This window comes from Pseudomonas sp. GD03842 (genome assembly GCF_029841165.1).
GTDB lineage: Bacteria > Pseudomonadota > Gammaproteobacteria > Pseudomonadales > Pseudomonadaceae > Aquipseudomonas.
Window position 1 is genome coordinate 1 of sequence record NZ_JAOCEA010000022.1, and the last position, 87004, is coordinate 87004.

Annotated in this window: 69 protein-coding genes, 1 tRNA gene, 1 rRNA gene and 1 pseudogene; 32 read left to right on the plus strand and 40 right to left on the minus strand. The window is 59.3% G+C overall.

Annotation, left to right across the window (positions count from 1 at the left end; genetic code table 11):
• The first annotated feature begins 85 nt into the window (after positions 1-85).
• Positions 86-201 (plus strand): 5S ribosomal RNA (gene rrf / locus N5D61_RS24005).
• Positions 202-327: 126 nt separating this feature from the next.
• On the opposite strand, the gene N5D61_RS24010 is transcribed toward rrf, so the two are convergent.
• The 11 genes from N5D61_RS24010 to N5D61_RS24060 form a co-directional block, all read right to left on the minus strand.
• Entirely contained in the window at positions 328-816 is a 489-nt protein-coding gene (locus N5D61_RS24010; protein WP_279894431.1) for an SRPBCC family protein, read from the minus strand.
• A 33-nt stretch (positions 817-849) separates the two neighbouring features.
• Positions 850-4302 (minus strand): thioester reductase domain-containing protein, encoded by a 3453-nt coding sequence (locus N5D61_RS24015; protein WP_279894432.1) that lies wholly within the window; start codon positions 4300-4302, stop codon positions 850-852.
• A complete protein-coding gene (locus N5D61_RS24020; protein ID WP_279894433.1) occupies positions 4299-5243 on the minus strand; it encodes a diiron oxygenase in 945 nt (314 codons plus the stop codon). The genes N5D61_RS24015 and N5D61_RS24020 overlap by 4 nt, the downstream gene beginning before the upstream one ends.
• A 49-nt stretch (positions 5244-5292) precedes the next feature.
• Positions 5293-6069 carry a DUF3050 domain-containing protein gene (locus N5D61_RS24025; RefSeq protein WP_279894434.1) on the minus strand — a complete coding sequence of 259 codons (777 nt, stop codon included), beginning with the start codon at positions 6067-6069 and terminating at the stop codon, positions 5293-5295.
• A 717-nt stretch (positions 6070-6786) separates the two neighbouring features.
• The gene (locus tag N5D61_RS24030; RefSeq protein ID WP_108237792.1) at positions 6787-7542 is read right to left on the minus strand and encodes an alpha/beta fold hydrolase; all 756 of its coding nucleotides are present in this window, start codon (positions 7540-7542) and stop codon (positions 6787-6789) included.
• Between the two features lie 174 nt (positions 7543-7716).
• Entirely contained in the window at positions 7717-8460 is a 744-nt protein-coding gene (locus N5D61_RS24035) for a GntR family transcriptional regulator (protein ID WP_108237793.1), read from the minus strand.
• Positions 8461-9181: 721 nt separating this feature from the next.
• Complete coding sequence (locus N5D61_RS24040; protein WP_279894435.1) at positions 9182-10186, minus strand: aldo/keto reductase; 1005 nt, start codon at positions 10184-10186, stop codon at positions 9182-9184.
• Positions 10187-10399: 213 nt separating this feature from the next.
• Positions 10400-11584, minus strand: a complete 1185-nt coding sequence (locus N5D61_RS24045; RefSeq protein ID WP_279894436.1) for an MFS transporter — start codon at positions 11582-11584, stop codon at positions 10400-10402.
• Between the two features lie 167 nt (positions 11585-11751).
• Positions 11752-12573 (minus strand): ABC transporter substrate-binding protein, encoded by an 822-nt coding sequence (locus N5D61_RS24050; RefSeq protein ID WP_108237570.1) that lies wholly within the window; start codon positions 12571-12573, stop codon positions 11752-11754.
• A 22-nt stretch (positions 12574-12595) separates the two neighbouring features.
• Positions 12596-13360 carry an amino acid ABC transporter ATP-binding protein gene (locus N5D61_RS24055; protein ID WP_108237794.1) on the minus strand — a complete coding sequence of 255 codons (765 nt, stop codon included), beginning with the start codon at positions 13358-13360 and terminating at the stop codon, positions 12596-12598.
• A gap of 35 nt (positions 13361-13395) precedes the next feature.
• Entirely contained in the window at positions 13396-14274 is an 879-nt protein-coding gene (locus tag N5D61_RS24060; protein ID WP_279894437.1) for an amino acid ABC transporter permease, read from the minus strand.
• Between the two features lie 394 nt (positions 14275-14668).
• On the opposite strand from N5D61_RS24060, the gene N5D61_RS24065 reads away from it, so the two are divergent.
• Complete coding sequence (locus N5D61_RS24065; RefSeq protein ID WP_279894438.1) at positions 14669-15634, plus strand: LysR family transcriptional regulator; 966 nt, start codon at positions 14669-14671, stop codon at positions 15632-15634.
• Between the two features lie 44 nt (positions 15635-15678).
• Here N5D61_RS24065 and N5D61_RS24070 read toward each other — a convergent pair whose 3' ends face one another.
• Positions 15679-16371, minus strand: coding sequence for an HAD-IA family hydrolase (locus N5D61_RS24070; RefSeq protein ID WP_279894439.1), 693 nt, complete (start codon positions 16369-16371; stop codon positions 15679-15681).
• A 214-nt stretch (positions 16372-16585) separates the two neighbouring features.
• Between N5D61_RS24070 and N5D61_RS24075 the strand changes: the two genes are divergently transcribed.
• On the plus strand, positions 16586-18073 hold the full coding sequence (locus tag N5D61_RS24075; protein WP_279894440.1) for a YdgA family protein: 1488 nt from the start codon (positions 16586-16588) through the stop codon (positions 18071-18073).
• A 2-nt stretch (positions 18074-18075) separates the two neighbouring features.
• Here N5D61_RS24075 and N5D61_RS24080 read toward each other — a convergent pair whose 3' ends face one another.
• Positions 18076-19206 carry a mechanosensitive ion channel family protein gene (locus tag N5D61_RS24080; protein WP_279894441.1) on the minus strand — a complete coding sequence of 377 codons (1131 nt, stop codon included), beginning with the start codon at positions 19204-19206 and terminating at the stop codon, positions 18076-18078.
• Positions 19207-19647: 441 nt separating this feature from the next.
• Here N5D61_RS24080 and N5D61_RS24085 point away from each other — a divergent pair, with 441 nt between their 5' ends.
• The 3 genes from N5D61_RS24085 (at position 19648) to N5D61_RS24095 (ending at position 21749) form a co-directional block, all read left to right on the plus strand.
• Complete coding sequence (locus N5D61_RS24085; protein ID WP_279894442.1) at positions 19648-20091, plus strand: DcrB-related protein; 444 nt, start codon at positions 19648-19650, stop codon at positions 20089-20091.
• A 96-nt stretch (positions 20092-20187) separates the two neighbouring features.
• Complete coding sequence (locus N5D61_RS24090) at positions 20188-21357, plus strand: PAAR domain-containing protein (RefSeq protein WP_279894477.1); 1170 nt, start codon at positions 20188-20190, stop codon at positions 21355-21357.
• Positions 21354-21749, plus strand: coding sequence for a hypothetical protein (locus tag N5D61_RS24095; protein WP_279894443.1), 396 nt, complete (start codon positions 21354-21356; stop codon positions 21747-21749). Before N5D61_RS24090 ends, N5D61_RS24095 begins: the two co-directional genes overlap by 4 nt.
• A 1076-nt stretch (positions 21750-22825) precedes the next feature.
• Here N5D61_RS24095 and N5D61_RS24100 read toward each other — a convergent pair.
• From N5D61_RS24100 to tssA, 9 genes are all read right to left on the minus strand, one after another.
• A complete protein-coding gene (locus N5D61_RS24100; protein WP_279894444.1) occupies positions 22826-24766 on the minus strand; it encodes a type VI secretion system tip protein VgrG in 1941 nt (646 codons plus the stop codon).
• 59 nt (positions 24767-24825) lie between these two features.
• Entirely contained in the window at positions 24826-27507 is a 2682-nt protein-coding gene (tssH, locus tag N5D61_RS24105) for a type VI secretion system ATPase TssH (RefSeq protein WP_279894445.1), read from the minus strand.
• Positions 27500-28579 (minus strand): type VI secretion system baseplate subunit TssG, encoded by a 1080-nt coding sequence (tssG, locus tag N5D61_RS24110; protein ID WP_279894446.1) that lies wholly within the window; start codon positions 28577-28579, stop codon positions 27500-27502. Before tssG ends, tssH begins: the two co-directional genes overlap by 8 nt.
• A complete protein-coding gene (gene tssF, locus N5D61_RS24115) occupies positions 28543-30402 on the minus strand; it encodes a type VI secretion system baseplate subunit TssF (protein WP_279894447.1) in 1860 nt (619 codons plus the stop codon). Before tssF ends, tssG begins: the two co-directional genes overlap by 37 nt.
• A complete protein-coding gene (gene tssE / locus N5D61_RS24120; protein ID WP_279894448.1) occupies positions 30399-30920 on the minus strand; it encodes a type VI secretion system baseplate subunit TssE in 522 nt (173 codons plus the stop codon). Before tssE ends, tssF begins: the two co-directional genes overlap by 4 nt.
• 73 nt (positions 30921-30993) lie before the next feature.
• Positions 30994-31482, minus strand: coding sequence for a type VI secretion system tube protein Hcp (locus tag N5D61_RS24125; protein ID WP_108237583.1), 489 nt, complete (start codon positions 31480-31482; stop codon positions 30994-30996).
• 96 nt (positions 31483-31578) lie between these two features.
• On the minus strand, positions 31579-33072 hold the full coding sequence (gene tssC, locus N5D61_RS24130; protein ID WP_108237584.1) for a type VI secretion system contractile sheath large subunit: 1494 nt from the start codon (positions 33070-33072) through the stop codon (positions 31579-31581).
• A 15-nt stretch (positions 33073-33087) separates the two neighbouring features.
• The gene (gene tssB, locus N5D61_RS24135; protein ID WP_108237585.1) at positions 33088-33603 is read right to left on the minus strand and encodes a type VI secretion system contractile sheath small subunit; all 516 of its coding nucleotides are present in this window, start codon (positions 33601-33603) and stop codon (positions 33088-33090) included.
• Between the two features lie 106 nt (positions 33604-33709).
• Complete coding sequence (tssA, locus tag N5D61_RS24140) at positions 33710-34723, minus strand: type VI secretion system protein TssA (protein WP_108237586.1); 1014 nt, start codon at positions 34721-34723, stop codon at positions 33710-33712.
• A gap of 785 nt (positions 34724-35508) precedes the next feature.
• Here tssA and tssJ point away from each other — a divergent pair.
• The 5 genes from tssJ to N5D61_RS24165 all read left to right on the plus strand — a co-directional run bounded on the left by tssJ (position 35509) and on the right by N5D61_RS24165 (position 43305).
• Positions 35509-36015 (plus strand): type VI secretion system lipoprotein TssJ, encoded by a 507-nt coding sequence (tssJ, locus tag N5D61_RS24145; RefSeq protein ID WP_279894449.1) that lies wholly within the window; start codon positions 35509-35511, stop codon positions 36013-36015.
• A gap of 15 nt (positions 36016-36030) precedes the next feature.
• Positions 36031-37365: a type VI secretion system baseplate subunit TssK gene (gene tssK / locus N5D61_RS24150; protein WP_279894450.1), complete on the plus strand. Its 1335-nt coding sequence runs from the start codon at positions 36031-36033 to the stop codon at positions 37363-37365.
• Positions 37366-37431: 66 nt separating this feature from the next.
• On the plus strand, positions 37432-38697 hold the full coding sequence (locus N5D61_RS24155; RefSeq protein ID WP_279894478.1) for a DotU family type VI secretion system protein: 1266 nt from the start codon (positions 37432-37434) through the stop codon (positions 38695-38697).
• Entirely contained in the window at positions 38694-42200 is a 3507-nt protein-coding gene (gene tssM / locus N5D61_RS24160; RefSeq protein WP_279894451.1) for a type VI secretion system membrane subunit TssM, read from the plus strand. The genes N5D61_RS24155 and tssM overlap by 4 nt, the downstream gene beginning before the upstream one ends.
• A gap of 376 nt (positions 42201-42576) precedes the next feature.
• A complete protein-coding gene (locus N5D61_RS24165) occupies positions 42577-43305 on the plus strand; it encodes a DUF4431 domain-containing protein (protein WP_279894452.1) in 729 nt (242 codons plus the stop codon).
• Between the two features lie 143 nt (positions 43306-43448).
• On the opposite strand, the gene N5D61_RS24170 is transcribed toward N5D61_RS24165, so the two are convergent.
• Positions 43449-43525 (minus strand) — tRNA-Arg (locus N5D61_RS24170).
• Between the two features lie 338 nt (positions 43526-43863).
• On the opposite strand from N5D61_RS24170, the gene gabD reads away from it, so the two are divergent.
• The 3 genes from gabD (at position 43864) to N5D61_RS24185 (ending at position 48178) form a co-directional block, all read left to right on the plus strand.
• Positions 43864-45306 (plus strand): NADP-dependent succinate-semialdehyde dehydrogenase, encoded by a 1443-nt coding sequence (gene gabD, locus N5D61_RS24175; RefSeq protein WP_279894453.1) that lies wholly within the window; start codon positions 43864-43866, stop codon positions 45304-45306.
• Positions 45307-45510: 204 nt separating this feature from the next.
• Positions 45511-46794 carry a 4-aminobutyrate--2-oxoglutarate transaminase gene (gene gabT, locus N5D61_RS24180; RefSeq protein WP_279894454.1) on the plus strand — a complete coding sequence of 428 codons (1284 nt, stop codon included), beginning with the start codon at positions 45511-45513 and terminating at the stop codon, positions 46792-46794.
• A gap of 163 nt (positions 46795-46957) precedes the next feature.
• A complete protein-coding gene (locus N5D61_RS24185) occupies positions 46958-48178 on the plus strand; it encodes an HDOD domain-containing protein (RefSeq protein WP_108237593.1) in 1221 nt (406 codons plus the stop codon).
• 12 nt (positions 48179-48190) lie between these two features.
• Here N5D61_RS24185 and N5D61_RS24190 read toward each other — a convergent pair whose 3' ends face one another.
• Together N5D61_RS24190 and desA are read right to left on the minus strand one after the other, a co-directional pair.
• A complete protein-coding gene (locus N5D61_RS24190; protein ID WP_108237594.1) occupies positions 48191-49162 on the minus strand; it encodes a sensor domain-containing diguanylate cyclase in 972 nt (323 codons plus the stop codon).
• Between the two features lie 139 nt (positions 49163-49301).
• Complete coding sequence (desA, locus tag N5D61_RS24195) at positions 49302-50486, minus strand: delta-9 fatty acid desaturase DesA (RefSeq protein ID WP_108237595.1); 1185 nt, start codon at positions 50484-50486, stop codon at positions 49302-49304.
• Positions 50487-50662: 176 nt separating this feature from the next.
• Between desA and dibA the strand changes: the two genes are divergently transcribed.
• The 6 genes from dibA to N5D61_RS24225 all read left to right on the plus strand — a co-directional run bounded on the left by dibA (position 50663) and on the right by N5D61_RS24225 (position 57035).
• Positions 50663-52579: a phosphodiesterase DibA gene (gene dibA, locus N5D61_RS24200; RefSeq protein ID WP_279894455.1), complete on the plus strand. Its 1917-nt coding sequence runs from the start codon at positions 50663-50665 to the stop codon at positions 52577-52579.
• A gap of 233 nt (positions 52580-52812) precedes the next feature.
• Positions 52813-52995: a sulfur starvation response protein OscA gene (gene oscA, locus N5D61_RS24205; RefSeq protein WP_108237597.1), complete on the plus strand. Its 183-nt coding sequence runs from the start codon at positions 52813-52815 to the stop codon at positions 52993-52995.
• Between the two features lie 111 nt (positions 52996-53106).
• Positions 53107-54117: a sulfate ABC transporter substrate-binding protein gene (locus tag N5D61_RS24210; protein WP_279894456.1), complete on the plus strand. Its 1011-nt coding sequence runs from the start codon at positions 53107-53109 to the stop codon at positions 54115-54117.
• A 220-nt stretch (positions 54118-54337) separates the two neighbouring features.
• Complete coding sequence (gene cysT / locus N5D61_RS24215) at positions 54338-55159, plus strand: sulfate ABC transporter permease subunit CysT (protein ID WP_108237599.1); 822 nt, start codon at positions 54338-54340, stop codon at positions 55157-55159.
• 10 nt (positions 55160-55169) lie between these two features.
• Positions 55170-56042: a sulfate ABC transporter permease subunit CysW gene (gene cysW, locus N5D61_RS24220; RefSeq protein ID WP_108237600.1), complete on the plus strand. Its 873-nt coding sequence runs from the start codon at positions 55170-55172 to the stop codon at positions 56040-56042.
• Positions 56043-56045: 3 nt separating this feature from the next.
• Complete coding sequence (locus N5D61_RS24225) at positions 56046-57035, plus strand: sulfate ABC transporter ATP-binding protein (RefSeq protein WP_279894457.1); 990 nt, start codon at positions 56046-56048, stop codon at positions 57033-57035.
• A gap of 161 nt (positions 57036-57196) precedes the next feature.
• On the opposite strand, the gene N5D61_RS24230 is transcribed toward N5D61_RS24225, so the two are convergent.
• Positions 57197-57733 (minus strand): Mpo1-like protein, encoded by a 537-nt coding sequence (locus tag N5D61_RS24230; RefSeq protein WP_108237602.1) that lies wholly within the window; start codon positions 57731-57733, stop codon positions 57197-57199.
• Between the two features lie 104 nt (positions 57734-57837).
• On the opposite strand from N5D61_RS24230, the gene N5D61_RS24235 reads away from it, so the two are divergent.
• The 4 genes and pseudogenes from N5D61_RS24235 to N5D61_RS24250 all read left to right on the plus strand — a co-directional run bounded on the left by N5D61_RS24235 (position 57838) and on the right by N5D61_RS24250 (position 61580).
• The gene (locus tag N5D61_RS24235) at positions 57838-58548 is read left to right on the plus strand and encodes a Crp/Fnr family transcriptional regulator (protein ID WP_279894458.1); all 711 of its coding nucleotides are present in this window, start codon (positions 57838-57840) and stop codon (positions 58546-58548) included.
• Between the two features lie 407 nt (positions 58549-58955).
• Positions 58956-59537 carry an alpha/beta hydrolase gene (locus tag N5D61_RS24240; RefSeq protein ID WP_279894459.1) on the plus strand — a complete coding sequence of 194 codons (582 nt, stop codon included), beginning with the start codon at positions 58956-58958 and terminating at the stop codon, positions 59535-59537.
• 116 nt (positions 59538-59653) lie between these two features.
• Positions 59654-60469 (plus strand): annotated as a pseudogene (locus N5D61_RS24245) (sigma 54-interacting transcriptional regulator); the annotation flags it as partial.
• Between the two features lie 322 nt (positions 60470-60791).
• Positions 60792-61580 (plus strand): MetQ/NlpA family ABC transporter substrate-binding protein, encoded by a 789-nt coding sequence (locus N5D61_RS24250; RefSeq protein WP_108237605.1) that lies wholly within the window; start codon positions 60792-60794, stop codon positions 61578-61580.
• 113 nt (positions 61581-61693) lie between these two features.
• Here N5D61_RS24250 and N5D61_RS24255 read toward each other — a convergent pair whose 3' ends face one another.
• Entirely contained in the window at positions 61694-61846 is a 153-nt protein-coding gene (locus tag N5D61_RS24255; protein ID WP_279894460.1) for a hypothetical protein, read from the minus strand.
• A gap of 257 nt (positions 61847-62103) precedes the next feature.
• Here N5D61_RS24255 and N5D61_RS24260 point away from each other — a divergent pair, with 257 nt between their 5' ends.
• From N5D61_RS24260 to N5D61_RS24275, 4 genes are all read left to right on the plus strand, one after another.
• Positions 62104-63000, plus strand: a complete 897-nt coding sequence (locus tag N5D61_RS24260; protein ID WP_279894461.1) for a TauD/TfdA family dioxygenase — start codon at positions 62104-62106, stop codon at positions 62998-63000.
• A gap of 27 nt (positions 63001-63027) precedes the next feature.
• Positions 63028-63909: an ABC transporter ATP-binding protein gene (locus tag N5D61_RS24265; protein ID WP_108237607.1), complete on the plus strand. Its 882-nt coding sequence runs from the start codon at positions 63028-63030 to the stop codon at positions 63907-63909.
• A 130-nt stretch (positions 63910-64039) separates the two neighbouring features.
• Positions 64040-64906 (plus strand): ABC transporter permease, encoded by an 867-nt coding sequence (locus tag N5D61_RS24270; RefSeq protein ID WP_279894462.1) that lies wholly within the window; start codon positions 64040-64042, stop codon positions 64904-64906.
• A gap of 87 nt (positions 64907-64993) precedes the next feature.
• Positions 64994-66013 (plus strand): ABC transporter substrate-binding protein, encoded by a 1020-nt coding sequence (locus tag N5D61_RS24275; protein WP_279894479.1) that lies wholly within the window; start codon positions 64994-64996, stop codon positions 66011-66013.
• A 77-nt stretch (positions 66014-66090) separates the two neighbouring features.
• Here N5D61_RS24275 and N5D61_RS24280 read toward each other — a convergent pair whose 3' ends face one another.
• Positions 66091-67257, minus strand: coding sequence for an AAA family ATPase (locus N5D61_RS24280; RefSeq protein ID WP_279894463.1), 1167 nt, complete (start codon positions 67255-67257; stop codon positions 66091-66093).
• Positions 67258-67413: 156 nt separating this feature from the next.
• On the opposite strand from N5D61_RS24280, the gene N5D61_RS24285 reads away from it, so the two are divergent.
• From N5D61_RS24285 to N5D61_RS24295, 3 genes are read left to right on the plus strand one after another with little or no spacing between them, the layout of a single operon-like run.
• The gene (locus tag N5D61_RS24285; protein WP_279894464.1) at positions 67414-68541 is read left to right on the plus strand and encodes an efflux RND transporter periplasmic adaptor subunit; all 1128 of its coding nucleotides are present in this window, start codon (positions 67414-67416) and stop codon (positions 68539-68541) included.
• Positions 68538-69608 (plus strand): efflux RND transporter periplasmic adaptor subunit, encoded by a 1071-nt coding sequence (locus N5D61_RS24290; protein ID WP_279894465.1) that lies wholly within the window; start codon positions 68538-68540, stop codon positions 69606-69608. Before N5D61_RS24285 ends, N5D61_RS24290 begins: the two co-directional genes overlap by 4 nt.
• The gene (locus N5D61_RS24295) at positions 69605-72745 is read left to right on the plus strand and encodes an efflux RND transporter permease subunit (protein ID WP_279894466.1); all 3141 of its coding nucleotides are present in this window, start codon (positions 69605-69607) and stop codon (positions 72743-72745) included. The genes N5D61_RS24290 and N5D61_RS24295 overlap by 4 nt, the downstream gene beginning before the upstream one ends.
• Positions 72746-72824: 79 nt before the next feature.
• Here N5D61_RS24295 and N5D61_RS24300 read toward each other — a convergent pair whose 3' ends face one another.
• The 12 genes from N5D61_RS24300 to N5D61_RS24355 all read right to left on the minus strand — a co-directional run bounded on the left by N5D61_RS24300 (position 72825) and on the right by N5D61_RS24355 (position 85453).
• Positions 72825-73451, minus strand: a complete 627-nt coding sequence (locus N5D61_RS24300) for a class I SAM-dependent methyltransferase (RefSeq protein ID WP_279894467.1) — start codon at positions 73449-73451, stop codon at positions 72825-72827.
• 240 nt (positions 73452-73691) lie between these two features.
• Entirely contained in the window at positions 73692-74336 is a 645-nt protein-coding gene (locus N5D61_RS24305; RefSeq protein WP_279894468.1) for an ABC transporter permease, read from the minus strand.
• Entirely contained in the window at positions 74326-75453 is a 1128-nt protein-coding gene (locus N5D61_RS24310) for an ATP-binding cassette domain-containing protein (RefSeq protein WP_279894469.1), read from the minus strand. Before N5D61_RS24310 ends, N5D61_RS24305 begins: the two co-directional genes overlap by 11 nt.
• Positions 75454-75455: 2 nt before the next feature.
• On the minus strand, positions 75456-76250 hold the full coding sequence (locus N5D61_RS24315) for a MetQ/NlpA family ABC transporter substrate-binding protein (protein ID WP_279894470.1): 795 nt from the start codon (positions 76248-76250) through the stop codon (positions 75456-75458).
• A 135-nt stretch (positions 76251-76385) separates the two neighbouring features.
• Positions 76386-77768, minus strand: coding sequence for an LLM class flavin-dependent oxidoreductase (locus tag N5D61_RS24320; RefSeq protein WP_279894471.1), 1383 nt, complete (start codon positions 77766-77768; stop codon positions 76386-76388).
• Positions 77768-78982 (minus strand): SfnB family sulfur acquisition oxidoreductase, encoded by a 1215-nt coding sequence (locus N5D61_RS24325; RefSeq protein WP_279894472.1) that lies wholly within the window; start codon positions 78980-78982, stop codon positions 77768-77770. The genes N5D61_RS24320 and N5D61_RS24325 overlap by 1 nt, the downstream gene beginning before the upstream one ends.
• A 23-nt stretch (positions 78983-79005) precedes the next feature.
• Entirely contained in the window at positions 79006-80247 is a 1242-nt protein-coding gene (locus N5D61_RS24330) for an SfnB family sulfur acquisition oxidoreductase (protein WP_279894473.1), read from the minus strand.
• Between the two features lie 479 nt (positions 80248-80726).
• Positions 80727-81461 (minus strand): hypothetical protein, encoded by a 735-nt coding sequence (locus N5D61_RS24335; protein WP_108237619.1) that lies wholly within the window; start codon positions 81459-81461, stop codon positions 80727-80729.
• A 546-nt stretch (positions 81462-82007) separates the two neighbouring features.
• Positions 82008-82751 carry an L-cystine ABC transporter ATP-binding protein TcyN gene (gene tcyN, locus N5D61_RS24340; RefSeq protein WP_279894474.1) on the minus strand — a complete coding sequence of 248 codons (744 nt, stop codon included), beginning with the start codon at positions 82749-82751 and terminating at the stop codon, positions 82008-82010.
• 3 nt (positions 82752-82754) lie between these two features.
• Positions 82755-83423 (minus strand): cystine ABC transporter permease, encoded by a 669-nt coding sequence (tcyL, locus tag N5D61_RS24345; RefSeq protein WP_108237621.1) that lies wholly within the window; start codon positions 83421-83423, stop codon positions 82755-82757.
• Entirely contained in the window at positions 83420-84217 is a 798-nt protein-coding gene (gene tcyJ / locus N5D61_RS24350) for a cystine ABC transporter substrate-binding protein (RefSeq protein WP_279894475.1), read from the minus strand. The genes tcyL and tcyJ overlap by 4 nt, the downstream gene beginning before the upstream one ends.
• Before the next feature lie 234 nt (positions 84218-84451).
• Positions 84452-85453 carry a D-cysteine desulfhydrase gene (locus N5D61_RS24355; RefSeq protein ID WP_279894476.1) on the minus strand — a complete coding sequence of 334 codons (1002 nt, stop codon included), beginning with the start codon at positions 85451-85453 and terminating at the stop codon, positions 84452-84454.
• 216 nt (positions 85454-85669) lie between these two features.
• Here N5D61_RS24355 and epsC point away from each other — a divergent pair, with 216 nt between their 5' ends.
• Positions 85670-86614, plus strand: coding sequence for a serine O-acetyltransferase EpsC (gene epsC / locus N5D61_RS24360; RefSeq protein WP_279894480.1), 945 nt, complete (start codon positions 85670-85672; stop codon positions 86612-86614).
• Positions 86615-87004: the final 390 nt, after the last annotated feature.

Consider the following 87004-nt stretch of genomic DNA (forward strand, 5'->3'; position numbering starts at 1 on the left):
GCGAAAGCAGACGGGGTTTTGTCTTTAAGTGAAGGTCATCGAATTTTGCTGGCACGTCCCTGGTGACGGATCAGCTACAGAATTTCTTGACGACCATAGAGCATTGGAACCACCTGATCCCATCCCGAACTCAGAAGTGAAACGATGCATCGCCGATGGTAGTGTGGGGTTTCCCCATGTGAGAGTAGGTCATCGTCAAGATTCAAATCCAAAAGCCCTGTCTGCTGACGCAGACAGGGCTTTTGTCGTTTCAGGCACTTCAATCAGCTACGCGGGTTAATGCACGGCGATGACATCGCTCGGCATCATGTTCCGCCGACTTGCCAATCAGCTAAATAGCTTTGGGACGTTGCTCATTGCGACGTCGGCAAAGTCCTGCAAGAACGCCCTGAATTCGTCAGCACTCATGGGGTTGTCTGTCGTGGGCTCGGCGATGATTGTCCACGTAGCGACGCTGCTGATGTTGGAGACAGGGGTCACCGTCATCGAGGCCCACAGCTTGCCGACGCCCAGGTTGTTGTAGAGGGTGGTCCACGTCATCGCAAGTGCTTCCTCATCCCAAGAGTTAAGTTGTTCGACTACCTCGAAACCTCCTTCCTTGAAACGCTTGTGGCGGATCGAGCCTACGCCATTCCCAATGACGTCAGTGCTCTCCAGCGCCTGAACAAACTGGGCAAACCCGCCAAAATCCCCGACCACTTTCCAGACATCGGAAGCCTTGGCGGGGACTGTGACGGAAGCCGTGACGGGATCGCCGATCGGATTGGTGATCAGCGTGTCCGGCTTAAGGCTCGAAAAGCTATTGAGTGCGTTCATTTCGTTCTCCTTGATGTACATGAGGTGGTGCGTTCAGATGAAATCGATTTGTTTGAGGTAGTCACAGCCCTTGCGCAGCAGCTCGGGAGTTTTCTGCGGATAGCGCTCGCCCATGCGTTGCACACCCTCCAAGGCGTTCTGGTAGGCGATCATTGAGATGTCACCTATGTCCTCGTCGAAGCCGTCGAGGTAGAAACCAAGTACGCCGAACAAGGCATTTTCGCTGTCGACCCGACTGAGCTGCGCTTGCCAGTGCGCAACGCTGACCGTCTCGAACTCACGTCCAGCCTCGCGGAAGGCATCGACGTAGGTGCTCCAACTCAGCGGTTCGGGGTTATGCAGGTTGAACACAGCGCGGCTTGGCTGGTAACGGCTGCTGTGAAACGCGATGAAGCGAGCGAGGAAGTCGACGGGCATGAGATCGAAGGTCATCGAAAAATCAGGGACCTGTCCCAGCTGAATCGAGCCTTTGAGCATCAGCATCAGACGATTTTTATGAGGTTGGCAGACCCCGGTGACGCTGTTGAAGGCGATATTTCCGGGGCGATAGATGTTGACCCACACACCTTGCTCACGTGCCTTTTGCAGCAAGCGCTCCGCGACCCACTTGGACAGGTTGTAGCCGTTCTTGATGTAGATCGGCGGCGTTTCGACGGCAGGGGCTTCCAGTACGCTGCCATCCACACCTACTGCACTGGAGGCCGATAGGGTCGACACGAAGTTGAAGACCTTTTTGCTGCGTCCTTCGCACAAACGTAAGCACTCGAGAATGGGCGCGACGTTGTCTTGGGCCAGGGTCTCGTAGTCCTGCACGTGATTGACGTTGGCGGCGTTGTGCACCAAAGCGCCGAATTCACGATCAAGCCGTTCGTACACCTCATCCCTCAAACCCAATTGAGGTTGCGTCACGTCGGCCGCGTGAACCCGCACTCGGCTGAGGTCCAAGTGTTCCAGGCGGTTCTCACGCAACGATTCAATGAAGCGATCCTGTGCCGTAAGCCCGTTGCCCTCGCGCACCAGGCACGCCACCTCGGTAGCGCCCCAGGCCAGAAGTGCCTCGACCACGTGCACGCCGAGAAAACCGTTGGCGCCAGTGACAATCACCTTGTGTACGTCTCCCAGCTTGCCGGCCGGCAATATGGGCAGATCGAGAGGCGCAGTGGCGTCTTTGATCGCTAGGGGGCTGATCGTCCACGGCGATATACCTTCGGCGTCGAGCAATGTGCCGAGATTGGCAAGCGTCGGCGCTTCGATGAACCGGTTGATCGGAACGCTGCGCCCGAATCGCTCGCGAATGCCGAGCAGCATTTGTGACAGCAGGATCGAGTGGCCCCCGAGGTTGAAGAAGCTCTCTTCGGTGGAAATATCACCCGGAGGCAACTCCAGCAGATCGGCCCAGAGCGGGAGCAGCAGGCGTTCGTTGTCGGTTTCGGGTTGGCGACGGGGCGCCTGTTCGATCAGGTTGATCGGCAAATGCAGTAACGCTTTTCGGTCGACCTTCCCGTTCGAGGCAGAAGGCATCGCCGTCAGTTCAGTGTATGCTGCCGGGCGCATGTAATCGGGCAGTAGCCGCTCGACGTGCGCCCTGAGCAGCGTCCTCGCAGCATCGGGTTCGACACCATGAGGTTGAGCGAGAAAGGCCAGTATTCGCCGTTGGTCGTCGACTACCACAGCAACCTGGCGGTACAGCTGGCTGTCCCGCAAACAGTGTTCGATTTCTTCCGGTTCGACCCGAAAGCCGCGAATTTTCACTTGGTTGTCACGACGCCCCAATAGTTCGACGCCTGCGTCTGTCCACTTGCCGATATCCCCAGTGCGGTAGGCGCGTAATGTTTCTCCGTCGCCCAGGTCGATGTGCACATAACGCTCAGCGGTCAACTCGGGAAGGCCAATGTAACCCAGCCCCACCCCAGGCCCGACGATGTAGAGCTCGCCTGGCGTGTTCTGGGCGGCGGGCTGCATCTGTTCGTCGAGAATCAGCAACTGACTGTTGGCGATGGGGCGCCCGAGGTTGCGATTGCTGCTTGCAGGGAGGAATTGCCCGGCCGTGATCAGCACCGTGGCTTCGGTCGGTCCATACAGGTTGTGGAAGGAGCATTGCGAGGCCAGGCGCTCGATCACATAGGGCTCGCAGACATCGCCGCCCGTGCACAGGTGTCGGAGTGTCGATGGCATGTCCAGGGGCAGGATGCTCAGCAACGCGGGCGGCAGGAAGGCATGGGTGACGTTCTGCTCCAGCAGCTCCGCCAGTTGCTGGGGGTCGCGTCGTTGATCTTCAGTCGCAACCACCAACTGCGCCCCGGTGAGCAGGGTCGGGAAGATGTCGATCACTGACGAGTCAAAGCTTAGGGTCGAGAACTGTAATACCCGGCTGTGCGCGTCGAGTCCGACGTAGTCCGCATACCAAGCCGTGAAGTGGCTGAGATTGCGCTGACTGAGCATCACGCCTTTGGGATGCCCCGTGGTGCCGGAGGTGTAAAGCGCCATGCAGGGAGCATCCGTTGCGGGCTCCCGCCGCATTATCGACCGGGCAGTGGGCTTGGCGTCGATCGCGGTAATGTTCAGCCCGGGCACGCTGGACTGCGCAAGTGGGTGCTGGCCGTCATGCAGCAGCAATGTCGCGTTTGCGTTTTCCAGTATGTACTGCTGGCGTTGCAGCGGCTGGCTGGGGTCAAGCGGCAAGTAGATCGCGCCTTCTCCCAGTATCGCCAGGATCCCCGCAAACAGGGCAGGTGATTTCGCCAGGCAGAGGCCAATGACCGGAGGACCGTTTTGCGCCTGATTCAACAGCGGTGCCATACGCTGTTGAATAGCCACGGCATGAGCGCGCAACGCGTCGTAGCTGATACGCTCGCTGTCGATTTCCAGCGCACTGCGGTCGCCGTGTTGTTGGAAGCTGCGATCCAGCCGTGCAACCAGTGATTGCTGCGCAACGGTCAATAATTGGGGATGAGCGGTGTCATTGAAGCGGTGCTCGAAAGCCAACCGGTCGAGCTTGTGCAAACCGTCCTGCCATTCGCTGTGCGGTGGTTCGACCTTTGCTGTAGGGGAGAAATGCGCCGGGTCACGGGAAAGCCGGGCTACGTGCAGCGCCACACTGTCGATGAGCGTCAGCACCGCGCTGTCGCGTAACTGACGGCCATTACCGGTCTGCTCGGCGGAAAGCGTTTCACGGAGGACCAGACGTTGGGCAGTCGCAGAACCGTACCAGCACAGCAGCTCAACCTGTGGCAAGCCACGCCGCATGCCGGGCATCAACCCAACACGCAGCCCCAAATGGATGGCGGTCTTGAAAGACTGCAGGCGGGTGCTGGTCAGCGCTAGCGTGCCGTCTTCTATGAGCAGCGAGACGCCGTGCAGTGGCGAACTGTCCAGTGCCTGCGCATCCTTCAAGGTGTGGATGCCGTGGCCATGGCTATCGAGCTCGACACTCAATTCGTGCAATGCCCGGCTGTGGCCGATCAGTAGAATCTCCAGGCGTTTCATTGCACGCCTCCTGCCGGCAGGTAGTCGGCAAGTGCCTGCTGAACACACGGTGCATCGAGCATGGCGCTGGACTTGAAGAACCTCACGATATTGGCCACCAGCGGATGGTGTCGGTTGATTGGGAAGCTCATCGCCTGCACTTCATCCCGCAGCGCCTGTTTCACCGACGCCGAAGTCTCCAAGTGTTCAATCAGCGCAAAGTCGAAGGCCTTCTGAATGTCATTGGTTAAATATTGCGCAATGAACACAGGCATGATGCCTGCGATGGTTCGGCGGTCTTCTTCGGGAGCCGCACTCCAATAGATGCGTACCAGCCGTGCCCAGAAGCCCGAATGCCGCCCCTCGTCGAGCAGATGGTCGGCCATCAGCCCCTTGACCGACTGCTTCACGGTGTCGTCCTTGGCGAACGCAGCGACATCGTTGGTCACAGTGTTCTCGGCGATCGCCACACAGATCAGCTCGACGGCGCTGTGCAGGTGATCGGGTGCAAGCGCCAGCGCTGCCGGGATTGCGCGGCTCAGTTCGATTTCCAAAGGTAGGTGAACAGGTTCAATACCCGTCAGGGCGATGGTCTGTTGCATGAAGTCCATCGCCACCAGGGCGTGGTAATCCTCGTCGACCACCACCGTCATCGCGTCATAGCGGCAGGCAAAGGGGAAACGAATCGCAAAATTGTCCTTGGCGATGCTGCGGGCGGTCTTGTCGACGATCTCAGTCTCGAAAATCACTACATCGTTGATGAACTTGTACAGGCTCTGGATGAGAGCGAAATCACGCAGATGAGCGCATTCGCGGGTAAAGGTATCGCTCAGCACCAGTGGCTGACGGCTGAGGGGATAGATGAGTTTCGTGTCGTTCTCGACAATGCGGCGTGGTCGGGTGCGAATCGTCGCACGGCCTTCCCAGGCATCGGCAAAGGACAGGTAATCTTCGGCTTTCATGATGTCGTCCTTGTGGGAAACAGAAAGAAGCGATGAACCGGCAGCGCGGTCAGGCGCTGACTTCACCGAGCACCGGATGGCGCATGCTCACGCGCAGGGCATCCCAGAGCGCGATGCGGCTTTCGACGGCTGCGATGGCTGCCTCGTAGACTTGCTGCTCGCGCTGTGGATCGCCGTTGACCAGGCGTGCCAGCAGCGCTTCGGCGGCGGGCCCGTGGTCCTCTGAATCGACCTCGATGTGTCGCTCCAAGTAGTAGCGAAAGGTCGGGGCCTGGTTGTCCTTGATGCCCCAGTCGTCGAGGATCCGCTGGAACATTCGCGGAATGACGCTCTCTCGCCCATACAGAAAGGCGGCGGCGACGCTGTGAGCAGGCGCATTGAGTGCAATGTTCAAGGTGTCGCGAACGAATCGAGCTTCCGCCTTGCCGGCTTGTGCCCGCTCCAGGGCGGTTTCGTAATGCACCCCTTCTTTTTGCAGTTCGACAAAACGCTCGATGCGTGCAGTGCTCGCGCCGACTTCACGCATAGCATCCAGATACAGCTCGAAATGGCTGTAGTGTCCGTGGCCGAGGCGGTCATCCGACTCTTCCCCCAAGACGATCTCGTTGATCAGGCGCGCGGCCTTGGGGTCGTTGGGTGGCAGCCAAGGCAAGCGGGTGCAGGTCAACTCCTGCTGCAGCCGCTTGGTCAGCGACATGAAATCCCACACGGCAAACACGTGTGCTTCCATGAACCGCCGTAATACATGCAGAGATTCGATTTCAATAAAGATCGGATGAGAGCTTAGTTCGGATTGTCGGGCGAGCAGTTGTTGTTGAATGTTCATAGTACGTCCTTGAAGTGCAAACTTTCTGTTCGGCCACTGATTACTGGCAAATGGTCCAATCGTTATTGCGTAACAAGAGTGTCGCAACAACGTCTTCATAACCAATGCGCGAGCGCAGGCGGCGAACAGTTCGTTCGTTAATGGTCATGTTCAACAAAGTGTCCGCACCCTCGGGCTGGTGCGGGGTTTCGGCAGGCCCAGTAAAGGCCTGTCATGTCGTCAGGCTGGCGACGGGAAAACGGTAATGCACTTCTTAACGATCGGGCAAACACTTTTTTATTATTTTTAAGTTCAGAAAAATGACGCGCATATGAACCCGTTAAAACTTTTCTCAGAAGTTTTATTGGTGCGAGCGCAACCCTTCCAACTCAATTGAGTCGGAATTGATAATAATGAACGAATGCCTCGTTCAGCGTTGCGCGTTTACCGAATAATCGCTCTTGGAAGTTTTTATGGGCGACGTAGATGGACTTCCCTCATTACGCCTCCGCCCGGTGTGTTGCTCCTTTCTCTGCTCCATGAAATGACGTCTGCGGAACCTGTTGCAGGCAAGCTCACACTCCGAGTGTGCCTGAAACACAGTCGTTCGCCCGGCGGCGGGCAGATTTCACAGTAGGGAACGTTAGGGGAAACGCTGCACAAACAAACCTGGTGGTGCGCTTCATAGGGGCGTGACGTACGTTTCCGGAACAGAACGGCCTAAGGGAGGGGGCAGGGTCAGACGTCAAGGACGCCAAGGTGCGTGTTGATGATGTGCAGCAGTCGATTACGTTGCGAGGTGAGGAAATGATGATTGCCGCGCACTTCGATCAGCTCGAATTCGCGACGGGTGAACTCGCGCCAGTTCATCATGCTGGGGGCGGTGTCGATCGGGTCGTCACTGCCGTAGAGGGCAGTCAGTGGAATATCGAGGCCTTCATCGGGGCAGTGGGACCACAGCTCCGAGAGCTTCAGATCGCTGCGCATGACAGGCTCGAACAAGCGCATCAACTTCTTGTCATGAAGCATGGATTCTGGCGCAACGCCGAGCGCGATGAGCGCCCGGATAAAATCATCTTTAGGAAGTGTGTGCAGGTAGGGCAAGGGTTGGCGACTGTCGGGGCTGCGACAGCCGGAGATGAACAAGCGGCGGGTCATTCCAGGATAATGAGCTTGCGCTAATCGGGCCATTTCGTAGGCGACTCGCCCTCCGAAGCTGTGGCCGTAGAACGCATGGGGTTCGGTCAGGTAGGGCTGCAGCGCAAGGAAAGTGTCGTGCAGCAAAGGTGCCCATTGATCGTAGGGCGCTTCCTTGAGACGGCTGCCATGGCCAGGCAAACGCAAAGTGACCAGCTCGATATGATCCGCCAGGCCGTCCGACCAGTCGCGGAATTGCTCGGGATCGGCCCCCGCGTGGGGAAAGCAGATCAAGCGGGTTCTGATAGGTCGTCCGGAATTGACCACCATCAGCCATTTGCTTCTTTCAGCGTACACAACGTTTCCCCAAGCCTGCGCGGGCAGACTGCTGATCACTTGGGGCCGGGTCCTTCGGCGCTGGCATCGCGACATCCGATGCTCGATCACCCCATGCCTCATCCGGCCCGCAAGGGCCGTAGACAGGGGCGCGAATGTTGGCCGTGAACGGTAGCGCTCACGGTCCACAAGCCCTCATTGGATGAGAGCGCGCTTCCTCGATGCCGAGCCGGATTTTGCAGCATCCGCAGATCGGCTGTTCAGATACGTGGTGATAGCGGCCACACCACGGTTCAAGTGCTGGGTCAGTGCACTGACCGTCGAATCGACATCCCCCGCCTCGGCCATTTGCAGCAACTCCAGATGGTCATGCTGTGACAACTTACCCAACCCCATGTGCTTGAGGTTGAACCGCAGGAAGCGTTCCTCCTCGTTCAAGCCATCTTCCACCAGTTTGAGCAGACGCTTGTTGGGTGCACGGCCATACAGAGCCATGTGGAAGAGGCGGTTGAGCGTGCCCATCTTCGAATAATCGGTTTCGACCTCGAGCTGTTCGATGTAGCCGCGGGCAGCCTGGATGTCTTCGGCGGTCAGCAGTGGGATCGATTGCCGCAAGGCTTCGGATTCGAGCAGGATGCGCAGCGCGTAGGCATCGGTGGCGTCTTCGTTGATCAGCGGGGCAACGACGGCGCCTTTGTGCGTCTCTACGCGAAGCAAAGACTGAGCTTCCAATTGGCGCAACGCTTCGCGCACCGGCATGCGGCTGACGCCGAACATCGTGGCCAATTCCTGTTGGCGCAGGGCGAAGCCTGCCGGCAGACGGCCGTCAAGAATGGCGGCGCGCAGCTTCTCTTCGATAACCCCGCGTGCCAGATGCGCAGGCGGTTGCTCGCTGCCGAGAATTTCCCGCAGAAATTGTTCTTTTTCAGCTCTGCGCATCGTGACTTCTTCTTCGCTGATCGGAGATTGGATCCAAGGAAACACTAGAGGCCGTATCCGGCCTTGTCAAACGGTGAAACATTTCTCGTCCGGTGGCGGCGGTGCGCATTCTACAAGGCTTTGCCGCGTTCATGTGCATGGGTGTTCTATCCTTTGGGCGATACGAATCGTCGGAAATCGGACGCCTCAGCAGGCATTTCGATGTTCGGACAGGCGGACGTTTGAAGTCATTGATTCGCAAGCCAATGATCGCCAGGTGCCATTATTTTCCTCCGTTGGCGCCTCGTCAGCGAGTACCTCCCGTCGAACCCTTGGAAGGACTGTCTTGGCGCCCGGCCCTCGTCTGATCAGTTTGCGCGCATGCTCTGCCAGCGTTTGCTGGGTGGTCACTTTAAGGGGGAGCCTCAACGGCCGGGTCGACAGCGTCTGGAAGAATTGGCCACCCAGCTCCGGACTGAGGTGCTCATTGGCGTCGCAACAGTTCAGCGGGCGCTTCAGCGATCGTTTGGCGAGCCAGCGCCTTGGGCGTGACCGGTGGATGAAGACCGTCTTAGTCGAGGGGCGGGCTGAATTCGCTAGGACGTAAGGGTGTTGATCCTCTTGAGTCTGGCCGGTGGCAGGCGCGGCGACATACCGTCGCGCGCCGCTCTCATCTCTTCGGCGAACTCCACTGCTCGTGTGAAACCCACGTTGCGCGGGCCGGCATCAACGCTTTGAGCTTTTAGATGTACCGTCCCGACACAAAATGCTGAACATCGTTGAAGCCTGGCGTCGACGCATGGCCCGGTGTCACGAGTGAGTCGATGAACGCCTCATCCTCGGCCGTGATCTTCACGCTCAAGGCTTTGGTGTAGCTGTCCCATTGCTCCTCGGTGCGCGGACCGACAATGGCCGAGGTCACGGCCTGATTGTTCAGCACCCAGGCAATGGCGAACTCCACCAGGCCCACTCCTTTCTCCCGTGTGTACTGCTGGAGTTTCTGCGCGATGTGCAGCGATTCGGTACGCCACTCGGTTTCCAGAATGCGCTTGTCCTGCCGTCCGGCCCGGGTGCTGGCATCCGGGGTGACGTCGGGCGCGTATTTGCCGCTGAGGACACCGCGAGCCAAAGGGCTGTAGGGCACGACACCCAGCCCGTAGAACCGCGCCGCGGTGATCTGCTCCAGCTCGGCCTGACGATTGACGATGTTGTACAACGGCTGGCTGATGACCGGTTTGTCGACCCCCAGACGCTGCGCCACATTCACCACCTCGGCGATGCGCCAACCCCGGAAGTTGGAGACACCCCAGTAGCGGATCTTGCCTTCGCGGATCAGGTCGCCGATGGCGGAAACGGTCACTTCCAAGGGAGTACTGTGGTCTTCCTTGTGCAGGTAATGGATGTCGATGTAATCAGTGTCGAGCCGACGCAGGCTGGACTCGATTTCGTTGAAAATGTGTTTGCGATTCAGGCCGCTGGTATTGGGTGCCGTATTGCCGGAGCTGCTGCCGACCTTGGTCGCCAGAACCCACTCACTGCGGCGGCTGGCGATGGCCTCGCCGACAATCTCTTCAGAGCGCCCGGCGTTGTAGACGTTGGCCGTGTCGATGAAATTCACGCCTTCGTCCCAGGCCTTGTCGATAATGCGCAGCGACTCTTCGGTGCCGGTCTGCACGCCAAACATCATCGAACCCAGGGTCAGCGTCGAAACCTTGAGGCCGGATTGGCCAAGAATGCGGTAGTTCATTGCTCGATATCCTTCTCGTCGGTAAGGGGAAATCAGGACAGTCTGCGGCAAGCTTGCAAGGGGTCTCGTAAAGGCCTTTCAGACCGACAACTCTTGGCCGGACATACTCGCCTGTTTTTGAAGGCTTTGAAAAGTGACAAATGGCCTGGCCTTCGCATAGGTGATCGCTGGCTGAGCAATGACACGCTTCTCGCTGGCGGACGAGAGCGCTAGCTACAACGTGACGTCAGCGCTGCTGAGCCGGGCATGACGCCCCGCCATGAAACACAACGTCCCACCTATCGCGGTCAGACCCGCCAGCACATAAAACATCGTTGGCGCGCGCGTGTTGATCAACAAATAGCCGCAAATGACCGGGCTCATGGCTCCGCCGAATGCTGCGAGGTTCTGCGCGCCCAGATAGCTGCCGCGCAAGTGCTCTGGAGCGATGGTGTCGACGAACAGATACTCGGCGGGATAAATGATCATTTCGCCCAAGGTGAATACGAACATGGCCGCACACCACGCCAAGGTCGTCCCGGCAACGCTGAAGCCAAGCAGACCAATGGCGAAGAGCGCGGTGCCCACGCAGATCCAGTAGGGCAATTGCTCACGCTTGAGGAAGCGGCCGATCTGGTACTGCATCGCAATCACGGTGATTGCGTTGCAGGCCAGTACCGCAGAGAGGATTTTCAAGGCCTGGTCCGACGTGTGAGTGACCAGCAAAAACTGGGAGAGGTACAGCGTGTACCGCCCGTGCACAATCGTGCTAAGCAAGCTGCCGCCCGTGAACTGGATCAGTATGCGGTCGCCCTTGAGCGTGGTCAGGGTATCGAAAAAACTCCGCGGCGCGTCCTCATGGCGTGCCGCCGTGGGCGGGATGCCGATCATCAGGAATATGCTGCCGAATGCGATAGCGCTGGCGATCAGGAAGGGCGCCAATGGCAACTGCCCGGCGATCACCACGCCCAGCATCGGACCGGTGGCGTAGCCGATGTTGGTCAGGGTGTAGCGCAGCGAAAAGACTTTGGCGCGCTGACCGATGGGCAGGTTTTCGCTGATGATCGCTTTGGACCCGATCAAGAACAGCGCCGATGCGGTTTCAGTGATCACCAGCGTGAGCGTCGTCAGGTAAAGGTTTTGAGCGAATGTCAGCAATGCGAAGCCAATCGAACTGGAAAGCATCGCCAGGATGAGCAGTTTGCGCTTTTCCAGACGGTCGATGACGTAGCCGCCGTATAACCCCAGCAGCGTCGCGAGAAACACGGCGATGCCCATCAACAGCCCGACATCCTGTTGGTCAAGCCCCAGCTTCGTGCTCAGAAATAGCGTCAGGAGGGGGCTGGTCATCGCTCGGCTCATGACGATAGTGAGCGAGCAGACCATCAGCCGACGAATGACGAGAGAATAAGTGGCCATTGTTGTCCTTAATCTTGTGCTCGGCGCTAAACCCTGTAGGAGCGCGCTTGCCCGCGAATGCGATTTGCCTCTGTCATTTGTGGCGTCTGACAAAACGTCTCGCGGGCAAGCGCGCTCCTACAGGTGGCCGCATTGCCACATCATCCATGAGGGTTTGCGCGGCTGATTTACTTGCCCTGATTCATCTCGGCCTTGCTCACGGCGCCTTGCTCAAGTTCCCATTTCTTCAGGATTTTGCCGTAGGTGCCGTCGTCGATCATCGCCTGCAATGCATCAGCGATGGCCTTGGCCAGCTCGGGGCTGGATTTGCTCACGCCCAGCCCAGTGAACTGCTTGGAAATCGCCTGCCCGATCGGCTTGTAGGTGTCTTTTTCTTGCGACATCAGGTACGGAATCGTTTCGCTGCCTTGCATCGCCGCGTCCAGACGCCCCTGACGCAGCTGCGCGCGTGCGTCGGCAGAACCCTCGGTACCGCTTACGACAATGGCGGGTTTGCCTGCCGCTTCACAGTGCTCCTTGCTCCACGCGGTGATTTCAGCCGGCCACGTGGTACGGCGGCTGGTGCCGACTTTCTTGCCGCACACGTCGGTCAATTGATTGAGCTCGGTGTTCTTGGTCAGGGTGTACAACTGAGGACCGCTGGTGAAATAGTCGATGAAGGTCACCGACTTCTGGCGCTCGGCGGTGTCGGTCATGCCCGAGAGAATGATATCGAAGCGTTTGGTGACCAAGCCGCTGACCATTTGTTCGAAGGCCGTTTCCTGCCATTTGATTTTCACGCCCAGGCGTTCGGCCAAGGCACTACCCAAGTCGACATCGAAGCCGGTCAGGGTGTTGGTGCTGGTGTCTTTGAAATCCATCGGCGGATAGTTAGGGACGATCGCTGCGGTGATTTCGCCTTTTTCCTTGATGCTGGCGGGCAAGTCGGCAAACACCAGTGGCGACGTCATCAGGCCAGCGAGCAGCGCGGGGAGGATCAATTTTTTCATGGTCGTTCTCGTTTGTTCTGGTTTAGGTGCGAACGGCAGAAATGAAGCTTTGGGTTCTTGGGTTTTGTGGGCTTATTAGTATGTCTTCGGGGCTACCGGCCTCCACAATCTGGCCTGCGTCCATGAACACCATGCGGTTGGACACTTCCCGGGCGAAGCCCAGTTCATGGGTCACAACGATCATGGTCATGCCGCTGTGCGCGAGGTCTCGCATCACCGACAACACTTCGCCCACCAGCTCCGGATCAAGGGCAGAAGTGGGTTCGTCGAACAGCATCAGCTTGGGCCGCATTGCCAGCGCGCGAGCGATTGCCACGCGCTGCTGCTGGCCACCGGAAAGTTCGACGGGATAGGCATCGCGTTTGTCCGCCAGACCCACGCGGGCCAATAACTCAAGGGCTTCTTCGTTAGCTTCCTTAGGGGAGCGCTTGAGCACCTGAATGGGCCCCTCGATCACGTTCTGCAGGGCCGTCATGTGGGGAAACAGGTTGAAACGCTGAAAGACCATGCCAGTGCTTAGCCGCTGGCGTGCGATCTGCACATCGGTCAGTTCGTGCAATTTGTTGCCGACGACGCGGTAACCCACCAATTCGCCATCGACCCAAAGGCCGCCCTTGTCGATCTTTTCCAACTGGTTCACACACCGCAGCAAAGTGCTCTTGCCCGAACCCGACGGGCCGATGATGCACAGCACTTCGCCTTGTTCGACCTCGATGCTGACATCTTTCAGGGCGTGGAACTGATCGTAATATTTGTTCAGGCCCACGGCTTTGACGATGGTTCTCATGTGGCTTTTGTTCATGCGCAACTCCAAGGCCTGATTTACGAACGCTTGCCGGCACCGCGAGCGAAACGACGCTCCAGTCGGCTTTGGCCGAACGACAGCACCGTGACCACCGCCAGGTACCAGATACCGGCGACGATCAGCAGCTCCATGACCCGGGCGTTGGCGTAGTAGATGTTTTGAGCGTTGTGCAGCAATTCGGAGTACTGGATGACGCTGGCGAGGCTGGTCATCTTCACCATGCCGATGAACTCGTTGCCCACTGGCGGGATGATCACGCGCATGGCCTGGGGCAGGATCACCCGACGCAATGCCTGCAAGCGCGGCATGCCAATGGATTTGGCCGCTTCGTATTGGCCGGTGTCCACCGACAGCAGGCCGGCGCGTACCACTTCGGCCGTGTAAGCGCCCTGGTTGATGCTCAAGCCCAGCAAGGCCGCGACGAAGGGCGTCATCACGCTCACCGTATCGAGTTCGAACAGGCCGGGAACGCCAATGACCGGGAAGATCAACGCCAGGTTGAACCACAGCAGCAGTTGCAGAATCAGTGGCGTGCCGCGGAACAGCCACGTGTAGGTGATCGCCACAGAGCGCAGGATCGGGTTGGCCGACATGCGCATGATGGCAGTGATCACACCGAACACCACCCCCAGCGCCATTGCCAGGATCGACATGACGATGGTGTTTACCAAGCCCCACAGAATCGCTTGCGATGTCAGGAATTGACCGATGTATTCCCACTCGATCTGACCGTTGGCGAAGGCGCGGGCCAAGCCAGCCAACGCGATGACGATGAGGGTGGCGAAGAAAATGCGCCCGTAATAGCGACGCGGGACGTGTTCGTACCGCGTGATGTCGAACTCGTTTTCGGCCTTTTTGCGTTCGGCTTGCAGGTGCTCTGCCGGGTTCTGATTCATGGTGTATCTCCGAAGCGTATACAGGCCGTGGTGTTCGATTTCAGCGTGTGATCGTCAGGCCATTCGGTGAGTGTTCGGGCACGCATTCGAGGCTGGGAGTTCGCTGAGAGTGAGGGCAGTCAAACATTACGCTCCGCTCTAGAACGACGGGCATCTGGTGAACCTGCGCGGCATACAGCTGCGCGAGAATGCCTGTCGAACATCGCTTATCGAGCCTTGAGGTCCTGATCGAAGTGTCAGGTTTTATTGGCTGAAATCAACAATGGCGTCATTGATCAGGGCGTGGTGCAAATGGTTGCCAATCGCCATTTTCTATGTTCATCATTGTTGATCGGGCATGTTTTTGTTGTGGGTCAAAGCCTGTTGAATGTAACGGGCGAGGTAAATAAGCATTATGGAAACTCCACTTTCCACTTCTGGAAACGTGCCCCCCAAGCCGGGAATCCGCCCACCCTTGTCGCTCAGCGGAATGGACTTCAAACTGCTGCGCGTCTTCCAGGCCGTCGTCGAGGCCGGAGGCTTCAGCGCCGCGCAAAACGAGCTGAACGTGGGCCTTGCCGCAATCAGCAAGCAAATTTCCGACCTTGAGATTCGCATCGGCATGCGTCTGTGTACGCGGGGGCGGGAAGGCTTTCACCTGACCGAAGAAGGCAAACTTGTCTATCAGGCTTCGATCGAATTATTTGCGTCGGTGGATACTTTTCGCGACCGCATTAGTTCGGCGCAACATGAGCTGATCGGCGACCTGAGTATTGGTGTAATCGACAGCACTGTGTCCGATCAAAGTTCGCCGTTAATTGCGGCCCTCAGAACAATGCACGATGACGCCCCCAAGGTCAGATTGCGTCTGCTGGCTTCGCAACTCGATGAGATAGAGCGGGGTGTAGCCGAGGGCAGGCTGAACGCGGGGGTCATTCCCGTGTATCAGCGTCGTGAAGAGTTCGACTATTTCGAGCTGTATGACGAACGCTCCCACGCTTACTGTGCGGTCGGCCATCCATTGTTTTCACTGGATGGCAGTGCGTTGAGTGTCGACTGCTTGCGCCAACATCAAGTCATCAACCACCGGTATGCGATTCATCGCGACAAGGCCAGTTTCGTCAATTACGACAGCCAGTCCGCCTCTGCCTCGCAAGTCGAAGCCGTGGCCATCCTGATCCTCACAGGCCGCTTCATCGGTTTTTTGCCTGAGCATTACGCCCGCTCATTGGTGCGCGATGGCCAACTGCGTGCATTGCGTCCTGACATGATCCACCTGAGCACACCGTTCCACCTCATCGTGCGCCAGAACGCGCCGCGCAGCCCGTTGGTCAAGGCGTTCGCACGGGCGCTCGGCGTGGATTTGAAGCGCGGAGCTTGACGATTGATCGGGTCGTTCGGCCGCAGCGTCAACGCCTCGATCATTCAGCTCCCATAACCCGGCAGTCCCCAATCCTGAAGAGGGAATTCAGCCAACGAGCCCAGCATCAGATCCGCATGGGCGTACTGCGAAACCGGCATGTGCGAATCCGGCACGGCGACGGCGTACATGCCAGCCGTCTTGGCGGCCGTCACACCGAACGGGGAATCTTCGAATACCAGGCAATCCTTCGGATCGACCCCCAGCAGGCGGGCGGCAGTCAGGAAGATATCGGGTGCAGGCTTGGCGGCCGTGACGTCCTGATGATCGGCGGTCACTACATGGTGGAACAGGTCGAACCATGAGCGGTGGTTGCCGGTCTTGACGTGGAAATAATGCAGCGAAGAACTGGTGCCAACGGCAATCGGAATGCCGTGGGCGGCGAGATGGCGAACCAGCGCCTCGGCGCCATGCATCGGTTGGGCGTGGGGAAAGCGCTCATCGAGCATCGGTTGGCGGACGGTGAGAAACTCGTCGGCCGACATCGGCAGGTTCAAAGCACTGATCACGTAGTCGGCAAAATCCCGTGAGCCACGGCCGATGGAGTGCTGTTTGATTGCCCAGTCGAACGTCTTTCCGTGCCAGTTGGCGATGGTATTGGTGACTTCGGTGTAAATCCCCTCGGTGTCCAGCAACAACCCGTCCATGTCGAAAATCACCGCTTTGATCGGCCCTCTGGCCTTTTGCGTGTCGCTCATCTGATCCATCCCGTGTTCGGTTTGACGTCCAGCCTAACCCCTGTGCAAAGGCTGTGGCTAGGGACGGCGGCTGCAAAAGGGGCCTTGCGATGCTACCCTCGCCGGGCCCCGGACAGTGCAGAACCCTGTCCAATGCGTGGATCGCGACGCCGACACCCTTCGGGCCAGGGAAGGCGCCACCTCTCTTCAAGAACGGACATCTTCGAGTCGACACATGAAAAAATCAGTCAACATTGCCTTGGGCGTGGTCATCGTTGCAGGCGCCCTTATCACCGCTGGCGCCTGGTACACGGGCATCCGTCTGGAAGGTGTGCTGGGCGATGCGGTTGAACAGGGCAATCAGCAAATCCAGGCGGCATTGGTCGGTCATGAAGGCAGCGCCAGTGTCGAATTGGTTTCGCTGAACCGCCATTTCTTCACCAGTACCGCGCATTACAAGGTCACCTTTCAAGCCCCCAGGTTCAATGAGGGGCAACCAGTCGTGCTGCTTTTTCAAGACAACATCGAGCATGGCCCTTTTCCCTGGAGCCGGGTGAAAAAACTCGATCTGGTGCCAGTGATGGCGGCCAGCAACCTGGTGCTGGAGAAGAATGCTTTCTCGGAAAAGTGGTTTGAAATGACCTCTGGCCAGTCTCCATTGACCGGCCAGTTCAGCATGGGCTACGACCGTGCTGCCCAAGGCCGGGTCGAGCTGTTGCCCTTTCAGTTCGACAGCCAGAATGGCTCGATCAAGTTCTCCGGTTTCACCCTTAACGCGACAGGCACGGCCGATGGCGAAAAGCTGGAAGCCAACGGCGTGCTGAGCAAGCTTGATGTGACCGCGACCTCTGAGGAGGGCCCAGTGCATCTGCTGCTCGACAACGTGACCTTCAACACGGGTGGCACGAAGGGCCAATCCGGCTTCTATCTGGGCCACAGCGATGCCAAGGCATCTTCGATGACGTTTCAGGCGGCCAACCAGCCTGCCGTGGAGCTGAAGGATTTCGTCAACACCAGCCTGCTGCAGGAAGTCGAAGGCAAGCTGGCGGCACAGGTGACCTACGACATTGCCAACATCCGCTTCAACGGCAAGGACATCGGCTCCTCGCAAATGCTGTGGAAGTTCACCAATTTTGACGTGGCCTCGACCAAGAATCTGCTGCAGTTCTACCAGGATAAAATTCAACCTCAAGCTCAGGCCGCCTCGGCCACCGGCCAGCGCTATACACCGCACCTGAGCCCTGCCGATCAAGCGCTGGTGCAGGCCGAAATGAACAAACTGCTGGCCGCCAAACCGCACATCGAACTGGAAAAGCTGTCGCTTAAAACCGCCAGCGGCGAGAGCCGCTTCACCTTGTCGATGGATCTGAGCAATCCGACCTCCCTCGATCAGCCGGGCTCCGTGCTGCTCAAGCAACTGTTGACCAATCTCGAGGCGAAGCTGGTGTTGTCCAAGGGCTCCATCAGGGACCTCGCAACGCTACAGGCTCAGTCGGCCGGCATTACTGATCCAGCGGCCGTCGCGCAGAATGCCCAAGGCGCGGCAGACTCCGTCGGCGGTATGGCGATCATGTTGCAGTTGGGCAAGGTCGAGGGCGACAACATCGTCTCCAACCTGCATTACGCCGACGATGTGGTGGACTTCAACGGTGAAAAGATGAGCGCTCAGCAATTCGCCGCTGCGATGATGGGCAAGTTCGTGATGCTCAACCGCGGGTACTGAACTCATACCGGCGGCTGGCGTGCGATTTCAGTGGGGGCCTCGTGGCCCTCGCGTTCCGGTTGTACCGTGCGTGATGACATTTCTGCCCGCAATTGCGGCAGGCATTGCGGGTACTGCTTGGCGACGAAGCTGATCAGCCGCTCGCGCATGTGGCACCTGGCGTCCCAACTGCGGGACGAGTCCGCTGAACTCAACAGCACGCGTAGTTGCATGGCCTTGTCGGTCGTGTCCGTCACTTGCAACACGCACACGCGGCCGTCCCACAAGTGCGGGATGTCCTTACAGATACGTTCCGCTTCCTCTCGGAGTTCTTCGAGCGGAAGGGCGTAATCAACCCAGAGGAACACCGAACCGATGAGGCTTGAAGTGCTCCGCGTCCAATTCTGAAATGGCTTCTCGATGAAGTACTGCAGCGGAATCACCATTCGCCGCTCGTCCCATATCTTCACCACGACATAGGTGCCGCTGATTTCTTCAATGCGTCCCCATTCACCCTCGACAATCACCACGTCGTCTAGCCGAATGGGTTGAGAAATCGCGATCTGCAACCCAGCGATCAAGTTCCCCAGCACCGGTTTGGCAGCAAAGCCCGCGGCCAGCCCCGCTAACCCCGCCGACGCCAACAGGCTCGTACCAATCTGCCGCACAGGGGGAAAGCTCATCAGGATCAGCCCCGTGCCGAACAGCAACACCAGCACGTTGAGGCACCGTACCAACACCCGCACCTGCGTCTGAATACGCCGGGCTTGCAGGTTGTCCTCGATGTCCAGAGGATTGCGAATCGCCACGGCTTCACCAATCGCTTTCACGCAACTGAGTGCAAGCCACGTGAACCCCGCCACCACCAACATCCCATTCAAGTGACGCACGCCCTTGATCAACATCAAGTCGTCGGGCGCCGCAGTCCACACTGTTTGCAGCGCCAAAAGAGGGATCAGCCAGCGTGTTGGCGCTTCGCCGCGGTAGATCAGTTGCTGGGCGAAAACGAAGGGCCGAGACAAACGTCGAAGCCCCACCAATGCAATCCACCGCGCCAACAGCGCAATGCACACGGCCGCTGTCGCGACGACCAACGTGTTCAGCCAAGGCAACGGCAGCGCGTTCAGCCACGTGTCCGGAAGTACGTGTTCCATAACATTCACTCGCGAGGAAGACGGTTCAAAGACAAGAGGTGTGAACCCTTGAAGCGGGCAAACGTTCCCGCGGTGAGAGGTGGATTGAGTCGATCCAAGGGCGTTGGAGGGGGCTTAGCGGAGTGGTGAGGATGTTCAGGGTGAGGCTTCACCGACTGTATCTCGCGACAGGCCATAAGGCTGGAAGTCGCAGATGATCCGGCGGTCGGGCAGGGACTCGCTTAAAAACGCGCTTTTGTATTCACATCTGAGGCCGATCGAAGTGCCTATTTCCTAGGACTGCAAACCTTTCGGAAATCACCTACGGCTTGAGATGTAAGGGCCTGCTTCATCGATTCCTCAGGTTTGGCATAAACGCAGCCCGAAGAGAGCGGTTCAGCTCAGTCTCGATACGTTTGGACGCTCTCGTCCCATCAGTCCCTGCACGGAACGCTGCTCGCGATGATGCCCTACCGAATTCATGAAGCCGATTTAGAAGTCCCTGAAAACTGGCTCGATCAAACCATCAATATTTTCAGACTGCCTGCTGTAGCAAGCGCGAAAGAAGCCAGCTTCGTCATCAGTCGTGATTCGATCGACAACGCCGGCGCATTTGCTGACTACGTTGCCGGCCAGTTGGCCAGCGCCGAACAGCAGCTACCGGGATTCAGCCTCCTGCAGAAGTGGGACTTCGAACTCAACGGGTGTCCCGCCGCGCTAGTGGACTACACCTGGGAAAGAGAGGGCCACTCACTGATGCTGCGCCAAGTGTTCGTTGAGCACGGAGCAGCAGTACTGATCACCACGCTGACAACGACCGTCGATGATCTTCCGCACCATGAGATGGCCTGGAGGAAGGTCATGCACAGCTTCACCCTGCGGCCCGCATCCCCCGATAACGCCTAACTGGTGGCGAATGATCAAGCGGTCAACGCCAGTGAAAACTCGTGGCCGGCTGCGCGCGTCGGCGATGAAATAGCACATGGCTTCGGCCTGGCGGCCATGGTCGCTGGCGCCGTTGTCGGAGCGCTGATCGGCGCTGCGGTGCTTGCAGCCACCGCTGCAACAGGCGGCTTGGCCATCGCCATCATGGGCGGCGTAGTTGCCGGTGGAGGGTTGTCCACCCTCCAGGTCGTCAAAGGGCTTGGCGCATTGTTCAACTGGCCCGAGCCCACAACGGGAAAGCTGATACGAGGAAGCGCTGACGTCTTTATCAATGGCCGTCCTGCCGTACGCGCAGGGGATGACGCAGCGGCTTCCTGCACGGGACTGGCCCTCAATCATCCCCTGTGGCCGTTTCAGGTCACCGTCGCCGAGGGCAGCGCGACGGTCTTCATCAACGGCAAGCCCGCTGCCCGGGTGGGAAGCAAAATGGTGTGCGGCGCGCACATCAAAGCGGGTAGCGAAAACGTGTTCATCGGCGGGGCAACGATGTCGGTTGCGTTCGTCCTTGATATTGAAGGCTGGATGAAGTCCGGCTTGGAGATACTGGGACTTGCGTCCTTAGGAATGGCTGCTGTGCTCGCCGCGATGGTGGGTGCGACAACACTTGCAGGAATGGTTGTTGCGAGTGCTGGAGCCATGGGCGGGATGGTCCTGCTCGGAGACTTAGGTGACCGGCTTGGGCCTGGTTACCGCGACCTGCTGCAGGGTGTGGCGGGGATGATGTTGTTAGGGGCGGGGCCGAAGGCTGCGAACGTGGCTAAACCGCATGTTAAGCAGGCGGTGCTCTACAAGCGCTACGTAATCCGCGACCTACGAGAAGAGCCGGTGGTTTTCGCTGAGGGGTGGATTCGCGAGTTTACGTTTCGGGACGTGAATCAATTGGCCAGACCTTCCGCCCTGGCGGACCGTAATCACCTTACTCTGATAGCTAAGCTAGTGGAATTTAAAATACTAAAGTACTCCAAGCCACATCCTAATGGAAATATGGCCACCGCGCATGCAGAGGTAGGAGTAATCCAACAGGCTTATGAAAAAGGGCTAACCAGAGGTGCGGATATGACGATGAACGTCACAGGCCGAAACGTGTGCAGTTTTTGCAAAACTGATTTAGTCGCTATGGCGAAGTCGGCCGAGCTCAAATCACTTACCATTTACGAGCTTCATGATGGATACATACTCCGTTGGGAGCAGGGAATGGGAAAATTTCTGAGGAGCAAAATCGAATGAAGTTTCTAATATCGTGGACACTTTCAAGCGGCGGAAACACCACTGGGGGGCATAATGATGTCGAAGGATGGGACGAGGTGCTGTGCCGCCTGGAATCAATGAAGCTACATGCAGGCTCGATGTGTCTAGAGTGGATGGACGCTCCGGAAACTGGTCCGTACAGTATGGACTTGATCGCTGATGATGGTCGCTATTTGATAACTTTGCTGGAGGCTACGAGGGATGATTCTGAGGTGAGGTCTTTTACCAATCCCGCAGCGGTTGCAGAGATGGTATGTATGTTGGGTGATCTTTGGGATGCTCGGTATCTGACCAGTGATTTCGGATTGGTTCGCAACCTATTCAACGAGTTTTTTGAAACCGGTGACGTATCTCGCGAGGTGTTGAACTAAAAATCCGCTCGTATATACGAGGTTGCGCTCGGGATAATAAAACGCTGGTTTGGATAATCCCTCAAACGTCTATTCGAAAGCGAAACGCTGGCAGCCTCAGTTCAATCTCCAAATGGCAATATGGCCGATGCACATGCTGAATCAGGCGTGGTTCAGCAGGTATACAAGGCGGGATTGACCAGAAGAGCAGATATGGTGATGACTGTAACAGGAGAATATGTATGTGATTACTGTAAGCCGGATCTGGTATCGATGGCTATAGAAGCTTAGCTTAGTTCACTCTATATACATGAAGCCGCATCAGGCAGGATCCTTTTCGATATCTGGAATGAAAAACTCTAGGTGGGGAATAACAAATAAATTTCTTTATATCTTGGGTCATCCCCAATAATGGAAAAATCGACGGAGGTTCCAGCTACTCTACCGCGTGGGAGGATGTCTGGCGTCATCTAAGTCGGTTGGAATTTTGCTCAGGCTCAATCTGTTTAGATCTCGTGGATGCCCCTGACATCGCACCCTACAGCTTGAGTGTCGCGGCTGACAGAGGAAACTACCTTGTCACCCTATTGGAGACTACAGAACACGACTCCGAGGTCAGAGGGTACTCCAACCCAACGGCAAGCGCGGAGGAGGTGGATATCCTAGGTGACTATTGGGATGCTCGGCATCTGACTTGCGATTTTGAATTCGTCTGCAGAATGGTTGAAGAGTTTTTTAGAACCGGCGACGTTTCAAAATATTGGCTCAATTAACGACCCCGCCCTAAAAGAATACTGTAGAAACCCTTCAGAAAACCCTAAAATCCGCGCGCCGACAACGGCACCAATAACCATAGCCGCCAGGCCAGAGTTCAGGGACTAAAAAATCGGCTTCATGGTGCGGCAGGGCATGATCGCGATCAGCGGTTCCAGTTCCGGGAAGGTGTAATCATCGTTCTAGAGCTCATTCGAACGCCATCGAGAGGCCGCTTGCGTAGCGGCTAACGGTATTGTCTAGCTCAAGATGTTTGTTCACCCCATAAGTTGTCGCAGACGTCGTGGCCGGTGGATTCCAAAAACTCTGGTGTTTTGAAAATTTCACCCTTCATTGCTGTTGCGCGAAAAAAACGCTTTCAAATCCTCATCAATTTTCGGTCTATTCCCTTCGCCGTTGCCGTCCACTTTGCTCGCACCACCAGAATTCAAATCCAGTCGTGCTGTGTCGATATCGGCTTTCTCGCTGGCGTGAGCTTTGAACGAAACGCATGAAATGGTGATCCTGCCATCGGCGTTCATTTCGAGGATGCTTTCGCCGCAGACAAGACGAATCTGTGAGCCTGCTTCAATCAGATATCGGGTGCTGATGCTGTCGGATTTTGTTCCACCCACCTGCAGTCGATCGTTGCGCTTTACGGCCCTCGTTCGATCCTGGCCAATCCTCACCTGCTCATCATTTCCCACACTTTTGGTGCGATCGTGCCCCACCGAATGGCTCTCGTCGACCTCGACCACGATGTCCTGATTGCGCTCGGCGTGGATGTACAGTTGCTCTTCGCCCTTCTTGTCCTCCATGCGGATTTCGTTGAAGTTCGCGGGGGTGCCGCCTTTGCTGGAGCGGCTTTTGGTGCCGCTTTGCGTCGCATTGGCAGGGAGGTCATAGGGCACGGGCTGTTCTGCGTTGTAAACGCGCCCGGTGATGATGGGGCGATCCGGATCGCCTTCGAGGAAGCTGACGACGACTTCCTGGCCGATGCGTGGAATGTGCACCGAACCCCAGTTTTTTCCGGCCCAGGCTTGCGAAACGCGAATCCAGCAGGAGCTGTTTTCGTTGGACTGGTCGTGGCGGTCCCAGTAAAAGTGCACCTTCACGCGACCGAAGGCGTCGGTGAAGATTTCTTCCTGCTCGGGGCCCACAACGATGGCAGTTTGTGGACCTTTGACGATTGGCCTCGGGGTGATCGGCAGCGGGCGGAAACTCTGGTGAGCGGCGATGCAGGTCAGCTCGCTTTCAAACTGCAGTTCGCTATTGCCCTGGCCGGTTTCCAGACTTTCCTGAGTGACCGTGTAGCGCGCTGTAACGATCAAGTATTCACGGTTCTGATCCTCACGGCTAAAACCATTGAGTCTGAACACGTGCCCTGCGCCGAGCCCGCGTGCGTTGCCTTTCAGTTTGATACGCTCGTGCAGGCTCTGAATCGCCTCGATTCGGGTGCGCGCGTAGTGTTCGCCGTCCTCGCTTTGCACGTACGTCCCCGGGTAGTCGAACAGCGGATAGTCGCCAGCCGTATGCGGACGAGGCATGGCTGAACGCACGTCGATACGCGCGCTTGGGCGTTGAAAGTCGTAGTCGTTCAGCTCAAGGGAACCGGGCTGCACTTCCTGCGCCAGGTGCCAGCCGCTGATGTGGTCGCGCTCCCGGTGTTGGCCGTCCGGATGATAAAAAGGCACCGATTCATAGCCGGGTGGGGCCTGATGGGCGCCGTAGGCGTCGGCCAGGACCAAGACATGGCGATCCTCTTCCTGCCGGAAAAAGTAATAGATGCCTTCCTGCTCCATCAGTCGGCTGACGAAATCGAAGCTCGTTTCCCTGTACTGAACACAGTATTCCCACTCACGGTAAGGGCGACTGAGGGCATCTTCGAAATCCGAGAAGCCCAAATCGCGAAACACCTGCTTGATGATTTGTGGGATGGTCAGGTGCTGAAAGATCCTGCAGTCCGACGTGCGAGTCAGCATCCACAGCCATGGGCGCAAAGTGACCTGATAGCTGGCGAACTGGCCGACATCGACACCCTGACTGCACCGCGCCACTACCCCGTGAAAGTAGCGGTTGCCTCCGCCCCTCGACTGCATGGACACGCTCATGGGTTTGCCGAGTAATTGGTTGAGGTCGATGGCGTTGTTTTGGGATATCAGTTCAAGGTCATAAGCGAACAGCCGGCCCAATTCTTCCTTGCCGTCCAAGCGCTTGAGGATCAGAACGTCCGGACCCAGAGGGCTGCTGACCGGCGCCAGGCGGGTGAATTGCGTAAATTGCATGGTTTATCTCTTGATTTCCGGGATCAGCGCGTTCGCCAGCGCATGCACGAGGGGTCGCATCAGGCCCCGACATCACTGAACTGGTAAGCCAATTGGTTATCTCGCTCACCGATCATGACCCGCGCCATTGGCTTGCCATCGAGCAGGCGTGTCAGGAACTCGCGGCTCATGTCGGGGAGTAAGGTGTTTGTCAGGATCGTGTCGATCATTCGGCCACCGCTTTCGGTCTCGGTACAGCGCGAAACAATCAGCTCGACTACCTCGTCCTCGTAGTCGAACGCCACCTTGTGCGTTTTTTCCACGCGGTTTTTGATGCGGTCGAGCTGCAGGCGGGTGATGGCTTTGAGCATGGCATCGCTGAGCGGGTAGTACGGAATGGTCACCAGGCGCCCAAGGAGCGCGGGCGGAAAAATCTCCAACAGCGGTTGGCGGAGAGCCTTGGCGATGGCTCCGGGATCGGGGACGTTGTTCGGCTCGCTGCATAGATGGGAAATCAACTCGGTTCCGGCATTGGTGGTCAGGAGAATCAACGTGTTCTTGAAATCGATCACGCGGCCTTCGCCGTCCTCCATCACGCCCTTGTCGAAGACCTGGAAGAAGATCTCATGCACGTCCGGATGGGCCTTTTCCACCTCATCGAGGAGCACCACGCTGTAAGGTTTGCGACGCACCGCCTCGGTCAGCACTCCGCCCTCGCCGTACCCCACATAGCCCGGCGGCGCACCCTTGAGGGCGGACACGGTGTGCGCCTCCTGGAATTCGCTCATGTTGAGGGTGATGACATTCTGTTCGCCACCGTATAGGGCTTCCGCCAGGGCCAACGCTGTTTCGGTCTTGCCCACACCTGAGGTGCCCGCGAGCATGAACACCCCGATAGGTTTGTTCGGATCGTCGAGTCCGGCGCGCGAGGTCTGGATACGCTTGGCGATCATTTGCAGAGCGTGGTCCTGACCGAGGATGCGTTTGCTCAGGTGCCGGTCGAGGTTGAGCACTGTTTCCAGTTCGTTGCGCGCCATGCGGCCGACGGGAATACCGGTCCAGTCAGCGACCACCGATGCGACGGCCTGATAGTCCACGGTCGGCAGAATCAAAGGGTTTTCGCCTTGCAGAGCGCTGAGGCGGGATTGCAGGTCCACCAGCGTCTCGCGCAGCTCCCGCCTGGGTACGGCGCTTGAGGGTTGATCGGCGACCCCGGTGTTTTCGCGCAGTTCTGCGCGGATCGCCAGCAACTCATCGACCAGCGCCTTCTCCTCCGCCCAGCGGCTTTCCAGCGCCGTGAGCCGCGCCCGCTCCTCCATAAGCAACGTCTCGCTACTGCACTGACGAATGCCTGTGTCGATCCCCACCGCATGCTCTCGCGCGATGATCTGCAGCTCGGTTTCCAGCGCTTCGATGCGGCGGCGACTGTCGTCCACTTCCGCCGGTACCGCATGCAGGCTGACGGCGACCCGCGCGCAGGCGGTGTCCAACAGGCTGACGGATTTGTCTGGCAACTGGCGCGTCGGAATGTACCGCTGGGAGAGCTTGACCGACGCTTCCAGCGCTTCGTCGAGGATCTGGACCTGATGATGTCGCTCCATGGTCGAAGCCACGCCCCGCATCATTGACACCGCTTTGGCTTCCGACGGTTCGCTGACCGGCACGACCTGGAAACGACGGGTCAGCGCTGGGTCTTTCTCGATGTACTTCTTGTATTCACCCCAGGTCGTCGCGGCAATCGTGCGCAATGTGCCACGTGCCAGAGCCGGCTTGAGCAGGTTCGCTGCATCACTTGTGCCCATCGCGCCGCCCGCGCCGACCAGCGTGTGGGCTTCGTCGATGAAGAGAATGATGGGCTGGGGCGAGGCCTGGACATCTTCGATGACCTGACGCAGGCGCTGTTCGAACTCGCCCTTCATGCTGGCGCCGGCCTGCAATAGACCGATGTCGAGACTGCGCAGCTCTACCTCTTTGAGCGCTGGGGGCACGTCACCTGCCACCAGGCGCAAGGCGAACCCTTCGACCACTGCCGTTTTGCCGACCCCCGCGTCGCCCGTCAGGATCGGGTTGTTCTGACGACGACGCATGAGAATGTCGACCATCTGCCGGATTTCTTCATCGCGCCCGACGATAGGGTCCAGCTTGCCGTCACGCGCCTGCTCGGTCAGGTTGACGGTAAAGCGCTTGAGCGCGTCCTGTTTGCCCATCGCACTCGGCGCTAGGGCACCACGCGCATCGCCTGGGGTTGAGGCGATCTGGAGGCCGTCGCTGGCGCTCAGTGCGTTCTCCGGGGAGTCACCGACGAATTGATCAAACCTCTCGCTCAAGATCTCGACCTTGACCTTGGTGAATTCTGAGGACAACCCCAGCAAGGCATGGCGCAGCGTTGCCGTCTTGAGAATGCCCACGATCAGATACCCCGTGCGCACTTGGCTTTCGCCAAACATCAGGCTGCCGTAGACCCAGCCGCGTTCCACCGCTTCTTCGACGTGAGAAGACAGGTCGGTGATCGAAGTTGAAGCCCTTGGCAGGCGATCCAGCGCATCGGTGAGGTCACGGGTCAGCCTCGCTGGTTCGACGTTGAACTGACGCATGATCCGGTGCAGGTCCGAGTCCTGCAATTGCAACAACTGATGGAACCAGTGAGCCAGCTCTACGTAGGGATTGCCTCGTAGTTTGCAGAAAACGGTGGCGGCTTCGATGGCCTTGTAGCCAACGCTGTTGAGTTTGCCGAACAGCGCTGCGCGGCTAATCTCACCCATGTTCGGTGCTCCTAGCGTAAAGAGGGGACGACGTCACCACGTCGGGCGCTGTCGCGGTTGCCTGATGGGCGTACTGGCGATTGAGTAATAGGTCACGAGCGTCCCCCCCGGGTTGCCCCAGCCAGGTGTCGAAGCCGAGACGCAACTGACCGTTCAATTGAAAAACCGGGGCGTGGGAGTGTCGAAGCACCAGATTGAGGTCCCAGTCCATCTCGCGCCCCATATACTCATCGACCCACGCCGCGAGATGGCCAAGTGGCTTACCCCCGGGCAGCATGGCTCGGTATTCGTCGAGCGTGAGCGGTCCCAGACGGATACGAAACTTGTGTTGCCGATCCCACACATGGCTCCCGAGGCAAAAGTCGACACCCAGTTGATGGGCGCTGATACCGAGACGGTTGCGCTCCGGAACGTCCAGCCACTGACCGATGTACTCCTCGATTTCCACTGGCAAGCCGAAATAGCTTTCCAGAATGGCCTTGAGCCCGTCGGGATAGCGGGTTTGCGCCGCAAGGTGCCCGCTGAAATGCAACGTGGCAGTCTTGGGAATGAGCCCCTGGCCCAGCAAGCCAGGCATGCCGCGTCCGCTGATAGCGGCGAGTCGCGCAGACCAGTAGTCATCGTCGGGACGGTCATGACTGACGGTCGGTCGCGCTTCGGCCCAAGCCCTGTAGAACAGGCTCAGCAGGCGATGATGGAACACATCCAGAAAGCGTTTGCTGGTGCTGTCCGCGTGATTGCGCTGGCGCTCGCGTATGTACTCGGTCAGGTGCAATGGCAATGGGCCGTTGGGGCCGCCAAGGCCAAAAAAGAATTGCTCCAGGCGTGCGGGTTGGTGGTTCTGCGCTGGGGTCAGTGCGGCCAGCGTGGAAGGCGCGAATGCACAATCGGGCTGCTGAGCAAGTCGCAATGGGTCATCTTTCAGACGCAGTGAACGGCCCAGGCGCGGCGATTCGGGGAATTCGCATTCGATTCGCCGCAGCGCCTGGAAAAAGTCATAGTCCCAAGGCGCCTCATGCATGTCAGCGAGCCTACTCACAGCGTCGGCCGCCTGCCAGGCGTGGCTTTCCATCGAGTGATCTCGCCGCGCTCGTGGGTGCGAATCACCGTCTCGGTAAAACTGTTGATAGAGACGTAGCGCGCCAGGAAGCGCTCAAGCACCGCACCCAATAAGAATACACCGGTGCCCCGGAAGGCGTTCTCGTCGAAAGTCAGGGTGATTTCCAAGCCGCGACCGAACCCAATGGGACCCTTCATCGGCAGGCGCCGTGTGCAAGGTTTGCTGCTGACATCGTGTAGCCCCTCGATCTGCAATTGAAGGGCAGGATCGTGATCATTGCCGTAGAGGCGCAGCAGTTCCCGCAAAACGGCCGCTCCCTGGCCTTTTTCATTCAAGGACAGGTAGTTCAAAGACAACTGGCTGATCAAACGCCAGGCGGTGCTGTCGTGTGCGTGGCTGGCACGAGGTCGGCTCGGCTCGGCGACACAGCGAATCGATTTGACCGGTGCACTGTCGGCCAGCGTGAAGTCGGTGTTGCCGCCTCCTACGTTCATGAAGAGGGGCAGGTCGCGGTTGGTGCACAGCGCAGTGATACCCAGTTGTCTCAAGTCGTGGCGATAGGGCGCTTGGCGACCGTCTACCAGGCTGACGAAGGTCTCACTCCCCACGTAAGGCGAGCGGTTACCGGTGCGGCGCTGTTCGCTGGGGAGCATGCGAGGCTCGCGACGCAACGTGTAAAAGGCCTTGCCCCGGCCGTATCGCGAGGGGTCACGTACCGCGTAAAAGGGCAGGAAGGGTTGTTCTGGCCCGGTGCCGTGACCGACGACGCCGGTCAGCGAATGGATTTCGAAATCAGTCGGCCGCGTGCGGTCGGCGATCACATGATGCTCGTTGACCCGCTCAGACAGGTGGATGCGGTCCACGCGACGCGGAAAAAGATTGATCGCCGGGGTGCAGAAGGGCACGAACTGTTGTGGTCCGACGTTGCCCTCCAACGTTGGGTCAAACCGCCCGAACAATACGATCAGTTCCAACTCCGCTCCCGAGCAGCGCTGTACGGCGCGCCGCAAATGGGTGAAGTTGACGAACAGATAGCGTTGGGGCAGCGCGAAGTATTCCTGCAGTAGCCGATAGCCCTGGAATGCCTGTGCCACGACGGGCATCGCGGCTTCTCGATCATCGAAGCCGCAGGGTTGCAGGGCGTCGCTCGGCAGGCGTTCGACCCAGTCTGCACCCGGTTGGCGAACGAACACCGCGCAGGCATTGCCCATCAGCTGTTCGTACAGGCGAAACGGCAGTTCGTCCGCGCCCTTCAGATACAGGGGAAGGTCGTCCAGGGCGAGGGTGTTGAACGGGATCTCGGCGCCGGTTTTCAGTGAAATGCGCAGGCCGGCCTTGGCGTCGGGTTCGCTGGCGGCGAGACGCCCGAGCACGGTGGCAGGATTGCCAAAATAATCAGCGCCGCCGAGGCTCAACGGCCACAGCGTCACCGGGTGAACGCTGCGGTATTCGCAGGCGGTCTGGGCATCGGGGCCGAGCGTTGCTCGCAGCACGCGATCACGGGGCAGGGTAAAACCGTCCTGCAGCGAGCCTTCTTCCGGATCGACCTGCATCTGCACCACGGTCATCGAAGGGGTGGGGGCAAGGTAATGCGGGTAGGCGATTTCCAGCAGGCTGTGGGTGAACGTCGGGTATTGGGCGTCGAGCTTCAATTGCACCCGGGCCGTGAGATAGGCAAAGCCTTCCAACAGGCGCTCGACGTAGGGATCGGCGCATTCGATGCCTGAGAGACCGAGGCGCCCGGCGACTTTCGGGTACTCCCTGGCAAACTCCGCCGCGCTTTCGCGCACGTGTTGCAACTCCTGGCTATAAAACTCCAGCAGGCGTGGATTCATGAACGTCTCCGCTGTTCGGCAGGCATGACGTGCACATGGCCGGATTCCAGATCCAGATCGGTGCGCAGCAAAAGTGGCAGCGCCAAAGGCTGCGCCCACAAGTCGCCCTCGATTTCGAAGCTCAGGGCGTTGTGGGTCATATGCTCAGGCGACGCCTGGGCGCGTACACGCAACGTGTGGCGCAGTATGCGTGGCTCATAGGTCGCAATGGCTCGGTGGATCAGACCCTCAAGAACGCGGACATCAACGCTCGACGAGCTGTTGCCCGCCAGCGCAGGCAAGCCGTAGTTGATCACCGACGTCGCGGCTGCCAGGTCCAAGGAACCTTCTACATTCAGCGACGAGGTGGTATTCAACAGCCAAGTCAGGTCACGTACTACCGATGCTTTGAGTCGAGTGGCCGACATGACCCGCTTGTCTGCGCCTTCCTGCAGGTTGGCGGGCTCTTCATCGGTGAGACGGTCCAGCAACGAAGGCTGCAGACGCTCGCGCACGTTCATTTCCAGAGGTAACGCCATAGGTCGGGCACCGAAAACGGAGTCGATAAAGGTGGTAGACGCCCCCGGCGAGAAGTACCGAGGGCGTCAACAATCAGCGTTTGGTGTTGGAGCGGATATTCCAGCCGTACTTGATCGGGCCCCCGTCCTTTGTGCCGTCGGCTTTCTGTGGCTGGTACTCCACCAGCACCTGCGCGAAGTTAAGGGTGATGGTTTCGGTGAGGCGATCATCGCCGCCTGAGCCACCGGTGGTCAGCGATGTAATCAGTACTTCTTCCAGGTTGATCACCAGGTATTCGACCTGGCTCTCCCCGCCGGCCTTGCGCACCGTCAAGGTGACCTTATCGATGTGCTTGCCGCTGGAGCAGTGCATCATCAGATTTGGCGTGGCCTTGTCGACGTACTTGGTCAGCGACAGGTCCTGAATGTTGACCTTGCCCGCTCCGCCCCCGCCGCCGACGTGCATGTTGCCGGACTGGGACATCCCCCACGTCCAGGCCAGCACATCGATTTCGTCCTTATGGGCCTGATCCATGGACTCGCCCTTGATGTCGCCAATCTTGATGAAAATATCAACAGCCATTTTTTCTCCCTTGTGGTCTTCACCACGTTGTGGTCAGTCGGAGTCGATGCCCGACTGTTTGTGAACGACACGCTCTTTTTTGAAGCGTGGGTTCCGCTATGCGCTTTTTGCCGAGGGCAGTCTGGAAACCAGCCGCAGCGAAACTGTCAGCCCTTCGAGCTGATAGTGCGGACGCAGAAAGAATTTCGACTGGTAATAGCCCGGTTTGCCTTCCACATCCTCGACTGTCACTTCTGCTGCAGCCAACGGATGCTGGGCCTTGGAGGTTTCGGTGGAATGCGCCGGATCGCCGTCGACGTAGTTCAGAATCCAGTCCTGCAACCAGCGCTGCATCTCGTCCTTTTCTTTGAAGGAACCGATCTTGTCGCGCGCGATGCACTTGAGGTAATGAGCGAAGCGGCAGGTGGCGAACAGGTACGGCAGGCGTGCCGCCAAGTTGGCATTGGCAGTGGCATCCGGATCGTCGTACTCGGCAGGCTTTTGCAATGACTGAGCGCCAATGAAGGCTGCGAAATCGGTGTTTTTCTTGTGCAGCAACGGCATGAAACCGTTCTTCGCCAACTCGGCCTCGCGACGGTCGGAAATGGCGATTTCGGTCGGGCACTTCATGTCGACGCCGCCGTCGTCGGTCGGGAAAGTGTGTGCGGCGAGATTGCGGACCTCGCCCCCGGATTCGACGCCACGAATTCGTGAGCACCAGCCGTAATGCTTGAACGAGCGGTTGATATTGACCGCCATCGCATACGCGGCGTTGGCCCACGTGTACTTGGCACTGTCGGCGCCATCGGTGTCTTCTTCGAAGGCAAAGGCTTCCACCGGATCAGTTTTGGCGCCGTAGGGCAGGCGCGCCAGGAAGCGTGGCATCGTCAGTCCGATATAACGCGCGTCTTCGGATTCGCGCAGCGAGCGCCAGCCCGCGTATTCGGGTGTGGTGAAAATTTTGCTCAGATCACGTGGATTGGACAGCTCCTGCCAAGAGCCCATGCCCATCACCGTCGGCGAGGCGGCTGCGATGAACGGTGCGTGCATGGCTGCGCAGGTTTTGGATAACTCTCCGAGCAACTCGACGTCCTGCGGCGACTGATCGAAGTAGTAATCACCCACCAGGCAGCCGTAAGGTTCGCCACCGAACTGCCCGTATTCTTCTTCGTACATTTTCTTGAAGATCGGGCTCTGATCCCATGCCGTGCCCTTGAATTTCTTCAGCGTCTTGTGCAGATCCGTCTTGGAAATATTCAACACGCGGATCTTCAGTTGCTCATCGCTTTCGGTGTTGTTGACCAGATGATGCAAGCCACGCCACGCGCTTTCGACTTGCTGGAACTCGGCGTGGTGGATGATCTGGTTAACCTGTGCAGTGAGTTTGGCGTCAATGGCCGCAATGATCGCCTCGATGGAGGTGATGGCATCGCTGGCAACCAGATCGGTCTGTGCCAACGCCTGTTCGGCCAGCGTGCGCACTGCGGTTTCGACCGCTTCTCGAGCGCGCTCGGTCTTGGGTTTGAATTCTTGCAACAGCAGCGAGGCGAACGCATCGGCGTCTTCGGTCTGGCTGGCCTGTGGCTGATTGTCGTGCAGCAATTCGGTCATGATCGTTCGTCCTGATTAGGCCTTGGGCTCGGCTTCGTCGGGTTTTGGCGCACTGGCCAGGGCCTGCAACAGGGCAGGGTCCTTGATCGCTTTCAAGATGATTTCTTCGGCGCCGGTTTTGCCGTCCATGTAGGTCAGCAGATTGGCCAGTTGGGTACGGGCTTCCAGCAACTGACTCAGGGCATCGACCTTGCGAGCCACTGCGGCGGGGCTGAAGTCGCCCATGCTCTCGAACGTGATGTCCAGGCTCAGATTGCCTTCCCCGGTCAGCTCGTTCGGCACATGAAAGGCGACGCGGGGCTGCATGGCCTTCAGGCGGGAATCGAAGTTGTCGACGTCGACTTCCAGAAACTTGCGATCCGCCACCGCGGGCAGCGGCTCTGCAGGCTTGCCCGTCAGGTCGGCCATGACGCCCATCACGAACGGCAACTGGACTTTCTTTTCGGCCCCATAGAGCTCGACGTCGTACTCGATCTGCACCCGTGGGGCGCGGTTGCGCGCAATGAATTTCTGAGAACTGGTGTTCGCCACGTTGCTCCTCCTGGTCGCTCCTGCGACGTGATTGGTGTCATCGGTCTTGGCCGGTAACGGATTGCGGGTTCTTTGCTTGAAGGGGCGCACAGGCAGGCGCCCCGATTCATTCGGCTTCAGGGCCCCGCAAGTTTTCGAATTGGGACAGACCGTCGGGAATCAGATTGCGCACGATGGCGGCAAAGTCGCTGTGGACCAGGCTCTTCGCTCGGTTCAGCAGCAACGGCAGCGGGCTGGAAGGCTCGTGGCGGGCGTAGTAGCTGAGGATTTGCTCGAGGCTGCTGATTACCCCTTCTCGGTTGGCGATATCGCTGCACATGCGAGGCATGGTTGCGTTGATTTCGACTGCTGCGGTCTCTTGGGAACCCTCCCGCAGCGGGGCGAGGCGTTCCGGGGTGGACGCGTATTCGCCCAGAATCTGCAGGGCCTGCTTGAGCGGTTGCTTGAGTGCAGAGAGATCGACACCGCGCGCGGAGCCGACCTGACGTGAAACGAACTGCTCGATCGCATCTGCTGTGCTGTGGGCTTCCTGTAACGCTGCGCGCAGCTCGGACAAGTGTTCGGGGTCACTGTCACGCAGCGCGCCTGCCAGCTCGTTCGGCGTCAAGTGTTCGTCCGCGACAGCCTGCAAACCGCTGGCATGCAATGCCGCTCGCAGGCTGATCGGGCCTAGCGCACGCGATCGAGTCAGCAGGCTTTCGCGCAGCAACCGGATAGTCGTCTGGCATGCGATACCGGAAAGCACGTTGATGCGTACTGTGGGATCGTCATGGTCATCGGCCTCCAGTCGCGGGTACAGGGTGGACCAGTACTGACCGATCAGACCGTTAATCAGCGTCAGGCCATTGGCCAGCCCTTGAAAGCCGTGGAGGGCCAACGCGCTTTGCAGAAAAAAATGGGTGATGCGCAAGTCTTTGCTGCGCTGCAAGAGCGCGACGGAGAACTGTTCGATTTGCCGCCAATCTGGCGGTTCTGCGGGATGCACGGCTTCGCCCATCGTGCGCTCGGGCTTACCTTGGGCGTTGCGCTCCAGTTCTAGAAAGTCCGCGTCGTATTCCAAGTTATCGCCGCACGGAGAACTTGCGGAAACGGGTGCGAGCAACAAAAAACAATCCGCCAAGATCGATCTCCTTATCGGCGTGGGGGAACTCACTAACTGACGAAGAAACTTCCTACAAGAAATAAGGAAATGTCGTTCTAGCTGATCAAGCTTGATGGCAAGCGGGTATCGGTGAATTCGAAAAGTTGTTTATTTTTGTTGTGTAAGTTTCCGAATGTCAAGGTAAGCTATGCGCCGCTTCAGACAGATTCGTACACTAATGGGGTATGTAATTTCTCAGTGGTCGGCAGTATTTCTCGGGTTTTATAAGATGTGTAAGATTGTGTAAAAGAAGTTTAGAGTCTCCGTTTGCTGAATGAATCTTGACTGGTTCAATCTATCGAGAGCGCGGTTTTAAAGGGTCTCGGCGTTCAGGAGGCGAGTGCAGGGCGGCGTTGTGCCAATCGGATGGACCGGCGCTGCCTTCCGCCAAACGGCTGCGCATCATTTTGAAAAACTTTAAGCAGCAGGGCTCTTTAGCCATTAAGTCGCACTCGGCAATGACTAAATGTTTCCAGAGCAGGGATAGTTCCGTTGTTAATGGCATTACGCTAGTTATATACGTATGGCTGCTTTCAACCAGGCAACTGTGGGGGCGCGCTAGTCGGCACGTGTTCGGCGCGGGGCTGTTAGCACTGCCCCAAGCTTTACTCACACATTCACACTAAGACGAATTGAACTTTGAGCTTCTGTCCTGCCCCGTATGCAGTCGTGCCTACGAGCAGCCTTGTCCATAGAGGCATCGCTTCCTGAATGAGCGATAACGGAATAAGGGATAGCCAGTCAGTTCGTCATGAGGGCGCAGGATGTTTCAAAGAGTTGGATTGGCCGCCGCCATGGCGCTGTTGCTGATGGCGTGTTCCCGACACATAGCACCGCCGAACCCGTTTGAGGGGGCCACTGAAGCCTCCCGGGTTGTACTGCATTTTACCGCCGCTGACGGGCTTAACCCTGGTGGGAGCGGTCAGCCTGCGCCGGTTCGGGTGCGTCTTTTCGAGCTGAAAAACGCCGCGAGTTTCAATCGTGCCGACTACTTCGCCCTAGCGGAGCGAGCGCAGGATTCGCTGGGTAGCGACTTGGTCGATCAGGACGAAGTGCTGCTGCAACCCGGCCAGCATCTGACGGTCGAGCGGACGCTCGATGCCGCCACGCGGCGGGTCGGGCTGGTGGTTGGTTATCGTGAGCTCGACCAGGCGCTCTGGCGCGCTGTGCTCGATGTTCCCCCGCGCATGTCCCACGAATTCGAGATCGCCCTCGACACCCTGGCGGTCCGTACCACCCTGTCCGCCCCTTCAACTCACTCTGCTCACTAGGCATTCGGAGAACTCATGTCCTGGAATAATCGTGTGGTCTGGTCGGAAGGCATGTTCATTGGCACCCAACACTTTCAGCAGCATGACCGCTACCTGGAAAACCTCATCGATGCACGCAGTCGTCCTTTATCGGCAGGCGCTTGGGGGTTCTCCGAGTTGTTGCTGGATGAGGGTCTGCTAAGTCAGGGCAAGCTGGCGATCACCTCTGCACGGGGGCTGTTGCCTGACGGCACGCCGTTCAACATTCCCCATGACGACCTGCCTCCCGCGCCACTGCACGTCGAAAGCGGTCCGCGCGACGCCATTGTCTATCTTGCGTTACCGCACAAACGTGCAGGGCAGCGAGACACGGTGGATGAAGGCGAGGCTGTGGGAGGCGCTCGATTCATCAGCCAAGTGCGTGAAGTAAGGGATGACAATTCGCCGTTCGAAAACCGGGCTCCGGTGGCGGTGGGCGCGCGGGCGCTACGTCTGCTGACCGACACGGACGGGCTGGGCGAATATGCCGCCATCGGGGTCGCCCTCGTCTCGCAAAAATCGGCCGATGGCGCATTGCGCCTTGATCACCGCTACATCCCGCCGGTACTCGACGTTGCGGCTTCCAAACCCCTGGCGAGCTTTCGCAGTGAGCTGCTGGGCCTGCTTCATCAACGGGGCGAAGCGTTGGCCGGGCGGGTTGTCGCTTCGAGCGCTGGCGGCGTTTCGGAAATTGCCGACTTCATGTTGCTGCACCTGATCAACCGGGCCGAACCGCAGCTTCGTCATCTCAGCGAACTAAGTCCGCTGCACCCGGAGCGGTTCTACAGCGAACTGGTCAGTCTGGCAGGCGAGTTTGCCACGTTCGCCCAGGACGACCGGCGACCTCGAACCTATGGGCATTACAGGCACGATGCCCTGGCCGAGACCTTTGAACCGGTCATCCTCGCCTTGCGCGAAGCCTTGTCGATGCTGATCGATACCAAGGCCACGCCAATCGACATCGTTGAAAAAGCCTACGGTGTCCATGTCGCGATGCTGACGGACCGCACCTTGATCGATCATGCCTGTTTCGTTTTGGTGGTGCGGGCCGACATGCCCGGCGAGACCTTGCGCAGTCGCTTCCCTCAACAGAGCAAGATCGGCTCGGTGGAACACATTCGTGATCTGGTGAACCTGCAATTGCCGGGTATCAACCTGATGCCGTTGCCGGTGGCCCCACGGCAGATTCCGTTTCATGCGGGCTCTACGTATTACGAGCTGGATCGTGGCAGTGAACACTGGCAACAGCTGGCGCATTCCGGGGGCTTCGCCTTACACATTGCAGGCGAGTTTCCCGGCTTGAGCCTCGCGTTTTGGGCCATCCGGGGATAACGCACGATGCCTTCCAATCAAAACCCGTTCAACCACCCGATCTCCGGCGGCGATTGCTCACATTACATGCCTCGCCTCTACGACCTCGCTCCGCTGGCGCCTGAGTCCGGGAGACGCGCTTCGCCTGAATTATCGGCGTCTGCTAACCCATTGCCGCTCGGGCAGGCGCAGGGTCTCAATCCGCTGGAAGCCGCTGCCGGCCCTCTACTGGCCATGCTCACCCGCTTGCGCAGAACCGTCGATCACCCAGCGCCCGCCAGTTTGCGTGCCCAGTTACTGGGTGAACTGTGTGAGTTCGAATCGCGCGCTGAAGCGGCTGGAGTAGTGCGCAACGAGGTGCTGCTCGCGCGTTACGCTCTGTGCACCGCGCTCGATGAAGCGGTACTCAGCACACCGTGGGGCAGTACCAGTGAGTGGGGCAAGCAGAGCTTGCTGATCACGGAACACAACGAAGCCTGGGGGGGTGAAAAGGTCTTTCAGTTGCTGGAGCACTGCCTGCAAAGCCCCCGCGAACGCCTCTATCTGCTCGAGCTGCTCTACCTGTGTATGTGCCTGGGTTTCGAAGGTCGCTATCGGGTAATGAACGAAGGCCGCAGCCAACTCGAAGCGCTTCGCGAGCGTACCAGTGCCGCTATTCGCAGTGCCCGTGGTGAGTATGAACATGCGTTGTCGGCCCATTGGTGCGGCGTGAACGTCGTGCACCCGAGGGTTTCGCAGTTCGTGGCGCCTTGGGTGGCCCTGGCGGCGGGCGTCGCATTGTTGCTGGTGCTGCTGCTCGCCCTGCGGATGACACTGGCCTTCGAGGCCGAGCCCGTGTTCAAGACCATTCATGCATTGAGCGAGATTCCGATACAGGCGATCAGCCCGCCCCTCCTTCAGCCCAAACTGTATGAGCGGCCACGCCTGGCCGGCTTCCTGGTGGAGGACATCAAAGCTCACCGTATCGTTGTGGAAGACGCGGTAGACCGTTCAGTCCTGACGATTCGGGGCGATCAGGTTTTCTCTTCGGGCAGCGCCACGGTTGTCGATGACTACCAGCCGCTGATGCTGCGCATTGCCGATGCTATTCGCAAAGTCAAAGGGCAGGTCCGGATTACAGGGCACAGCGACAACCAACCCATTGCCACCTCACGCTTCCCCTCCAATTGGGCGCTGTCTCAAGCTCGTGCCCAGCAGGTACTGCACATTCTGGCAGCAAAGACCGGCCAACCCGAGCGCTTTTCCGCCGAGGGTGTAAGTGACACCCAGCCGCTGGCTTCCAATGCCACTGAGCAAGGTCGAGCGAAGAACCGTCGGGTGGAAATCGCGGTATTGGCGGAGGGAGTGGAGTGAAGGGATTTGTAGGTTTTGTCATCCGTTGGGTCGTGCCGATCTTTCTGTTGGTCGCATTGGGCATCATCATCTGGTTCATCGGTCCCGTGATTGACGTGCTCGTGCCCGACCATCGACGTTGGGGGCTGATCGGTCTGCTGTGCGTGATCTGGATCGCGTGGCGAGGGTTACGCGTTTTACAGGCGCGACGGGAGGCCGCCAAGCACCTGCAGCGCCTGAGGGCGGAAGCGGCACAGGACCCTGTCCGCCTGGCAATCGCCGAGGAATTGACGACCTTGCGCCAGCGTATGGACGAGGCAGCCAGGCTGCTTGGGAAAGCGCGTCTGGGCGGTAATCAACGGCGAAACCGCTTCGAATTGCCGTGGTACGTCGTTATCGGTCCGCCCGGCTCGGGCAAGACCACCGCGTTGGTCAACTCGGGATTGCATTTTCCGTTGGCGGCCCATGAGGGGGCTCGACGCATTGCCACGACGGGCAGCTGCGATTGGTGGCTCACCGATGAGGCGGTTCTTCTCGATACGGCCGGTCGTTACACCACGCAGGACACTCACGCCGAAGCGGACAAGGCCGGCTGGCTGGGCTTTCTTGACCTGCTGAAAACCCAGCGGTCGCGTCGGCCCCTCAATGGTGTGTTCATTGCGGTCAGCCTGTCCGATTTGCTGCTGGGCAGCGAGGAGGAACGTGCGGCACAAGCGACAGCGATTCGCTCGCGCATTCAGGAGCTTTATACCCGGTTGGGTTTGCGTTTCCCGATCTACGTCATGCTGACAAAGTGCGACCTGGTGCCTGGTTTCGTGGAATTTTTCGATGCATTGAGCCAGGAAGAGCGGGCGCAGGTATGGGGAATGACCTTCACGCTCGACCATGGCGTTCAGGAGGGCAGTCGGCAGGCTGAGGGCCCACTGGATCGCTTCGCGGACGAGTTCACTTTGCTGGAGCAGCGCCTGAACGTGCGACTGGTGGACCGCTTGCAGCAAACGCGCGACTCCGCCCGACGCGATTTGATTTACGGCTTCCCGCAACAGTTCGCTGCGTTGAAAGAAACCCTCGAAGCGTTTCTGAGCGCGGTATTCAAGCCTAACGTTTTTGAAGCCCCAGCGTTGCTGCGTGGTGTCTACTTCACATGCGGTACGCAGGAGGGCCGTCCGATCGACCGTTCGATCGGTGCCATGGCCCAAAGCATGGACCTCGACGATCAGCCGTCGGTCCTTGCGACCGGGACCGGCCGCAGCTATTTCATCGAGAGGCTTTTCACTGCTGTTGCCTTTGCCGAGCGCGGACTGGTCGAGATCGATCCGCGGACCGAGCGGCGGCGCAGGTGGTTTGCACGCAGCGCGTTGGGGGCCACCGTCGCAATCGTGCTGGCGGTTGGCACGCTCTGGCTATTCAGCTTTCGAGCTAACCAGGCGTTCATCGCGCAGGTCGATCAACGGGTCGTACCGCTGGAACAGAGCGTGCAGAACCTCAGCCCGGCGCAGCGCGAGGTACTCGCCGTCCTGCCATTGCTCAATGCAGTGCGTAATCTGGCCAGCGATCCGCCATCCCTGGCCAGAGGCTTCGGCCTGTATCCGGGCAATCTGGAGGCTGAATCGGAGAGCGTCTATCGCAAGTTATTGAACGCGGTGTTGGCGCCGCGTCTGGTCTCTCGTATCGAGGAACAATTGCGGAGCAGTCACAGCTCGGACTTTCTTTACGAAGGACTCAAGGCCTACCTGATGTTCGCCGAAAGCAACCACTACGACCCTGACTTCATCAAGGCATGGGTGGCGTTGGACTGGGAGCAAAACCTGCCGCGAGATCTTTCTCCCGATCAGCGTTGGGCGCTGAATGAACACCTGCAGACGCTGTTTACGCGCCGTCCGCCGCTTGCGCATGTGGACCAGCATCTGATCGATGACCTACGTCGGCACATACAGCAACTGCCAATGGCTGAACGCGTCTATGGCCGCATCAAGCGGATGAAGCTTCCAGAGCGTGTGTCGTCGTTTCGACTGACCGATGCTGCCGGCCGGGATGCCGCTTTAGTCTTCTCACGTAAAAGCGGCAAACCACTGAGCGATCCGTTAAGTGGTCTGTTCACCGCCACAGGCTATCGAGAGGTGTTCCTCGCGGCCAATCTCAGCCAAGCTGCCGCGCTGATCGACGAGCAATGGGTGCTGGGGTTGGACCGCGCGGATCAGCAGAACGTCGTCACCCTTGCCAGCGAGGTGCGGCGCTTATACTTCCTGGATTATCAGCGGCAGTGGGACGCCCTGCTCGCGGATCTCGATTTGGTACCCGTCACCAGTGTGGCTCAGGCGGCGGAGGCATTGCGAATCATCTCCGGGCCTGGCTCGCCGCTAAAAAAACTGCTGGTGGCGGTCGCAAGGGAAACCCATCTGCATCAGCTTGACGAAGCGATGGACGAGCATGGTCTCGAGGCCGGGGAGGCTGTTGACCGGCTCAAACAGCGGTTGGGTTCACTACTTGGGCAGGAGCAGCAGAACAGCGCGTTGAGGTCGGTCGCGAACGAGGACCCGGTCAGCGCGCATTTTGCAGATCTCCGTGCATTCGTGAGTAAAGGCGCGAGCGAACCGGCGGCCATCGAAGATTTGCTTGCCGACATGAACGCGCTTTACGTTCAGGTCAGCGCCATGGCGGGTGCCAGCGGTGAAGCGTTATTAGGCGAGGCCAAAAATTCCGCGAGCGCCGCAGCTGCGAGAGTCAATCTGAACGTCGAGCGCCAGCCGCCGGCGGTGCAAGGGCTGGTGAAATCGGTGGTCGGCGCCACCACCAGTACGTTGATGGGCGGTGTGCGGGATCAACTGAACGCGGCATGGATCAGCGATGTGGTGAACGTCTATCGCAAGTCGCTGAGCGGTCGCTACCCGCTGACCCCGGGAAGCGAGCGCGACGCTACCCTCGATGACTTCGGCCAGTTCTTCGGTGTGGGTGGAGTGATGGACAGTTATTTCCGCAAATACCTGCAAAGCTACGTCGATACCTCGTCGTCAGCCTGGCGTTGGCAGCCGGGGGCGGCTCAGAAATTGGGAATCAACGTATCGGTGTTGCGGACATTCCAACGGGCGGCGGCAATCCGTGATGCATTCTTCCGCGCCGGGGGTGTGCAGCCCACCGTGCGCTTCGAACTCAAACCCGTGGCGATGGAGGCGTCCATCAACCAATTCCTGTTGGACCTCGACGGTCAGCAAGTCAGCTACGACCACGGTCCAAGCCGATCTGTCGCCTTGCAGTGGCCCAACCCTGGTAGCGTTGGCGGAGTGCGCCTGGCGATCTCCCCGCCTGCGGCCAGCGGCCATGGAGGGCTCACATTGGATGGCCCGTGGGCCTGGTTTCGCCTCCTCGATCAATCCGATCTTGCCGCGGGTGAGGCACCGGATCGCTTCAACCTTCGATTGTGGCTCGACAACGCCAGCATTTCCTACGAACTGCGTGCCAACAGTGCATTCAATCCGTTCAAAAGCCGACTTTTGAGTGGCTTCAGACTGCCCGAGCGGTTATGAAGACGTCGGTGGGCTTGCAGCCGGCTGACCTGTCGTAACGATGGTGTCAGCTGTGAGGTGCCACAAGACTTCATTCCGCCACGGGGTGCCTGGAGACTGCGGCCACCGCCCACCTCGGCCAAAGTACCGTTGGCCGAGGGCAGCAAAGGTTGCTGCATGACTCGCGACGCCAGCACCGGGCCGACGGGCCCAGCGACGACCGATGCCTGTAAAGGAAATACTTTTCCACAAGCCCGCAAGGACGAAAACCAGCCCGATCAGGTTAAGCAGGGCTAGGGCGCCCTGTTTATCACCAAGTCATTTTCCGATAGCTGCTGTCAGAGATTTCTCTAACCTCTCATGACCTTTCATATAGCTGAGTCGGAAACATCCCCCAATGACCGCCATATACCGCCGTCACCTGCTGTTGATACTTACCTTCTGCCTTGCCCCGTTGACTACCGTCCACGCCAGCGAGTGCCAACAGTATGAACCGGTAGACACCACCCTCAGCGGCACCCTCACTCGCCAGGTCTTCCCTGGCCCTCCGAGCTTTGAGGACGTCGTCACAGGGGACGAGCCGCAGGTCGGCTTTTATCTCTCGCTCTCAGAGCCGCTATGCATGAACGGCAATGACCATGAGGGGGACGTCAGCGTCGAAGACAATGAGACCCTCGTTCAATTGGTGCTCCAGACCAGCGATTACGACAAGCTACGTCCGTACCTCGACCAGCCGGTCGTCCTCAAAGGCAGCTTGTTCGGTGCGGTCAGCGGCTACCATCACACTCAAGTGCTGATGCAAAAGGTGCAATTGATCAGCGGCATGCCCGCCGCGCCCGTTGACTGCGATCTGCTGAGTCACAACGACGGCAGGCAGGAAGAAACCTACACTCCGCCTCTACAGGGCAAGATCATTGGCGGCAATGCCTGGGTCTACCAAGCCCCGCAATCCACCTGTACTGACAAGCGCCGCTCCATCAAAGCGGGGACCCTCGTGAGCGTCACCTCCGTGGCCAGTGGTGGATGGGTGCGCGCCGACGTTGCCGACGACAATGGACCGTCGCAAACCGTGTGGTTGGATCAGGCGCAGGTGCTGTTGGGCCTGGGGGATGTGGAGGAGGAGTGAGGTCGCTGCGCTTGGTCTCGCGATCCTTTCGCGACGGCACGTCTGACAGCCTGAAGCCTTGTAAAACAGAAAAGCCCGCACGTCGGCGGGCTTTGAGGTGTAACGCAGCTTTCCAGGACGTCCGGGAAGCGCTGAATCGAAGATGGCGCACTTGGCGGGATTCGAACCCACGACCCCTGCCTTCGGAGGGCAGTACTCTATCCAGCTGAGCTACAAGTGCAACGCGGGCGCCATAATACTCATCTGGCCTGCGTGCGTCCATGCTGGCGAACGACTGTTGTTGATTTCGCACGTTTTGGCGCTCAGGGAGGGCGTTGATCGGAATCTTTCTCCCGCAGGGCTACAAGCGTTCTTTTTTTCGAACGGGCTATTGTCCTTTACCCCTGTTGTCCCTAGGATTCGTTTGAGATTTCAAACGCTCCCGCTCAATTCCCTGCGCTTTTGCGGCCTGTGCGTGGGCAGCCCGGTGAATGTTTTCCTGACGGCAGCCTCCTTAGAGGCGCCTTTGAACAATCAATAATTCGCTCCGCGTCGCGCGGTGCTGTTTAGGAGGCCGACATGCAGCTCAAAGATTCGAAGTTGTTCCGCCAGCAGGCGTATATCAATGGCGCCTGGGCCGATGCCGACAGTGGCCAGACCATCAAGGTGAACAACCCGTCGACCAACGAGATTCTGGGCACCGTGCCGAAAATGGGCGCTGCGGAGACCCGCCGAGCCATTGAAGCCGCCGACAAGGCATTGCCTGCCTGGCGTGCCCTGACCGCTAAAGAGCGTGGCGCCAAGCTGCGGCGCTGGTTCGAGCTGATGATGGAGAACCAGGATGACCTCGGTCGCCTGATGACCCTGGAGCAGGGCAAGCCGCTGGCGGAAGCCAAAGGCGAAATCGCCTACGCTGCGTCGTTCATCGAGTGGTTTTCCGAAGAGGCCAAGCGTGTTTACGGTGACGTGATTCCGGGCCATCAGCCAGACAAGCGCCTGATCGTGCTGAAACAGCCCATTGGTGTGACCGCTGCGATCACTCCATGGAACTTCCCGGCGGCGATGATCACCCGCAAGGCTGGCCCTGCGTTGGCGGCCGGTTGCACGATGGTCTTGAAGCCTGCATCGCAAACCCCGTATTCCGCTCTGGCACTGGCCGAACTGGCTGAGCGTGCTGGCATTCCGGCGGGCGTTTTCAGCGTCGTCACAGGCAGTGCCGGCGACATCGGAACCGAACTGACCAGCAACCCGATCGTGCGTAAGCTGTCGTTCACCGGATCGACCGAGATCGGTCGTCAATTGATGGCCGAATGTGCCCACGACATCAAGAAAGTCTCTCTGGAGCTGGGCGGGAACGCGCCGTTCATCGTGTTCGACGATGCGGATCTGGATAAGGCCGTCGAAGGCGCGATCGTTTCCAAGTACCGCAACAACGGTCAAACCTGCGTCTGCGCCAACCGCATCTACGTGCAGGACGCCGTTTACGACGCTTTTGCCGAGAAGCTGCAAGTCGCTGTTGCCAAACTGAAAGTGGGCGATGGTTTGGCAGAAGGCACCACGACCGGTCCGCTGATCGACGAGAAGGCCGTCGCCAAGGTCAAGGAGCACATCGCCGATGCCTTGGGCAAGGGTGCAAAAGTGCTGACCGGCGGCAATAGCCTGGAAGGCAATTTCTTCGAGCCGACTATTCTGGTCAACGTGCCGAAAGACGCTGCTGTGGCCAAGGAAGAGACGTTCGGCCCGCTGGCGCCGCTGTTCCGCTTCAAGGACGAGGCCGAAGTCATTGCGATGTCGAACGACACCGAATTCGGCCTGGCTTCGTATTTCTACGCGCAGAACATGAGCCGCGTCTTCCGAGTGGCGGAAGCGCTGGAGTACGGCATGGTGGGCATCAACACTGGCCTGATCTCCAATGAAGTCGCGCCGTTCGGTGGTGTCAAGGCTTCCGGACTGGGCCGGGAAGGGTCCAAGTACGGCATCGAGGACTATCTGGAAATCAAATACCTCTGCCTCTCCGTCTGAAGCGGCTGCGCTGCGTCGCGACATTTTGAGAAGTTAGAAGATTCAGCCCGCCGGGCGCGAGAGCGACGCTCGGCGGGTCTTTGTTGTAACGAACCTGTTGGGCGGTCGGGAGGCCGGGGCAGTCGATCATCGTATGCTGCCGCTGTTGACCCCGCCGCTAAATCCTTGAACCACGCCGCCCGATGAGCGGTGAATGAGGAAATCATGAGCAAAACCAACGCATCCCTGATGAAACGCCGCGAAGCCGCTGTCCCACGCGGCGTTGGTCAAATTCACCCGATCTTCGCCGACTCTGCGAAAAACGCCACCGTCACTGACGTTGAAGGCCGCGAGTTCATCGATTTCGCCGGCGGCATCGCGGTGCTCAACACCGGGCACCTGCATCCGAAAATCGTCGCGGCGGTGCAAGAGCAGCTCACCAAGCTGACCCATACCTGCTTCCAGGTTCTCGCCTACGAGCCGTACGTCGAGCTGTGCGAGAAAATCAACGCGCGCGTGCCCGGCGATTTCGCCAAGAAAACCTTGCTGGTCACCACCGGTTCCGAAGCGGTGGAGAACTCCATCAAGATTGCACGCGCTGCCACGGGCCGTGCGGGCGTGATCGCATTCACCGGCGCTTATCACGGCCGGACCATGATGACCTTGGGCCTGACGGGTAAAGTCGTGCCTTACTCTGCGGGCATGGGCCTGATGCCTGGCGGCATTTTCCGTGCGCTTTACCCCAACGAACTGCATGGCGTCAGCATCGACGACTCCATCGCCAGCATCGAGCGCATCTTCAAGAACGACGCCGAGCCAAAAGACATCGCTGCGATCATTCTGGAGCCTGTCCAGGGTGAGGGCGGTTTCTACGTCGCGCCGAAAGCCTTCATGCAACGCCTGCGTCAATTGTGCGACCAGCACGGCATCCTGCTGATCGCTGACGAAGTGCAAACCGGGGCAGGTCGCACCGGCACCTTTTTCGCCATGGAGCAAATGGGTGTTGCACCGGACTTGACCACTTTTGCCAAATCCATTGCCGGCGGTTTCCCGCTCGCCGGTGTCTGTGGCAAAGCCGAATACATGGACGCCATCGCGCCGGGCGGCCTGGGCGGCACCTACGCTGGCAGCCCGATTGCCTGCGCCGCAGCGCTGGCTGTGATGGAAGTCTTCGAGGAAGAGCACTTGCTGGACCGCTGCAAAGCGGTGGGTGAGCGTCTGGTGACGGGTCTTAAGGCGATCCAGGCCAAATTCCCCGCTGTCATCGGTGACGTTCGCGCGCTGGGCGCAATGATCGCGATCGAGTGCTTCGAAAACGGCGATACGCACAAGCCAAACGCGGCTGCGGTGGCATCGGTAGTGGGCAAGGCGCGTGAGAAAGGCCTGATCCTGCTGTCCTGCGGCACCTACGGTAACGTCTTGCGCGTGCTGGTCCCGCTGACCTCGCCGGACGAGCAACTGGACAAAGGCTTGAAGATCATCGAAGAGTGCTTTGCTGAACTGGCTTGATCAATTTGAGCCGGGGTCGCAATTGATCAAATTGTGACCAAATCGTCAGAAAAAATCTGCTTCGGCAGGTTTTTTCGTTTGTTGACGTCAGAAATTGCGCTTTTGGCCTGTCTCAGACGGCGGTCTTTGACTAATGTATTTAGACCGTTGCCGGAGAGTCATGATGACCGTTGTAGAGGCACCTGCAGTACCTCGCGTGTTGATTGCCGAGGCCGATCCCTGGGCCCGAGAGATGCTCAGTGAGCTGGTTTTGAATGTGCGTTGCGATGCACAGCTTGATGTGTGCACGGACGGCAAGCAGGCGATTGAGTTGATGCGGGGTTATATCCCGGACTTGGTGATCGCTTCCCGTGAGCTGCCGGGCGTCGACGGTTTGAGCCTGTTGCGCGGTGTGCGGCTGCTTAAACGCCAGCCCCCCGTGCGCTTCATTCTGCTCAGCAATCGCAACGACAGCGCCAGCGTACGCGAAGCCGTTCAATTGGCCCCTACCGCCTACCTGACCCGCCCCCTCAACATCGACAACCTGCGCCAGCGTCTGGAGCATTTGCTGCTCAAGGATGGCGCGCAAGTGGCTTGCGAGGTTCCGGCACTGGCACCTGGCGTGGGCTTGGATGCTTTTCTGGAGCAACGCCGCGAACTGGCCGACGGCGGCCCATTGTACGTCGATGTACGCGACGTGCTGGCGCGCAGTCGCAGCCCGGCAGGGGTCGATCTCAAGGCGCTTGAGCACGAGTTGATCGAAGATCCGCACGTCACCGCTGTGTTGATTGCCGCCGCCAACAGTGCGTCCCAGCACCAGGGCAAGCCTCAGCAGACACTGGGGCAGGCGTTAAGTGTTCTGGGCGGCGTACAGAGTGCCAATCTCGTTCAGGGGCTGGCGCTCAAGCGTGGCGCGATCCTGACCGACGCAGCACTGATTTTGCAGGCCAGTGACATCTGGGACGTGTCGCGTCGGACGGCAGGGTACGCGCAAATACTCGCGCGCTCGCTGGAGCTGGATCACGAACGCTGTTATTGCGCCGGGCTGCTCAGGGGGTTGGGCGATCTGTCGGTCATCCGGTGCCTTCAGGAGTGGCTGCAAGGCGGAGGCAAGTTGGATGATGTGACCATCGCTCATGCGCTGGAGCATTATGCCGCAGCCTTCGGTTCGGCGTTGCGGACACGCTGGCGCTTGCCGCTGGAGTTACGTGAGCTGATTGCGGCTGTCTACCAGTACAACACGGGGGTCTACACCCGAGAAGTGCTGGCGATGAACTTGGCTGGGCAAATGGGGAGGCTGAATCAGGAGGACCCTGTAGAGGCACTTGCGAAAAGCAAGTCGGCGCGTCTGTTGAAGATCAATGCTTCTGATCTGGAGCGAGTGCGAAGCAAGCTGGTAGCGTGAGCAAGGGCCGCGTCACACCAACACAATCTGATTCTTGCCCTGCCGTTTGGCCTGGTACATGGCCGCGTCAGCGCGGGCAAACAGGGCCTCCAGGCTCTGATCCTGCTTGCCGAGGTTCGTCAGGCCCTGACTGGCCGTGATGCCGTACACCTTATCGTCGCGCGGGAACGTCAAACGCTGGATTTCCCGTTGCAATCGCTCGGCGATCTGTTTGGCCATGTCGGGCGCGCAGCCGACGAACACCGCCGCGAATTCCTCGCCACCGATGCGCCCGAACAAATCGCCGCGACGCAGCGTGTTCCGGCCGCACTCCGCGATGCGCTGCAGCACGATGTCTCCTTCCTGGTGGCCCCATGTGTCGTTGACCATCTTGAAATCATCGACATCGAGGAGAAGGAACGCCATCGGCGTGCCTTGAAGCCTGGCCTGTTCGAATTCCCGCTGCGCGCACTCGAAGAAGTGTCGACGGTTGCTGCTCTGGGTAAGCACGTCAGTGGTCGCCAGGCGCTGAAGCTCGTCTTCCAACTGCTTCTTCTCGGTGATGTCTTCGGCAATCCCCACGACGATCAGGCGCTGGTCGGCTTGATGGCTCACAAAGCACTTGTCACTGAGCCATCGCACTTGCCCGTCCGCACGGATGATGCGGTATTCGCGATCCTCGATGGAGCCCTTTTCCAGGACCTCACTCAGGCTGCGCTCGGCGTAATCCAGATCATCGGGATAGATACTGTCGCGCCACTCGCCGAAGTCAGCGAGCAGCAGGCCTGCGGAGCGACCGAAGATGCGCTCGTACGCGGGGCTGACATAGACCATGCGCTGCGTCTGCCAATCGAATGCCCACAACACGGCATTGACACTGACCAGCAGGGAGCTGAACAGCTGCTCCCGCTCGCTCAAGCGCGCCACTTCGGCCTGAGCGTGCATCAGGGCAAGGAGTGTTTCGGCAGAGGCGGGAGTGTCAAGGGAAGGCGTCTGGTTGTCCATGGGCACTGCATCTCAAGAATAAGGTGCGGCGCACAGCCACAACGTGTTTCAGCATAGCGGGGAAGTGATAGTGAGATCGGTATAGTGGCCCTTAGTTCAACCGGCACACGCCTGGACAAGCGTGCGCCGATCAACGGCATCAGGCGTGGTGAGGGCGCAGCGAGTAGGTTTTGAGCTGGTCGGCGAAGTCGCGCAGGGACTGAATGCCACTGGCTTCGGCCTCGTGCATCCAGTCTTTGATGGCGGCGAGCATGTCGTGGCCATTGCTGCTGGTCCGGGCCCAGATCTGTTGCAGCGCGAGGCGTTTTTCGTAGATCACCTTCAGCGCCTGACTGTGCTCAAGAAGGGTCTGGATACGCATCTGATGGCGGTCTTCCAACAGGCTGGTTTCCCGCGACAGCAGGCGCTTGGCGCGTCGGAACTGATGCCGCACCGACGCGTCGGCCTTGGCCAGTTCCTGTTTGACCAGCGGCGCGATCACCAGCTTGCGGTACTGCGCCATGATCTGGAACCGGTTATTCAGGATGGCCATGGCAGTGTCCATGTCGACATGGCCCTTGCCGGCGACACGGTGGGCGATAGGCGCCACGCGTTGCACGCTGGCCAGCCGCAGCCAGGTAAATAGCTTGATCCACGCCCAGCCCATGTCGAATTCCCAGCGTTTGACCGACAGCTTGGCGGAGTTGGGGTAGGTGTGGTGATTGTTGTGCAGTTCTTCACCGCCGATCAGGATGCCCCATGGCACCAGATTGGTCGCCGCATCACGGCACTCGAAATTACGGTAGCCAACGGCATGACCCAGGCCATTGACCACACCGGCTGCCCATAATGGAATCCACAGCATCTGAATGGCCCAGACCGTGATGCCGATGACACCGAACAGTGCCAGGTCGAGTACTGCCATGATCGCGATGCCCAGCTTCGGATAGCGCGAATACAGGTTGCGCTCGATCCAGTCTTCAGGGCAGTTCTTGCCGTAGATCCGCAGGGTTTCGGGGTTTTCCGCTTCGACGCGATACAGCTCGGCGCCTTTGCGCAACACGGTGGACAGCCCCTTGACGACGGGGCTGTGCGGGTCATCGCGGGTTTCACATTTGGCGTGGTGCTTGCGATGGACGGCGGTCCACTCGCGGGTGTTCTGCGCGGTGGTCAGCCACAGCCAGAAACGGAAAAAATGCTTGAGCCCGGCATTGAGCTCCAGAGAGCGATGCGCGGAGTAGCGATGGAGATAAACTGTGACGCTGACGATGGTGACGTGGGTCATCGCCAGAATGACTGCGACCAATTGCCAGACGGACAGGTCGAGCAGACCGTTGTTCCACATAGGCTGAGTTGCCCTCGGTTGTAACGCATCGGGAGGCAGGGCGCATGCGATGGCCCTGAGATGACAGTGCGCATTATCACTTAGCAATCTGATAAAACCAGTCGGTGTTTCGGATAAGCGTCGCAGGATGTTTCTTAATCTATAATCCCGGCCATCTGTAAGGCTTTTGGTTTTCCATGTCAGCGATTACCCGAGATGCGCTTAAAACCGCGCTGTTGTATGGGCTGCTGTCGGTTTTCTGGCTAGCGTTCTGCGACTTCGCACTTCCTCACCTGATCGAAGATCCGGGTCGGTTGGCCAGTGCTCAACTGATGAGCGGTTATGCCTGGCTGGTGGTCAGCGGCATCTGCATCTTCCTGGCCCGCGGCCGATTGTCGCGGAGGCTGGCTTCAGGCCCGCGGCGGGGTGAAGACATTCAGCGTCTGCGCCTGGCGTCGGCGGTGTTCGACAGTACGCTGGAAGGGGTGCTGGTAACCGATGCCAATGGCGTCATCGTGCACGTCAACCGCGCCTTCATGGAAATCACCGGCTACCGACAGGACGAAGTGCTGGGTCTGACACCCGCCAAGTTCAAATCCGGCCGACACGGGCCGGAATTTTACGAGCGCATGTACAAAACCATTCTCAGCGCCGGGCAATGGAGCGGCGAGATATGGAACCGCCGTAAAAGCGGTGAGGTGTACCCGCAGTGGCAAAGCATTCGGGTCATCAAGGACGATCAGGGTGTGATCACTCACTTCGTCGCTGTGTTCTCCGACATCACCACGGTCAAGCATTCCGAGCGCGAACTGGCCCATCTGGCCCACTACGATGCACTCACCGGCCTGCCCAACCGCCTGCTGTTCATCGACCGCGCGGAGCAAGCGCAAACCCATGCACAGCGCCATAAGCAGACCCTGGCGTTGCTGTTGATCGACCTGGATCACTTCAAGCACATCAACGACAGCCTCGGTCACAATCTGGGTGATGAGGTGCTCAAGGCGGTCGCCGAACGGCTGACCCGCCTGCTGGAGAAGGGGCTGACACTGGCCCGATTGGGTGGCGATGAATTCGCGGTCCTGGTGGAGGGGCCTTATCACGCGGCCCAGGCGGCGGAGCTTGCGCAGTCCATGCTCAATGGCTTGCGCGAGCCCTTCGTGATCGAAGGACAGTCGTTGTTCCTCACGGCGAGTATCGGCATCAGCCTGTTCCCCAGCGACGCACTGACTGCCGAGCAATTGTTGCGCAATGCCGATGCCGCGTTGTTTCAGGCCAAGAGTCAGGGGCGCGAAGGCTATGCGTTGTACACCGAGCAATTGACTGCTCACGCTCAGCGTCGTGTGGAGCTGGCCACGGAATTGCGCCGGGCCATCGAGCATGAGGAGCTGCGCGTATTCTATCAGCCGATTCACAACCTCAAGACGCGTCGTATCGAAGGGGTCGAGGCCCTGGTGCGCTGGCAGCATCCGCAATTGGGGATGGTCTCGCCGGGAGAGTTCATCCCGATTGCCGAGCAAAGTGGCTTGATCGCCCATATCGATAATTGGGTGTTGGTTGAGTCGTGTCGGCAGATGCGCCAGTGGCTCAGCGAAGGCATTGAGCTCTCGTTCGTGGCGGTCAACGTTTCCAGCCGACTGTTCAGCCGCGGCGATCTTGAACGTCGAGTGGCGCGGGCACTGAACGAGACCGGTCTGGCGCCGCAACATCTGGAACTGGAGGTGACGGAAAGCGCGGTCATGGACGACCCCGAGCAGGCAATCGAACAGATGCACCGGTTGCGCGAGTTGGGGCTTAAGTTGTCGATTGACGATTTCGGCACCGGCTACTCGTCTTTGCTACGGCTCAAGCGGATGCCTGTGCAGAAGTTGAAGATTGACCAAGGCTTCGTTGCGGGCCTGCCCGAAGACGATGACGACGTCGCCATCGTCAACGCGATCATCGCACTGGCGCGGGCCATGGGCATGCGGGTGTTGGCTGAAGGCATCGAGCACGCCGATCAGGCGGATTTTCTGCTGCGTAATCAGTGCGAACTGGGCCAGGGCTACTGGTTCGCTCGGCCGATGCCCGCCGCCCAGATCGACTGGCAGCATGCGCCGGAGTTCGCTTCTGTCTGACGCCCGAAAGGGTTACTCGCCCTTCGGGTGACAGGTCTGCAGCCGTGGGAATTCGCGAAAAGCGGGCGTTTCCCAAGGCCTATAAAGCGAGGGTGTTCGCGTAATTTCCTTTGGTTATATCTGCATTCTTAAATAGTATTTTTAAGAATATCTCCCCGTCTCTAATATCGCTCCCACGCCATAAGCAGCCGATTTTCACCGTTGCTGCGGGCAATCTCTCAAGGAGCACCATGATGAGCGCATCCCTACGTAGCGTCGACGGACAGGACGAAGCAAGCATTCTGCGGGAAATTCAAAGTGCGCTGCGCGACCTGCGTTTTGGCGCAGTTGAAATCACTGTGCACAACGCGCAGGTCGTGCAGATCGAGCGCAAGGAAAAATTCCGGTTGCAGAACCCCGGCAAACAGTCGAACTGAGTCAGACCGGTAGGAGTGCGCTTGGCCCAAACCAAGCGCCTCCCTACAAAAAGTAAAGCGTCGTAAAAACTAGAAAAACGCCAACAACACCGATTTCCAGGAGCTTGATTCATGTCCATTCGCCGCTATGCGCTGGCAGCGCTCGCCAGTGCTGTGTTCGCCGGTTCCGCTTTTGCCAAGGACTACCAATTGCTCAATGTGTCGTATGACCCGACGCGCGAGCTGTACCAGGACTACAACGCCGAGTTCATCAACTTCTGGAAGAAATCTCACCCAGGTGACAACGTGGTCATCAACCAGTCCCACGGCGGCTCGGGCAAGCAAGGGCGCTCGGTCATCGATGGTTCGCCTGCGGATGTCGTCACCCTGGCACTGGCCGGGGACATCGACGAAATCGCCAAGCTGGGCAAGTCGCTGCCAACCGACTGGCAGAAGCGTCTGCCGGATGCCAGCACCCCCTACACGTCGACCATCGTGTTCCTGGTGCGCAAAGGCAACCCGAAAGGCATCCATGACTGGGGCGACCTCATCAAGAAAGACGTTTCGGTGATCACCCCCAACCCGAAAACTTCCGGAGGCGCCCGCTGGAACTTCCTGGCGGCGTACGCCTATGGGTTGAAGGCCAACAATGGCGACGAAGCCAAGGCCAACGCCTACATCAAGGAGCTGTTCAAGCACGTGCCGGTCCTGGATACGGGGGCGCGCGGTGCGACCATCAGCTTCGTGCAGAACAACTTGGGCGACGTTCTGCTGGCTTGGGAAAACGAAGCCTTCCTGTCACTGAAAGAAGATGGCGGCGCCGATAAATTTGATATCGTCGTGCCTTCACTGTCGATCCTGGCCGAACCGCCTGTAGCGGTCGTCGATAAAAATGCCGAGAAGAAAGGCAACACCGAAATCGCTACCGAGTATCTGAAGCACCTGTACAGCAAGGAAGGTCAGGAAATCGCGGCGAAGAACTTCTACCGTCCTCGTGACAAGGAAGTGGCGGCCAAGTACGAGAAGCAATTCCCGAAACTGGGCTTGGTGACGATCGATAAAGACTTTGGTGGCTGGAAATCGGCCCAGCCGAAATTCTTCGACGACGGCGGTATTTTCGACCAGATATACGTACCGCAGTAAATTCAGCGTACGTACCTGAATGGTAAGTGCGCGCTTGGTCTGGTCCGTATCCGGACGATTGCTATCTGTCAGTAGATTTGCTTCCTGACACGCCCTCATCGCGGGCAAGCGCGCTCCTACAATTAGTGCGGCGATATCTGCTAGATTTTGCGGCGTTTTCGCAGACCAAGATAAAAGACCCGGACTTGTGCCGGGTTCTGCGTATCAACCAAGGACACCTATGTCTCGACGCATATCCCCCGTCATACCCGGCTTCGGGCTGACGCTGGGTTACACCCTGGTGTACCTCAGCTTGATTGTGCTGATACCCCTCGCGGCCATGTTTGTACACGCGTCTCAGCTGAGCGCCGCGCAATTCTGGAACATCGTCACCGCACCTCGGGTGCTGGCGGCGCTGAAACTGAGCTTCGGCACGGCGTTCTATGCGGCCATTATCAACGGCGTCATCGGTACGCTGCTCGCCTGGGTGCTGGTGCGCTATTCCTTTCCAGGGCGCAAGATCATCGACGCCATGATCGACCTTCCCTTTGCGTTGCCCACTGCCGTTGCCGGCATCGCCCTCACTGCGCTGTACACGCCTACGGGGCTGGTTGGCCAGTTCGCGACGGACCTGGGCATCAAAATCGCCTACACGCCGCTGGGGATCACCCTGGCGCTGACGTTCGTCACCCTTCCGTTCGTGGTGCGTACTGTTCAGCCCGTGCTCGCCGACATTCCGCGTGAGGTCGAAGAAGCTGCCGCTTGCCTCGGCGCACGGCCGATTCAGGTGTTTCGTCACGTCTTGGTGCCTGCGCTGTTGCCCGCCTGGCTGACCGGCTTCGCGCTGGCTTTCGCCCGTGGCGTAGGAGAGTACGGCTCGGTGATTTTCATCGCCGGTAACATGCCAATGAAAACCGAAATCCTGCCGTTACTGATCATGGTCAAACTCGACCAGTACGATTACGCCGGCGCGACCTCCATCGGCGTCTTGATGCTGGTGGTGTCGTTCATTCTGTTGCTGCTGATCAACATTCTGCAGCGCCGCATCGAAACCCCGAACTGAGGAGGCGCTTATGTCCGGTCCATCGCTCATTGCTGCTTCCTCTGCGAACGCTGCCCGTCGGGGCAGCGCGGTGTCGCGGCGTATCCTGATCGGCCTTGCCTGGCTGGTTTTCGCATTGTTTTTGCTGTTGCCACTGTTCGTGGTCGTCAGCCAGGGCCTGAAAAACGGGCTGGGCGGATTCTTCACGGCGATTCTCGAGCCCGATGCACTGTCCGCACTCAAGCTGACGATTTATGCCGTGCTGATTTCGGTGCCATTGAACGTGGTCTTCGGTGTCGCGGCGGCATGGTGTGTCAGCAAATATTCATTTCGCGGCAAAGCGGTTCTGGTGACGCTGATCGACCTGCCGTTCTCGGTATCCCCGGTGATCGCCGGTCTGGTCTACATCCTCATGTTTGGCGCCCGTGGCGTCTTCGGCCCTTGGTTGCAGGACCACGACATCCAGATCGTTTTCGCACTGCCCGGTATCGTGTTGGCAACCATCTTCGTCACCGTGCCATTCGTGGCCCGTGAGTTGATCCCCCTGATGCAGGAGCAGGGCACCCAGGAAGAAGAAGCGGCTCGTCTGCTGGGCGCCAATGGCTGGCAGATGTTCTGGCATGTGACCGTGCCCAATATCAAATGGGGCCTGATCTACGGGGTGGTGCTGTGCACCGCACGGGCGATGGGCGAGTTCGGTGCGGTCTCGGTGGTCTCCGGCCACATTCGCGGCGTCACCAACACGCTGCCGCTGCATGTCGAGATTCTCTACAACGAGTACAACCACGTGGCTGCATTTGCCGTGGCGAGCCTGTTATTGATCCTTGCGCTGTTCATCCTGCTGCTCAAGCAGTGGAGCGAAGCGCGCATTAGCCGTCTGCGCCAAAGCGCGGCGGAGGAATAATCCATGTCGATCGAAGTCCGTAACGTCAGCAAGAACTTCAATGCTTTCAAGGCCCTCAACAGCATCAATCTGGACATCCAGAGTGGCGAGCTGGTGGCGTTGCTGGGGCCGTCCGGGTGTGGCAAGACCACGCTGCTGCGCATCATTGCCGGTCTCGAAACGCCGGATCAGGGCAATATCGTGTTCCATGGCGAGGATGTTTCCGGTCACGACGTGCGTGATCGCAACGTCGGGTTCGTGTTCCAGCACTACGCCTTGTTCCGCCACATGACGGTGTTCGACAACGTCGCGTTCGGCCTGCGCATGAAGCCGAAGAACCAACGCCCTAACGAAACCCAGATCGCCGCCAAGGTCCATGAACTGCTGAACATGGTGCAACTGGACTGGCTGGCGGACCGTTACCCCGAGCAGTTGTCCGGCGGGCAGCGTCAGCGCATCGCCCTCGCTCGGGCCCTGGCCGTCGAGCCCAAAGTGTTGCTTCTGGATGAGCCGTTCGGCGCGCTCGACGCCAAAGTGCGCAAGGAGCTGCGCCGCTGGCTGGCGCGTCTGCATGAGGACATCAACCTGACGTCCGTGTTCGTGACCCACGACCAGGAAGAGGCCATGGAAGTCGCCGATCGCATTGTGGTCATGAACAAAGGGGTGATCGAGCAGATCGGCTCGCCGGGCGAAGTGTACGAGAACCCGGCCAGCGATTTCGTTTACCACTTCCTGGGCGATTCCAACCGCCTGCATCTGGGTGAAGACAATCATGTGCTGTTCCGCCCCCATGAGGTCTCCCTGTCGCGTCAGGAGGTGGAAGGACACCATCCCGCGGAGGTGCGCGACATCCGCCCGTTGGGCGCGACCACGCGGGTTACGCTGAAAGCCGAGGGGCAGCCAGAGTTGATCGAAGTCGAGGTGGTGAAGGACCACGACAGCCTGATCGGCCTGGCGCGAGGGGAGACGTTGTTCTTCAAACCCAAGGTCTGGCAGAAGTTGGAAAACCTCTGATCGGCTGATCAACACATGATCGTGCCCACGCTCTGCGTGGACATGCATCCCGTGACGCTCCGCCTCACCCTGGCGATGGACGCGGAGCGTCCTGGGCGGCGTTACCACGCGGAGCGTGGGAACGATCTGACAGCCTTCGGCAGAAACGGGCCGAGGAGCTTTTAAACCGCTGCTTTCTTCAAATCCCGCTTGTGCGTGCGCCCCACGCGCCCCTCGATGTTCCCTTGCAACTTCCTGCGCATCCCCATCAGAAAAGCCGCTTCGGCCGTGACGAACAGCGGGCCGATGATCAGGCCGGAAAGGTCGTCCACGAATGCCGGTTTGCGGCCTTCGTAATAATGGCCGATGAACTGAATGACCCAGCCCACGACGAACAGCGCCACACCCGAGCCGAGCCAGACCATCGTGCCTTGCTGCGCCAAGTGGGCGCCAATCCACAGGAACAACGCCAGGACCACCCCCAGGGCAATGCCCAGTGGCCTGTCCAGTCGAAGGTAGAACAAGGTGGCAGCTACGGTTGCCAGCAACGCCGGGGACAGCCAGAGATCACCCAGCGCCCAACTGCTCCAACCAGGACGTGACAGCAGGACCGCCACCGCCAGCACGATCAGCGGTACGCCAATGAAATGCGTGGCGATATTACGTGTGTCGCGGTGGTAGGCCGCGTACTGACTGAGGTGATCGACGAGGTTTTTCATTGTTATTCCTCCCGTAAAGCATGGATCATGCGCCCTGATTTTTGGCCGGGCCCGTTGATGGGCTCAGCCTGCAACAAAACGCCAGCGAGAAAAAGGAGATTCACATGACGAATGGAACCCAATGGCGCTCGTGGTTGCTGAACGATCACTGGTTCAACGATTTGCCCGCCTCACTGCAGGATAGTCTGCTCATGGGCATGCGGCAGCGACGCTTCACGCCGGGCAAGCTGATCTTCGAACGGGGCGCACCGCCTTGCGGGCTTTACGCGCTGCTCGATGGATCCCTGCGCTTCAACGACCTCAAGCAGCAAAGTCAGTGGCTCCCTTGCCCGGTGACCGCACGGCCTTACTGGTTCGGCGAAGTTTCCCTGTTCGATGATCGACCGCGGCTGCGGGACGTCTATGCCGCAGACCAACTCATCCTGCTGCACATGCCCCAGGCGCCGCTTGAGCAACTGTTGAACGAACAGCCCAGGTACTGGCGCTATTTCGCCGACCTGCTGAGGCGCAAGCTGAACCTGGGGGTGCCGTCGCCCGAGCAGATGACGTCATTGCCTACCGATGAGCGGGTGGCCTTTCGGCTGCTGATGCTCGCCCAGGGGTACGGAGACATGGACCGCTCGGTGCGCATCATTTCCATTGCCGACCTGCATTCAACGCGCTGTCTGGGGCTGGCGCCCGATGTGGTCGATCGCGTGCTCGAGCAATTCGCCGAACGCGGACTCCTGCGCCGGGATCATGATTTCATCAGCGAACTGGACATTGGGCGCTTGCGCACGGTTGCGCAGCATCGTCTGACGTTTGCCGGAGCATGACGCGCTGAGTGCAGCACGGTAATACGGTCCGGTAGGCATGGCGGCCCATCGTTTCGCTCATAAGCGAGCCGGGCAAGAGGAGTCTGGATGACAGGGCGTCGCGGAGGAATGAGCCCAGCGCTCAAGCCGAATGCCCGAGGCGCTAGAACCATCGCCAACAAAATTCTGTAACAACCCATCCGTATTCTCTGCATATCCCCGGCGAGCTGGGGGCAGACAGCGTGATTATCAGGGCCGCTCCTTAAGGCAGGGGGTGGCCCTCTTTTTTGCCGCCTTTGCGGCGCCAACCCTCGCGCTACGACATATAAGAGATGGGTATTAATAAATATCTTCTTATTCTTTTTCGAATATATGTCACGTCTCTAAACTCGCCGCCATGAACGCAGAAAATGCAGGAGGCGAAGGCCATGCATAACGAATCGATCCGCTACCTGATCGTGCCCGGCTGGCAAGGATCTGCCGACGACCACTGGCAAACCCACTGGCAGCACAGCTTGCCCAATAGCGTGCGTGTAGAGCAGGCAGACTGGTTCAAGCCACGCCGCGAGGATTGGGTGGGTGAACTCCAGAGAACGATTGCCGCCGATACCACGCCGGTGATTCTGATCGGCCACAGCTTGGGCTGCATCACGGTCGCCCATTGGGCTCAATGGGCGCCTTTGGAGACGCTGCGCCAGGTCCGGGGGGCCTTGCTGGTCGCGCCGGCTGACGTGGAGCGTCCCAATTGCCCGCCCGCCATCCGCAACTTCGCCCCTATTCCCGAGCATTTACTGCCGTTTCCGACGCAAGTGGTCAGTTCGGATAATGACTCCGCCGTCAGCGCGCTACGTGCAATGGAAATGGCCCGCAATTGGGGAGCCGAGATCGGCATTCTCAGCGGTGCTGGCCATATCAATGTGAAGTCCGGCCACCAACGCTGGGAGCAGGGGTTCGCTTACCTGTATCGCCTGCAAGGCCGTATCGAGCAACTCACGCGCCGTCGCGCGTGACACGTCGCGGCGTAGTCACGCGCGCCCACATCGGTCTTTTTCGCCGCAGTGATCCGACAGGCGCTGCGGTTTTTTTTTAAACGTCCAGGCATCGATGGCTTGGGCGGGAGCCTGCCATGAGCCATTCAGATCTACCGCAACAGCCGCTTCTCACTTTCCCTGACGCCGAAAAAAGCCCCTTGAGCATCCGTGCCAAGGCGCTGGTGTTTTTTGACCCGCGGTCGCGTCGATTACGGGAGGAGATGGAGCAGTTGGCGCCTCTGGACCTGCCGGTGCTCATCCGCGGCGAGCCAGGAACGGGTAAAGAATTGCTCGCGCGGCATATTCATCGCGGCAGTGATCGCGCCGGGCTGTTCGTCTCGGTGAATTGCGGCGCAATCAGTCCCACTTACGCAGAAGCCGAATTGTTTGGCTACGCACCAGGTACGCACAGTGGCTCGGCCAGCAGCCGGGCAGGGTGGTTCGGTTCGGCCACTGGCGGGACGCTGTACCTGGACGAGATTGCCGACTTGCCATTGGCGATCCAGATCAAGTTACTGGCTGCGCTGGAGAATCACGAAGTGACCCGCGTCGGCGCCTCGCAGCCCACGCAGGTCGATGTTCGGCTGGTGGCCGCGACGAGTATTGACCTGAGCCTGGCCGTCAAAGCCGGAAAATTCCATGAGCGCCTTTACCGTTACCTCAGCGAAGGGCGCCTGGATTTACCGTCGCTGAGGGAGCAGCCGGGGAATATCCTGCCGTTGGCCGAATACTTTCTGGGGATCTACAGCCAGCGCCTGGATTTTGAAATGCCTCTGATCAGCGAGGCGGCTCAGCACCTGCTGGAAGCGCATTTTTGGCCGGGCAATACCCGAGAGCTGGAGAACGTCATCCATTTCGCCCTGCTGGTGAGCAGCGGCTCGGAAATTCTGCCGGAACACCTCAACCTGCCCTTGCGCTGATTGCCTGTGCAGGAGCGCGCTTGCGCGCCATGACGTCGGGACATCAGACATTAGGGTGGCTGACACAATGCAATCGCGGGTAAACGCGCTCCTACCAAGCGGTTCTTCATACGCAACCTGCGATTTAGACAGTCGGATGGTGGCTAAAAGCCTTGTGAGAACCAAAAGGCATATACATTCGCTTAAAAAGTATTGTCTCGGCATAAAAAATGTCGGTAATGTCCGCGTCAGCCGCCACCCTCCCGGGTCGTACCCGCGGCATCCATGAAACAGAGTTGCCCACAAGGCGACCGGATTCTACTAAGGACATCGCATGAAAAAGACGTTGCTGTTCACCGCATTGGCGGCTGCCCTCTCCTTCGGCATCAACGCGGCACAGGCTGCGGAAAAACTGGTCGTAGGTGCGACCGCCGTTCCCCACGCCGAGATTCTGGAGCTGATCAAGCCTGAGCTGGCCAAAGAGGGCGTGGACCTGCAGATCAAGGTATTCACCGATTACGTGCAACCGAACGTGCAACTGAACGAAAAACGTCTGGACGCCAACTATTTCCAGACCAAGCCCTACCTGGACGGCTTCAACAAAGGTAAAGGCGCGACGCTGGTGACCGGTGTGGGCGTACACGTCGAACCGTTCGGCGGCTATTCGAAGAAGTGGAAGTCCATCGACCAGTTGCCCGAAGGCGCTACCGTGGCCATTCCAAACGAAGGCAGCAATGCCGGTCGCGCCCTGCTGTTGCTGCAGAAGAACGGCCTGATCACCCTGAAAGATCCGACCAACGCGCTGGCGACACCCAAAGACATCGCCACCAACCCGAAAAAACTGAAATTCCGCGAGCTGGAATCGGCCCTGCTGCCGCGCGCGCTGGACCAGGTCGACCTGGACCTGATCAACACCAACTACGCGCTGGAAGCCAAGCTGAATCCGAAGAAAGACGCGCTGATCCTGGAAGGCTCCGACTCGCCTTACGTGAACTACTTGGTGACCCGTACGGACAACGCCCACACCGACGCCATCGAAAAGCTTTCCAAGGCGCTGACCAGCCAGCAAGTCAAAGACTTCATCAACAAGAAGTACGACGGTGCGGTATTGCCAGCGTTCTGATGAGCAGATGATGTTGTTGAAGGTGCGAGCTTACTCGCGATGGCGATGCGTCTTACTGCTGTGTTCGACTTGATGCATCGCCAGCAAGCCCCAGCCTTCCAAGGGTGGTGACATCACTGCCCTGCGTTTTTCACGCCGACGGCACGTATCTGCGTCGGCGTTTTCGCATGGGTGCCCAATGCGCGGCGCAGCGCGATGAGCAGCTTCACATTGTCTTCAGAGGCTTTGCCCTGGCCATGATCTGCATCGTTTTCGCGTAGCGGCATCGCTGTTCCTCTCATTCCCATGCCCGATAGTCGGTTCGTTCCGTATCAAGCCTCGCTGCAAGACGGAAGATAGACAGGTAGTGGAGGACGTGGTTCTGGGGCCATTCGGAATTTTCACCGCGGCGTGCGTCGGATGGTGGCATTGAGCCTTGGCTAGTTCTTTCGGCGCTATCCATATTCCGCAACAGTATTTAAATTTCCTTTCTTATATCTATAAAGTTCCGCCTCATCAGTCAGCCCTTTGAGTCGGAGTTCTCATGCCAGCAGTCTCCCCCGCTTCCTTGTCGGCGCAAGCGCCGGGCCAGCAGTTCGACGTGCGTCCATTCACCGAAAAGGTGGGCGCGGAGATCGTTGGGCTTGACCTATCAAAGCCGCTGAACGACGCAGACTTTGCGTGCGTGCACCGCGCCCATCTCGACCACCACGTCGTGGTGTTTCGCGACCAGCACATCACACCGCAGCAGCAGATCGACTTCAGCCGCCGTTTTGGCGTGCTGCAGATCCATGTGCTCAAGCAATTTCTGCTGCCCAACCACCCCGAAATCCTGATCGTCTCCAATATCGTCGAGAACGGTCAGCCGGTCGGGCTGGGCGACGCGGGCAAGTACTGGCACTCGGATCTCTCCTACAAAGAACTGCCAAGCCTGGGATCAATGCTCTATGCCCAGGAATTGCCCAGCGAGGGGGGCGATACATTGTTCGCCGATATGCACCTGGCGTGGGATACGTTGCCTGACCACCTGCGCAAGGCCGTCGAAGGTCGCAACGCGGTGCACAGCTATACCTCCCGCTACCGTGACGGCCGCAACGCTGAGAACTGGCGCCCGACCCTCAGCGCCGAGCAACTGGCACAAGTGGCGGTCGTCAGCCATCCGATCGTGCGGACCCACCCGGAAAATGGCCGCAAGGCGCTGTTCGTCAGCGAGGGCTTCACCACTCATATCGTCGGCCTGCCTGAAGACGAAAGCCGGGCAATTCTGGATGAGCTTTATGCCCACAGCGTGCGCCCGGAGAACGTTTATCGCCATAAGTGGCAGGAGAACGACATGGTGTTCTGGGACAACCGTTCCCTGATTCACCTGGCCGGTGGCACTCCCGACCATCTGCGCCGGCGCCTGCACCGCACGACCATTCAGGGCGATGCGCCGTTCTGATCCACTTTTTGATTGAGAGCTCGCTCAATGAATGCTGTTCTGCAAAGCCACACGGCTAGCGATCGCTTGAATGCGCAACAGGCCGATCAGCCTACCGCTGAAGCGCTGTTGCAAGTCCAGGGCGTCAGCCTTGAGTACCGCACTCCGCAGCGTGTTGTGCGGGCCACCCATCAGGTCAGTTTCGAGGTCGACCCGGCCGACCGCTTTGTCCTGCTTGGCCCGTCGGGCTGCGGCAAGTCCACGCTTTTGAAGGCGGTGGCCGGTTTCATCACGCCCAGTGAAGGGCAAATTCGTCTGGCGGGCGAGCAGGTCAGAGAACCCGGGCCGGATCGCATCGTCGTCTTTCAGGAGTTCGATCAACTACCGCCTTGGAAAACCGTCATTGAGAACGTCATGTTCCCGTTGCTCGCGTCACGCACCCTCAAACGCCGAGAGGCCGAGGAGCGTGCGCGGCATTACCTGGAAAAGGTGGGCCTGAGCGCCTTTGCCGAGGCGTACCCGCATACCCTGTCCGGGGGCATGAAAGCCCGTGTGGCCATTGCGCGGGCGTTGGCGATGCAGCCGAAAATCCTGCTGATGGACGAGCCTTTCGCGGCGCTTGACGCGCTGACCCGTCGCAAGATGCAAGAAGAATTGCTGGAACTGTGGGAAGAGGTGCGCTTCACGCTGTTGTTCGTGACTCACTCCATCGAGGAAGCGTTGGTGGTCGGCAACCGGATTCTGCTGCTGTCGCCGCACCCGGGGCGCGTTCGTGCCGAGATCAATAGCCATCAATACGACCTCAAGAGTCTGGGTGGCGTGGATTTTCAGGCCTCGGCCCAGCGCATCCATCGCTTGCTGTTCGACGAGGGCGAAACGCCTGCGGTGGAGCAGGATCTGCGGTTTCAAGACATTCGGATCGCCTATTAATGCGCGCCTCGTCCCTGTAGGCGCGCGCTTGCCCGCGATTGCAATCGACTCATTACATTGTTGTCGATGACACACCGCAATCGCGGGCCAGCGCGCTCCTCCGGGACGGTGACCCAAGAGAGACAACACCATGAGCCTTTCCCCCCCGATTCGCGAGGAATATGAAATCGCGCTGGAGCCTTTCACCCAAGAAGACCTGGCCCGCGATATTCCCCTCGCCCAGCGCATCTGGCAGCAAGGCTGGGTACGCAAGAGCGTGATTCTGATCGCCCTGGCGGTGATCTGGGAAATCGCTGCGCGCGTTCAGGGCAACGATTTGCTGTTGCCGAGTTTCATCGACACCGCCAAGGCGTTCGTCGATGGCGTCGTCACTGGCGAGCTGCTGGCCAAGGTCTGGATTTCCCTGACGGTGCTGGTCAAGGGCTACCTGATCGGCATTGTGCTGGCGTTCGGCATGACCACCCTGGCGGTGTCAACGCAACTGGGCCGTGACTTGCTGGCCACGTTGACCTCGATGCTCAACCCGCTGCCCGCCATTGCACTGCTTCCTCTGTCGCTGCTGTGGTTTGGTCTGGGCGAGAACAGCCTGATTTTCGTCCTCGTGCACTCGGTGCTTTGGGCCTTGGCGCTCAATACCTACGCTGGCTTTCTCGGGGTGTCCGAGACCCAGCGCATGGCCGGGCGCAATTACGGCCTGAAGGGGATCCGGTTCGTCTGGCACATTCTCATCCCGGCGGCGCTGCCGTCGATTCTGGCCGGGTTGAAAATCGGCTGGGCGTTTGCCTGGCGCACGCTGATCGCCGCCGAGCTGGTCTTCGGCGCGTCTTCGGGCAAAGGCGGTCTGGGCTGGTACATCTTTCAGAACCGCAATGAGCTGTACACCGACAAGGTGTTCGCCGGCCTGGCGGCCGTGATCATCATCGGTTTGCTGGTGGAAAACCTGCTGTTCAGCAATGTCGAGCGCCTGACCGTCAAGCGCTGGGGCATGCAGCGTTGAGTCAAGCCTAAGAAACACGCCGCTGCATGGACCGGACTGCCGGACATGAAGCCACACAACACTTATTCGCTTTCATGTGAGGAATTCATGGGGACTTCATTCAAACGTCCGGCATTGACCGTGCTGGCAACCACGCTGGGTCTGTTCGGCGCGCTACTGAGCAGCGGCGCGAACGCCGAAGGCAAAATCAGCATCGCTCAGCAATTCGGGATCGGCTACCTGATTCTCGATGTGGTTCAGCAGCAAAAGCTGATCGAGAAGCACGGCAAGGAGCAGGGCATCGATATCAAGGTCGACTGGAACAGCATTTCCGGCGCCACCGCGATGAATGAAGCGCTGCTGGCCGGCGCGCTGGACGTGGTGTCGGCGGGCGTGCCACCGATGCTCACCATATGGGACCGCACCAAGGGCAAACAGAACGTCAAGGCCATCGCCTCGCTGGGATCGATGCCCAACTACCTGTTGAGCAACAATGCGAACGTGAAGAGCATCAAAGACTTCACGGACAAAGACCGCATCGCCGTTCCGGCCGCCGGTGTGGGCTTCCAGTCGCGCACCTTGCAGATCGAGACTGCCAAACTGTTCGGTAACGATAACTACAAGAAATTCGACACCATCTCCGTCAGCCTGCCGCATCCGGACGCTACCTCAGCGTTGATCGCTGGTGGTTCGGAAATCAGCGCGCACTTCTCCAGCCCGCCGTTCCAGTACCAGGAGCTGGAAAACCCCAACGTGCACGAAGTGCTGAGCTCGTACGACGTATTGGGCGGTCAGGCGACCTTCAACGTGCTTTATACGACGCAGAAATTCCACGACGAAAACCCGAAGACGTACAAGGCTTTCTACGACGCGCTGGCTGAAGCCGAGAAGATCATCAAGGCCGACAAAACGGCAGCGGCCAAGACCTACATCGAAGTCGAAAAATCCAAACTGCCATTGCCGCTGGTGGAAAAGATCGTCAACGATCCGGAAATCGATTTCACCGTCGTGCCGCAACGCACCTACATCTACGCCGAGAAACTGCATGAGATCGGCGTGCTGAAGAACAAGGCGGACAGCTGGAAAGATTTCTTCTTCGAAGAAGCCCACGGGGGAGCGGGTAGCTGAGGCGATCCCGTGCTTCGGCAGCTAGGCGTGACGGCAGATCGCCGAGTAAGCCACGCTGCCGCAGAGGGGAGCGCCATTCAATCGGGCCAACGCCATGGCGGTTGATCGAGCATCCCCTGACCGACGATACCGGTCTGTCCCAATTCCTTCTCCAACACAATGCTGTTGCAGTGGGGGTCTCGTTCCAACGCTGCAATCAAACGGCTGGCGTGTGACACCACCCAGATCTGGCAGTTTTTCGAGGCCCGGATGATCAGCCTGGCCAGCGCAGGCAACAGGTCCGGGTGCAGGCTGGTTTCCGGCTCATTGAGCACCATCATCGTGGGCGGGCGAGGCGTGAGCAGCGCAGCGATCAGCAGCAGATAGCGAAGCGTACCGTCGGACAACTCCGAGGCCGACAATGGCCGGAGCAACCCATGTTGGTAGAACGCCAGCGCGAACAGCCCCCCTGCCTGTACGTCAATCGCAATGCGTGCGCCGGGGAATGCATCGCTGATCGCATCATCCAGCACGTCAGGCTCGCCGATTTCACGGATGGTCTGCAGCGCTGCGGCCAAGTCCCTGCCATCGTGATGAAGGACGGGCGTGCGAGTGCCCAGTTGCGGTTGGCGCGCGGGGGCTTCGGTGTCACTGCGAAAGTGATCATAAAATCGCCAACCCCGAATGCGTTCGCGAAGCTCGATCACTTCTGGAGAGGACCGCATGCTGCCCACCTGATCGAACAGGCTGTCGAACGTGGGAGTATGTTGCGCGAGGACGTCCCAACTGCGGCCCTCGCGAGCGCGGATCATAGGGCCGGCACGATCCACCAACAGGCTGGCGGGGCGGTAGAGAGGGCCAGCCCAGATGCATTCGCGCTTGATCTCGGGGTCGAGGCCGAAGGCGCTTTGATCGAGCGGCGGCGGTGGCAGGCCCAGTGAGATGGCGTAACTGAAGTCCTGCGCCGCAAACCCCAGACGCAGGCGGACCACATCACTGCGCGGCCCTCCTTGAATCTCGACCTCACCGTTGCGCATGCGCCGGCTGATGCTTTCCGGTCCGGCCCAGACCGTAGAACTCAGGCCACCTTCCCTTGCCAGCGCATTGATGACCCCACCCTGCGCCGTCTCGGCCAGCAACCGCAGCGCTCGGTAAAGGTTGGATTTGCCACTGCCGTTAGGTCCAGTGACCAGATTCAAACGCGCCAGCGGCACGATCAGTGTGTTGATCGAGCGGTAATTGGCGATGGCGAGGGTGGTAAGCATCGAGCATTCCATGCGGTGAGCAGGCGTGACTGGCGAGTCCGGTTGGCCGAGTTTAGCGGGGGAAGGAACCCTAATCTACGCTCACAGTCGCATGATCACATCACGACGGCGTTGGGCTGTGTGATGCACGCCTCGGCATTGCCACAAGGAGCTTGCATGCCTGCTCATCCCTCATTGCTTCGAAACGGCCTCAAGGCGGTGGCGCTGGGCGTATGCCTCATCGCGCTGTCAGGGTGCGGCAAGGAAAAGCCGGCGGATCCCGTACACCCTCGCGTGCAGGTGCAAGAGGTGAAAACCACTGAATTCGCCGCAACGGTGGCACTGACGGGCGATATCCAAGCGCGCGTGCAGACACAACTGTCGTTCCGCGTGGGCGGCAAAATCATCCAGCGTATGGTCGATGTCGGGGACCGTATCACCGCCAAGCAGGTGCTGGCCAAACTGGACCCCAAAGACCTGCAGACCAACGTCGACTCGGCCATCGCTGCCGAAGCTGCCGAGCAAGCGCGGGTCAAGCAGACCTCAGCCGCCTTCGTGCGCCAGGAAAAGTTGCTGCCCAAGGGTTACACCAGCAAAAGCGAATACGATGCCGCACAGGCGCAACTGCGCAGTAGCCAGAGCGCCTTGAAAGCTGCCCAGGCGCAACTGGCCAACGCCCGTGAGCAACTGGGTTACACCTCGCTGATCGCCGATGCGCCGGGCGTCATTACGGCACGTCAGGCTGAGGTTGGTCAGGTGGTGCAGGCGACCATGCCGATCTTCAGCCTGGCGCGCGACGGTGAGCGGGACGCAGTCTTCAACGTCTACGAATCCCTGTTCGTCCAGCCGCCGGGTGATGAACCGGTGGAAGTCACCTTGCTGGATAACCCGAACATCAAGGTCAGCGGAAAGGTGCGCGAAATCACCCCTGCCGTTTCCGCACAAACCGGGACGTTGCAGGTAAAAATTGCCCTCGACACGCTACCCGAAGGGATGGACCTGGGCTCTGTAGTGAGCGCGGCGCTCAGCGTGCCCGCCCGGCAAAGTGTCGAACTTCCCTGGTCGGCGCTGACCAAGGGCTTGGGCGAGCATCTGGGCCAACCGGCTGTGTGGATCGTCGACGAACAGAATAAAGCCAGCCTGCGTCCCGTCACCGTAGGGCGGTACCTGACTGGGAAAGTGATCATTACCGAAGGCCTGAAAAACGGGGAGAAAGTGGTGGTTGCCGGAAATCAGCTGCTGCACCCTGACATGCAGGTTGAGCTCGCAGGCGTTTCCAGTGCGTCAGCAGGAGGAGCTCAATGAAGCGCCTGTCTGGCCTGTTGCTGAGCGCCTTGTTGCTGAGCGGTTGTGGAAAGGAGGAGGCGCCGCCTGAACCTGTGCGTCCCGTGCTGTTCATGGAAGTCAAACCACAGGCCGAGGAAAACCTGGGTCGTTTCGCCGGAAACATCGCCGCACGGTACGAGAGCACGCTGGGTTTCCGAGTGTCGGGACGCATCGCTTCGCGCAGCGTCGACGTCGGCGCAGAAGTCGAAAAGGGCCAGTTGCTGGCGACGCTGGACCCCACCGATCTGCAGAACCAGTTGCGCGCTTCTCAGGGCGATCTGGCTCGGGTCGAGGCGCAGTACATCAATGCCCAGGCCAATGCGCGGCGTCAGCAGGAGTTGTTCGACCGGGGCGTGGGCGCACAAGCAGCGCTGGATGTGGCGGTGACCGACCTGAAGACCTCTCAATCCTCGTTCAACCAAGCCAAGGCGTCCGTACAACAGGCGCAGGATCAGTTGAGCTATAGCGAGTTGCGCACCGATCACCCAGCGGTGGTGACGCAATGGAAAGCCGAAGCGGGGCAGGTGGTCAGTGCCGGTGAGCAAGTGGTGACGCTGGCGCGGCCCGACATCAAGGAGGCGGTGATCGACCTTCCCGCGCCGCTGGCAGAACAACTGCCGAAGGATGTGGTGTTCAAAGTGGCCAGCCAGTTGGAGCCCGAGATCAACACCACCGCGACGCTGCGCGAGTTGGAGCCCCAGGCTGAAAGCGCGACGCGCACCCGACGCGCGCGCCTGATTCTCGCTCAGACCCCTGCCGCCTTTCGACTGGGCACGGCGATCAGTGTGACCCTGAGCTCAGCCATTGCGCCGCGCATTGAATTGCCCCTCAACGTGTTACAGGACGTCGACGGCAAAACCCAGATCTGGGTCATCGACATGCAGAACCAGACCGTTTCACCGCGCCCGGTTACGGTGGTAAGCCGCGACAGCGATTCGGTCGTCATCGCCGGTGGTGTGAGCGGCGGTGATCGCGTGGTCACCGCCGGTGTAAACAGCCTCAAGCCGGGGCAGAAAGTCAAAGTCGATAAGGACAGCCCGCGATGAAAGGGAACTTCAACCTCTCCGACTGGGCGCTCAAACATCAGTCCTTCGTCTGGTACCTGATGTTCGTCGGCCTGCTCATGGGCGTATTTTCGTACATGAACTTGGGCCGCGAAGAAGACCCGTCCTTCACCATCAAGACCATGGTGATCCAGACCCGCTGGCCCGGCGCAACCGTGGACGAAACGCTGGAACAGGTCACCGACCGTATCGAGAAAAAACTCGAAGACCTCGATTCTCTGGACTACGTGAAAAGCTACACCCGCCCTGGCGAATCGACGGTTTTTGTCTACCTGCGAGATACCACCAGCGCCAAGGACATTCCGGAAATCTGGTACCAGGTCCGGAAAAAAATTGACGACATTCGCGGGACGTTTCCACAGGGTCTGCAAGGCCCAGCCTTCAACGATGAGTTCGGGGACGTGTACGGCTCGATCTACGCCTTCACCGCCGACGGCCTGACCTTCCGCCAGCTCCGCGATTACGTCGAACAGGTGCGGGTGCAGATCCGTGATGTGCCGGGGTTGGGCAAGGTCGAGATGATCGGCCAGCAGGACGAAGTGATTTACCTGAATTTCTCGACCCGCAAACTGGCCGCACTGGGCCTCGATCAGCGGCAGGTCGTGCAGAGTCTCCAATCACAAAATGCCGTGACCCCGGCGGGCGTCATCGAAGCAGGGCCCGAGCGGATCTCGGTGCGTACGTCCGGCCAGTTCGAGTCTGAGAAGGATCTGGAGACCGTGAACCTGCGGCTCAACGACCGCTTTTACCGGCTGAGCGACATCGCCGAAATCAGTCGAGGCTACGTGGATCCGCCCAAGCCGATGTTCCGCTTCGACGGTAAACCGGCGATCGGCTTGGCGATCGCCATGCAGAAGGGCGGAAACGTGCAGGCGTTCGGCAAGGAACTGCACGCCCGTATGGAGCAGGCTACCGCCGACCTGCCGGTGGGCGTTGGGGTGCACAACGTTTCCGATCAGGCGCAGGTGGTGGAGAAGGCCGTCGGCGGCTTCACCAGCGCACTGTTCGAGGCGGTAGTGATCGTTCTGGTCGTCAGCTTCATCAGCCTTGGCGTGCGGGCCGGGCTGGTGGTGGCGTGCTCGATCCCGCTGGTCCTGGCGATGGTGTTCGTGTTCATGGAGTACAGCGGCATCACCATGCAGCGGATCTCGTTGGGGGCGTTGATCATCGCATTGGGCCTGCTGGTAGATGACGCGATGATCACCGTCGAGATGATGGTCACGCGTCTGGAAATGGGCGACAGCAAAGAGCAGGCGGCGACCTACGCCTATACGTCAACGGCCTTTCCGATGCTCACCGGCACGCTCGTGACGGTGGCGGGGTTCGTGCCCATCGGCTTGAACGCCAGTTCGGCGGGGGAATACACCTTTACGCTGTTCGCGGTCATCGCTGTCGCCATGCTGGTGTCGTGGGTGGTGGCTGTGCTGTTCGCTCCGGTGATTGGGGTGCACATCCTCAGCGACAAGATCAAGAAGCAAGATGACAAGCCGCCGGGACGCATTGCGCGGGCCTTCACAGGGTCGATGTTCTGGGCGATGCGCAACCGCTGGCTGGCGATCTTCATCACCATCGCCTTGTTCGCCACGGCGCTGTTTTGCATGCGTTTTGTGCAGAACCAGTTCTTCCCGTCTTCCGACCGCCCGGAAATTCTGCTCGACCTCAACTTGCCTCAAAACGCATCGATCAATGAAACGCGCAAAGCAGTGGACCGGCTGGAGGCGACGCTCAAGGACGATCCGGACATCGTGCGCTGGAGCACCTACATTGGCCAAGGCGCCGTGCGGTTCTATCTGCCCCTGGATCAACAGCTGGAGAACCCGTATTACGCGCAGCTGGTCATCGTAAGCAAGGGGCTGGAAGAGCGTGCGGGGTTGATGGATCGGCTCAACAAGCGCCTGCGCGAGGATTTCGTCGGCATCGGTACTTACGTTCAGCCGCTGGAAATGGGCCCACCCGTGGGGCGCCCGATTCAATACCGTATCAGCGGCGACAACATCGACAAGGTGCGTCAGCACGCGATCGATCTGGCCACCCTGCTGGACAAGAATCAGCACATCGGTGAAATGATCTACGACTGGAACGAGCCGGGCAAAGTCCTGCGCATCGACATCAATCAGGACAAGGCGCGGCAACTGGGGTTGTCTTCCGAGGACGTGGCGCAGTTGATGAACAGCATTGTCGTCGGCGCCAACGTTACCCAAGTGCGCGATGACATCTACCTGATCAACGTGGTAGGGCGCGCAGTGGATGCCGAGCGTGGCTCACCGGAAACGCTACAAAACCTGCAAATCGTCACCCAGGGCGGTACGTCGATTCCGTTGCTGGCGTTCGCCAACGTGCGTTATGAACTGGAACAGCCATTGGTCTGGCGCCGAGATCGCAAACCTACCATCACCTTGAAGGCTGCGGTGCGTGACGAAATCCAGCCGACGGATCTGGTGAAGCAACTCAAGCCGGAGATCGACAAATTCGCGGCCGATCTGCCCGTGGGCTACAAGATCGCCACCGGCGGGACGGTGGAGGAAAGCGGTAAGGCTCAGGGGCCGATCGCCAAAGTGGTGCCGCTGATGTTGTTTCTCATGGCGACGTTCCTGATGATCCAGCTGCACAGCGTGCAGAAAATGTTCCTCGTCGCCAGTGTTGCACCGCTGGGGTTGATCGGCGTGGTATTGGCGCTGGTCCCGACGGGCACGCCGATGGGGTTCGTGGCCATTCTGGGCATCCTCGCGCTGATTGGCATCATCATCCGCAACTCGGTGATTCTGGTGACGCAGATTCACGAGTACGAGGAAGCGGGCTATCTGCCGTGGGATGCGGTCGCAGAGGCGACCGAGCACAGGCGGCGTCCCATTCTGCTGACCGCTGCGGCGGCGAGCCTGGGCATGATTCCTATCGCCCGGGAAGTGTTTTGGGGCCCGATGGCCTACGCGATGATCGGTGGCATCATCAGCGCGACCTTGCTGACGCTGCTGTTCCTGCCTGCGCTGTACGTGGCCTGGTACAAGATCAAGGAACCGACGAAAGCGCAGAGGGAGCAAGCCGAGGCGCAAAAGCGCGACCGTGATGATGAAGACGACGTGGACACGACCGAAGCCGACCCCCATCGGCCGCAGGCGTAGACGTCCTACCAGGGGGGGTGATCCCGCTGTAGCAGCGCGGCTCGTTGGGGCTGCTACAGCGTGCGCTGCGCAGGGCTTTTCAAACCTTGCGCCACACACTCGCCAGCCAGGGCTGCTGCGCGCGCGGCAAGCCTTCGGGGCGGTAATAGTGCTCGACCTCGTCAAAACCGGCCTCCACCAACAAGGCGCTCCAGCCCGCCAGGTCATGGAATGAGCCATAGCGCTCGCCTTTCCAGCCTTCCTGATTGTTTCCACGAGGGTTCGAGCTGAAGAGCACTCCACCGGGTTTGAGCGCTGAGTGCAATTGGCTTAAGACGCGGGGCAATTCCTGACGCGGGACATGAAACAGCGAAGCGTTGGCAAAGACACCATCAAAGCGTTCGCTGGGCAGCTGCAGCTCCAGAAAGTTTTGGTGCAGCACTTCGCATCCGCTGTCGGCGCGTGCCATGTCGGCGAAACGTTGCGAACCGTCGAGCCCGGTCGCGATATGACCTAGCGCGGTAAAGGTACGCAAATCCCGCCCTGGTCCGCAGCCGAAGTCGAGAATCTCAAACGGTGCAGGGCCCTGGATATTCCGCAACAGCGCATCGATGTTCTGGCTGACGTCATGATCCCGAGTGCCTTCACGGAAACCCTCGGCCACCTCGTCGTAGTTGGCGAGCGTGGTGGCGGTGATCTGGGCGAGGGCTTGCGGGTCAAGTTTCATGTCGGCGGATTCTGAGCAGAGGAAGCAGCCAATATACCTCCGCGTGGTCGCCCTGTTAAAACCTCTCCGAGCAAGCTTGCCCGTGACCTGCCGCGTAGCGACAGCAAAATCGGACTGCGCTGTTTCAGAGACATCGAGTGCTTAGGGTTTACTGCCGCTGCGCAGCAGGTCGCGGGCAAGCGCGCTCCTACGGCCAGAATCGCGGGCATGTGCGCTCCTACGGGCAGAATCGCAGGCGGATCAGCGCTTGTTCAACCGCAATGCCAATCGATCTCCACCCAGTTGAATCACCGCCACCAACACCACCAGCAATACGATCACAGTCAACATCACTTGCGTGTCGAAACGCTGATAACCATAGCGGTAGGCGATGTCGCCCAAGCCGCCTGCACCGATGGCGCCAGCCATGGCCGAGGAGTTGATCATGGTGACCAGGGTGATCGTGAAACCACCGACGATTCCTGGCAGCGCTTCGGGCAGCAGTACGTGCCAGACGATGTGCCAGCGGCGGCAGCCCATGGCTTGGGCGGCTTCGATCAAGCCGTGGTCGACTTCCCGCAGGCTGACTTCGGCGATCCGCGCAAAGAAGGGCGTGGCGGCGATGGTCAACGGCACCACCGCTGCCCACACGCCATAGGTGGTCCCGACGATCAGACGGGTGAAGGGGATCAGCGCGACCATCAGGATCAGAAACGGCACCGAGCGAAAGATGTTCACGAAGGCGCCGAGCACGCGGTTGAGGTGGGGTGCTTCGAAAATGCCGCCCTTGCCACTGGTGACCAGAATCACCGCCAGCGGAATCCCGAGAATCAGTGCGAGCAGCGACGAGACCCCGACCATCAAAAAGGTGTCGATGACGCCTTGCCACAAACGATCAAGCCACATAACCCAGCACCTTTGCATGTTGCGCCTGGCTGCAGGCGCGATCGAGCAGTTCTTCTGCGGACAGCGGTGAGCCCCTGACGGCGAGCACCAAATGGCCCAGCGCGCGTCCCTGAATGCGTTCCACCCCACCCTGCAGCAGACTGACGCGCCCGCCAAACGCCCCGAACAACGCCGACAAATCCGGCTCCTGGCCGTTGCTGCCGGTGAATTGCAGGTCCAGCACGATGCTGCTGTGCGTGGTTGATGGATGGCGTTGCAAACGAGTCTGCACGTCTTCCGGCAGCGCATGCTGCAGCGGTGCCAGCAAGGTCTTGCTCACCTCATGCTGCGGATTGCCGAACACCTGCCATACGGGGCCCTGCTCGGCGATCTGGCCTCGCTCAAGCACCACGACGCGGTCGCAGATTTCCCGGATCACGGCCATCTCATGGGTAATCAGGATGATGGTCAGGCCCAGCCGCTGATTGATCTCGCGCAGCAGGCCCAGAATTGATTGCGTGGTTTCAGGATCAAGCGCCGAGGTGGCTTCGTCGCACAGCAAAATTTCAGGGTCATGCACCAGCGCCCGCGCGATGCCGACACGCTGTTTCTGCCCGCCGGACAGTTGCGCCGGGTAGGCGTTGTGCTTGTCGTTCAGGCCGACCAGTTCCAGCAATTCCGCGACTTTGCGCTGACGCTGATCCTTGGGTACGCCCGCCACCTTGAGCGGCAACTCGACGTTCTTCCACACCGTTTTCGCCGACATCAGATTGAAGTGCTGGAAGATCATGCCAATGCGCCGACGCAGTTCCACCAGCTTGTCTTCGTTGAACGCGGCGATGTCGACCTGGTCGATCAGCACCCGCCCGCTGGTGGGCTGCTCCAGACGATTGATCGTGCGAATCAGCGAAGACTTGCCCGCCCCGCTGCGGCCGATGATGCCGAAGATTTCGCCGCGCTGGATGTCCAGATCGATACCTTGCAAGGCCGCGACCGGCCCTTGCTGGCCTTCATAGATTTTGCCCAGTTGGCTGAAGCGCACGTGAGCTTGCGCCTTCTCGGGGTGCAGACGCACGTGTTCGGCGGAATGCGGTGTGGGCGCTTCCAAGGGCAGGGAGCGTTGCACGGTGGCGGTCATGGTCAGTTCTTCCAGCCGACCTGATACAGCGAGCCATTCACTTTATCCAGCGAGGCGCGCACGACAGGGGAGTGTTGATAAATGTCGATGAATTTGGCCAGGCGCGGGTCGTCCTTGTGGTCGGGCTTGATCACGAACTGAATGACGTATTCGGGGTGGTCCAGCCCGTCGAAGAGGATCGCCGACGCAGGATCGAAGGTTTTCGCCAGGCGGATGTAGGCGGGATAGCCCTGCACCAGGTCGGCGTCGTCGTAGGCGCGGACCAACTGCACGGCCTCGACCTGTATCAGTTTGAGCTTCTTGGGGTTGGCGGTAATGTCTTCTTCGGTGGCTTTGTAGCCCACGCCTGGTTTGAGTGTGATCAAGCCGGCCTTGGCCAGCAGTTGCAGCCCACGGCCGCTGTTGATCGGGTCGTTGGCGATGGCCACCGTCGCACCGGTCGGGAGCTCATCGAAGCTTTTATATTTTTTCGAATACAGGCCCACGTTGTTGATGATCCCCGGCGCGTAAGGCACCAGATCGAAACCCGACGCTGCCTTGGCGTTCTCCAGGAACGGGATGTGCTGGAAGTAGTTCACGTCAATGTCGCCGGCGTTGAGGCTGACGTTAGGAGCGATCCAGTCGGTGAATTCCACCAACTCGACCTTCAGGCCCTGCTTGTCCGCCTCGGCCACTGCCGTTTCCAGCGGAATGGCGAACGCCGCGGTGGTGCCGACTTTCAGCGGTTGATCGGCGGCCTGGAGGGTGCCGGTGGAAAGCCCGAGCGACAGGGCCAGGGTGAGCAGCGTCTTTGTCATGTTTCTTATCCGATTTAATGTTCAGAGTGAAATCTGTCGAGCTGTCGCGGGGGCTGTAGGCGCGCGTGCCCGCGATGTCGTTGTGTCAGCCGCCAGCGTTGTCACGGCAGATCGCAATCGCGGGCACGTGTGCTTCTACGGGGCCAGTGCGTCTGTTGAATCGCGGGACCGATACCGCGCTCCCGCATGCCGCTCAGGCAGCCTCGCCGAGCCCCCGGAAAACAACTTTTCGCGTAAGGTGCCGTGCTCGTAAGCGGTCTTGTAGGATCCGCGCCGCTGCAGCTCGGGGATCACCAAGTCGATGAAGTCTTCATAGGTTTCCGGGGTCACGATGCGGGTCAGGTTGAAGCCATCGAGGCCTGTTTCGGCAATCCACGATTCCAGTTCGTCGGCCACCTGCTCGGGCGATCCCACCAGCGTGATGTAGCGCCCGCCCAATGCGTGCTGATCCAGCAACTTTTGCCGGGTCCAGTCGTTGTTCCTGAGAATCTTCGTCGCCGATTGAATGGCATTGCCTTTGACGTGCTGGATAGGCTCGTCGAGTTCATAGTTGGCGAAGTCGATTCCGGTCGACGCCGCGAAGTGCGCCAGCCCGGCTTCCGCGCTGGCGTATTTCAGGTATTCGGCATGCCGCGCGCGCGCGGCGTCTTCGGTTGGGCCGACGATCACGTTCAGACCCATGAACACCTTGATGTCGTCCGGATCACGTCCGGCGGCCACCGCGCTGGCCCGCACTCTGTCGACCTGTTCCCGCGTCGCTGTCTTGTTTTGCCCACTGATGAATACGCACTCGGCGTTATTCCCAGCGAACTGCAAGCCGCGGTCCGAACTGCCCGCTTGAAACAGAACTGGCGTGCGTTGCGGGGAGGGTTCGCAGAGGTGATAGCCTTCGACCTGGTAGAACTCGCCGCGATGCCTGACCTTATGCACCTTTGCGGCCTGGGCGTAGACGCGCGACTGTCGGTTTTCGATGACCGCATCATCTTCCCAACTGCCTTCCCAGAGTTTGTAGAGCACTTCCAAGTACTCATCGGCCTGGTCGTAACGGCGATCGTGTTCAATCTGCTGCGTCAGCCCCATGGCCTTCGCAGCGCTGTCCAGATACCCCGTGACAATGTTCCAACCCACGCGACCCTGGGTCAGGTGATCGAGGGTCGACATGCGCCGGGCGAACAGATAAGGCGCTTCATAGGTCAGGTTGGCAGTCAGGCCGAACCCCAGGTGCTTGGTGACGGCGGCCATGGCCGACACCAACAGCAATGGATCGTTGACCGGCAACTGGATCGACTCTTTCAGTGTCACGTCGATGGAGTTCTGATAGACGTCGTACACACCGACGATGTCCGCGATGAAAAGTCCGTCGAACAGCCCGCGCTCCAGCAGTTGTGCAAGCTTCGTCCAATAGTCGAGTGTCTTGTACTGGGTCGACGTGTCTCGCGGATGGGTCCAGAAACCGTGGTTGATGTGGCCGATGCAGTTCATGTTGAACGCGTTGAGCAGGATTTTTTTCTTGCTCATCAGATCGTCCCCCGGCGTGGCGGATTCACGTCGTTCAAATAGAAGTTGCCGATGGCGTGGTACTTCCACCGCACAGGGTCGTGCAGCGTGTGCACCCGCGCATTGCGCCAGTGACGGTCCAGGCCGTGTTCGGCCAGCGTCGATTGCGAACCGGCCAGTTCGAACAGGGTGCTACCGGCCGCCAGGGAAATTTCGGTGCTGATGGCGCGGGCCTCCGCGACCGCAATCGAAGCTTCGGCCACATTCTCGGCCGTGCTCTGGGCTTGTGCGTGATCCAGGTATTGCCCGGCCCGCTCCAGTAAGGCTTCTGCGGCATGCAAGCGAATGCCGAGTTTGCCGAAACTGTGCAAGGTCAGTGGATCGTCGACGGCCTTTTCGATACCCGAATCGATCCAGGGCCGGGTGCGCGTACGCACAAAATGCAGCGCGTCCTCGAACGCGGCGCGGGCGATGCCGGTGTCGATGGCGGCATGAAGAATCTGCGCCAGTGGGCCCACCGTGGTCGGCCGCTCGAACGCACTCTGGAACGGCACCACGTCTGTGTCGTTGACGTAGACATTGTCGAACTCCACCGAGCCGCTGCCTGTGGTGCGTTGGCCGAAGCCGCTCCAGTCATCGACCACCGTCAGACCTTGGGCGTCGGCCGCAACGAACGCAAGCTGCTGGATGCCCTTCTCGTCGATCACCGACGTTGGAATGCGCTGCGCGTAGAGAGCGCCCGTGGCGTAAAACTTGCGGCCGTTGATGCGCCAGCCTTGGCCGTCCCGGGTCAAGCGCGTGGTGCGGTCATGGGCGGTTTTGGTTCCCAGTTCGGCCAGGGCATTGCCGAACCGCTGGCCAGCGAGGACCTCGGCATACAGCCGCTTCTGCTGCTCGGGGCTGCCGTTCACCCGCAGGACTTCGAGCGCGTAGAAATGGTTTTGCGGAATCTGGCCCAGCGATCCGTCCGCGGCGGAGATGATGCGGATCACTTCGGCCAGCGTCACGCTTGAGACGCCCGCGCCGCCGAACGCTTTCGGTACGCTGATGCCCCACAGGCCGGAGCGTGAAAACTGCTCCAGTTCCTCATGCGGCAGGCGCCGTTCGCGGTCGCGCAGAGCGCTCTGCTGTTTGAAGGCCTGGGCCAACGCGTGGGCGGTTTGCAGGGCCTGGGTGTCGTCTTCGATGATCGAAGTGGCCGCCTGCGGATCAAGCGGCAAAGGTTGAAGGCTCATACGTGTGCTTCCAGTTGTCTGGTTCAGATCCAGGAGTGACGGGCGGGCAGGGTGCCGTTGAGATGCCAGGCGCCGACCGCGTGGACTTTCCAGCGCACCGGGTCATGGAGGGTGTGGACGCGGGCGTTGCGCCAGTGGCGGTCGAGGTTGAACTCCGCCAGCGTGGCGCGGCTGCCGGACAGCTCGAACAGCTTCTCGCTGGCGAGCAGGGCAATCTCGGTCGTCAGGACCTTGGCTTGCGCCACGACGATGGAACCGCGGGCCGCGGAGTGCTCGTCGATCGGTTTGGCTGCAATGTCGTCAAGCACGCGCCCTGCCTTGTACAGCAGCGCTTCTGCCGCATGCAGGTCCAGCTTCAATTTGCCGATGTCGGCGATGACATACGGATCGTCGCTGGCCCGTTCGACGTTTGCGTCAATCCACGGTCTGGAGCGCTCGCGAACGAAATGGATGCTCTCGTGGATGGCCTCTCGGGCGATCCCTGCGTCGATGGCTGCCTGGATCAGTTGGGACACCGCCCCCTGTATGTTCGGCGAAAGTGCAAGTTTCCAGTTATCGATGACCCATTCGCCGCTGACGCGTACGTTCTCCAGCAACACGCTGCCGCTGGCCGTGGTGCGCTGTCCGAAACCGGACCAGTCATCGATGATGTGCAGCCCCGGCGTACCCCGAGGCACGAAGACCAGCACTTGCCTGCCGTCATCGTTGATGGCCTTGACCGCGACCCAATGGGCGAACAGGGCGCCGGTCGAGTAGAACTTGCGGCCGTTGAGCCGGTAATGATCGCCCTCGGTGGTCAGGCGCGTTCTCACGTCGAGCGTATTCTTCGTGCCTCGTTCGGGGCCGCCATTGCCGATTCGCGCGCCATTGAGCACGCTGTCGAACAGGACTTTCTTTTGCGCCTCGCTGGCGCTGCCAGTCAGGGAATACAGAATGCCGAACTGATTCTGCGGGATCTGCCCCACCGCCGGGTCAGCGGCAGAAAGAATCGCAAATACCTTGGCGATCGTTTCGAACGAGACCTGGGCCCCGCCGAAAGCGCGAGGTATCGAAATGCCTCCCAGCCCGCTACGAGTGAATGCTTCGATTTCTGCCCACGGCAATTGGCGTTCGCGATCGCGATCGGCTGCCGTCTGGCGAACCTGCGCGGCAAGGTCCCGTGCGGCCGCGAGCGCCTCGGCGTCGTCGCGCAGGACTGTCGCAGGGTGCAGCGCAGGGGCTACGTCCAGGGGGTGCTGGACGGCAAGGGTGCTCAGCTCAGTCATGGTGGTGACCTTCGCGAGCGGAAGCACTGGGGTGGTTGTGCGTGACCATCTGAACCTCGAATCAACGTCGCCTGAGCGACAAGAAAGTTGATGATGGTCCGGTGGTCCGGTTGATATATCTTAAGCGTGTATAAAAACTAAATAAACTCACATTTGGGAATAAGCATAGAAGGGCTGCACAGGCAGGGACAGCCCGCCAGATGCCCCGCCCAGGTCAGGCAGGAACCAAACAGCATCAGCAAAACCATGTACTTGACGATATGCCGGCAGTGCATGACGAGTCCCCCGTTAACCCTTTTGCTGAGGCTAGCAGCGGCCGATGGATGAACGTGTGAGTAGCCGTAGGAAGGGCATGATGGGATTTGTGGGATCCTTCTTTGGCAGAGCGGATCTGCGGCGTGCGTCACGTCTTCAGTGCCAGAATGGGCGTCGCGGCGAAAGACGCATGGCCGCGACGGTGCATCGCCGGTCAGCCTGATTCAGCGTTCAATCCCTGCCTTGTCAGACATGCAGACCCTGATGGCGCGCGGCGGCGCCCAAAGGGAGTTGTTTCCCACGCGGTCGATGATGCAGTAAGTCACCTCCTGCTGATCGTCTTCACCGGCTTCCCGAATCAGCGCGCCCGGTACGTGAAGCGTGATGGCGGTGCCGACCTGATGTTCAGTCAGTGCGGGGAAGTCCATGCGTCGGTCTCCCCAGCGCAGCGTGATCTCATCGTAGACCGCCATATGCGGATAGCGCTCGATGACGATGTCGATGCCCTCTCTCAAGTGCCGAGAGGTCAGCCCTGTCTCTTGCAGGTTTCCAGGAAACACCACCGGGGCCAGCCCCTGATTTTCTTCTCCATCACTGCTGACCAGATGGCCGCCGGGCGTTTCCAGCTTGACCCAGATTTTTCGGCCGGGGGATTGCACAGGCTCGCTGCCTATTTTCGTGACGCGGTAGTAAGTCTTGACCTTACCGCTTTGTAGAAAGCTTTGCGGAACATGTAGGACAGTTGTATTGCCAATGTCGGACTCTGACAGAAGAGTCGACGCAACATAGCAATCACCCCAGAAAAGTTCGATCAGGTCTCCGCTTTCCATTTCCGGGTATGGGTCTATGTTCACTAGCAGGCGATTGGCCGCCAACGCCCCGATGCCTTGCCTGTTCGATTGCGGCAAATAAGGGGCGAAAAGCTGTAATGGTGTCTGAGTGACAGGAGTTTTGATCATCTGCTTACCCTCACTGAATAATCGACCATGCTCGGCGGGCAGTTGGCCGCGAGCGCTTTGGATGGATGTTGTTAGTACACGTCCGATGAGCATCGTTGGCAAACCATACAAATGGTTCCAATTTCGGGCTTGCTTAAGTCGAGATATAAAGGACGCTGTTGGATATTCAGCTAATTGTGTTGCCACACATCTGTCAATAAAGGCGCAGATGTAAAAAATCGTTATTGAAATAAATAGACAATTCCTACGGCGCAGTAGGGTGAAACGCTGGAAATGCGGGGCTTGCCCTACTTGATGTGATGACTAAACCGAGGGGTTATTGAATCAAACCCGAAAAGACACGGCGACGCGGGTTTAAAAGTCGGGCGATGAAGATTGCGAATGACTCCTCGCCCTTCAGTGAGCGGTTTATTGAAAGAGTCGATAAGAAGTCTAAAAAAGCCGGCGCGAGCCGGTTAAATACCCGAAGGTTTACACCGTTTCCAAATGTTGGAGGAAAAGAAAACGGCGCTTGAAAGCGCCGTAGTTAAAACACATGTTGTAGGACTAAGTCCGGCTTCGTTCGAGAAACTGTCTTGTACGTTCTTCCCTGGGATTCGCGAACAGATCTTTGGCGTTGCCTTGTTCCACAATCACTCCCTTGTCGATGAACACCACCCGATTGGCAACGTCCCTGGCGAACTTCATTTCGTGGGTCACGATGATCATTGTGCGCTGCTCTTCGGCCAGCGCTCGAATGGTGCTCAATACTTCACCGACGAGTTCGGGATCGAGGGCAGAGGTCGGTTCGTCGAACAGAATGACTTCAGGCTCCATAGCCAACGCCCGGGCAATCGCAACCCGCTGTTGCTGACCCCCGGACAGACGACGAGGGTAGGCGTCTTCCTTGCCTGCCAGGCCCACTTTCGCGAGCAGCTCACGCCCCAGCGCCACTGCCTGCTCACGGGGGAGCTTTTTAACGACGGTCGGGCCTTCGATGACGTTCTCGAGCGCCGTCCGGTGGGGAAACAGATTGAAGTTCTGGAATACGAAGCCCACGTGCTGGCGCAACTGGCGAATCAGCCCCGCTTGCTGGGCCAGTGGGCGGTTGCCGTCGATTTTGATGTCGCCTACGACCACAGTGCCGCTGGTGGGCTCCTCGAGGAAATTCAGACAGCGCAGAAAGGTGGTTTTCCCCGACCCGCTGGGGCCGATGATCGCGACGACCTCACCGGGCTCGACCTTCAAATCGATCCCCTTGAGGACCTGATTGCCTTTGAATTCCTTGGTCAGCTTTTCAACGGTAATCATGCCTCAAGACTCCACGTCATGGCGGTTGGCCCGAGCTTCCAGTCGGTTCTGGAAATGCGCGAGCACCGTGCAGAGCACCCAGTAGATCACCGCGACAGTGAAGTACATCGTGAAGACTTCCAGCGTGCGTGACGAGATCAGTTGTGCCTGTCGGAACACTTCCGGCACCTGAATGGTGGCGGCCATGGCGGTGTCCTTGACCAGTGAAATGAAGCTGTTGCCCAGTGGAGGCAACGCCGTCCGCGCCGCTTGGGGCAGGATTGCCCGACGCATGGTCTGGGCCCGCGTCATGCCAATGCTGGCCGCTGCCTCCCATTGGCCCTTGTCCACCGCGCCAATGGCGGCCCGCAGGATTTCACAAGCGTAAGCGGCCATGTTCAAGGATAGGCCGATCAGCGCTGCCGTGATGGCATCCAGCTCGATGCCCAGATCCGGCAGGCCGTAATAAATCATGAACAGCTGAACCAGCAGGGGCGTGCCGCGAAAGAACGAAACGTAAACCCGGGCGATGGCGCTGATCACCCAGACTTTCGACAGACGCATCAGTGCCAGGCCGAAGCCCAGCACCAACCCGAAAAACATCGAACCCAGGCTCAGGCCCACGGTGTAATACGCGCCCCTGAGCAGAAAAGGCGCGGAGTCCAGCGCGAGCTGAAGGCTCTCTGGAATCATTTGGTCACGTCAGCCTTGAAGTACTTCTCGGACAGCTTGGCGAGGATGCCGTCGGCACGCAGCTTGTCGATCGCCTTGTTGATCGCGCTCAGCAGTTCGGGGTCGCCTTTGCGCAGTGCAATACCTGCTTCCTGACGGGAGAAGGGTTCACCGGACAAAACCAGTTTGTCTTTGGTCTTGGCAATCAGCTCCAGCGCGGCCAGACGGTCGACCAGAATGGCGTCGATACGGCCTACACGCAGGTCCTGGTACTTGGTCGGGTCGTCGTCGTAGGTTTTGACGATGGCACCCGGCACATTGGCTTTGAGCCATTCCTCATAGTTGGTGCCCAGGCCCACACCGACTTTTGCGCCGGTCAGGTCATTGGCGGTCTTGAACTTGCCTGCGTCCTTGGATTGCACCAGCGCCTGAATGCCGGAAACGGTGTACGGCTCGGAGAAGTCATACTTCTTCTTGCGCTCGTCAGAGATGGTCACCTGATTGATCACTACGTCCAGACGCTTGGACTCCAGTGCCGCAAGAATGCCTGCCCATGGGGTTGCAGTAAGCGTGGCCTTGACGCCCAGTTCCTTGGCCAACGCTTCGGAAAACTCGACTTCGAAACCGGTGAGCTTGCCATCTTCCCCGACGAAGCTGAATGGTGGATACGTGCCTTCCAGGCCCACTTTGAGCGTGCCATTCTTCTTGATGGCATCCAGTTGCTCGCCAGCGACAGCGTGGCTCACCAGGCCGGTGCCGAGCACCAGGCTGAAGGCCGACAGCAGAAAGGTGCGGCGTATTGCAGACATATTCATGTAAGTCCCCTGTTTTAATTGGAATGTCAGGTGCGCCTCAGACCTGACGAAGCTACTGTGCCCTCACGGCTTTAGCCAGCTTTTTCAGTGGCCTGCCCAGTGTTGCCCAAGCGGCTGGCGGCGATCATAAAAGCAGAGGCACGCGTTTAAAAAGAATTAAAAAAATTGCCTTTAGTTAATTTTTGCATAACGTCGATACGAGGGAATGGCACGCGTCTCTTGGACAGTTGGGGATCACCGCTCTGAAAAAACCTTCGGGTAAGCAAACAATGCGGGGGCGCCGCCGGTGTGCAGGAAAATGATCGGCCCGTCCTCGAAGCGTTGGCGACCCATGCCGTCCAAAAGCCCGGCCATGGCCTTACCGGTGTAGACCGGGTCCAGCAGCAGCCCTTCCTGACTCGCGAACAGCTTCACTGCAGCCAGTGTTCCCGCGTTCGGTTCGCCATACCGCGGACCGTAATATTCGTCCCACAGACGCACAGTGAACGCCTTCGGCACCGGCTCTCCCAACAGTTGCGCGGTGCGCGCTGCCAATTCTTGAACTTTCGGGGCCTGAGCGTCTGCCGCGCGCGAAACGGTGACGCCAATCACGGGCAGTTGCGGCAACGCCTCCGCGAGCGCCAGCCCCATGCCACTGTGAGTCCCGGCACTTCCCGAGGCCAGCACAAGCGCCGCGAAGTCTCGACCCGTCTGGCGAATTTGCTCGGCCAGCTCGAAGCCAGCACGCACATAGCCCAATGCCCCCACTGGGCTGGACCCACCGATAGGAACGAGGTAGGGCTTCTTCCCGCTGGCGCTCAAACGGGCCGCCAGCGCGTTGAGCAGTTCGTCGGCGTTATCGAGGCTTTCGACCAATTCGACGCGCGCGTCGAACAGGTCCAGCAGGAGACGGTTGCCGTTTTCGAGGTAATTGCTGTCGTCTGTAGCGAGCGGGTTTTCGAGCAGCGCGACGCAACCCAAACCCAGTTTCGCGGCCAGTGCAGCGGTCTGCCGAACATGGTTGGACTGGATCGCGCCGGCGGTAATCAGCGTGTCCGCGCCCTGGGCCAGTGCATCGGCTGCCAGGTATTCGAGCTTGCGCAGTTTGTTGCCGCCCAGGGCCAAAGGCGTGAGGTCGTCGCGCTTCACATAAACATCGCGGCCCGCCCAGGCCGAAAGACGCTCGAGCTTTTCCAGTGGTGTAGGAGCGGTCAGCAGTTCCAGGCGGTCAAAACGGTCGAGCTGTTGTCTGATCATGTGCTTATTGATGCGTCGTCGAGTGAGTCGCTGGACTATAGGCAGACGCTTCACACAGGGCAACCGGCCTGTTCCTAAGGCCGCTCAAGCTATAGCCGCACGAAAATTGTTATTTTTTTGCCCGTTTTGTTTGCCGTAGAGTGATCCGATCTCGGCGATGTCCAGCCTGACGAGCCGTTGAACTGAGGAGAAATCTGCGTGAGCACTAGTCCTGAACTGTCTCCAGAAACCTGTGCCGAAGGCGTGACCGGCCACTGGCAGTTGCAGCGGATTGTCGGTGAGTTGCGAGCAGCGCGCGATGAGTGGCGCACCCGTAATGGTCGTGTCAGCGGGGAGAAGGGCGGCCGCGAGCTGCCTTCGCGTGAAGCGCTCCGGGACATTCTTGAAGCATTGTGTGGCGCGTTGTTCCCCATGCGCCTGGGTCCGGTGGACCTGCGTGAAGAAAGTGAGGACTTCTATGTCGGGCACACCCTGGACGTGGCGCTCAATTCTTTGTTGGGTCAGGCCCGCCTCGAGTTGCGCTATGTGGCGCGCCAGCGGGGTGAAGACGCCAGTTGCGCGGATGTTCATGCCGAACGGCTGATTCAGGACTTCGCCAGCGCACTGCCCGCTATCCGTCGCATGCTCGACACCGACGTGCTGGCGGCCTATCACGGCGACCCGGCCGCGCGCAGTGTCGATGAGGTGCTGCTGTGCTACCCCGGAATCCTGGCAGTGATCCATCACCGCCTGGCGCACCATCTCTATAACAACGGTCTGCCACTATTGGCCCGTATCAGTTCGGAGCTGGCGCATTCGGCCACCGGGATCGACATTCACCCCGGCGCGCAGATCGGACCCAGTTTCTTCATCGATCACGGGACAGGTGTGGTGATCGGCGAGACGGCGATCATCGGCGAACGGGTAAGGATTTACCAAGCGGTGACCCTCGGAGCGAAGCGCTTTCCCGCAGACGAAGACGGCCAGTTGCAGAAAGGACACGCGCGCCATCCGATTGTCGAGGACGACGTGGTGATTTATGCCGGAGCGACCATTCTGGGGCGCATCACCATCGGCAAAGGCTCGACCATCGGCGGCAACGTCTGGTTGACGCGCGGCGTACCGCCGGGCAGCAATGTGAACCAGGCCAATCTGCAACATGATGACGGCGCGCAAAAGTAACACCACCATTACCCCCATAGGAGCGCGCTTGCCCGCGATTGCGGTGTATCTACGACAAATCTGTTGCCTGACACAACGCTGTCGCGGGCAAGCGCGCTCCTACCGTCCAGCCTTCGGTGTGGGCCCGTTCGGCCTCCCCAATGGGTCCTCAGCTCCCTTGTGACGGCGCGCAAAAATAACCCCGCCATTGCACCCCGTAGGAGCGCGCTTGCCCGCGATTGCGGTGTATCTACGATAAATCTGTTGCCTGACACAACGCTGTCGCGGGCAAGCGCGCTCCTACCGTCCAGCCTTCGGTGCGGGCCCGTTCGGTATCCCCAATGGGTCCTCAGCTCCCTTGTGAACCAAGCCAATCTGCAACAGGGTGACGGCGCAAAAATAACCCCGCCG

What these genes read in the sequence shown, in the direction of transcription:
- tssF (WP_279894447.1), bottom strand. Translation starts at nt 30,402, where the DNA reads ATGAATCCACGCCTGCTGGAGTTTTATAGCCAGGAGTTGCAACACGTG.
- N5D61_RS24290 (WP_279894465.1), top strand. Translation starts at nt 68,538, where the DNA reads ATGAAGCGCCTGTCTGGCCTGTTGCTGAGCGCCTTGTTGCTGAGCGGT.
- N5D61_RS24185 (WP_108237593.1), top strand. Translation starts at nt 46,958, where the DNA reads ATGACCGTTGTAGAGGCACCTGCAGTACCTCGCGTGTTGATTGCCGAG.
- N5D61_RS24315 (WP_279894470.1), bottom strand. Translation starts at nt 76,250, where the DNA reads ATGACAAAGACGCTGCTCACCCTGGCCCTGTCGCTCGGGCTTTCCACC.
- N5D61_RS24275 (WP_279894479.1), top strand. Translation starts at nt 64,994, where the DNA reads ATGGGGACTTCATTCAAACGTCCGGCATTGACCGTGCTGGCAACCACG.
- tssC (WP_108237584.1), bottom strand. Translation starts at nt 33,072, where the DNA reads ATGACCGAATTGCTGCACGACAATCAGCCACAGGCCAGCCAGACCGAA.
- N5D61_RS24335 (WP_108237619.1), bottom strand. Translation starts at nt 81,461, where the DNA reads ATGATCAAAACTCCTGTCACTCAGACACCATTACAGCTTTTCGCCCCT.
- N5D61_RS24330 (WP_279894473.1), bottom strand. Translation starts at nt 80,247, where the DNA reads ATGACTGAGCTGAGCACCCTTGCCGTCCAGCACCCCCTGGACGTAGCC.
- N5D61_RS24025 (WP_279894434.1), bottom strand. Translation starts at nt 6,069, where the DNA reads ATGAACATTCAACAACAACTGCTCGCCCGACAATCCGAACTAAGCTCT.
- cysW (WP_108237600.1), top strand. Translation starts at nt 55,170, where the DNA reads ATGTCCGGTCCATCGCTCATTGCTGCTTCCTCTGCGAACGCTGCCCGT.
- N5D61_RS24265 (WP_108237607.1), top strand. Translation starts at nt 63,028, where the DNA reads ATGAATGCTGTTCTGCAAAGCCACACGGCTAGCGATCGCTTGAATGCG.
- N5D61_RS24085 (WP_279894442.1), top strand. Translation starts at nt 19,648, where the DNA reads ATGATGCCCTACCGAATTCATGAAGCCGATTTAGAAGTCCCTGAAAAC.
- cysT (WP_108237599.1), top strand. Translation starts at nt 54,338, where the DNA reads ATGTCTCGACGCATATCCCCCGTCATACCCGGCTTCGGGCTGACGCTG.
- N5D61_RS24320 (WP_279894471.1), bottom strand. Translation starts at nt 77,768, where the DNA reads ATGAGCAAGAAAAAAATCCTGCTCAACGCGTTCAACATGAACTGCATC.
- tssK (WP_279894450.1), top strand. Translation starts at nt 36,031, where the DNA reads ATGTCCTGGAATAATCGTGTGGTCTGGTCGGAAGGCATGTTCATTGGC.
- N5D61_RS24055 (WP_108237794.1), bottom strand. Translation starts at nt 13,360, where the DNA reads ATGAGAACCATCGTCAAAGCCGTGGGCCTGAACAAATATTACGATCAG.
- N5D61_RS24050 (WP_108237570.1), bottom strand. Translation starts at nt 12,573, where the DNA reads ATGAAAAAATTGATCCTCCCCGCGCTGCTCGCTGGCCTGATGACGTCG.
- tcyL (WP_108237621.1), bottom strand. Translation starts at nt 83,423, where the DNA reads ATGATTCCAGAGAGCCTTCAGCTCGCGCTGGACTCCGCGCCTTTTCTG.
- gabD (WP_279894453.1), top strand. Translation starts at nt 43,864, where the DNA reads ATGCAGCTCAAAGATTCGAAGTTGTTCCGCCAGCAGGCGTATATCAAT.
- N5D61_RS24035 (WP_108237793.1), bottom strand. Translation starts at nt 8,460, where the DNA reads ATGCGCAGAGCTGAAAAAGAACAATTTCTGCGGGAAATTCTCGGCAGC.
- N5D61_RS24100 (WP_279894444.1), bottom strand. Translation starts at nt 24,766, where the DNA reads ATGCAATTTACGCAATTCACCCGCCTGGCGCCGGTCAGCAGCCCTCTG.
- desA (WP_108237595.1), bottom strand. Translation starts at nt 50,486, where the DNA reads ATGTGGAACAACGGTCTGCTCGACCTGTCCGTCTGGCAATTGGTCGCA.
- tssG (WP_279894446.1), bottom strand. Translation starts at nt 28,579, where the DNA reads ATGGAAAGCCACGCCTGGCAGGCGGCCGACGCTGTGAGTAGGCTCGCT.
- N5D61_RS24295 (WP_279894466.1), top strand. Translation starts at nt 69,605, where the DNA reads ATGAAAGGGAACTTCAACCTCTCCGACTGGGCGCTCAAACATCAGTCC.
- gabT (WP_279894454.1), top strand. Translation starts at nt 45,511, where the DNA reads ATGAGCAAAACCAACGCATCCCTGATGAAACGCCGCGAAGCCGCTGTC.
- N5D61_RS24190 (WP_108237594.1), bottom strand. Translation starts at nt 49,162, where the DNA reads ATGGACAACCAGACGCCTTCCCTTGACACTCCCGCCTCTGCCGAAACA.
- N5D61_RS24080 (WP_279894441.1), bottom strand. Translation starts at nt 19,206, where the DNA reads ATGGAACACGTACTTCCGGACACGTGGCTGAACGCGCTGCCGTTGCCT.
- tcyJ (WP_279894475.1), bottom strand. Translation starts at nt 84,217, where the DNA reads ATGAATATGTCTGCAATACGCCGCACCTTTCTGCTGTCGGCCTTCAGC.
- tssE (WP_279894448.1), bottom strand. Translation starts at nt 30,920, where the DNA reads ATGGCGTTACCTCTGGAAATGAACGTGCGCGAGCGTCTGCAGCCTTCG.
- N5D61_RS24125 (WP_108237583.1), bottom strand. Translation starts at nt 31,482, where the DNA reads ATGGCTGTTGATATTTTCATCAAGATTGGCGACATCAAGGGCGAGTCC.
- N5D61_RS24210 (WP_279894456.1), top strand. Translation starts at nt 53,107, where the DNA reads ATGTCCATTCGCCGCTATGCGCTGGCAGCGCTCGCCAGTGCTGTGTTC.
- N5D61_RS24020 (WP_279894433.1), bottom strand. Translation starts at nt 5,243, where the DNA reads ATGAAAGCCGAAGATTACCTGTCCTTTGCCGATGCCTGGGAAGGCCGT.
- N5D61_RS24260 (WP_279894461.1), top strand. Translation starts at nt 62,104, where the DNA reads ATGCCAGCAGTCTCCCCCGCTTCCTTGTCGGCGCAAGCGCCGGGCCAG.
- N5D61_RS24310 (WP_279894469.1), bottom strand. Translation starts at nt 75,453, where the DNA reads ATGACCGCCACCGTGCAACGCTCCCTGCCCTTGGAAGCGCCCACACCG.
- N5D61_RS24280 (WP_279894463.1), bottom strand. Translation starts at nt 67,257, where the DNA reads ATGCTTACCACCCTCGCCATCGCCAATTACCGCTCGATCAACACACTG.
- N5D61_RS24235 (WP_279894458.1), top strand. Translation starts at nt 57,838, where the DNA reads ATGACGAATGGAACCCAATGGCGCTCGTGGTTGCTGAACGATCACTGG.
- N5D61_RS24045 (WP_279894436.1), bottom strand. Translation starts at nt 11,584, where the DNA reads ATGGCCACTTATTCTCTCGTCATTCGTCGGCTGATGGTCTGCTCGCTC.
- dibA (WP_279894455.1), top strand. Translation starts at nt 50,663, where the DNA reads ATGTCAGCGATTACCCGAGATGCGCTTAAAACCGCGCTGTTGTATGGG.
- N5D61_RS24010 (WP_279894431.1), bottom strand. Translation starts at nt 816, where the DNA reads ATGAACGCACTCAATAGCTTTTCGAGCCTTAAGCCGGACACGCTGATC.
- N5D61_RS24255 (WP_279894460.1), bottom strand. Translation starts at nt 61,846, where the DNA reads ATGCCGCTACGCGAAAACGATGCAGATCATGGCCAGGGCAAAGCCTCT.
- N5D61_RS24240 (WP_279894459.1), top strand. Translation starts at nt 58,956, where the DNA reads ATGCATAACGAATCGATCCGCTACCTGATCGTGCCCGGCTGGCAAGGA.
- N5D61_RS24070 (WP_279894439.1), bottom strand. Translation starts at nt 16,371, where the DNA reads ATGAGCGACACGCAAAAGGCCAGAGGGCCGATCAAAGCGGTGATTTTC.
- N5D61_RS24230 (WP_108237602.1), bottom strand. Translation starts at nt 57,733, where the DNA reads ATGAAAAACCTCGTCGATCACCTCAGTCAGTACGCGGCCTACCACCGC.
- N5D61_RS24305 (WP_279894468.1), bottom strand. Translation starts at nt 74,336, where the DNA reads ATGTGGCTTGATCGTTTGTGGCAAGGCGTCATCGACACCTTTTTGATG.
- N5D61_RS24015 (WP_279894432.1), bottom strand. Translation starts at nt 4,302, where the DNA reads ATGAAACGCCTGGAGATTCTACTGATCGGCCACAGCCGGGCATTGCAC.
- N5D61_RS24060 (WP_279894437.1), bottom strand. Translation starts at nt 14,274, where the DNA reads ATGAATCAGAACCCGGCAGAGCACCTGCAAGCCGAACGCAAAAAGGCC.
- N5D61_RS24090 (WP_279894477.1), top strand. Translation starts at nt 20,188, where the DNA reads ATGGTCGCTGGCGCCGTTGTCGGAGCGCTGATCGGCGCTGCGGTGCTT.
- tssJ (WP_279894449.1), top strand. Translation starts at nt 35,509, where the DNA reads ATGTTTCAAAGAGTTGGATTGGCCGCCGCCATGGCGCTGTTGCTGATG.
- N5D61_RS24225 (WP_279894457.1), top strand. Translation starts at nt 56,046, where the DNA reads ATGTCGATCGAAGTCCGTAACGTCAGCAAGAACTTCAATGCTTTCAAG.
- oscA (WP_108237597.1), top strand. Translation starts at nt 52,813, where the DNA reads ATGAGCGCATCCCTACGTAGCGTCGACGGACAGGACGAAGCAAGCATT.
- N5D61_RS24250 (WP_108237605.1), top strand. Translation starts at nt 60,792, where the DNA reads ATGAAAAAGACGTTGCTGTTCACCGCATTGGCGGCTGCCCTCTCCTTC.
- tcyN (WP_279894474.1), bottom strand. Translation starts at nt 82,751, where the DNA reads ATGATTACCGTTGAAAAGCTGACCAAGGAATTCAAAGGCAATCAGGTC.
- N5D61_RS24285 (WP_279894464.1), top strand. Translation starts at nt 67,414, where the DNA reads ATGCCTGCTCATCCCTCATTGCTTCGAAACGGCCTCAAGGCGGTGGCG.
- N5D61_RS24270 (WP_279894462.1), top strand. Translation starts at nt 64,040, where the DNA reads ATGAGCCTTTCCCCCCCGATTCGCGAGGAATATGAAATCGCGCTGGAG.
- N5D61_RS24325 (WP_279894472.1), bottom strand. Translation starts at nt 78,982, where the DNA reads ATGAGCCTTCAACCTTTGCCGCTTGATCCGCAGGCGGCCACTTCGATC.
- N5D61_RS24065 (WP_279894438.1), top strand. Translation starts at nt 14,669, where the DNA reads ATGGAAACTCCACTTTCCACTTCTGGAAACGTGCCCCCCAAGCCGGGA.
- N5D61_RS24300 (WP_279894467.1), bottom strand. Translation starts at nt 73,451, where the DNA reads ATGAAACTTGACCCGCAAGCCCTCGCCCAGATCACCGCCACCACGCTC.
- N5D61_RS24075 (WP_279894440.1), top strand. Translation starts at nt 16,586, where the DNA reads ATGAAAAAATCAGTCAACATTGCCTTGGGCGTGGTCATCGTTGCAGGC.
- N5D61_RS24165 (WP_279894452.1), top strand. Translation starts at nt 42,577, where the DNA reads ATGACCGCCATATACCGCCGTCACCTGCTGTTGATACTTACCTTCTGC.
- N5D61_RS24355 (WP_279894476.1), bottom strand. Translation starts at nt 85,453, where the DNA reads ATGATCAGACAACAGCTCGACCGTTTTGACCGCCTGGAACTGCTGACC.
- N5D61_RS24095 (WP_279894443.1), top strand. Translation starts at nt 21,354, where the DNA reads ATGAAGTTTCTAATATCGTGGACACTTTCAAGCGGCGGAAACACCACT.
- N5D61_RS24155 (WP_279894478.1), top strand. Translation starts at nt 37,432, where the DNA reads ATGCCTCGCCTCTACGACCTCGCTCCGCTGGCGCCTGAGTCCGGGAGA.
- tssH (WP_279894445.1), bottom strand. Translation starts at nt 27,507, where the DNA reads ATGGGTGAGATTAGCCGCGCAGCGCTGTTCGGCAAACTCAACAGCGTT.
- N5D61_RS24040 (WP_279894435.1), bottom strand. Translation starts at nt 10,186, where the DNA reads ATGAACTACCGCATTCTTGGCCAATCCGGCCTCAAGGTTTCGACGCTG.